Raw genomic sequence first — 94,294 nt, 5'->3', positions numbered from 1 at the left:
ATTTTATTTCATTACCCAAATTTTACCCGGCAGGTCGACTGGATACTGACAGTGAAGGATTATTATTACTGACCAATGATGGTAAGTTGCAGTCAAAAATCAGCTCACCAAAATTTAAATTACCAAAAACTTATTGGGTACAAGTTGAAGGCGTAATTAGTCAACAAGCTATAGATAAACTCGCTCAAGGTGTTCAGTTAAAAGAGTTCTATACTGCCGCAGCTATAGCGACTAAGCTGGAAGCGCCGACTAATCTATGGCAACGCGTTCCGCCTATTCGTGAACGTAAAGCTATTCCTACTTCTTGGCTAAGTTTAACTATTACGGAAGGAAAAAATCGTCAAGTTAGAAGAATGTGTGCTGCGGTTGGTTATCCTTGTTTACGTTTAATACGTGTTCAAATTGGCAATTATAATCTATTTACTCAGCATCTGCCGTTAGGTGAATGGCAATCTATCAGCGTAAATGATCTTTAGGCTTAAATAGATCACATTAATAAATACTAAATCATCACTTATTATCATTATTTTATAATAATATAACTCAATAATATTATTCACATTTATTGAATCATTGGGGTTTATTCTAAAATAAGATAAAATGATTATCAGTTATGCTCATGGGACAATTTATTTATGGTTGAACAAAAAAAAGAAGGTTTCTTTGCTCGTTTAAAAAAAGGTCTTTTCAAGACTAAACAAAATATTGGATCGGGTTTTTTAAATTTATTCAAAGGCAAAAAAATTGACGATGAATTATTTGAAGAACTAGAAGAACAACTGATTATTGCAGATGTAGGATTTGATACTACACAAAAATTAATAAGCTCATTAACACAACAAGCCTCAAGAAAAGAGTTAAAAGATGCAGATGCACTTCATGAAATTTTAAAACATGAAATGAAGTCTATTTTAGACGGGGTTGATCAACCGCTTGATATTGAAAGTCATAAACCATTTGTTATTTTAATGGTAGGGGTAAATGGTGTTGGTAAAACAACGACAATTGGTAAATTAGCTCGTCAATTTCAACAACAAGGTAAATCAGTGATGCTTGCTGCAGGCGATACCTTTCGTGCAGCAGCTGTTGAGCAATTACAAGTTTGGGGTGAGCGAAATAATATCCCCGTTATTGCACAGCATGTTAATGCTGATTCTGCCTCAGTTATTTTTGATGCAATACAAGCAGCAAAGGCAAAAAAAATAGATGTCTTAATTGCCGATACAGCAGGTCGTTTACAAAATAAATCACATCTAATGGATGAATTGAAAAAAATAGTTAGAGTGATTAAAAAACAAGATGAGACTGCTCCACATGAAATCATGTTAACAATAGATGCAGGAACAGGCCAAAATGCTATTAGCCAAACTAAATTATTTAATGAAGCTGTTGGTGTAACAGGAATGACATTAACTAAATTAGATGGTACGGCGAAAGGTGGTATTATATTTAGCATTGCTGATCAATTTAATATTCCAATCCGTTACATCGGTGTTGGTGAAAAAATTGAAGATTTAAGACCTTTTGTTGCTGATGATTTTATTAATGCGCTGTTTGAACAAACAGATGAATAGAGAGAACTCATGATCCAATTCCAGCATGTAAGTAAAGTTTACTCGGGTGGAAAGCCCGCCCTTCAAAATATAAACTTTACATTATTATCCGGAGAAATGGCATTTTTAACAGGTCACTCTGGTGCAGGTAAAAGTACTTTGATGCGTTTAATTTGTGGATTAGAAAAAGCTAATGACGGCAAAGTATTATTAAATGGTATCAATGTATCTAGCTTGAAAAAACAAGATATGCCGTTTTTACGCCGCACAATTGGGATGATTTTTCAAGATCACCAATTATTAATGGATCACACTGTTTATGATAATGTGGCTATTCCATTAATTATTTTAGGAAAACCTATCGAAGAAATTCGTAGGCGTGTTTCGGCCGCGCTCGATAAAGTCGGTTTGATAGATAAAATGAAATTTTATCCTATACAGTTATCAGGTGGTGAACAACAGCGCGTAGGAATAGCGCGTGCCATTGTTAATCGTCCAAGCGTCTTATTAGCCGATGAACCAACCGGTAACCTAGATGATAAACTTTCGAAAGATATTTTAAAGCTATTTGAAGAGTTTAACCAAGCAGGTGTCACCGTATTAATGGCAACCCATAATATGGGGCTTATTCGTCGTAAACACCATCGAATACTAAATTTAAATCAAGGGCGTTTAGAGGAATAACATAATGATAAACGCTAACATTAACACTATTAAGTCAAAATCGAAAAATAAAAATAACTTTTTATCCCGATGGAAAAGACAAATTAGTTATGCATGGCATAACGTATTTAATGATTTTCGTCAGCATATTTTTGCTTCAATATTGACAATTTTTGTCATTGCAATTTCAATAACATTGCCAACGATTAGTTATTTGTTGTGGAAAAATGCAAATCAAGCAGCGCATCAATGGTATCCAACTCCAAACTTAACTGTGTATATCAACAAATCACTTACGGCAGAACAAACTAAAGAATTAATCAGTAAATTTAAAACATACTCGGAAGTTGAGAAAATAGATTATCTTTCACGAGATGATACACGAGAAGAATTTAAAACTTGGTCTGGTTTTGCAACAGCACTTGATCTGTTAGATGAAAACCCTTTACCTGCTGTTGCTATTATTTTTCCTAAAGAAGAGGCTAAGCAAACTAGCATATTACATGGATTACAATCACAAATCTTGAAAATAGAAGGGGTTGATGATGTACAACTTGATGATAGCTGGTTTACGCGATTAATGGCATTGACAGACATGGTAAAATCAATAGTCTGGACAATTTCGATTTTCATGATTATTGCTGTATCACTTGTTATTGGCAATAGTATTAGATTAAGTATCTTTTCCCGTCGACAAACGATTTTGGTGATGCAATTAATTGGTGCTACTGAAGGTTTTATATTAAGACCTTTTTTGTATAATGGGATTTTTATTGGGTTTATCAGTGCAGTACTTGCATTAATATTATCCAAAATATTCATTTGGCAAATTGACTCAATTATTTTGCACGTTTCAACTGTTTTTGGAACAAAATTTACTTTAGAAGGACTGTCATGGGATGAAAGTGTATTAATTATTTTGTTCTCAATAATTATTGGATGGCTTTCAGCCTTGATCGCGACTAAAAAATATTTGAAAGTAATGTACATTACTTAATTACAAAAATAAGATAGTTACTTATTGTTAAAAATTTTATTAAAATGTGAACTAATTGACTTTTTTGTAGTCTAATATAACAGTTAGAATTTAAATTGTTGCATACATAAAATTATGCAACAAAATCAGTTTAAATGAAGGAGGGAATTAAATGAGTACTGATTTAAAAATGCCAGTAAGTGCTTTAATCCCACAAGGCAATATAGAATCATACCTTCGTATGATTAACACCTATCCGATGTTAACAGCAGAAGAAGAAAAATCGTTAGGTGAAAAACTTTATTATCATGATGATGTTGATGCTGCACGACAATTAATCTTATCTCATTTGCGCTTTGTTGCGCATATTGCTCGAGGTTATTCTGGGTATGGTTTACCACAAGCAGATTTGATTCAAGAAGGTAATATTGGATTAATGAAAGCTGTACGTCGTTTTAACCCTGAAATGGGGGTTCGATTAGTTTCTTTTGCTGTACACTGGATAAAAGCTGAAATTCATGAGTATGTGCTTAAAAATTGGCGAATTGTTAAAGTTGCAACCACAAAAGCACAAAGAAAATTATTTTTTAATTTAAGAAAGAATAAACAACGCTTAGGTTGGTTTAATAATGCAGAAGTTGATATGGTGGCAGATGAACTTGGCGTAACACCTAAAGATGTCCTTGAAATGGAATCGCGAATGTCTGCTCAAGATATGTCATTTGATGTAGATAGTGATGACGATGATAATTCTATTGTTGCTCCAGCACTTTATCTAGAAGATAGTAATTCTGATTTCTCAAAATCAATTGAAAATGATAATTGGGAAAATGACGCAACAGATAAATTACATGATGCTTTATCACAATTGGATGAACGAAGTCAGGATATTATTAAAGCACGTTGGTTAGATTCCGACGATAGTAAATCAACTTTGCAAGTTTTAGCTGATAAGTATAGTGTTTCTGCTGAACGTATTCGTCAACTCGAAAAAAATGCAATGAAAAAATTACGAGTTGCAATCGAAGCATAATTTTTTTTCGTTAATGTTAACTTCCTGAACCTTACTTGTAACAAAGTAAGGTTTTTTTATAACTAAATTTTACTCACTATTGATTTTGCTATTTTATTTTAAATAAATATTAAACAATAAAAAATTATCGTTTTACTTTAATTTATTATTGTTATTTCTATTTTTATAGGCTAGACTGTGCTCAATCTTTATAAAAAAGGAAATAAATATGAACACAACATTAGCTCGATCAAACTTACGCTTAAATCAATATTGTCGATTTATGGTACTATTAACAACCCTTATTATCATAGTTATGTTGATTGGTGCATTATCGCCACTACTTTATTACTTTTTTAATATTGAAAATATTGGATTAGCATCAGGAGGATATTCTTTTTTTATATCTAACAGTGTTGATGTTGATCCAACTGAACTCGAGTTTTGGCAGGCTTTTTTAGCAACGTTAATTGATACTGTAGAAATCTTTATTTTAATTTATGCATTTTATCAGTTGCGATTACTTTTTTTAAAATACAGTCAATCTGATTTCTTTTCAGAAAGGTCAGCTAATCACTGCTATATTTTTGGTAAAATGTTAGTCATCTGGTCTATTGTTAGTATTTTATCTGAGCCTTTGTTAACTTTAATTTTAAGTTTCAACCAAGCTGAACGTTATTTTTCTTTTTCGTTTACAAGTGATGATATTATGGTATTGTTCCCAGCTATCAGTATTATGGTTATTGGACAAATATTAAAAAAAGCATGCCAACTAGCGGAAGAAAATCAGCAGTTTGTATAGGGGAATTAAACATGCCAATTACTATAAATCTAGATGTAATGCTCGCTAAACGAAAAGTAAAATCTAAAGATTTAGCTATGGCTATCGGTATTACGGAACAAAATTTATCTTTGCTTAAACAAGGTAAAGTGAAAGGTTTTAGATTAGCCACACTTGAGGCAATCTGTGAATATTTAGATTGCCAACCTGGTGATATTTTGGAATATATTAACGATACTAATGATAATGCTTAGTGACTTATTGCTAGCATAGCGGCGGCTTCTGCATGAATTAAGGCTGTATCAAAAAAAGGGATATTTCGATCTGATTGTGATATTAATAAACCAATTTCTGTGCAGCCTAAAATCACACCTTGTGCTCCGCGTTCAACTAATTTATCAACAATCGTTAAGTAAGCTTGTTTAGATGCCGGTTTAATAATCCCTTTACAAAGTTCATCGTAAATAATTTGGTTAACAACATTTCTATCTTCTTGATCCGGTATTAATACTATTAAGCCTTGGTCAATCAATTTTGATTTATAAAAATCTTGCTCCATTGTGTATTTAGTCCCTAACAATGCTACAGTTTTAATACCTTGTTGAATCAATTTTTTAGCTGTGACATCTGCAATATGAATAATTGGAATAGTAATTGCTGATTGAATCTGATCTGCGACTTTATGCATAGTATTGGTACAAATGACAATAAAATCTGCACCTGCTATTTGTAATTTTTTGGCTGCATCAATTAAAATCAGTGCACTTTTATCCCACTCACCATTGGCTTGGCATAATTCAATTTCTTGAAAATCTACGCTATATAATAGCGTTTTCGCTGAATGTAACCCCCCTAATGATTTTGCTACCATTTGATTAATTACTTGATAATAGGTAACGGTACTTTCCCAACTCATACCGCCGATTAAGCCAATTGTTTTCATTTAAAAATACCTTATAAAAACTTATGATTTCATTGAAAATTTAGTTAACTAATTGATAATATTATATCATCTGTAAAGTTAATTAATATCAACTTTTGATCGTTAAACGAGGGTTCACGCTGTTTATTTAACATGGTTATTGTTTTTATTTAAAAGTAGATAACATAAAGCAGTCTATTTATTTTTTACATTACAACCATAAAATTTATAAGGAAACCGCTTTCAAGTTATCACATTAAGCTATATGGTTAAGCGTAAACCAATGTTGATTACCTTACTATTTACTTGGTGCTTCTCTTTTTGTCGACTGGTTGGCAAATCAATTCAAAAATGAGGCGTTATTGATCCCATGATGCTTTCATTTGGTGAGGATATTGGTCAATATTAGCTATTTCACATACTAGTTAGCAATCTATTTAGAACTAGACATCATAGCAAGCGCTAACCACAGCTTTGAAACTTTTCCTAATAATGGATATGTTTTACCTTTTCGCTTAAATATGGCTATTTTTTATAATTATGTCAATTGAATGCGCTATAATTTGACTGATAAAATTTTACAAATTGTATGAAATGTCGACTCGCATTAACTTTAAAATAATTATAGTATAATCAAGAAAATCAATGTACTTATTATAATGATGAAAAATACCTTTATTGGTCAAAACGGTGTTACTTAGCGAAAGAATAAAATCTGGAAAGATACATTGATTAAACAGAATGCTGCCGGTATGCTGAAATGTATTTCTTGCAAAGTGATGTATAAAATTTAGTTATAGTTAAATATGAAATTGATGAGGAAAGTATCAATTATGAACAAAATTAGTCCTTATTTATGGTTGATATCATTCTTATCGTTTTTTTTATCTTTTTCATGTTTAGCCGACACAAAAGTTATTCATGTTCTGGTCGCATTATGTGATAACAAATATCAAGGTATAGCGCCAGTTCCAGCTGCGATTGGTAATGGTCAAGATCCCAAAAATAATCTCTATTGGGGCGCGGCTTACGGTTTTAAAACCTATTTTGCTAAGCAAAAAGAGTGGCAAGTTATACAAGTTAATAAGCCTAATGATGGTAAAATATTAGAAGAGATAATATATAAACATCAAAATCAAGATGTTTACCTTATTGCTCAAGCCTATGATGGTAAATATATTGATGATACGGTAAATGATTTTATTGACTATTCTGCGGGAAAAAATTCGCTGTCATTATCAGTAGATAAAAAACAAATCAATGCTGGTGGTAACGCTGATCTTGTTGTTTATATTGGGCATAATGCATTAATGGAAACGCCATCTTGGCGCAGTTATTTACCAGGTAGTTGGCGTTGGAGCACATTATCTAAAACTCAACAAGAAAAGCAAAAATCGCGTTTTGCTGCTGTATTTGCTTGTAAAAGTCAGAAATATTTTACTCCACCACTATCTCATTTAGGTATTAATCCATTGATCTTAACCTTGCACCGTATGGCGCCAGAAGCTTATAGTATTCATGCTATGATTAACAGTTGGTTGGATGGTGAATCAAAAGATGAAATAAGGCTTAAAGTAGCAAGTGCTTACAGCCAATATCAAAAATTAAGTCAACCAGCCTTACATATATTTACCACCGAATATAGCCAATAATCTTTTATATCACGGTTAATTATTTAACTTATCAATAAAAAGGAAAATAGATATGTTAAAAACGCCCAAAATTGTCATTTTAACAGGGGCTGGCATTTCAGCCGAATCGGGGTTATCAACCTTTCGAGCCCAAAATGGATTATGGGAAGGTTATGATGTTAATGATGTTGCCACTTATGAAGGTTACCGTCGTGATCCCATAGCGGTGCATAATTTTTACAATATGTTACGAAGAAAATTGCAAGATCCATCGGTAAAACCGAATCAAGCCCATATTGCACTGGCTGAGTTAGAACAAAAACTCGGTTCAAATAATGTATTGGTTGTAACTCAAAATGTTGATAACTTACATGAACAAGCTGGATCGAAAAATATTATTCATATGCATGGCGAATTATTAAAAGCGCGTAATGAAAAAACCGGAGAAATTATTGACTGTTTCAACGATATTAATTATCAACAAAATAAATTAATACGGCCGCATATTGTTTGGTTTGGTGAAATTCCATTACAGATGGATCAAATTTATGATGCATTATCACAAGCAGATTATTTTATTTCAATTGGCACATCGGGCAATGTCTATCCTGCCGCCGGTTTTGTTCAAATTGCTAATCAATCCGGTGCTAAAACGATTGAACTTAATTTAGAGCCAAGCTTAGGCGAAAGTTTATTTCAAACTAAAATTTATGGCCCAGCAAGTCAGGTGGTACCCGAATTTATTCAGACATTAATTTAAAACAGTTTTTACTCCATCTGTTTTAAATAATTTTTACCACCAAGATTAGCCATTTGCGCTCGAATCCATTCTGCTTTTTTTTGGACATAGTTTGTGGGGGTGGCTGGGCTCCATTTTCTTGGATTAGGTAACGTTGCTGCAAGTAAACTCGCTTGATAAGGCGTTAATTGATTTGCACTGACATTAAAATAATAACGAGATGCTGCTTCAATGCCAAAAATCCCCTCCCCCCATTCTACACTATTTAAATAGATTTCAAGGGTTCTTTGTTTTGACCAAATTAACTCAATCCAGATAGTAAACCAAGATTCTATTGCTTTACGTAGCCAACTTCGTGATGGCCATAAAAAAATATTTTTAGCTACTTGTTGGGTAATAGTGCTTGCGCCACGAATTTTTTTTGCATTTTGATTATGTTTCAATGCTCGATTAATTGCATCAAAATCAAAGCCCCAGTGTGTTGCAAAGTTCTGATCTTCTGAAGCAATAACTGCGATTTTAATATTGTCTGAAATTGCATCCCAATCTTTCCATTCCCGCTGTTGTGTGATGCCCCAATTAACAATTTTTCTTTCTACCATTAACATTGAGCCAATCGGATCGATCCAACGCATTATTAAAATGAGAAAAATAGATAACAGCATTAATCCAATAACTACGTTTCTTGTTTTGATTAATATCTTTTTTAATAATGGATGCATATTGCTTAAATCAGGATATAGCTAAAGGTTAGCTATATTAACATATCATTTACATTGTTTTATTTAATGTTTATAAATTTTTGTTTGGAATATCAATCTTTCATTTTTCAATTGGCTATTTATGTTAAGCAAGCTAGTAAATGAGTTACATCGCTATAAAAAATTAACTTTACTCAATACGTTTTATTGCCAATCAGAACATCATCATTAGATCAGTTAAATAGGTAATCGAGTATAAACTTCACAACTTGTTGTGGTTGATTGATATCTAGCAATGGAATCGATATATCCAATTGGTTATCACTGGCGACAGCAAGCGTTAAGTCATCGATAAAAACGGGATGATTAATGGTTTGACGATGACAGATAATTTTAGGTATTTTTTCGTGTTTAAATCCTTCAATTAATATGATGTCTACATCTGTAAACTGATTTATCAGTGTAGTCAGATCTGCTGGTTTATTGGGCGTTTCATGAATAATTGCATAACGATTATCGCATACGATGGCTGTTTGTACTGAGCCGGCCTTACGCAATTCATAACTATCTTTACCAGGGATGTCTAACTCGATGTCATGATGGGCATGTTTTAATGAGCCTACATTAACGCCCTGTTTAATAAGTAGTGGAATAACCTGTTTTAACAATGTAGTTTTGCCACTACCGCTATAACCACAAATTCCGATAATCTTTTTTTTATTCATCACTAGTTTATGTTAATGTACTATATTCTATAGATAAACAATATTACATGATTTTTGCAGCAGATGTTCAAAAAGAGAATAATATGAACGATTTTTTGAATGATTACAATCAAACAGTTCACCCCAGTTTGTTAAAAAGTTTTATTGATATTAATAATAAGAAATTAGCGGGTTATGGTTTAGATGAATATTGCAAACAAGCTATAGCAAATATTCAAAAACGATTACAATCCCCTCATGCTGATGTGCATTTTATGCCTGGCGGCACAATAACCAATCTAACGGTCATTTCACATATTTTAAAACCCTATCAAGCCGTAATTGCCGCGAATACCGGACACATTAACGTGCATGAAACCGGAGCGATTGAAGCGACAGGGCATAAAGTAATCTCGGTGCCAACAGCTGATGGAAAACTTACGCCGGAATTGATAGAACCTGTATTATTTCATCATAGTGATGAACATATGGTACAACCTAAGCTTATTTACATCTCTAATACCACTGAATTAGGCACAATATATAGTCAGCAAGATCTTAAAAATCTTTATCAATATTGCCAAAAAAATCGCCTTTTTCTTTATTTAGATGGTGCCCGCCTAGCGATGGCATTGGCAGCAAAAGATAATGATCTGACTTTGCCTGATTTAGCTAAATACACTGATGTATTTTATATTGGTGGAACCAAAGTCGGGGCGTTTGCTGGTGAAATGGTTATTTTTAATAATCTATCTATTAATCAAGACTTTCGTTTTAGTATGAAGCAAAAAGGTGCAATATTAGCAAAAAGCTGGATTGTTGCTGTACAGATGAATGAGTTGATGCAAAATGATTTGTACTTCCAGTTAGGGCAACACAGTAATAATATGGCCGATAAACTAAAAATTGTTTTTGAAAAAGCTGGATTAACATTTGCCAGCAAACCACAAACTAACCAACTATTTGTTAATTTTCCCAACCAACTGGCTGAAAAAATTATTGCTCATTATGCGGTTGATAATTTAGGTCCTATCGATGACCATAACTGCTGTTTACGTTTTTGTACTTCATGGTCAACTCAAATAGATGAAATTGATAGGTTAGATAGACTATTGCAATCATGGTTATCGTAAAATTTGATTTAGGATAAATGTGCGTTGGCTAATTCGTCATAGGTATTAATATTCACAAAAGATGTTGGCGTATCACTAAAATCTACGGCTTTAGCTTGTACTTGCTGCAAAAATAGCATTAGTTTGCGGTTCCCTAGTGCTAAATATTGTTCTAATTGTACAAGTACACAACGATGTATAAGTAAAATCGTTGGATGAGCGTATTTGCCATCAAAAGGGTAGATAGCGCTATAATTGGTCGTATATTTTGCTAAACGGGCAATTAAATCCTTGGGTAAATAAGGGGTATCACAACTAACAAATAAGTTCCAATCGGTATTGGTCCGACGTAATCCGCTATAGATGCCCGAAAGTGGTCCTAAAAAACCCTCTAAATCATCACTAAATATGGCATAACCTGCTTTTTGATATTGATCTAAATGACGATTGCAATTGATCATTAGTGTGCCGACTTGAGGCGCAATGCGATCAATAACATGTTGATAAAGCGCTTTGTCATTTAATAAGATTAAGCCTTTGTCTTCACCATTCATGCGTGAGCTTTGACCTCCAGCTAAAATGATTGCGGTAATAGCGCTTTTCTGCATAAATTATTTCTCTTTTACATTGCCAAAACACAAAATAACATTACTATATAGCAAAGTTATTTTAAATCGTACAATTTATAACATAGTCTTCATACTTAGATTAAGTAATCAAGTGTTGTAATTGGAAAATGAAATATATCTGTAATGGTTTTTCAGGTATGGAATAATTGATAAATTCAATTAAACATGTTTACATCATTTATTTTGATAAATTGTTTTTATCAATAGTGTTATGCTTAAACTAATGAGTAACACAATATCAAAATAAAATATTAAATCATCATCTTCAATGGGTTTGAAGATTCAAAAAAGGTATAATTTATGAAATGTCATCGTATTGATGAAGTAATGGAATTATTAAAGTCAGCTTGGGAAAATGATTCAGATCTCAGTTTGTTACAATTTTTAGTTAAACTCGGTCAGGAAGCTGGCTTCGAGGGCGATTTAAAAGATCTGGGCGATGAAGTGTTAATCTATCACTTAAAGATGCGCGATGCTGATAAAAGTGAAGTCATTCCCGGACTAAAAAAAGATTATGAAGAAGATTTTAAAACCGCACTATTAAAAGCTCGCGGCATCATTAAAGAATAAGGAGAATTAGTTAAATGAAAAAAACGCTTATTGCTATGGGAGTATTACTGTTTTCGGTAAATTGTTTTGCTGATGAAGCGCCTTCTAATGCAAAAACAGATGCATCGCAAACAGCCGCTCCGGCGACGACTCAAGCTCCGATTGAAGTGGATAAACAATATATTGTATTACCCACTAATCCATCGCCAGATAAAGAAGTGATCGAATTTTTTTCGTTTAATTGTCCTAGTTGTTATAGATTTGAAAACCAATATCATGGTTCACAAGTTATAGCTAAAGCTATCCCTCAAGATATCAAAATTAAACGTTATCATTTATTGGATTTTGGTCCACTTGCTCAAGATTTAGCTCAAGCATGGGCGATTGCTAATGTACTTGGTATTGAAGATAAAGTTTCACCAGCACTGTATAATGCAGTACAAAAAGATCGTAGTATAAAAACGCCAGATGATATTAAAGCTGTATTTGCTGAACTCGGTGTGGATTCTGAAACTTATGATAAAACCAAAGACAGCTTTTTAGTTAAAGCTTTTATGGCGCAACAAGCTAATGCTATTAAAGAAATGCAGCCAACATCCATACCAACTTGGATTGTTAACCGTAAATTCTATATCAATACTAAAGGGTTAGATGTGTCAAGTGATGATGCATTTATTAAAGATTATGCGAGGGTTACAGCCTTTTTAGTTGGTTTAGATCCGAATGTCAAAGCTCATGATAAACAAGCAAACAGTAATGAGTAATTTATTACTGTTTAAATAATTGATAGATACATAGAAAATATTCATTGCATTAATCAATTAGCGAGCTGTAAATTAATCAATCCCTTTGTTTGAGTTATTTCAGCAAAGGGATTTTATTGGAGTATTATTCACGTTCTAGTGCATAAATTGGATCAAGTTTTGCCGCTCGTTTGGCAGGAAAATAACCAAAAATAATACCAATGATACTTGAACAACTAAATGCCGCAATAATTGAAATGATTGAAAAACTCATAGCAAATAAAGAGACAAAATAATTGAAAATCAGCCCAACCACAAATGATAGTATAATTCCCAAAATACCACCAATTAAACAGACTAACACTGCTTCAATTAAAAATTGTTGAAGAATATCACTAGAGCGAGCTCCAACCGCCATTCTTACCCCAATTTCTCGCGTTCTTTCTGTGACTGACACCAGCATAATATTCATTACGCCAATACCGCCAACCAACAGTGAAATTAACGCAATAGTTGAGATTAATAATGTTAACACCAATGTTGAAGAATTCACGGTTTCACGAATACTATCGGAATTAAATATAAAAAAGTCTTTAGTGCCATGGCGTTGTAGCATAATCTTATTAATCGCTTGTTCTGCTACGGATAGATCAACATTATCATTTACTCTAACAGTAATGCTTTTTAATGATGTTTGCCCAACCATGCGATTGATCACTGTGGTATAAGGTAACCAAATATTCAGGCTTTCATTACTACCAAAGCCTTGCTGTTGTTTAGTAGCAATGCCAATGACTTTAACTGGTAGTTGCCCAACCATAATAATTTTACCAATTGGATCTTGATTATTAAATAAGCGATTAACGGTATTTTCATCGATGACAGCATCTTGCGCGGACGACAGAACACTTGCGTGATCAAACGCTTTACCTTTAGTTATATTATAACCACGTACAGTAAAATACTGTTCACCAACCCCATTAACCGTTCCTGTTACCGCCAAATTATTAACGCGAAAATAGACACTAGTTGAAAGGTTAGGCGTGGTACTATGGACAAAACTTTGTTTGGCTAAAAAGTCAGCATCAGAAGATCGCAATGTTGTGATTTTATCGGCATTACGATCACCAAATCCATTACCAGCATAAATTTCTAAGGTGCTTGTTCCTAATGAATTAATGTCAGACAGAATTTTTTGCTTGGTTCCTTGCCCTAATGCCACCATTGACACAACAGAAGCGATACCAATAATAATACCAAGCATGGTTAAAAAAGTACGTAGTCGCTGCGATAACATAGATAATATTGCCATATTAAATGCATCACGAAAACGATAGTATTTGGCTAACCAGTTATCTTGTGTTTTGGTTGTTTCTATCTGTTTTATTTGTCGATTATCATCATCATCATGATAGTTAGGATTACTAGCATCTGAAATAATATTACCATCACTGATTTCTATAATGCGCTGTGCACTTTGGGCAATATTGCTATCGTGAGTCACAATGATGACAGTATGGCCTTGTTTATGAAGTTCGCGCAATATTGCCATAACTTCTAAACCGCTTTTACGATCTAGCGCGCCGGTTGGTTCGTCGGCTAAAATCACTTGCCCACCATTGATTAACGCTCGCGCAATACTGACTCGTTGCTGCTGACCGCCAGATAATTGATTCGGCTTGTTATTGATTTTATCTTCTAACCCTAATCGCGTTAAAATTTCAACAGCACGTTGTTGCCTAAATTCATTAGATGCGCCAGCATAAATTGCTGGAATTTCGACATTCCCTTGCGCAGTAAGGGCACTTAATAAATGATAACGTTGGAAGATAAAACCAAAATGTTCACGACGTAATTCGGCTAATTCATCGGGGGATAATTGATTAGTGGTTCGACCTCCAATAGTATAAACCCCCGAACTGGGTTTATCTAAACAACCCAAAATATTCATTAAAGTTGATTTGCCCGATCCTGAAGCGCCAATAATGGCAACCATTTCACCAGCATTAATCGACAAATTGATACCTTTAAGCACTTTTATGGTTGAATCGCCAGCAGGGAATTCACGTACTATATTTTCAAGTTTAATCAGCGGGTTATTATTTGTCATATTAGAATCTTATCCTTGGGGTCCGTCCATTAGGATTGAGTTGTGCACCATTGATACTACTTACAATGACGACTTCTCCTTCTTTAAGCCCTGATTTGATTTCAACATTAACATTATTATTGACACCTAAACTGACTTTTCGCTCTTCAATATCATTATGTTGATTAAGTACGTAAACAATAGCTTTATCGTCATCTAAATTCTTTTCAATAGCTTGTGATGGAATCGTAAGCACATCCTTAGCTTGTGATAACACTATATAAACTTGAGCTGTCATCGAAATACGTAAAATGTGATTTGGATTATCAACATCAAACAAACCATTATAGTAGATGGCTGTTTTAGTCGTTGAAGAGGATGTACTTGAGTTAGATGAACTTTCGGTATTAATTGAGTCTGGTGCAGGCTCGATTGCTCGTAGTGTTAATCCCTCAAAACGTTTATTGGGCTGACCTAATATTGTAAAATAAACAGGCATGCCTTTTTTTACATTAATCACATCTGCTTCAGAAATTTGTGCCTCAATGGTCATTTTATCCAGTTGTGCAACTTTGACTATTGTTGGCGCACTTTGAACAGAGTTAACAGTTTGCCCTTGATCAACCGGAATTGCCACAATGACCCCATCAATTGGCGAACGAATTTTAGTATACCCTAAGTTCACTTTAGCGGTATCAACGGCAACTTGAGCACTGATAATATCTGCATCTAGTGCTGCTATATCGGCTTTAATTCCATCAAGATCAGCTTTAGCGGCATCTAAATCGGATTGAATTCCAACCCCTTTATTGACTAACTTTAATTGACGATCGTAAGTAAGTTGATAGTTAACTAATTTTGCTTTTTTCGATTTACGTTGAGCTTCTAAACTATTTAATGAAGCTTCTGACTGTCTTAAATCATTATTTTGTTTAAGATCATCTATTTCGGCAATCATATCGCCTTGTTTAACTTCATCGCCTAATTCCACATATAATTTTTTGATTTGACCAGAAACCTGAGCACCAACGCTTACTTGCTTAAAAGCACTGATGGTTCCATCGGCAAGAACAGTTTTTTCAATATTACTTTTAGTCACTGGTGCGGTAATATAATTTACTGCTTTTTCAGAAGGGGATAAAATCCAATAAACAAGATAAATAATGGCTAATATAATAAAGGTTATAGCAATATTTTTAATTTTTAAAAACTTTGACAATCTTTTCATCCTATTATTTTTTATAAAATTTTTCGTCATTGTATCGTATAAAATCAAATGCCATTGATAACTAACGATAATAAATTGTAATAATTATGAAAATATTTTAAGCAATTTTAAGTGTGATAAGGCTTTCTTTGGTTGTAGCATGAAAATTTGGAAGATATTTTTGAATTTCAACAAAAATACTCATTTAACTAATCTAATAGTTTATATTATCTTACTTAGATAAAGGTATACTCATACATTACCTTTTTTATAAAACAGACTAATTTTGAATTTGCTTACTGCATCTTATCTTAGGTTTTATTAAGGATTGCGTTATAATGGCGCAAATTTTTTAAGTGGATTAAGAAAAACAAAGTAATGGCGTTAAAAATAACCTCTAAGTGTATTAATTGTGATATGTGTGAACCTGAGTGTCCGAACGAGGCTATCTCGATGGGGTTTGACACCTACGAAATTGATCCCAATAAATGTACTGAATGTGTGGGTTATTATGATCATTCAACCTGTCAACGTGTTTGCCCTATTCAAAATGCGATTATTGCTGATCCTGAGCATATCGAGACCCATGATCAGCTACTGGCAAAATTTGAGCAACTAAAACACTCAAATTAAACAGTTAGTTTGCTTTTACTTCAATTCGAAGTGCTTTAGGTATTTCAAATGTAATATTTTCTAAAATACCGTCGGTTTCGGTGAGTGTTGTACAACCTAAATTTTTTAAGCGATCGATAACTTGTTGGACTAAAATATCGGGTGCAGAAGCGCCTGCCGTCACTCCTATTGTGCGGGCATTGGTTAACCAAGCGGGATCAATATCAGAGGCAAAATCAATTAAATAAGCATGCTTGCTATTGCGTCTAGCGAGTTCAGCTAAACGATTTGAATTAGACGAGTTTTTAGAGCCAACAACTAATACCACATCTGCTTGTGAAGCGAGCTGTTTAACCGCTTGTTGGCGATTAGTTGTGGCGTAACAAATGTCATTTTTACGAGGGCTGCGGATATTTGGGAAACGCTTTTTTAGTGCAGCAATAATTTCAGCTGTATCATCAACTGATAGTGTGGTTTGCGTGGTAAAACAAAGGTGTTGTTCGTTTTTCACTTTTAGTTTTTCAACATCTTCAATGGATTCAATCAGATAAATTCCACCTTCTGGGTTATTGTACTGCCCCATGGTGCCATCGACTTCAATATGTCCAGCATGACCAATTAAAATGACTTCTTCACCTCGATAACTCGATCGAGCCACTTCCATATGCACTTTAGTGACTAATGGACAAGTAGCATCAAATATACGAAGTTGACGTTGTTTGGCTTCTTCACGAACGCTTTTAGACACACCATGTGCTGAAAAAATTAAAATAGCATTGTCTGGCACCTCATTGATCTCTTCAATGAAAATAGCCCCTAACTCTTTAAGGCGATTAACCACATAGCGGTTATGAACAACTTCATGACGGACATAAACTGGCGCACCAAATAACTCTAGTGCTCGTTCAACGATAGTAATAGCACGATCAACACCGGCACAAAAGCCTCGTGGATTCGCTAAAATAATTTGCATGTTAGATGGTCTTCTTGGGTTTTTTTAAGCTGCTAAGAATAAATAATCCAATACCTACGCAAATTGCACAGTCTGCAATATTAAACGTTGGATAGTGCCAATCACCAAAATTGACATCAAGAAAATCGACAACAAAACCATGGTAAAGGCGATCGAATAAATTTCCTAATGCGCCCCCTAAAATTAATGATAATGAAAAGTTTTCTAATTTTTGTCTGCCTGTATTGCGATATAACATATAGATAATTACACCACTAATAATTAATGCAATAGATGCAAGCATCCAACGTTGGCCTTCAAAAATACTAAAGGCTGCACCAATATTACGCACATAAGTGATTGAGAAGAAAGGTAAAAGATTCACTGACTCATATAAAGCAAAGCGATCTAATATCCAGAATTTACTTGCAATATCAACAATAAAAACAACTATTGCTAACAATAGCCAGTAAAGCCCATTGTTTTTTTTCATAGCGTATATGCTCATTATGTTTCCGCCGACAATTGTCGGCGGTAAAGAAATTAAATTGTTATAGTGTGGTTGCCTATAACCCTTGTTTGATGAATTAATGACTGTTTATTAAGCAAAATGCCTGATTTCACCATTACCATGGATGTTTTGTTCACAACGTTTGCATAAATGCGTTGTTGGATCATTATCGACAGTATAATGCCAGCAACGAGGACATTTATCACCTTGCGCTTTAGCCAATTCAATTTTCAAACCTTTGATATCGCTTTGTATTGCTGATTTTGGCGCAGACGCTAATGTTTTAACACTAGCTTGTGAAGTTAATAAAACAAAACGTAATTCATTTTCTAATTTTGCTAAAGCATCCGCAATTTTTTCATCAGCGTAAAGTGTCACCGCAGCCTCAAGTGAGCCACCAATCACTTTATCGTTACGACCTTGTTCAAGCACTTTATTGACTTCGCTACGAATAGCTAAAATTTGTGCCCAATATTCGCTATTTAATGCTTCACTATCAGATAAACTAAAGAGTGAACAATACCATTCATCTTCAAACACAAATTCTGATTTTTGTGATGCAGGTAAGTATTGCCAAATTTCATCAGCTGTGAACGATAATACCGGCGCTATCCAACGTACCATGGCTTGCGCAATATGATATAACGCTGTTTGGCAACTGTGGCGAGCAATACTGTCGCTTTTAGCTGTATATTGGCGATCTTTAATAATATCTAAATAGAATGAGCCCATTTCAATTGAACAGAACTGCATAATACGTTGAACAACTTTATGGAAGTCATAGTTTTCATAAGCTTGTATGATTTGTTCTTGTGCTTCTTTAGCCATACTAACAGCCCATCGGTCTAGCACCACCATATCTTCCGGTTTTACTATATCCTTAGCTGGGTCAAAGCCATTTAAGTTAGCTAATAAGAAGCGAGCTGTATTACGAATTCGACGATAGCTATCGGCTGAGCGTTTGATAATTTCATCGGAATAGCTCATTTCACCGGAATAATCAGTTGAGGCGATCCATAAACGTAAAATATCTGCACCCAGTTTATTCATTACTTCTTGTGGTGTCACAATGTTACCAAGTGATTTTGACATTTTGCGGCCTTGACCATCAACCACAAAGCCATGGGTCAATACTTGCTGATAAGGGGCTTTGTTATCAATCGCGGTTGATAACATTAATGAAGACATAAACCAACCACGGTGCTGATCTGAACCTTCTAGGTACATGTCTGCTTCATGACCTGCAAATTCAGCACGAACACCAACGACTGAATAGAAAGTTGATCCGGAATCAAACCACACATCTAATGTGTCGGGTACTTTACGGTAATCATCGGCATCAGGACCTAATAGATCTCTAATATCAGCATCCCACCAAGCTTGAATACCATTTTGTTCAACTAATTTAGCGACTTTTTCAACTAATGCTAATGTGTCTGGGTGTAGCGCTTCGGTCTCTTTATGCACAAATAACGTCATTGGTACGCCCCATGTACGTTGACGAGAAATACACCAATCTGGGCGGTTTGCTACCATGGTTTCAATTCGTGCTTGTCCCCAATCTGGGATCCAACGAACTTGTTTGATCTCTTTTAATGATTGCGCACGTAACCCTTGTTTGTCCATGCTGATGAACCATTGTGGTGTTGCTCGGTAAATGACCGGTGTTTTATGTCGCCAACAACATGGGTAACTGTGTTCAATGTTTTCAAAATGCAGTAATGCATTATTTTCTTTTAAAATTTCAATTACAACTTTGTTAGCTTTAAATACAAATAAGCCATCTAAACCTGCACCTGTACCCGGTAAATAGCAGCCATTGCCACCAACAGGGTTAGCCACTTCAAGACCATATTTTTGACCGACAATAAAGTCTTCCGCACCGTGACCTGGTGCGGTGTGCACTGCACCTGTACCGGCATCAACAGTAACATGATCACCGAGTACAATAGGTTCGTCAAAGTCAAGGAAAGGGTGTTTAAAGCGTAATAGCTCAAGCGCATCACCTTTACAGCTGCCAATAATTTTCCACTCTGAAATTTCGGCACGTTTCATGACTGATTCGACAAGGTCAGTGGCTAAAATTAAGCATTCTTTATCATTGATTTGTACCAGTTGATACTCAAAGTCAGCATTTAAGGCAATACCTCGGCTTGCCGGCAATGTCCAAGGTGTTGTTGTCCAAATCACGGCATAGATGGTTAAATCAGTATTGACACCAAATTTATTAGCAACAGCTTGGTTATCCATCGCTTTGAATTTTACGTCAATGGCTGGTGAAGATTTATCGTAGTATTCAACTTCGGCTTCAGCTAACGATGACATACAATCAGTACACCAATAAACAGGTTTAGCACCTTTAACTAAATGACCATTTTGAATGACTTTTCCTAAAGCACGTATAATATTGGCTTCAGTATCATAGTCCATTGTACGGTATGGATTTTGCCAATCACCCAGCACACCCATACGAATAAAATCGGCTTTTTGTAGTTCAACTTGTGAAGCGGCATAATCACGACAAATTTGACGAAACTCAGCAGGTGTTACTTTTACGCCCGGTTTTCCTACTTGTTCTTCAACTTTTTGCTCAATCGGTAAGCCGTGACAGTCCCAACCTGGAATATATGGGGAATCATAACCACTTAACCCTTTTGATTTAATGATAATATCTTTAATTATTTTGTTAACTGCATGACCAATATGAAGTTTGCCATTGGCATATGGAGGTCCATCATGCAAAATAAAGGCTTTTTTACCCTTTTTTACTTGGCGGATTTTACGATAAAGTTCTTTATCGTACCAATTTTGTAACATTGCCGGTTCTCGTTTAGCAAGATCGCCTCGCATTGGAAAGCCCGTTTCCGGTAAGTTTAGTGTATTTTTATAATCTGTCATGCTGATTTATTCCAGTTAATTTGGTTGATACTACTTCTTTTTAATGGGTTAATTGTGCACTGATCTGTTTGGCAGTGCAAACATCTTGTGTAATTTGTTGTTTTAACTCAGCCAATGAGTCAAATTTTTTCTCGTCGCGCAATTTATGGACAAAAGTCACGTCTAAATATTGTCCATAAATGTCACCCGAAAAGTCAAATAGATTCACTTCTAAAACTGCTTTTTTTCCTTGAATAGTCGGTCTTAAGCCAATATTAGCAATGCCAAAATAGTGTTGTTGGTTACAGCAATTTTTAACTTTAACCACATAAACCCCTTGCAATGCAGGCTTTTTTCGATGTAGATGAATATTAGCTGTTGGAAAACCGAGTTGTCTTGCCAACGCATTACCGTGCACCACACGACCTTGGATGGTGTAATCACGCCCTAATAAACTGTGTGCTAATTGAAAATCATTATTCAACAAAGCTTGGCGCACTGCTGTGCTACTAATTCTTAAATGATTCCAAACAAATGTCGGCATATTTTCCACAGCAAAGTCGTGTTGATGTGCATAGTGTTGTAAAAGGTTGATATCACCTTGCCGTTCGAATCCAAATCGAAAGTCATCACCAATAGTGATAAATTTGGCTTTTAGCTTATTGATTAACCAATCTTGAATAAAACAATCAGCTGACATGCGGGCAAAGGTCTGAGTAAATGGAATCGCTATAATATAATCAATCCCAAGCTCTTTAATAAAAATCACCTTTTCTTGAAATGATGTTAACCGTGAAGGCGCATTATTAGGATTAAAAAACTCTAATGGCTGTGGTTCAAATAACATTAACACAGTCGGTAAATTTAATTTTTTACCTTGTTTAATAAGATGATGAATTAATTGCTGGTGACCCAAATGCACACCATCAAAATTTCCTAATGTTAAAACGCATTGAGAAAATTGATTTTTTAAATTAGCGATACCACGGATAATCTTCATGAAAACAATGTTATTTATATTAAGTAGCCGAGAATTATACCAATCTTTCTTGAAGATGCACGTAATATAAAGTCGGATTTGTTATTGTCTTACATCACTTATTTTAATATGTTTTAGACCGATATTTAATGCTAAGTTTGGGTTTAACATCAATATCAATCAAATCGGGTTATTATTGTTAATAATGATTAAGTGCTCGTAAAAATTCTTGTCTGGTACTTGGATTTGTTTTAAACCCGCCGCCCAGCGCTGTTGTCGTTGTTCTACTACTTGAATCTTTAATGCCTCGAGCCTTAACACAATAGTGGGTTGCATCAATTGAGACCGCCACATTGACCGTCCCTAGTAAGGTTTGAAGGGCAACGAGTATTTGTTGAGTTAACCTTTCTTGTACTTGTGGACGTGAGGCAAAAAATTCGACAATTCGGTTAATTTTGGATAAGCCTATCACTTTATCTTTAGGGATATAAGAGACAGTTGCTTTGCCGTCAATGGTGACAAAATGGTGTTCACATACACTGGTTAAAGTGATATCACGAACGGTTATCATCTCGTCAACTTGCATTTTATTTTCAATTAAGGTGATCTTCGGAAAGTTTTCATAGTAAAGCCCCGAAAAAATCTCATCAACGTACATTTTAGAAACTCGATGTGGTGTTTCAGCCAGACTATCATCTGTTAAATCAAGTTCCATTAACTTCATAATTTCACGAAAATGAGCTTCAATTTTAGCCTTACGCTCACTATTATCCATAGCTAGACGACATGATGGCGTTTCAAGATTTTTATCAGCTAAGGCCGCTTTGACTTTTTGCGCAGCTAGACTTAATTGTGTCATTTATCAAATACTCAGGCAAAAAATAGATGTGATATTATATAACAGTCACAGTGTAAGATACAGTTTTTTACGCGTTTTTTATACTAAAGTGTATGACTTACATTAAACATTTTTACGTTATATTATCGGTCATAATAAGAATATTATTGCCAATTAGGTTATACTATTCACTATTATATAGCATAACCTAGGTGATTATGATGCCAAATAACACACCCATTATCTTAATTGATGGTTCTTCTTATCTTTATCGTGCTTTTTTTGCATGTCCTCCGTTAACTAATGCCAAAGGTGAACCAACAGGGGCTATTTTTGGTGTCATTAATATGATTCGTAGTTTAATTAATCAATTTAATCCGACTCATATTGCTGTGGTTTTTGATGCTAAAGGGGGATCTTTCCGTAATGAGATTTATAGCGAATATAAAGCAACCCGCGAAGCGATGCCTGAAAATCTTCGCCCTCAAATTGAGCCTATTCATACTATTTTGAAAGCAATGGGATTACCCTTACTGTGTATTGAAGGTGTTGAAGCTGATGATGTTATTGGTACGTTAGCTAGACAAGCTGAAAGCGAAAATCTGGATGTGCTAATTAGTACTGGTGATAAAGATATGGCTCAGTTAGTGAGTCATAACATTACTTTAATTAACACTATGAATAACACCGTACTTAATCCTCAAGGGGTGATCGAAAAATTTGGTGTTCCACCCGAGAAAATTATTGATTATTTAGCACTGCGTGGCGATTCTTCCGATAATATTCCTGGCGTTCCTGGTGTTGGTGAAAAAACAGCTCAAAGCTTATTAGCTGAATTTAGTGGCATAACAGATATTTATGCTCGTCTTGATGAAATTGAAAAACTTTCAATTCGTGGCGCAAAATCTTTAAAACAAAAACTGATTGATAACCAAAAAGAGGCTGAACTCTCTTATTTACTTGCCACCATTAAAACTGATGTAGAATTGGATTTTACTAGCGAACAACTGATGGTAAGTGATATTGATGTGAATGCATTAAACGAATTATTTGCCTATTATGGTTTTCACCGCTGGCAAAAAGAGTTAATGGCAGGTACTTTCTTAAAACAACAAAAATCATCCCCTAGCGGTGGTGTGCCATTATTTTCCGATAATGAAGACGTTAAACAAAATAAAGAGTCTGATTATCAATGCATTTTAACGTCGGCACAACTCGATGAATGGCTCACTAAGTTAAGTAATAGTAAACAATTTGCTTTTGATACAGAAACAGATAGTGTTGATCATGTGCATGCTAAGCTCGTTGGAATATCGTTAAGTGTGGTTCCTTATCAAGCCGCTTATATTCCTCTAGCTCATCAATACTTAGGGGTTCCAGATCAGTTACCACTTGATGAAGTATTAGCAAAATTAAAACCAATTTTAGAAAATCCTAATATCAAAAAGATCGCGCAAAATGCTAAGTTTGATTATAGTATTTTGGCTAATTATGATATTAAAGTGCAAGGCATTGCTTTTGATACGATGCTTGAGTCTTATGTATTAAATAGTACCGAACGTCATGATATGGATAGTATGGCTCATCGTTACCTAAATCATAAAACTATTACTTATAATGAACTGACTAAGTTAGATAAAAAACAGCTAACTATTGATGCCATTGATATTGAAAAAACCACTCAATATGCCGCTGAAGATGCCGATATTACGTTACAGCTGCATAATAAATTGTGGCCAAGCCTTGAAAAAGATTCAAAATTAATCAAACTCTTTACTGATGTTGAAATGCCGCTTGCTCTGGTACTTGCCGAGATGGAAAGAACAGGGGTATTAGTCGATGCTAAGTTGCTCAATGAATATTCAAAGGAATTGGACAGCAAACTAAGGGAAACCGAGCAACAACTACAATTTTTGGCTGGCGAAAAATTTAATCCTGCTTCGCCAAAACAAATACAAGCCATTTTATTTGATAAGCATCAATTGCCGGTATTGAAAAAAACACCTAAGGGTGATCCATCAACCAGTGAAGAAGTGCTAAGTGAACTTGCTAATGATTATCAATTGCCACGTATGATTCTGTTTTATCGAGGCTTGGCAAAACTTAAAAATACCTATACTGATAAATTACCATTAATGATTAGCCCTATTGATCATCGTATTCATACCAATTATAACCAAATTGGTACAGTGACGGGGCGCTTATCTTCTAATGACCCAAATTTACAAAATATTCCAGTTCGAAATGAAGAAGGTCGCCGCATTCGTCAAGCGTTTATTGCCCCAGAAGGGTATAAGATCATCTCGGCGGATTACTCACAAATTGAGTTACGTATCATGGCGCATTTGTCGCAAGATAAAAGCTTACTTAATGCTTTTGCTCATGACAAAGATATCCACCGCGTAACTGCGGGCGAAATTTTAGGTAAGTCCGAAAGTGAAGTGACATCAGAAGAAAGGCGCCGAGCGAAAGCGGTGAATTTTGGACTGATTTATGGCATGAGTGCTTTTGGTTTGTCTAAACAAATCAATGTAGCTCGCAAAGAAGCACAATTTTATATCGATCGGTATTTTGAACGTTATCCCGGCGTACAAAACTATATGGAACAAACGCGTCAGTTAGCCGCTGAACGTGGTTATGTTGAAACACTTTCGGGTCGACGTTTATATCTACCAAAAATCACCTCAACAAATGGCATTGAGCGCCGCGGAGCGGAACGCGCAGCGATTAATGCACCGATGCAAGGCACTGCTGCTGATATTATCAAAATTGCCATGATTGAGATGAGTAAATGGATTAAAAAACAGTCAGCCGGTAATATAAGAATGGTTATGCAAGTGCACGATGAGTTAGTGTTTGAGGTTAAGCATGAATTAGTTGATGCGTATCGAAATGAAATTAAATCTATTATGGAAAATTGTTACCAATTATCAGTCCCGTTAAAAGTGGATGTCGGTGTGGGTAATAATTGGGATGAAGCACATTAATTTTTAGTTAAAACACGCATAGATTTGTTTGTTCAACGATTTCTATTAAATCGTCTAAATCAACTTAACTGTATTAACGATTGTCGCAATCATGTTGCCGATAGTAATCGGCTATTGCCGAAACCTTTTACCATGCTAGAATAAGCAACTAAACTGAATTTATATCAAAAAGTTATTCTATTGACTGATTGGGTCGAATTAGAGAAAAAAGCGTTGGTTTTGAGTTTTCATGACCAAGCTTACTTTTGTTATTATTAGGATTATTTCATGAAAATTAAAACTCGTTTTGCGCCAAGTCCAACTGGCTATTTACATGTTGGTGGTGCTCGTACTGCACTTTATTCTTGGCTCTATACTCGCCATGCCAAGGGTTCATTTGTCTTACGTATAGAAGACACTGATCTTGAGCGTTCAACACCAGAAGCGATTGATGCTATCATGGATGGTATGAATTGGCTTAAATTGTCATGGGATGAAGGCCCATATTTCCAAACTAAGCGTTTTGATCGCTATAATCAAGTGATTGACGAAATGTTGGCCAAAGGAACGGCTTACCGTTGCTATTGTTCTAAAGAGCGCCTAGAAAAACTGCGCGAAGAGCAAATGGCAAAAGGGGAAAAAGCCCGTTATGATGGGCATTGTCGTTGTGATGCTGTACAAAAACAGCATACTCATGATGAGCCGCATGTTGTGCGTTTTGCTAATCCGGTTGATGGCGTTGTTGTTTTCAACGATTTAATTCGTGGTCCAATTGAAATTGCCAATAAAGAGCTTGATGATTTAATTATTCGCCGAACTGATGGTTCACCTACTTATAATTTTTGCGTTGTCGTTGATGATTGGGATATGCAAATTACACATGTTATACGCGGTGAAGATCATATTAATAATACGCCTCGTCAAATTAATATTCTTAAAGCATTAGATGCACCTCTACCTGAGTATGGGCATGTATCAATGATTTTAGGTGACGACGGACAAAAATTATCAAAACGTCATGGTGCAGTAAGTGTGATGCAGTATCGTGATGATGGCTATTTACCGGAAGCATTACTTAACTATTTGGTGCGTCTTGGTTGGTCACATGGTGATCAAGAGATCTTTTCGATATCTGAAATGATAGATTTATTTTCGTTAAATGCAGTAAGTAAATCTGCAAGTGCGTTTAATACCGAAAAATTACTTTGGTTGAATCATCATTATATTAATCATTTGGATGCCGACTATGTTGCGCAGCATTTAGTTTGGCATATGAACCAACATGGCTATGATTTAAGTCAAGGTCCTGATCTTATAACCATAATTAAATTGTTTGCTGAGCGTTGTAAAACCTTGAAAGAGATGGCTGAGTCATGTGCGTATTGTTATCAAGATTTTGATGATTTTGATGCTGATGCAGCTAAAAAACACCTACGCCCAGTTGCTAAAGCGCCACTATTAGCTATTAAAGCGAAAATTGAGGCGATTGCTGATTTTGATTGGCAAATTGATAAAATTCATCATGCTATTGAAGCAACCGCAACTGAGCTTGAGGTTGGTATGGGTAAAGTGGGTATGCCATTACGCGTTGCTGTAACGGGTATTGGTCAATCTCCATCGGTTGATGCAACCGTTTTTGCTGTAGGTAAAAAACGGACTTTAGCTCGTATAGATAAAGCGCTTGCTTATATTGATCAACGGGAACAGACATCAGTGTGATTCAATTATCATTGCCGGCAAAACCGGCAATGAATGTAATGGGTCAGGAATATTAAATGGTACGTTTAAAGAAGCGTTATTTGATCCCATCTTTTCTATTACTCATTGTGCTATTATTTAGTTCATTTGGATGGTGGTATTGGCAGAGTTTAAAACAAGAACTCGATCTTACAGTTGATTGGCGAGGTATGAGCATCGGTTTTAACGGTTTATGTTTTGATGAACTGACCCTATCTAAACAATCTCAACTGAAAATTACCGGTAAAAATTTAAAATTTTCTTGGTCGAATTTATCGGCGACAGATTTAGAAATTTACTGGCAAGCAAATCAAAGTAAAATCGATACAGATTCATTGCCAATAGATGATAAAAGTCATACTGAACAATCAGATAGCCCCTTTTCCAATTTCGCTAGTTTTTATACATGGCTTCCCAAATTAATACATATTGATTCAATACGTTTTTATCAGCAACACAATGAACTTATTGATATTAAAATTAATGTGGAAAAGCAGTTAGATTCATTGCAACTTCGTGCTTCATTCAATAAAAATTATAGTGGTGAACTTTCAGCTAATTTATTGTTAAATCGTGCTGAATCTCGAGTGGATATCACCACTGCTGAATTTAATACAGTCCTAACTCAAGCTAATATAAAAAATGCTAAAATAACGGTTCTTTTTAATGGGTGGCTAAAACATGATCGTCTTTCACTCAATGTCAGTAACTCGACAATAAATGCAGAGCAAGTAAGTATTTCACCCAACCTAATGTTAGCTAATCTTAATGGCACACTAAATTTTGCAATGCAATCTAAAATTCCAGTTACTATTGAAAATGTCATCATTGATGGAAGATTCAATATCCAAAATTTGGATGGTATTTATGATAATGTTGAAATTAAATCAGCATCAAGTGGTGGGCAACTTTTAGTTAAAGATAATAAGTTCTTGATTGAAACATTTAATACAAGAATACGAAATGTGAATGTCGGCATATTATTTGAAAATGTAAAATTTGCCGGAGAATATTTAGCATCTTTTAACGCCATAAGCAAAGGCAAATTAAGTTGGCATCGCTTTGAGTCAACGCTTTTTTCTGGAAAAATTTTGGTTAACAATAGCACAATAAATTTCAATAAACTTAAGCAAAGTATCAAAGTCTATTTAAAAGCAATCCAATTAAAGGATATCTTAACCACTTACCCGGTTGAGGGACTTAATGGTGAAGGATCTATTGATGGTATGTTACCAATCAAAATAACTCAGATACCAACAGCAAATAATAATAGGTATAATGTCTCAATTGAAAACGGTGAACTTGCTACAACTGCATCAGGGTATTTAGCATTTAATAATTCAGCATTGCAAGATTATGCAAAAAACAATCCTAACATGCAATTAGTCACCAATGTGTTACAGAATTTTGAATATACTAAACTTGCTGCTAGTGTTAATTATGCTGATGAAATAGCAAATTTAGCGATTAACATTCAAGGCAAAAATCCAAAAATAAAAAAAGGTAAAGCCGTTAATTTAAATATTAATCTACAAGAAAATATTGTTAAATTATTGATGAGTTTACAATTATCAGATCACATTAGTGAACCGATTCGTCAACGTATTGAAGCACATTTAAAGAAGGAATCTTTTAAATAAGAGGTTATTTTATGCTACGAAATGTTATTGCAATGGTGATATGTGCCACTATATTAAGTGGATGTTCACCCACAGTTAAAGTAGAAGCACCAAGTGAACCTATTAATATTAATTTAAATGTAAAAATAGATCACCAAATTAATATTAAAGTTGATAAGGCATTAGATAATATTATTAATAAGTCAGGCTTATATTAAATAATTGAATTTTCGTGTTTGATTGGCATTTTTGATATTGATAAATAAAAATCTAATATGGTATATCAATAACTTTTGTTATTTATATTCAATTAAATAAATTATGATGTAATTGTTTAGGGGGTTGTTATGACAATCTATAAAAAAGTATCATGTGTTTTATTGTCGATGGTTTTATCTTTTTCCGTTTTTGCATTAAATTTAGATCAAGCAATGGATGCATTGAGTCAAGCTAAAGCACAAGGTTTTGTGGGTGAGCAAGATGATGGTTATTTAGGTGTAGTTAAAAATGAAGCTAATGCAAGTGAAATTGCTCAATTAATTAACCAGGCTCGTAAAGCACAATATCAAAAAGTCTCAGCTGAAACGAATGTGTCTTTAAGTGAAGTTGAAAAAAGAGCGGGTAGTAAAGCTCAAGAGAAAACCCCAGCAGGGCAATATATCAAGCAACAAGGTCGCTGGTTAAAAAAATAATTTTTAGCTTTTCGCAGTAATAGGAAAAGTATAATCACATTGTACTTTAATTGTGTATGAATAATGTGTATGCTGTTAAACAGATAGTTTGACATACCTTATTTTACTAATAACAATGGTGTGAATTTTTTAGTTAGTTTTTTATTTTGTAATAGTATCGCGTGTGCGATTTTAAATGGAGAAAATCAATGTGTTCGATTTTAGGTATTCTTGATATTAAATCAGATCCAGAACAACTACGAACAAAAGCACTAGAATTATCAAGTCTACAGCGTCATCGTGGACCTGATTGGTCTGGTATTTTTGCTTCTGATAAAGCAATCCTTGCTCATGAACGTTTATCAATTGTTGATGTTAATACTGGATCTCAGCCACTTTATAATAAAGATAAAACATTAGTTTTAGCAGTTAATGGCGAAATTTATAATCATCAAGAACTCCGAAATCAGTACAAAGATCGTTATGAATTTCAAACAGGATCAGACTGTGAAGTGATCCTTGCTCTGTATCAAGAAAAAGGCATTCATTGCCTTGATGACTTACAAGGTATGTTCGCGTTTGTTCTTTATGATATTAATAAAGATGCTTACTTTATTGGTCGTGACCATATTGGCATTATCCCTATGTATATGGGTTATGACGAAAATGGCACATTTTACGTCGCTTCTGAAATGAAAGCATTAGTGCCAGTTTGTAAAACGATTGAAGCTTTTCCGCCGGGCAGTTATTTGTCAAGCACTGAAGGTGAAATCAAAACTTATTACAAACGCGATTGGATGGATTACGAAAATGTCAAAGATAATAAAACTGACATTAACGAACTTCGTGTAGCATTAGAAGAGTCGGTTAAAAGCCATCTTATGTCTGATGTTCCTTATGGTGTATTACTTTCTGGAGGACTTGATTCTTCGGTTATTTCAGCTATTACCAAAAAATTCTCAGCAAGACGGGTTGAAGATCATGAAAAATCTGAAGCTTGGTGGCCACAATTGCATTCATTTGCTGTTGGCTTGAAAGGCGCGCCTGATCTTAAAGCTGCACAGGCTGTTGCTGACCATCTTGGTACCGTTCACCACGAAATTAACTTTACTATTCAAGAAGGTATTGATGCTATTCGTGATGTAATTTATTTTATTGAAACTTACGATGTAACAACCATCCGAGCTTCTACACCAATGTATTTGATGGCGCGAAAAATTAAAGCGATGGGCATTAAAATGGTCTTATCCGGTGAAGGTGCCGATGAAGTATTTGGTGGCTATTTGTATTTCCATAAAGCGCCAAACGCTAAAGAGTTCCATGAAGAAACGGTTCGTAAATTAGCGGCACTTCATATGTATGATTGTGCTCGTGCTAATAAAGCCATGGCAGCATGGGGCGTTGAGGCTCGTGTTCCATTCTTGGATAAAAAATTCTTAGATGTGGCGATGCGCATTAATCCTAAAGATAAAATGTGTGGCAGCAACGGCAAAATGGAAAAACATATTGTCCGTGAAGCATTTGAGTCTTATTTACCCGCATCTGTTGTTTGGCGTCAAAAAGAACAGTTTTCTGATGGTGTAGGTTATAGCTGGATTGACACATTAAAAGAGATTGCTGAAAGTAAAATTACTGACCAGCAATTAGCAAATGCTAAATTCCGTTTTCCATATAACACACCCGCTTCAAAAGAAGCATATATGTATCGTGAAATTTTTGATGAATTATTCCCAGTTGAAAGTGCTGCTCACTGTGTACCGGGTGGTCCAACGGTCGCTTGCTCAACAGCAAAAGCGATTGAGTGGGATGAGTCATTTAAAAATCTCAATGATCCGTCAGGTCGTGCTGCGATAGGCGTGCATAATGATGCTTATAAAAAGTAATATATCAACTTTAAATACTCGCTTATTTATCTGAGTTGATTATAAAAAGGGCTATATGCCCTTTTTTATTGTTCAGTGAAGTCTAAATACTTTCTTTATGGCCCTATCTATACGAGATCTTATCATTCACCATCTGCCTATTGCAGTGCTCAATTTTTTTATTACTGATACTCATTTTAAGTATGATTCAATTGGATTGGTTAATTTGATAATTGATGAACTAAATTGCATTGCGATTTTTTATCAAAAATAGTTTATTGGCTTTCCAATATCTTTCGTTTTTGGGCTCTATTTAATAGAAAAAGTTTTTTATTAAATCTGTGATCTAAATTCACTTTTTTCTAAATCTTATAAATTATACTAAATGTTACCAGTCACATTATGGCTGTCTGGAAAGTAAATTACCTTTATTTTCCGATAATTAATACGTAAGGGTGTATGATTAATTAGGAGCATTGAGTGAAAAATTATAAAATTGCAATAATCAACTCAAGTAGTTTTGGGAAATATTTTCCTGATCATTTAAAACGATTAGAAAAAATTGGTGAAGTAAAACATTTTACTTTTGAAAATAATATTCCCGGAAAAGAACTCGCCGACGCATTGCAAGAATTCAATATTGTTATAGCAAGTGTTAGACCATTTTTTAACAAGGCGTTTTTTGATAATAAAAAACAACCTTTACTCCTACTTTCACGTCATGGTATCGGCTTTAATAATGTTGATGTAGTAGCAGCTAAAGAGCATGGAACTATCGTCACTATTGTGCCGCCTTTAGTGGAGCGTGATGCGGTTGCCGAAAATGCTGTGACTAATTTATTGGCATTAATTAGACAAACTGTTCAATCTCAAGCTGCGGTTAAGGCAAATGAATGGCAAAAAAGAGCCTCTTTTCTAGGCATCAATGTTACGGGTAAAACTGTTGGTGTTATCGGATGTGGGAATATTGGTAGCCGCGTAGCAGAAATATTCAAACACGGTTTTAATGCTCGATTACTGGTTGTTGACCCTAAAGTTAACAAAACATGGGCGAGTAAACACAATATCGAAATTGTTGAGTTAGATTATTTGCTAAAAAATGCTGATATCATCTCTTTAAATGCATCATTAAACGAAACAAGCTACCATATTTTAAAACAACCTCAATTTTCTTTGATGAAAAAAGGTGTTTTTATTACAAATACCGCACGAGCCGAATTGATTGACGAAAGTGCATTAATTAACGCGCTAGATAGTGGTGTTGTTGCAGGACATGCAACAGATGTAATGTACGTTGAACCTTCATATAACGATAATCCCTTAGTCCAGCATCCAAAAGTGCTTGTCACACCTCATACTTCAGCTTATGCCATTGAATGTTTACAAGGTATGGGTGAAAAATGTGTGCAGGATGTAGAAAATTTTGTCAATAATTTACAATTGCAATCCGTTGTTTCTTAATGGTTTATTTTAAAGTTTAATTGATAATAACAATATCAAGGAGTTTAGATATGCAAGATATGCATGTTACATTTCTACAAGCCGCGATTATTTCAGTATGGGTTGCGATGGTTATGTCTCGGGGGCTAGGTGGGGCAACTTTGACACTAAGATTTACACCGATGATAACGGGGTTAATTGTCGGTATTGTCTTTAATGATATTCATAATGCCATGATAACCACAGCAGCTATTCAACTAATCTACATGGGCGTTTTTTCGCCAGGCGGCCAAATGCCATCAGAACCTGCCATTGCAACAGCCGTTGCGGTTCCTGTCGCTTTACTGGGTAAAATGGAACCAACCGCTGCAGTTGCCGTTGCAGTGCCTGTTGGATTATTGGGATCTTACCTATATCAGTTAAGATTTTTCTTTAATACGATGATTATGAAATTAACTGAAAAGTATGCACAAGAGGCAAATAGCTCTGGTCTAACTTTATCAATCATCATACTACCAATAATTTGTAGCTTTGTTCTTTTTGTCCCATTTATGTTTGTAGCACTGTATTTTGGTGCGCCAATTATTGCGGATGTTATTAAAACAAATGCAGGGGGATTAGTTTTCCACATCCTTAATGTTATTGGTGGCGGACTTGCTGCTGTCGGTATTGCATTAACTATCTATGTTATTGGTAAAAAAAGTTACATTATTTTCTTCTTACTTGCGTATTTTATGGCTGTAATGGCAAAACCACTTAATATCACCATGGTCACTTACGCGATTGTTGGCGCTATCATTGCATTTATTTTTGTTCTAGCAAAAAGTGAAGCAGTTAATTCTGTCGCAGATCAACCAAGAAGTAATTCAAATAATAACAATCAAATTGATGATGATGATTATTAATCTGTAACTATTTGATTAATAGATTAGAAAGAGGAATTTTATAATGACACAAATAGTACAAGAAAGTATCGATCTAAAGCCAGAGGCAATTACTAAACGAGATATCACTTTTGCTTGGTTACGGTGGTATTATGCTAATGAGATCCCACACTCATTTGACCGTTATCTAGCTGCTTCGTTAATGTGGGGGTTAATGCCAATTCTTAAAAAATTATATAAATCAAAAAGTGAGTTAGCTGCTGCTTACCAAAGACATTTACTGTTTTTTAATACCCAGATAACTTGGGGCGGCGGTACTATCTCAGGCATTATGGCTTCATTAGAATCTGTAAGAGCAGATGAAGTTTATCAGAAAAAACCGATCAGTATTGATAATGATGTGCTTTATAATACCAAAGCGGGTTTAATGGGGGCCTTGGCGGGAATTGGTGACGCGATTGACTCAGGAACCATTCAGTATATCTTCATAGCCATTGCGCTACCTTGGGCTCAAGATGGTCTAGCAATCGGTGCTTTATTTCCTTTCTTTGCTTTTGTCATTTATCAACTTTTTGTGGGGTACTATTTTGCTCAGTTAGGCTTTAAATTAGGTCGAAATGCGGCAACTGAAGTTGTTGGTAATAAAATGCAGATGATTATTGAAGCACTATCCATTTTAGGGTTGTTTATGATGGGTATTTTAGCTGCTAGTTATATTAAAGTGTCATCAAGTTTAAAATTTACTTTATCAGGCAAAGATTTCGTTATCCAAGACACACTGGACAAAATTTTACCTGGTGTTTTGCCACTTATGGTTGTGATGGGATTATATTTCTATTTTTATAAGAAAGGATTAAAGGTAACTCAAGCATTAGTTGGATTAACAATAATACTCGGTGTATTAGCAGCTATTGGCATTTTATAAAGTTAAAAAATATAGAGGTTAAATTATGGGAAAAGTCGTTTTAGCGCGTGTAGATAGTCGCCTTATTCATGGTCAAGTTGCCACTAATGTGTCTAAAGCAGCAGGAGCAAATGCGTTGTTTGTAGCCGATGATTACTCTGCAAATGATGAGTTTACTAAAAATATTATTTTAGGTGCTGGTGCCAGCACAGGGCATAAAATAAGAGTATTAAAAGAAGATGGTGCAGTAAGATATTGGAATGATCGCCAGTATGATGATTTTAATGTTATTTTGATTACTAAAAATATTGAAGTTATGTATAAAATTATTAAAGCGGGCGTGCCAATAACCAATCTTAATATTGGTGGTTTACCACTTGTACCGGGAGCAACGTCAATAATTAAAGAAGTATCAATTAATAAACAACAACTTGATTTGCTAATCGATTTACAAAACAGCTATCCCAATATGGATATCTATTTTCAAGCAACCCCTTCTTTGAAAAAAGTAACGTTAAATGAAGCGATTAAAATGTTTGAATAATCGAGGAAAATAATATGATAGGTGTATTATTAGTGAGTCATGGCAAGATGGCTGAAGGGATTAAAGATAGTGTTACAATGATTGTTGGTGAACAAGATAAATTTGCATCATTATCGCTTAATCCAGGACAAGATATTAATCAATTAAAAACCGATTTGTTTAATTGTTCAAAGTCGCTTAATAGTGGTAAAGGTGTATTAATTTTTGTCGATTTGTTTGGTGCCTCGCCTTATAACGCATCAATGCGATGTTTGCCTGAGTGGGAAAAATTAGGTATGAATGTCCGGATAATTACCGGTATGAACTTGCCAATGGTCATTAATGCTGTATGTAATAGGGATTCATTATCACTACTGGATTTAGCAAAAGAGTGTATTGAGGCAGGACAAGAAAATATTCAAGAAGCTATTGGCAATATGGCTAATTTTGCCCAATCTCAAAACGAAGATGATTATTGATTAAACTCACATCTTTAATAGATAATCATCATTTTAATATTATCTATTTGTTTCGCTGTTAGTGTGAATGATAAATCGCACTAACGGTTTTTCTAAATTCAAATAATGATTAAAAATGGATAAATTTAAAGACCTTGTACTAAGATACTGTGTCATTTTTGGTAAACGATTTACGTCTAAAGAGAAAATTACTTTTTTAAGAGTAATATCGAAAGAACTGATTCAATTAGGTTATAGTGTTGAAGCCAAAGTAGCAAAATTAAAGTTAGCAACAAGACGATATGAAAATTATTACAATGCTTATATTGGTGATTTAGATAAAGCTGAATTAATTATTTGTACTTATTATGATACCGGTATTAAAAATTTTAATCTTCAGAAAAAATACGCATTCACGCCTCAATTTAGTAAATTAGGTTATTTAGTAGGTATTTTACCTATTATTATCTTATTTATCGCGTCACTGATATTAAATTACTTTGTTTTTATTCCTAAAATTCAAGTTGAGGGATTTTTTAGTATTTCCGGAATATTGTCGATTATTTCGACCATTTTATTATTTTTTATTGTTTTAAAATACAAAAATGGCATTCCCAATCAAAAGAATTTTGTTTGTAATACTTCAAGTATTATTACAATTATTAATTTAATTCATCAGCTTGATAAAAAAGAAAAGAAAAAAATTGCGTTTGTTTTATACGACGATGGTAATGGTGGCCAATATGGTTTAAAAATGTTAGAAAGCTATTCGGAACAAATGAAAGAAAAAAAATTTATTTTTATCGATAGTATTGGTAATGGGGAGGATTTAATTTTTTTAAAACCGAAAACATCAATGCTAACTTTAGATGGTGTGACTTTTCATTCTGGTGAAATGGCAACACAATTAACCAACTACTTAATGATTACATCTGGTAATATCGATCAAGATAGTAAAATTCTTATCAAGAATGCTGGCTCTTCAAAAGATAATTATCTATCAGAGCAAATAATTACCAAGCATACTCAATCTCTTGTAAATGTATGCAAGGCTTTACTCACCAAACACACTAAATAATTCATTAATTGAGTAATTTTTTATAAAAAAAACGGGGTATCCCCCGTTTTTATTACTCGCTTATTCGTCATTGCATGACGACTTAATATTATTAATGTGCAGCACCTTTAGGCGCGCCAATTGGTAAAATTGTACGGCCATATTGTTCATTAAGTACTTCGGCCATGGCAAGGTAAATAGCGCTAGCTCCGCAGATAATACCTTCAAAACCAGCTATATGAATAATGTCATGGTTGCCACAAATGTTACCAATTGCTAATAAAGCAAATAAAATCGTTAAACTAGCAAAAACGAATTGTAATGCACGATTAGCTTTTAAGGTACCAATAAACATAAAAGCGGTAAAAATCCCCCATAACGCAAGGAAAATACCGACAAAAGTTGCATCAGTTGGTGCAGTTGCTGGTGAGGTTGGTAAATACCAAATTCCTACTAATGCAATCCAAAAGAAACCATAAGAGGTGAATGCAGTTGTACCAAACGTGTTACCTTTGCGAAATTCTAAAATTCCAGCAATGACTTGCGCAAGCCCTCCATAAAAAATACCCATAGAAACGATTGCTGTCATCACAGGGAAAAATCCTGCATTATGAATATTTAATAAAATGGTGGTCATGCCAAATCCCATCAAGCCAAGTGGACCTGGGTTTGCAAGTTTAGTTTGTTCCATAAGGATCCTATAAATAATTATCATAATAAAAAAGAGCGGCAATAATAAGTGTAGAAAAGCTGATAATCAAGATTTAAGAAAAAATAATTTTTTTGCCCCCTTGATATTGATAATAATGTTCCCATTTATGTGGAAACAATAACATTTCTTTGTGAAAAATAAGCTCTTGAAAATAAATATTTAAGACTTATATACAAGAAATAAAATACAGGTTTTGAGGAGAAAAGATTATGGGTAAAATTATTGGTATTGATTTAGGTACAACAAATTCATGTGTTGCAGTAATGGACAATGGTCAAGCAAAAGTATTAGAAAATGCTGAAGGCGATCGTACAACCCCGTCAATTATTGCATATACACAAGATGGTGAAATTTTAGTTGGTCAACCCGCTAAACGCCAAGCAGTAACCAATCCACAAAATACACTATTTGCCATTAAACGTTTAATTGGTCGTCGTTATGATGATGCCGAAGTACAACGTGATGTTGCTATTATGCCTTATAAAATTGTTAAAGCTGATAATGGCGATGCATGGGTAGATGTCAAAGGTCAAAAAATTGCGCCACCGCAAATCTCTGCTGAAGTATTGAAGAAAATGAAAAAAACCGCAGAAGATTATCTTGGTGAGCCAGTCACTGAAGCAGTTATCACTGTTCCAGCGTATTTTAATGATGCACAGCGTCAAGCAACTAAAGATGCGGGCCGTATTGCTGGTTTAGATGTTAAACGTATTATTAACGAACCAACAGCCGCTGCACTTGCTTACGGTTTAGATAAAGATGTGGGTAACCGCACTATCGCTGTATACGACCTTGGTGGTGGTACATTTGATATCTCAATTATCGAAATTGACGATGTTGATGGAGAGAAAACATTCGAAGTATTAGCAACTAATGGTGATACTCATTTAGGTGGTGAAGACTTTGACTCACGCTTAATTAACTATTTAGTTGATGAATTTAAACGTGAACAAGGATTCGATCTGAAAAATGATCCACTTGCAATGCAACGTTTAAAAGAAGCGGCAGAAAAAGCGAAAATTGAATTATCATCAGCACAACAAACTGATATCAACTTACCATATATCACGGCTGATGCATCAGGTCCAAAACACTTAAATATTAAAGTGACACGCGCTAAACTTGAATCATTAGTCGAAGATTTAGTTAAACGCTCAATGGATCCGGTTAAAACTGCACTACAAGATGCTGGTTTATCTGTATCTGATATTAAAGATGTTATTTTAGTCGGTGGTCAAACTCGTATGCCTATGGTGCAAAAAGCGGTTGCTGACTTCTTTGGTAAAGAACCACGTAAAGACGTTAACCCTGATGAAGCTGTAGCAGTGGGCGCAGCAGTACAAGGTGGGGTACTTGGTGGTGATGTTAAAGATGTGTTATTACTTGATGTAACACCATTATCTTTAGGTATTGAAACAATGGGTGGTGTGATGACTACCTTGATTGAGAAAAACACAACTATCCCAACTAAACATAGTCAAGTGTTCTCAACAGCTGAAGATAATCAATCAGCGGTAACCATTCATGTGTTACAAGGTGAACGTAAACGTGCAAGTGATAACAAATCATTAGGTCAGTTTAATCTTGATGGTATTCAAGCTGCACCGCGTGGTATGCCACAAATTGAAGTAACATTTGATATTGATGCTGACGGTATCTTACATGTATCAGCAAAAGATAAAAATACTGGACGTGAACAAAATATTACCATTAAAGCGTCTTCAGGTTTAAGTGAAGAAGAGATTCAAAAAATGGTAAATGATGCTGAGGCGAATGCAGAAGCTGACCGTAAGTTTGAAGAGTTAGCTCAAATTCGTAACCAAGCAGATCACCTTGTTCACTCAACGCGTAAACAAGTGTCTGATGCAGGCGATAAATTACCAGCTGCTGATAAAACAGCCATTGAAGATGCAGTGAGTGCATTAGAAGTTGCAGCGCGTGGTGAAGATAAAGCTGAAATCGAAGCGAAAATTAATGCATTAATGGAAGCATCTAAAAAATTGCTTGAACTAGCGCAGCAACAAGGTCAGGCAGAACAGTCAGCTCAAGCAGGTAGTAGCTCTACAGCGCAAGACGATGTTGTTGATGCAGACTTTAAAGAAGTTGATGATGATAAAAAATAAGCATTAACCGCTGTGTTTTTTAATGAGTTATTTCAACGAGTTTTAAACATGTAACACATTAAACGGGCGCGAGGTAACTCAAGCCCGTTTAGTTGTTTATGTAATAAATAAAAATAAAGGTAAATTATGGCGAAGAAAGATTATTATGAAACATTAGGCGTAAGTAAAAGTGCTACTGAAGCTGAAATAAAAAAAGCCTATAAACGCCTTGCCATGAAATATCATCCTGATAAAAATCAGGATAATAAAGCTGAAGCAGAAGCAAAATTTAAAGAAGTGAAAGAAGCTTATGAAGTTTTGACCGATGCGCAGAAAAAAGCAGCTTATGATCAATATGGGCATGCTGCTTTCGAGCAAGGTTTTGGCGGTGGTGCCGGAGCAGGTGCCGGTGGATTTGGTGGCTTCGGCGGCTTTAGTGGTGGTTCAGCATTTGATGATATATTCAGTGATTTCTTTGGTGGTGGTCGTGGCGGACGAGCGCAAAGCGCATCACGCGGTGCCGATCTGCAATACAATATTACCTTAACACTTGAAGAAGCCGCTGCGGGTGTCAGCAAAGAAATAAAAGTACCAACATGGGTTACTTGTGATACTTGTCATGGTCAAGGTACAGAAAAAGCATCAGATGTTGTTACCTGTGAAACTTGCCATGGTGCAGGGGTTGTGCAAATGCGCCAAGGTTTCTTTGCTGTACAGCAAGAGTGCCCAACTTGTCATGGACGAGGCAAAGTAGTTAAAAATCCTTGTAAAAAGTGTCATGGCGAAGGTCGTATCCAAAAAACAAAAACACTTTCTGTAACTATTCCTGCGGGGGTGGATACGGGTAATCGTATTCGACTTTCCGGTGAAGGTGAAGCAGGCTTAAACGGTGCACCAGCTGGTGATTTATATGTGCAAGTGCAAGTTAAACCACATGGTATTTTTGAACGTGATGGTAATAATTTACATTGTGAAATTCCAATTAATATTGCATTGGCATCACTAGGTGGCGAAGTTGAAGTACCAACACTTAATGGTAAAGTCAGTTTAACGATACCGGCCGAAACACAAACAGGGAAAATGTTTAGATTACGAGGTAAAGGTGTCAAATCATTACGCGGTAGTACAATGGGTGATTTGTATTGTCATGTTGTGGTTGAAACTCCAGTCAATTTAACGGGTAAACAAAAAGAGTTGTTAAAAGAATTAGGCGAAAGTTTTAAAGCCGATAAAAGTTCTAAGCATAGTCCAAAAGAAAAAAGCTTTTTTGATAAAGTGAAAAAGTTTTTTGGCTAATAATTTTCAATAATGTACAAATGGCGAGGCAGAAAAACTACCTCGCCATTTTTATTTATCTAGTTCATATCAATAAACCCTCATTTTTAAATGTTTTTTTGTTAATTCTTGATAGCTAAATTTTGTGCAATATTTTGTATCAAACGTAGATAATCGATGTTGTTCAAAATTAAATTGATGTAGTATATTGAATTACATATTATTTTTATTTGTATATAATTTTAATCACTTTTATCTATAGGATTTTTTTATGTTTTTAAAAAAACTTTGGCAAAAATTGCGACCACAAAATGTAGTCATTGCTCAACAATCAACACCAGATGATAACCTCAAAATAGCTATCCAATCCTTTTGGAATAAAGTTAAACAGTCAGAACAGTCTCTTAGTGAATTGCAACCTTTAGATTTAATGGAAAAGCTCAATAACTTGTTAAGTGAAAACCAATTAGACGTTATTGCCGAAATTATGGGGGGAGAGGTAAAAAAACATAAAATTATTTTTACTGCTGAAGGTAAAATTGAACGTTTTGAACTAGTAGTAGAAATTGTTAAATTAGCACCTAGTTTAGATCTATTTGAAATCGAGGCATTTCGTCAACGAGCTAATAAAATTTCTGATTTTGAAATAAATTTTAATGGTACCTCTTTTTCATTGGGGGCATCTGATTTATTGATTCAATATCATGAAGATCATCGTAAAATTGCTTTGGATTTAATGTTTGCTAAAACAATCGCCAAAGATCAAATAAATTATGCACAAACATTAGCTTTAGTCATTTTGGATCATCTTTTAGGGGAGTACGACTTAGCTATAAAAGTGCAATCAATTAATTTTGTCGACACAATGCCTGATTCTAATAGTATTACGGCTGAAGAGTTTGCTAAACGATTTGATGATATCTGGAAAAATGATTTAAAACACACCGGTATTTTTCCTATTTCTGAAAGTGAAGATCAATTGTTTGTATTTGAATTAGCAAGTAAAGATGATCCTGATGATACGACCTTAGTGCAGCGTAACGAAACGGCTAATGCATTGGCTTGTGATATTAATTATGGTTATGGACTTAATCTAAGTATAGAGCTAGATTGTAAAGAGACCTTATCGTTAGTTTACGATATAGAAGATGCTATTAGCGCCGCTTTCCGTGAAAATAGGAAAGGCATTCATGCCCAAAATTCTTTACACCAAGCAACAAGAACTATGCTTTGGTATGTAGAAGATAAACATTTTGCTACTCAAATAATTCAAAATATATTAAATCAATATCAAGATCTATCAGTAAAAATTGACTGTGAGTTTGATCCTGCTTGGATGGAGTATTTAGCTTGGGTAGACTAGTTTAGAACAAAGAAATTTGTTTTTTCATAAAAATAAACCCAGCATAAGCTGGGTTTTAATCATTCGATAATAAACTAAAATTACATTTTAGTTGTGAATGTACGAGCAATAACGTCGCGTTGTTGTTCAGCAGTTAATGAGTTGAAACGAACTGCATAACCAGAAACACGAATAGTTAATTGTGGATATTTTTCTGGGTGTTGAACAGCATCTTCTAAAGTTTCACGACGAAGAACGTTCACATTTAAGTGTTGACCACCTTCAACTTTGATAGTTGGAGCAACATCTAATGGAACTTCACGATATTCGAATTGACCAAGTTCTGCAGTTGGGATAACTTGATCTTCTTTATAAACTGATTTTGCAGCGACACAACGAGCTTCTTTTGTAGAGTCGTCCAATAACCAGAAAGAGTTAAGAAGTGCTGCATTGTCTGCTTTAGTAATTTGGATACCTGTAATCATTTTTAAATCCTCCTAACGGGGCCTTATTGCCCTAAAATAATTAAGGTTAATATAGCACTTTCAAGTTTTGATTAAAGTCAAAAAAAGCTATTAATTCGATAAGTAATACCTTTGATAAAAATTGATTAATATTTTTTTTAAACTAATCAACTGATTGATATGTAAGATATTATTATTCAATTGTATTAAAATACTTTACAAGTAATAAAACGACGATTAATAAGTTAGGTAAATCAAGTTGCCTTAAAAACGGTATTTTTTACATCAATTTTAAGCGGTTCACTTAAGGTAAAAGTAAATTTTAATGCCACACCTAGCCTATTATCATTTAATAACTTTTTATCAATAGCAATACGATTATCAATACAAATATGATCTTATGCATATTTTATATTATTCATCTAAGTATACGCATTGCCAATAACCATAAATATCATTAATCCCTTTGGGATGATTACTTTGATGATGAGTGTGTTACTCATTAATAAAATTAATTAGATTATTAATCAATCCAAATTTCAGATCTTAATTCATAAACTTGGATTATTACAAAAATGATCGTTAAATATTGATGCTGAACGAGCAAGTTATGTCTAATTTATGTTTAATTGAATTTTTAAGCGTGTTTATTTAGATTAAACGGACTTGATTACTGTTAGGTTTATTATTATTTTTAGGTATAATTAATGTTATCGGCTGATAATGTTGTTGAGCCATATGAAATAATAATATAGGTATTGTATGAGTAATCAATTAACATGGCATGATGTCATTGGATCGGAAAAAGATAAACCTTATTTTCAACAAATATTGCAATTTGTCGCATCAGAACGAGCTAAAGGTAAAGTGATTTATCCTCCACAGCATGATGTGTTTAATGCATTCCGCTTTACGCCTTTTAATGACATTAAAGTCGTGATATTAGGACAAGATCCATATCATGGACCTAATCAAGCTCACGGTTTGTCGTTTTCAGTACTACCTGGCGTTAAACCACCACCATCGTTACTTAATATCTATAAAGAGCTTTCGACGGATATTGAGGGTTTCAAAATTCCTTCTTATGGTTATTTAGGTTCTTGGGCAAATCAAGGTGTTCTTTTATTAAATACGGTATTAACTGTTCAAGCAGGGCAAGCTCATTCCCACGCTAAAATAGGTTGGGAAACGTTTACTGACCATGTTATTGCGGCAATTGATAAATATCTTGAAGGTGTTGTATTTTTATTGTGGGGCTCACCCGCTCAAAAAAAAGGGCAATTTATCGATCGGCAAAAACATCATGTTTTAACGTCTGTGCATCCATCACCATTATCTGCACATCGTGGCTTTTTGGGTTGTAAGCATTTCTCAAAGGCAAACGATCTTATTATAAAACAGGGTAAAACACCGATTGATTGGCAGCCACAACTTCCGGAAAAACAGTGATGAGTTATAGTAAAAAACGGCGAACTGGTTTGCAAGAAATTGCTAATTTAATTGGCATAAGTAAAATGACAGTGAGTCGATATTTACGCGATCCTAATTTGGTGTCTAAACCATTACAGTCTCAAATTTCAGCGGCAATCGAGCAGCTTGGTTATATCCCTAATAAAGCGCCTGATATGTTATCAAATGCAAAAAGTAATGCGATTGGGGTTGTGTTTCCATCGTTAACCAACCAAGTTTTTGCGGATATTTTAAAAGGAATTGAGATGGTAACTGATGCCAAAGGATATCAGACCATGATTACTCATACAGGATACAATGCCGATAAAGAAGAGCAACGGGTTCGTTCATTACTTTCTTATAATATTGATGGATTAATCTTAACTGAAAGAATCCATAATCCTGCTACATTAAAAATGATCGAAATTTCGGGCGTTCCTGTGGTTGAAATTATGGATAGTGTGTCGCCGTGTATTGATATGGCGGTTGGATTTGATAATTTTACTGCAACCCGAAATATGATTCATCGTATGATCGAAAAAGGGCGTCGCAATATTGTTTATTTTAGCGCAAGGCAAGATCAACGTAGCATTATTCGTCAACAAGGCTATGAAAAAGCGATGCAAGAAGCAGGCTTAACGCCGCGTACGTTAGCGACTAAAGAAGCCTCATCTTATGAACTTGGCGCACGTTTTTTACACCAAATTTTAAAAGAGTTTCCTGCCGTTGATGGAATTTTTAGTACTAACGATGATTTGGCTTTAGGCGTACTGCTTGAATGCCAACGAATGGGCATTGAAATTCCTAAACAAATCGCTATTGTCGGTTTTCATGGGCATCAAATAGGTCAATATATGAATCCAAAATTAGCATCGATACATACTCCAAGAATTGAAATGGGTAAAATAGCTGCAGAACTATTATTAAAAAGAATTAATGGGGAAAGGATAGATCAAAAAGTGGTGGATTTGTCTGTTGAATATCTAGATGGAGAAAGTATTTAATTGCATAAAAATAATGTTGGAATAATAGAACCTCATCAATAAAATTGATGAGGTAAACAAGCAATTATAATCCTTTCGGATTATCACCATACTTGTTACTACCCGGTGTAGAATTTATACACATGAAAACAAGCAGTACAATACCACCAAATGGGATGAAACTAATTAAATACCACCAGCCTGATTTGTCGGTATCATGCAAACGACGTACCGTCACTGCTAAACTTGGAATAAAAAATGCCAATACTGCAACTACTCCAACTAAAAGCATTAATGATGACATAGCTTGGCTAAGCGAACTTAAAAACATTAATACGAAAAAAATATGATTACAAATAAGTTGAAAAGCCAATACTCTTTACGACGAGCTCGACCACTAAAGTTTGCATAATTTTTTGTCATACAACTGATAAACCAATTCATTGTTATAATTCCTTTTTTTTATTTATATTTGACTTTTGCTATTTAAAGCGGCGACTTTTCTAATAAAAAAACATAAATAAAACAAAATATTTACACATAGTAACAATATATTAACAAACAATATGTTATTTTTATGTTTGCTATGTTTTGCTCACGATTATAGGTTTTCAGTTACAATGATCTATGTTAACATTATCGCTCAGTGGTTATTTATACCTACTAATAGATGATAAAAAGTAACACTGAGGCCCTCCCATGAAAATAGTTGAAGTAAAACATCCTCTAGTACGCCATAAAATTGGTTTAATGCGCGAACATGATATTAGCACTAAAGATTTTCGCGATCTTGCTAGTGAAGTTGGCAGTTTATTAACCTATGAAGCTACTGCTGACTTACCCACTGAAAAAGTGACCATTGAAGGCTGGTGTGGACCAGTACAAGTTGAACGAATTAAAGGTAAAAAAATTACCGTAGTACCTATTTTACGTGCCGGCTTAGGCATGATGGATGGTGTACTTGAGCATATACCTAGTGCACGTATAAGCGTTGTTGGTTTTTATCGTAATGAGGAAACGCTTGAACCTGTTCCTTATTTCCAAAAATTAACTTCTGACATTGATGAACGTATGGCTTTAGTTGTTGATCCAATGTTAGCAACGGGTGGTTCTATGGTTGCAACAATTGATCTACTAAAAAAAGCAGGTTGTAAAAATATTAAAGTGCTTGTTTTAGTGGCCGCACCAGAAGGTATTAAAGTATTGGAACAAGCTCATCCTGATGTTGAACTTTATACCGCTTCAATCGATGATAAATTGAACGATAAAGGTTATATATTACCAGGGCTTGGCGATGCTGGAGATAAGATATTCGGCACAAAATAAAATCTCAAATTTTAGACCGGTTTATCCGGTTTTTTTATGTCCGCTATTTAGTAAAGAAATAAATATCAATTAATAGAGTAATTAAGAGAGGACCACGTGACTAAAAATGCTCTTGATCAAATAAACAATAATATCTCGCCACTTAAACATGCTTGGCAAGATATTTTTACCGGTGCGCAAATGTTATTTGTTGCCTTTGGTGCATTGGTTTTAGTGCCACTTTTAACTGGATTAAATCCAAATGTTGCAATGTTTACAGCGGGTGTGGGTACGTTATTATTTCAATTAACCACTAAAGGAAAAGTGCCTGTATTTTTAGCTTCTTCATTTGCATTTATTGCACCTATCTCTTTTGGGGTTGCACAGTGGGGAATTCCAGCTACGTTAGGTGGATTAGTTGCGGCAGGTTTGGTTTTTATGTTTTTTGCTTTTTTAGTCAAAATTAATGGCAGCCATATTATTGATCGCATTTTACCTCCAGTTGTAACAGGGCCAATTATTATGGTTATTGGTTTATCTTTAGCGCCGGTAGCGGTTGGCATGGCAATGGGTAAAAATAGCGGTTTATCAGCAGAAAACTATCAATTGATTATTATTTCAATGGCTTCTTTATTAACGACGTTGATTGTGGCAATCTGGGCGAAAGGTTTTTTTAAATTAGTACCAATTATTGCTGGAATTATTGTTGGTTACATGTTTTCTTGTATTTTTGGTATTGTCAACTTTCAACAAGTCATCGAAGCACCTTGGTTTAAAATTCCCGATTTCACTTTTCCTGAGTTTCAATGGCAAGCCATTTTATATATGATTCCGATCGTTATAGCACCAACAATCGAGCATGTTGGTGATATTATGGCCATTAGTTCTGTCACCGGTAAAGATTACACTAAAGAACCAGGATTACAGCGCACGTTACTGGGTGATGGGTTAGCAACATCTGCTGCTGGTTTCTTTGGTGGCCCGCCATGTATTACCTATGCAGAAGTTATTGGTGCAGTCACATTAACGCGTAATTTTAGAACTAGAGTAATGACCTGGGCAGCCATTTGGGCTATTTTAATGTCATTTATTGGTAAGATTGGTGCTTTTTTAAGCTCTATTCCGACAGTTGTAATGGGCGGAATTATGGTATTACTTTTTGGCTCGATAGCTTCGGTTGGCATTAATATTTTAGTCAAACATAAAGTTGATCTTTCTGTATCACGTAATATGTGTATCGTCTCGTTAGTACTTGTATTTGGTATTGGCGGCATGATTTTTGATTTTGGATCTTATGCTTTGCAAGGAATCAGTTTATGTGGAATTTTAGCGATTGTACTAAATTTAATTTTACCTCATAAATCAGCTGACTAATAAATAGCCGTTAATTATTAAGTTGATTAACGGCTAAAAATGTCGCTTATTTTTTCGAAAAGAGCGAGTGATATATTTTCGAATAAAAAAATAATCCGCTATATTTTAACTATATTTGACTATTTAAAGGCTATTAGCGTTTATTATTTATGGTGTTATTTACATTTCTTTGCAAATAATTCGGCTGAATGAGTGGCTTTTTTTTATCATAGCCTTATAATTCCGAAAAATAAGCTTATTTAAGCTTGATTTATGGCATTTAATATAAAAAAACGAAATAAAATAAATAATTAGTTGACGGATGGAGCGCCATGAAGTATAATTATAGACACCAGACACCAGACACCAGCGCTGGCAAAATAATGTTTTAAAAACTCCCCAATCTCTCTTTAGGCTAAAATTTAATTCAATTCTTGCTTCTACTTTTAACTTATTTCATCGAAACAGCGTAAATAATCATCGTTTTTTAGCAATAAGTGTAAACAAAAGATACGCTTTGAGCTCAGCGCTATCCTTAAGCTTAATTAAAGATATAAATTTAAGGTTAATCTTAAATTCACTCGGGGCTTATACTCAAACTCAAGCATCATGCCCGTTATCTAAACTAGTTTTAGTGTTAGTATCATTGTTATTGTTATGCTGTTCATTTAATACTGAGGCATTATCCGCCACTACCGTGCAGGTAATTAACGGCACTCAGCCTTATTTAACCTTTGATAATCGGGTAACTAAAGTTACCACTACTGAGGAGCTGCTTTGGATTAAATTATCTGATGGTACTACCATTACTCCGGCAATCAATACTTCAGCGACTACCCCTATAGTGTTACCTAATGCTGGTGAAACCTTAGCTGATGTACAGATGTTGGTACCTACCCTTGCTAACTCCATTGCCTTAAGTGCTTTAATTGGTGCGCCCTATAATTATTGGGGAGATGATGACGGTGATGGTCAGGGTACTAATGGTATTACCGTAACCGGTAATTTAAGCGTACGTATTACCGATAAAGACAATCAAGCCGTGAGTCGTAGTGCTACTTTAAATATCTGTCAAGCACCTTATAAAGTGGCATTAACCAGTACTGCTGGTAGTTTAATCACCCAGTATGGGCGGCCTAATAGTCGTAGTTTCAATGGTAGTTCTGTTACTTATTATATCAGTCCTAAAGCCGCACCAAAAATCTGTTATGCCAAACCGAATCTGAGTTTGGGCACCGGCATCTACGCCGGTCCCGCTGATATTTGGAATCCACTACGAGGTTTTTTAGTGCAGTCCACTGAGTCATCAAGTTACAGTCGTAACTTCCCCACTACTGGGGCAAATAATCTGTATTTTGATTTAGACATAGGTGGTATTAACGGTTCAACATTGACATGGTCAACAGTCAGCCAAGGCGGTATTACCGCCACCATGACGCCATCACCCGATAATGCTAATAACATCCGCGTCACCCTATCTGGTCCGGCGGCAACATCATCGCAACAAAGTTCAGCCACACCAGGAAGTATTGCTACTCCCAGCTTGCCACAGACTTTTGTGTTAGTCGGTAAAGATAGCAGTAATAAAGCAGTATTAAGCTATGGTTTTGAGTTAAAGCAGTGGTTCGTTAATCGCGGAAATAAATCAGATAACTATCCTAACCAATCATCCTGGTGTCGCAATTTAGGCGGTGGTTACCGTCTGCCACAGGTTAAAGACTTAACTAACGCGAAATGTGGCGTCAATAATAGCAACTTTCCATGCGTTAATGGCATAGATGGCGCCACGCCGGCATCAACTCAAAATAATTACCAGCGTAATATTGGTGCGGGTTTGTTCACCGAATGGGGCTACATGTACAGTTATGCCGCTGCCGGCTTCGTCTCCTACTTCTACTGGGCAAGTGACAGCAACGGTAGGTCCCCGTTCTATGTCGGCTCGGACGACGGCGACGTTGACAGCATCGACCCCGTCAACAGCTTCCGCGGGTTTTGCGCCTATCCTTAGTCATTAGTTCTTAGTCCTTAATCCTTAAGTCGTAGGCGTTTAATAAGGCGTAATAAAGGTTAAGCAACAACAGGACAGTTTCAGCGGCAGGGGGTAATCCTAGCCGATAGCATCGGTAAGCAAAAATGAACGATACGAGTAATTTGGGGAAGATCATATAATCCCCTCTTTACTCGGGCGTCGGGCGTTTTCTCCAAAGAGAAAACGTCATAAAACAAGCAACATCCGAAATTTTAACCCATCTAAATTCCAAAACATCTATTCAGAACTTTAATAAACAAGCGGGTGATATATTTTTGAATAAAAAAATAATCCGCTATATTTTAACTATATTTGACTATTTAAAGGCTATTAACATTTATTATTTATGGTGTTATTTACATTTCTTTACAAATAATTCGGCTGAATGAGTGACTTTTTTTTATCATAGCCTTATAATTTTAAAAATTAAGCTTAATTTAAGCTTGATTTATAGCCATTTAACATAAAAAAATCAAATAAAATAACAGATTAGTTGACGGGTGGAACGCCATGAAGTATAATTATAGACACCAGACACCAGACACCAGCGCTGGCAAAACAATGTTTTAAAAACTCACCAATCTCTCTTTAGGCTAAAATTTAATTCAACTCTTACTTCTACACTTAACTTATTTCATCGAAGCAAGGTAACTCACCCTCGTTTTTCAGCATTCAGAGTAAGCAAAAGATGCATATTTAGTTTAGCGTTATGCTATCGCTTACTTAAAGCGGTAAATTTAAGGTTAATCTTATGTCCAACCTTGTTTTTTACGCAAACTCAAGTATCAGGCCCGTTATCTAAACTGACTTTAACATCGATACCATGGTTATTATTGCTGTATGCCACTACGACTCAAGCATTGTCGGCAACGACGGCGCAAGTCATTCATGGTAGTGCGCCGTATTTAACCTTTGATAATGGGGTCACTAAGGTCACCACGACTGAGGGGCTGTTAGGTATTACCGTCTCTGACGGCACGACTCAAACCACCTACACACCGGACAATAATACTTCAACCGCGGATAATCCAATCGTTCTCCCAGAAGCCAATGAGCACTTTAGCGATATTGGAATGCTGGTCCCTGCCACTGTTAACGCTATCGCCTTAAATGACTTAATTGGTGAGCCTTACAATTATTGGGGGGATGATGATGGTGATGGTCAGGGTACTAATGGAATTACCGCGACTGGTAATTTAAGCGTGATCATTACCGATAAATTGAATCGAGCCGTGACGCATAGTGCCAACATAGATAGCTGTATGGCACCTTATAAAGTAGAATTAACCAGTACTGATGGTAGTTTAACCACCCAGTATGGGGTACCAAATAGTGGTAATTTTAGTGGTAGCACGGCTGCCTATTATATCACCAGACCTAAATCCGCGCCTAAAATCTGTTACGCATGGCCGGGTCGGGGGGGGCCCGTTTATTCCAAACCTTCCGATATTTGGAATCGACAAAGAGGTTTTGTAAAGCAAGCAGCTGAGCCATCACAGTACAAGCTTAACTTCCCGACTACCGGTGCTAATAATTTGTATTTTGATTTAGACATAGAAGGTATTGATAGCTCTACATTAACCTGGCCAACTGTCACTCAAGGTGGTATTACTGCTACCATGACACCATCACCCACTAATCCAAATTTCATACGTGTCACGCTTACTGGTCCTGCAGCAACAAAAGCCCTACAGGATTCAGCATTACCGGGTAGTGTGGCTCCAGCTAGCTTGCCGCAGACTTTTGTGATAGAGGGTAAAGATAGTCGTAATAAAACGGTATTAAGCTATGGTTTTGAGTTAAAGCAGTGGTTCGTTGCCCGCCCACTAGGCGTAGGCGATGTTACTGTTGATAGCGCCTCATCCTGGTGTAGTAGTTTAGGCGGTGGTTATCGTTTGCCACAGGTAAAAGACTTAACTAACGCAGTTAACAGGCGTTGGGGATGGGGACCATCATGGACACCTGCCACACCACCATCCAGTGATAATTATGCCGATGCTAATATCGGCGCAGGTTTCCTTTCTGAATGGGGCAATGTGCACTTTTATATCTCATCCATTTTTGCCGGCAGCACCGCTATTGCCATCGGTGATGATTCGACACTGTTCATTGTTTTTTTCGACGTAGGCGCCGTTCACAACTACTCCTCGTCCCGGAACGATCTGGTTTGCGTCTATCCTTAGTGCTTATTTCTTGAGCACGAAAGTTGAGGGTTAGCAAAAATAGTGTTTATTCGTTAAATATTCGTTAACTTAAATGGTTTTGTGAGCGATAAATAGCAATTTTGTGGTGTCTAAGCCTGTACCGATATAGTTGAGTAAATTGCAGTAACATCACGTTGGCTAAATTTATAGCCAACGTTGCTTGCGAATCCAAAATCTACATAAAGGCTAAGTTATTGTATTAATGAACAATCGGTTATGATTTAAAGTGATTAAGTACTTACTTTCTAGGTTAAACTATATGTGATTGATTATCATATTATGGTTATTTATGTAATTAAGTGAACCTAATGCTAAATAATAGTGAGCATTAAAAACGCAAAGATTGCTGATTTGCTTTAGCGTAAGTTAATAACTTATTTGAGTATGAATCAAACAAATATACTCTATGATTGCTAAGTTATGTTTATGTAAAATTCACTTCTCAGTATTTAGTTTAATGAAAAGTCCTGATAAAACCTTTATATATTCGTAATCCACGTTTAGTGGTCATGTTTATAGTGAGCAATAACTTACTATATTATTTATCTGTTACTAATTAAGTTATAGGCTACATGTGTGGCGTTAAGCATGATGCTAAATTATATTAATGTTAAGTGAACTTGATTGGCAATTGGAAAAGCCTAATTAGATATATATTGCATATATAATATGCTTATTGTGAGTAAAATAATTTTAGAAAAGTTAAAGAAAATATAAGTGCTTACTGACAAAACTCACCTATTTTTTAATAGATGAGTTTTTTGTGGTATTTGGTTTATTTAATTGGACGCATAGTTGGGAACAAAATGACATCACGAATGGTATGACTGTTGGTAAATAGCATTACTGTTCGGTCAATCCCAATTCCTAGTCCAGCTGTTGGCGGTAAGCCGTGCTCTAATGCGGTGATATAATCTTCATCATAGAACATTGCTTCGTCATCACCCGCATCTTTTTGCGATACCTGATCGGCAAAACGTTGTGCTTGGTCTTCAGCATCGTTAAGTTCTGAGAAGCCGTTACCAATTTCACGTCCACCAATAAAGAACTCAAATCGGTCTGTTACAAATGGATTTTCGTCGTTACGGCGAGCAAGTGGCGATACTTCAGCCGGATATTCAGTAATAAACGTTGGTTGAATTAAGTTAGCCTCGGCAACTTCTTCAAAAATTTCAGTCACTACTCGACCGAGTCCCCAACTTTTTTCAATTTTAATACCGACAGCTTTGGCAATTGCACACGCTTTATCAAAATCATCTAAATCAGCATTATTGGTTTCTGGGCGGTAATGACAAATTGCCTCACGCATAGTCATTTTGATAAATGGTTTGCCAAAATCGAAAGTATGCTCGCCATATTGTACAACTGGATTACCCGTTACGGCGATTGCAAGGCGGCGGAATAATGCTTCAGTTAAAACAATCAGGTCTTTGTAATCGGCATAAGCCATGTACATTTCCATCATGGTAAACTCTGGATTATGTCTTGGTGATACGCCTTCATTACGGAAGTTTCGATTAATTTCAAATACTCGTTCAAAACCACCTACAACTAAACGTTTTAAATAAAGTTCAGGGGCAATACGTAGATACATATCTAAATCAAGCGCATTGTGGTGAGTAATAAATGGTTTGGCTGATGCACCACCTGGGATGACTTGCATCATTGGGGTTTCGACTTCCATAAAGTGATTTTCTAACATAAAGTTACGAATTTCAGTTACCACTTTTGAGCGAGCAATAAAGGTGTCACGTGATTGTTGATTAGTAATTAAATCAAGGTAACGTTGACGATAGCGCATTTCTTGATCTGCTAAGCCGTGGAATTTATCTGGTAATGGGCGTAATGCTTTAGTTAGTAGGCGGATTTCTTCACAATGAATTGATAGTTCACCTGTTTTGGTTTTGAATAAGTAACCTTTAGCACCGACGATGTCACCAAGATCCCATTTTTTGAATTGTTCGTTGTAGTAATTTTCGGGTAGATCATCACGAGTGACATAGAGCTGGATTTGCCCTGCAACATCTTGTAATGATACAAATGAGGCTTTACCCATAATACGGCGCATCATCATTCGACCGGCAACAGTGACAGTAATTTTATTTTCAATTAACTCTTCGTTAGTTTTATCATCATACAATTTATGAAGATCGCTTGAAATTGCGTCACGACGAAAATCATTCGGGAAAGCAATGCCTTGTTTGCGAATTGCAGCTAGCTTTTCACGACGTATTGTAAGCTCGTTATTTAACTCTTCAATATGGTTTTGTTGCTCTTGCTGTGTTGACATAATTTTACCTTTTATTTATTACCAGTTATAAACCGGCTTTTAAGCTTTCTTCAATAAATTGATCTAAATCACCGTCTAAAACGGCTTGCGTATTGCGTGTTTCAACGCCTGTGCGTAAGTCTTTGATTCGTGAATCATCAAGTACATACGAACGAATTTGGCTGCCCCAACCAATATCGGATTTGTTTTCTTCCATTTGTTGTTTTTCGGCATTCTTTTTGTGCATTTCAAGCTCATACAGTTTTGCTTTTAACTGTTTCATGGCCTGATCTTTATTACTATGTTGCGAGCGGTTATTTTGACATTGTGTCACAATTCCCGTTGGTACGTGGGTAATACGTACAGCAGATTCGGTTTTATTGACATGCTGACCACCCGCGCCCGATGCACGATAAACGTCGATGCGCAGATCGGCTGGATTGATGTCGATATCAATATTGTCATCAACTTCTGGATAGACAAATACCGATGCAAATGAGGTATGACGGCGGTTTCCTGAGTCAAATGGGCTTTTTCGTACTAAGCGGTGGACACCGGTTTCAGTGCGTAACCAACCATAAGCATAATCGCCGGTTACTTTGATTGTGGCTGATTTTATGCCAGCTACATCACCGTCTGATACTTCCATCACTTCGGTTGTAAAACCTTTCGATTCAGCCCAGCGTAAATACATTCTCAGTAACATTTCCGCCCAATCTTGGGCTTCAGTACCACCTGAGCCTGATTGGATATCTAAGTAACAGTCAGCACTGTCATAATCACCCGAGAACATTCGGCGAAATTCAAGACCAGCTAGCTTTTTTTCGAGTTGTTCAAGTTCTTGATTGGCTTCGTCAAAAGTGTCTTGATCTTCTGCTTCAATAGCAAGTTCAAGTAGACCTTCGACGTCGTCCAGACCTTGTTCTAAGGTATTGATGGTATTGATGATCTCTTCTAGCGCAACGCGTTCTTTGCCTAATGCTTGTGCTTTTTCTGGATCGGCCCAAACTTCGGATTGTTCTAATTCGGCATTGACTTCCTCAAGACGTTCTTTCTTGAGATCATAGTCAAAGATACCCCCGAATGACATTTGTGCGCTCAGTAAGTTCAGCTATTTTGGATTTTATTGGATTAATTTCAAACATGTTTTATTTTTGTTGGTTTTTATAATTTTGGCATAATCGCACATTGTAGCGGATTTATACATAAATTAGCAATTAGCAATTTTATGTCTTATCCTTGCTTTGATACATTATTGTTGAAAATAAAAATGACGCATCATGCGTCATTTTTAACTCAAAACAGAACTATTTAAATTAATTATTTTTTAGCTTGAGCATAAAGTTCAGCCACTTTGTCCCAGTTAATGACATTCCAAAATGCACCAATGTAATCAGCACGACGATTTTGGTATTTTAGATAATAAGCATGCTCCCAAACATCAAGTGCTAAAATTGGTGTACCAGAAACACCTGAATATTTTTCACCCATTAGCGGAGAATCTTGGTTTGCTGTTGATACAACTGCAAGTTTACCATTTTGTAATACTAACCATGCCCAACCTGAGCCAAAACGACTTGCCGCTGCTGCTGAAAATTTTTCTTTAAATGCATCAACTGTACCAAAATCTTTTTCAATTGCGGCTTTTAGTTCACCTTTAAGTTCAGTTCCCACTTTTAGTAGTTCCCAAAATAAAGTGTGATTAACATGCCCACCCACATTATTTTTAATTCCGGTAACTTTATCGCTTGGCACTTTGTCCAAATTAGCTAATAAAGCTTCAGGGCTTAATTGTTTGATTTCATCAGATAGTGTTTCTAAAATGCCGTTGGCATTATTGACATAAGTTTGATGGTGTTTGTCATGATGTAGATGCATAGTTTGTTCATCAATATAAGGTTCTAATGCATCATACGCATAAGGTAGCGCTGGTAAAGTGTAGGCCATGAAGTTGCTCCTTTCATATATATTATTATTAACTACTTAATTTAAGCAGTATACGAGTTATTAATATGGCTCACAAACTATTATTTAGATAGTTGATGACTATTTGTTTGTGAAAATTACTATTTTCTTATGGTTGTTAATTAATCTTCACTATTTTTTAAATAGGGTACGTACATCATAATGGCATGATTTTCACAAATCAGCTTTTCTTGCTGATAATGATCTATTAAATGGGTTTTTCGTTGCCATATTTTATTGTGCCTTGTGTAACCTCCCCACCATTGTTGCTCAATGCGATGATCGGTTTCGAAAACTTCATATTGATAACATAACGGAGTATCAGCAAGTAGTTCCCCATGTAAATATTTATCATCAAGCCAAAGATTAAGGCGGTATGTTGTATTGGTTTTGTTGAGTAGCTGCAAATCAACATAGTTATAAGATAAGGTCGCGAGTGCGGTTTACATCAGGAAAAACATCAAAACTATGTCGCCAGCGTTCTATAACCGTTAATTCAGAATGCAAAACCATCCAATAAATTAAATTGCCTAACTGACAAAGTCCCCCACCAATATCTTTACCAATTTTGCCATTGTGCAGTGAAAGACCTTCTAAAAAACCGCGCTTTTTCGTTGGGCGCCCGATGTTATGCCAGATCGAAAAACGTTGATTCGGTTTTATGATTGAACCATTGAGTTTTTCTACCGCTAAGTGTAGATTGGTGATTTTGTTGTATTGCAGATACATATCCACATCTTTTAACTGCCTTAATAAAACCGATTGATGTTTTTTATGGGAATAACGGCACGCGTGATTATTGATGTCGACAGTACTATATAGCTTACGATTTTTCCACCAATCTAGTTTACGTTTTAAAATAAAGTATTCTTTTCCTAATTTTAACCTTAAAGGGCTGCGTTTTTCCGGTTTATCTACTACAATTTTTTGCATAATTGACAGTTTTTATATCGAATAATGGATCAATTTTTACAGGTGGAGTGATAATACTTGTTAAGTTTATCGAGAAAAATAAACAACTTTAAGTTCATTTGGCTATAATCGTGCGCGCGTAATTTGTCTTCTGTATCGACAAAGCGATAATTTGCAGCTTGACTAATATCATCTTGAGAATGTGCAATGAGCTTAGCAACCACTTCATGAGTTAACTCCATATGACATTGAAAACCATACACCAATTTGCCATAAGCAATAATTTGCCGTGGACAGCCTTCACTATAGGCAATGATTTGGGCATCTTGAGTTAAACCAGGCATATCATTGTGCCAGTGACCGACAGCTAAACTATCACCGAAATGAGAAAATAACGGATTTTTTTTACCCGCTTCGGTCAACGTAATTGGGAATTTGCCAATCTCTTTTTCTGGGCTATGTTCGTAATGTGCACCAAGTGCTTCGCCAATTAATTGTGATCCAAGGCAAACACCAATAACAACTTTATTGGCTTTAATTGCAGATAAAATGATAGCTTGCTCAGCTAACGAGTCAAAATGGGCACATTCTTGTTTTGTAGTTGCCGGTGATTGTGGTCCACCCATGATAATTAGAAAATCAATACTATTGATATTATCTGGAAGGGGTTCACCAAGGTAGACACGCGAATAGCTAATTGTGTGTTGATGTATTTTTGCCCATTGCTCATATGCGCCAGGTGCTTCGAAATCTTCGTGAATAATAAAATGTATATGCATTATTCTTTTTCCTAAATTTCATTTTTACAAAATTTATATTAATTTTATTAGAAATTATTGACGATTGTTAATCGTTTAAGCCATTGTTCATAAATGCGTTTTAGCAGCTAACTTATTTTAAAAATAAGCTTTAAATCAAATAAATAGTATTAAATATGCTATTGATTGATTTTTTTTGCAAGATATTCTTTCAATTTATCAGCTAAAAATAATTTTTTAAATTTTATATTCTAGCGGTGAGCCACAGTTCCAACTCATTTAGATAATATCGTTAAACCGTTATCATTTAAGATTTTACAAAACAATTTTGCTTAATAACGTTTTGCAGGATTGAAGGATGATTGAGACATATAATTTCCACAGCATTATACCATCTAAATAAGCTTTCTAGTTAGCTTAACACCAAGTATTGATGAGTAACTTTGAAAATTGATAATTTTAATGATTTGCTAAGGTTGGAAAAACATAAGGTGAATGAAGTTGGCTCCTCCAACAGGACTTGAACCTGTGACATACGGATTAACAGTCCGCCGTTCTACCGACTGAACTATGGAGGAACCGAAATGTAGCGCGCATATTATAGATTTAATGTCGCTATGTCAACAATTAAATTATTTCAAATCGCTTTTTTATGTTCAATTGACCTATTTTATTGACTTTATTTGCTAAGCTTAATATGTTCGGATAGTTTTAAATAAATGTGTTTGCCGCATTAACTGTTGTGGATGTGAACCTAATGCACCTTGTGGAATAGTTTGGTTAAGTGCTCGATAATAATCGATCCAATAGGGGATAATTTGGTTAGTAACAGAATCTTTAAAATTCATTGGATATAATTGAAAATAATCTTTACCTGACGGGTATTTAAAGGCAAAAGTAATCAGTTCACTACAGTAAAAGCCCTTATCATCTGCTCGAAAACTATGGTTATAGGGCAACCCAAGGCAGGTTTGAACTCGTGTTAATGCATTTTTGATGACTGACTCATCATAAATGGTTGCGACAAGATTATATTTTGCAACGGCTAAAAAGTCATTAAGGGGGGTATAGATTACCCCATGTTTTTGGGTGGCTTCAATAACGATATTATCGCCAATATATAACCCAACATGGCTTATTTGATTGATTATGTCATCAGCGCTGATTTGGGCACCAGAATGAGTGATCGCTGTATTGAATTCGCTTTCTTCATTCTGGGCTTGGAAAATAATATCGCCAATTTGCATGGTTATTTGCGTGCGTGGTGGCGCCATAATGAGAACATTACGCAAGTTGCAATAATAAATTTAGCTGCATCAACACCAACAAAAGGTAAGTAGCCGACTTTTAGTGCTTCGATAAGTGAAATATGCATATATCCCATTAGATAAACGACACCAAATACAAATAAGAGTTGATGTGCACAAGCGAAGGCAATTAATCCTAAAATAAAGTGACGATCGTACCCTTTTTCGGCAGCAAAACCGGCTAAATAAGCACTAAATATATAACCATACAAATAACCTGATGACGGTGAAGCTAATGCCATAATTCCACCGCTACCGTTAGCGAATAGTGGTAATCCCATTGCACCTAAAAAGAGATATTGAAGTATGGTTAATGCACCTAGTTTACGACCTAAAAAAGCGCCAATTAACAATACGGCTAACGATTGAAGTGTGAATGGTACTGGGTATGTGGGAATACTGATATTAGCTGCTAACCCTAGCAGTAGGGCCGCCCCTGTAGTTGCACACAGTTTGCGTTGCCAAGATGATAAGTTAAATAGTGTATTGATATAAGTTGGATAATATGTTGTGAGTTTCATTATTTTCTACCATTAAAAAATAAACAGTAGTGCAATAATAATACAAAAAACTATAATGTAAACTATTTTAACATTAAAAAGTTTACATTATTAATGTTGCTTTTTATTTAAACCAATAGTTGTCTTAGACTAAAAAAGGGTTAGTCATTCGTTCATTGCCAAAGCTCGACATAGGTCCATGGCCAGGAACAAAGATAAAATCATCACCCAGTGGGAAAAGTTTATGGGTTATTGATGAGATTAAATCAGCATGATTTCCACGAGGAAAATCGGTTCGTCCAATGCTACTTTTAAATAGTACATCACCAACAAATGCAATTTTATCTTTTGCATTAATAAATACGATATGTCCTGGAGTATGGCCGGGGCAAAAAAGTACATCAAGTGTAATGTTGCCGACTTGGATTTTATCGCCTTCTTTCAGCCAACGATCGGGTAAAAAACTTTCGGTATAGGGAAAACCAAATTGCATTGATTGTTGTGGTAAGGCATTAAATAAAAATTCATCTTCATGACTAGGTCCGATAACCTTCACACCAAAATTAGTTGCTAATGTAACTGCTGCACCTACATGATCTAAATGCCCATGTGTTAGCAAAATTTGTTTTATGTTAACGCCTAACTTTTCTACTGCTTTTTCTAATAATTCAGGCTCACCACCAGGATCGATAATTGCGCCTTCCATGGTTTTATCACACCAAATGATGCTACAATTTTCTTGGAAAGCTGTAACTGGAATGATTTGATACTGGAACATATTGTTATCTCCTTGTTTCTTGATGATGAGAGGTTAGATTTTGTCCATCCTCTTTTTTTAACTGGGCAAAGATCATGCTTGATAATATGGTAACAACGCCGAGTATAATAAAGGTATATTGAAATGCATGAATAGTACTGGTTGAATGACTAATCAATCGTACCAATACTGCGCCAAATCCTGTACCAAAACTGATCGCTAATTGTTGGTTTACTGCCATTAAACTATTACCACTGCTGGTATTTTCGCCTTCTAAATTTGCTAATGTGATGCTATTCATCGCTGTATACTGAATAGAGTTAATGCCACCAATACAAAATAGCAATAAACACATAAAGATAAGCGGTGATGATGAATTCAAAAGTGACATTAAAGCAATCATAATGCCTGCAAATATGGTGTTAGCAACTAATACAAAACGGTAACCTAAACGCCCTAAAATTCGAGGAATGAATATTCTGGTACAGATTGAAGCTAGCGCCATTGGTACCAACATCATACCTGCAAAAATGGCTGAATAACCAAATCCTACTTGTAATAATAGAGGAATTAAAAAAGGCACCCCCGATATGCCTAAACGACAAATTAGATTGCCAATAATTCCTATTTTGAATGTACGAATCTTAAATAGTGATAAAGGGAATAACGGCGCTGGTTTTTTATTTGCATATCCTCGATAAATAAACAAAAACACAATACTAATTATTACAAGTAACAAGGGTAGCTGATATTGTTGATTTTGGTTTAAAAGTTCAACACTTAACGTTGCACTAATAAAAGTAATGACAATAAATATAAAACCAAATAAATCAAAAGGCATTCGCACGCCTTTTATGTTGGGCATATATCGGAAACTAATTATCATTCCTAATAAACCAATAGGTAGGTTGATTAAAAATACCCAATGCCAACTGACCATGTCAACTAAATAACCGCCTAGTACCGGCCCTAATACCGGTCCAATTAAACCGGGAATAGTTGCAGTGTTTAAGGCGACTAAAAAGTCGCTCCGTTTAAATGACTTGATGAGCACCAAACGTGATACTGGAACCATCATGGAACCACCAATACCTTGAATAACGCGTGAGATATCTAAGAAAATTAATGAATTGGATGAAGCACAAAGTAATGACCCTAAAGTAAATAGCCCCACCGCCATAACAAAAATATTTCTGGTACCAAATTTGTCAGATAAAAAACCACTAACCGGAATAAACAATGCAAGTGTTAAAGCATAACTAATGACAGCTGATTGCATATTTAACGGTGATTGATTAAGGTCTTTAGCCATGGTTGGCAGTGCAGTGTTTAATATCGAGGTATCAAGCGATTGCATAAAAAAAGCAAATGCCGCGATCCACGGTAATATGCGATACACAAAAGGGGATAATTGTAATTCGCTATTCATTTTAATTAACCTAAAATTCATCGGAATACTGGGCTTAACAGGGGAAAAATATCAGCCCTGAATGTATATTGTTTTGCCTGGCTTAATCGATTATTAAGTCAGACAAAGTACTGAAGGTTATTCTACAATAATATTTGTTAATTGTTGGCTTTTTTCTTATTTTTAACGGGTTTGCCTTGCCAATATCCTGCAAGTAATGAACCTGAAATATTATGCCAAACTGAGAATACTGCTGCTGGTAAAGCGGATAATGCTGAAAAATAAGTTGTACCAAGGGTTGCTGCTAATGCTGAGTTTTGCATACCTACTTCCAGTGACATAGTTCGACAGGTTGATTCGTCAAATCCAAATAGACGTCCACCCCAATAACCACCCAGTAATCCTAAGCCATTATGAATAATAACTGCAAAAATAACTGTAAAACCAACTTGTCCTATTTGTGCATGGCTACCTGCAACTACAACACAAAGTATTAATAAAATACAGATCATCGATAAAAGTGGTAAAAAACGTTCACATTTTTTTACTAATGGGTTGAGTAAATGGTGCACCAATAAACCTAATATAATTGGAATTAACACAATTTGCACAATATGAACAAGCATATCCAGAACCGGAACTTCAACAGTGGTACCAACTAATAATAACGTGAGTAGCGGGGTAACAACTACGCCAACTAGGGTAGATACTGACGAAATTGTGACAGATAACGCGACATCGCCTTTTGCTAAATAGATCATAACATTTGATGCGGTACCACTCGCAACACTACCGACTAAAACCATGCCAACTAATAACTCAGGTCGCATGGTAAACAATTTAGATAAGATTAAAGCGGTCAGTGGCATGACGATATAATGCAGTAGGGTACAAATTATTACCGCTTTAGGTTTGGTAACGACGCGTTTAAAATCATCAATACTTAACGTTACGCCCATAGTAAACATTACAAACATTAATAACTGTGATGTATGAGGGCGCACAGGTAAAAATGTGCTTGGGAAAAAATAGGCTGCTACGGCACAAAGTATTGCCCACAGCGGGAATAAGCGTGTAAGGGATATAAGTGATTGAATAAAAAATTGGTTATAACGTTTCGCCATAAAAAAACACCATCTGGTTAGTTAAATAAAATATCTTTATAATAATTAATTAGTTATTTATTTTTTGCACAGTGTGGTCATTCTATTAATTCTACTAAATAGCGTCAAGGTATTTGTTAAGATAGTGTTAAGTATTTGCTCGGGTGATTCACTGCGTAATTCAGTTAAAATTTTAAATATCTCGACGATATTTTCAGGTCGATTTGCTTGACCTTGCTTGCCACTTAATGGCATATCGGGCGCATCAGTTTCGAGTACAAGGCTTGCAAGCGGCAAGTTAGCAATTGTGTTGCGTGTTTTGTTTGCGCGATCATAACTAATGACTCCTCCAACACCAATAGAATAACCAAGCTTAATAAATTGCATCGCTTGTTGATAGCTACCTGAAAAACCATGTATCACGCCACGACAAGGCAGATCGGCTTGGCGTAACTCGTGATACATAATATCATGAGTTTTACGTGAATGGATAAGTACCGGTATATCGAATTGTTTAGCCAACATTAATTGTGATCTAAAAAAGAATAATTGTTGTTGCCAGTCGATAGTCAGATTATATTTATCTAAACCTATTTCACCAATTGCAACCACTTTTTGGGGTAGATGGCTGAGTCGATTACGTAATTGTTCTAAATCAGCTTCAGTATGGCTATATATTGGGTGTAATCCTAATGCAGCATAAATTTCGTTATAATGATTGGCTAATTGTAGCACCGTATCAAAATGATGAGCGGCAACCGCCGGGATAATCAATCCGGTAATATTTGCTTGTCGGATATAATTTATTGATTCGTCTAAATGATTGGTAAACAGTGGAAAATCAAAATGACAATGTGTATCAATAAACATAATGCCTCCTATTCAACTGTTGTTTGATGCAATAAGATCGGCAATAAAAACCGCTTAGCTAAAACAATAATTTGTTCTATCAAATTTTGAGTTAGTTCAGGATAAAGCCTTTGATAGTAACTATCACATTCAGCTGGATAATACAAACCACCTTGCCAAGTACTTAACAATTTATTATTGGCTTTTTCACTCGGCACAATTTCACCGGTTTTCGGGTTGTAGGCTGTTATTAACCAACTCCACGCACTTTCGATTGGCATAAATAATGGTTCATTTATCCCCTGTAAATACCCTTCGACTAAATCAGTCAGAAAACCTAAGGCTTGATTAGCGTTTAAATATGAAAAACGCCATTGGGTCTCTTCTCGACCATACATACGGCTTTGAGTGTCGAGTGTATCGGGATTTAAAATACAATAGAGTAAGTGATCAATCCATAACGAAATCCCATTACGAATTGATAATTTAGATGGGCGCCAAGTTAAAATACCATCTTGTTGAATATGGGTTAACCATCCTTGCAACTGACAATCGTATTGACTTGTAGAAATAGTTAAATTAACTTCTTGAGTAGTAAAGTTTAGGCGTTCTTGATTAATTTTATCAGCTAAAGCGTGCATAGCTTGATTTTGCTCATCATAGATGATCTGTCCAAAAGCGCCATCGGGCAAATCCCCACTTAATGCTAAACGTTGATAAAGATCGTCTTGTGAATTATTGCCATCTTTTGTAATTAGTTGTTCAAGTATTGCTATATTTAATTGATAACGCTTTAAGTTATCTAAATTAAAATTTTCTGCATCGGGTAAGTTATCATCTAAATAATGGATATAAAAATGGAAGCGTTTTTGTAAAAAAAACCTTATTGAATGCTGATAAAACCTTTTTAGTTCATCAAGATTAATACTATCTACTGTGATAGTGGTAATTTGGCTGATAAAAGGTACAGTTTTACCTTGCTGCAATGCGGCAGGTAACCATTCATCGGCATAACTTCTTGGATCTTGTAAAAAGTTTTGTGGATTAAAAGGGGTTCGAGTATGATGGATACATAAAAAATCAGGAAAATGTTTTGTATTTTCTGTTTTTTCAGCACCTTCTTCACAATAGTATTGCGCAATATAATCACAAAGTTCATCAACTAAAACAGATGGATAGCGCTCACTATCATCTTTCATATCACGACCAATATAGCTGATATATAATTGATTTTCAGCCGATAATATCGCTTCTAAAAAAAGATAGCGATCATCATTACGACGACTTCGATCCCCTCGTCTTGGATGTTCTGCAATTAAATCAAAATCTAGTGGTAATGAAGTCCTAGGATAATCACCATCATTCATACCCAGTAGACACACCACTTTAAAGGGAATTGAACGCATCGGCATCATAGTACAAAAGTTAATTTTACCAATTAAAAAGCGATGGGCTAAATGATTTTGTTCCAAACGTGCCTGCATTGCATCATGTAAAATTGTAATTGAAATTTTGTCAGAAAAATTAGCTGTTAACCCACTATTTATCAGCTTTTGCCACTCTTGTTCAATCATCAATAATATTGATTCGTTTTGGGCATCTTTGAAAAAAAAGTCATTGATAATTTCAAGGCAGCAGCTTTGCCATTCTGCCAAAGGTTTATCTTCATCTAATAACACTAACCATTTACTGACTACACCAATAAATTCAGCTAATTGACCTATTAATTCAGCATCTAAACCCGTTGCACCATCATAAGGTAAAATTTGTTGCCAACCACCTTGATCGCTTGTCATGGTATAACCCAGTAGCAATCGTTCAAGCCCAAATAGCCAACTGTGGTTATGTTCAAGCCCAAAACGAATGCCAGATTCAACAATCCAAATTCGTAATAGTGATAATTGTGATTCATCGATTGAAAATTGTTTAGAAATGGCTGGTATTTCAAGTAAATTAAACAAATCTTCAGCAGTAAATCGGCTTTGTGGAAAATTCAATATCGCAAAGAAGCCCTGTACTATTGGATCAATATTGCGAGCTTTTTGATCTGAAATTGTAAAAGGTAAATAGCGTTGCCCATAAGCATTACCAAAAACTGAACGAATATAAGGAACGTATTTGTCAATATCCGATACCATTACAATACAATCTCGTAACTCAAGTGATGGATCGGCATCAAAAATTGACAAAAGATAGTCATATAACACTTCAACTTCGCGTTGTTCACTATGACAAGCATGGATAGAGATAGAGCGGTCTTGAGTTTGAATGGGGTGTTGGGTTGCCACTTGGGGATAAAGATCCAAAATATCTTGTTGAATAGAGTGTAATAAACAATCACGTTGTTGATCGACAAACACATCAATATCTTGCTTATTCATACATTCTTGCAATAAAAATAGGTTGTCTCGACCTAATTTTCCCCACGAGGTTAATAAAGCATTGGGTATTTGGGTTGGGTCATTATGTGATTGTGATAATTGTTTCTCAACGATATCTCCCCAATACCATTTACACGGGTTATTAAACATTAAATGGACATCAATATGTTGTCCTAATGCTGAAAGTAGTGATAAATAAATTGGTGGAAGTGAAGTTATACCAAAAATAAAAATTCGTTTTGGTAATGGCGTCAGCCGTGCTGGATCGAAATGAGGATCTGCTAGAATCTCCAACATTTGTTGATAGATATTAGCGCGATGGTAAGGTTGACTAATTGATATTAGTTTACGCCAGAGTTTTGCTTGCCAAACTTCATCGGCATGTAAGTTTAATTCTTGAACTGTGTTATTGGCTTCCCATTGTGCCAGCCAATCAGGACGATAAACTAAATATTGGTCGAACAAACGAGCAATACGAGTTGCAAGTTGATATAACTTTCTATCTTGCTTATCAATATTTAAATAATGTTTAAGGGTAATAAACTCAGGCTCATCAATAATTTTAGGTAATAAATAATATAAGCGCCAAGCCATAGATTCAGGATTAAACGTATTTTCAATGGGAGCATTAGGTAATAGCGTTTGATAAAGTTGCCAAATAAATTGAGTAGGGAAAGGAAATTCAACATTGGCTATAATTCCCAATTCATCAGCAAGCTCAATTTGTAACCACTGTGCCATTCCTTGACTCTGCACAATAACCATGTCTGGCATAAATAGATCATTTAATGGTTGTTGCTGCATTAATTGACTTACCAAAGACTTGAGTAAATCGACTTGATTTGAATGGTAAATGGTAAACATAATCACATTAAAATTAGTATAGTTGCCTGAAATTATCGCTGATAGTGATTAATAAATCCAGCATCGATAATTATTCACACTTGATCTTTTATGCATGAATATTTTCGATAGGGTTTTCCTTTTGAAAAGGCAAACGTTTAACGTTTTATCATTTAGCTTAATTATGATAAATGTTGGCAAGGTCTTTGAATGATAACTCTATATTTTTATATTAAATTAATCATCTATAAACTATTTTTGCTAAAAAAACACGGGTAATCCATTTTTTGAGGAACAAAATATTTTATATTCTCTCTTATCTAACTTGCTATTGATCGGCATTTAATTTACTAAATATATATAGGATCAAAACCTATCTTGCTGTGGAAGAATTAAACTATATTGCTCGCTTAATTACACTTTGAGGTGATGACCTATCTTAATTAGCTCAGTGGTTGGCTTTATGATTATAAACGAATAATTAATCTGACTTATTGACAACAAAATCGTCTTTTTTTTTACCAAAACTTTTAAAGTTGAGCTATTGCCTTGTTTAACTTGTTGATTTTTCATTGTTAAATACAACGTTATTTACTTGATTACAATGATTATTGTTACTAAGTATTTTGTACTTAAAAAGTCGTATAACTCTGTTAACAGCTGAATAATTGACTATACGCTTTTTTAATCTATGCAAACTAAATGAACTTAAAAACGTTATTTATGATCACATTATTATTTATCTATCTTATTGAATAAATTAATTTTTACATATCTTTACCAAAATGAGCATTACAAAATTTTCGAACTTATTTACTATGACGAAAACTTTTACAAGCTCCTATACAGGTTTGTTGTAATGGTTTTAATGTTTATCTAATTGAATTTTATGAAAAAATTAAGTAAATCACTACAAGGATTAGTAAAAATATGTTAAAATGTGGTCTTAATCGGGCATCGGGCATCGGGCATCGGGCATCGGGCATCGGGCATCGGGCATCGGGCATCGGGCATCGGGCATCGGGCATCGGGTTTAAGTCAATTAGAGAGTAAACACCGACTTTCTGTATTGGCATTATTACAAAATATTCTTCCATTTACATTAGTAAAATCATCTATTCACTTTTTCGCTATTTTTAGCTCAAAATTTTTCAATTTATATTTTTCGATAGCGAAGATAAAGTTAATAATCGTTATATTATTTATGAGTTTATTTTTGCAACCAAATGCGTATGGCTTAACCTCTACTACCGTGCAAAATATTATAGGTAATGCGCCGAAAGTGGCAAATGTAAAAGAAGCATCCGATAAACATGGTTTTACGGTAAAAAATGTATTTTATAGTGAAGCAAGTGGCAATATTATTAGTGATGTAGTAAAAAGATTTGATGGAAATCTTCGGTTCAGCGATTTTGTTGTGAAAACGTATTATTACAATAATTTAAGTAGTATAACTAATTTTTCAGATATTGATGGAGATAAAGCAGATCCCATTAAGCCTTTTTTACTCACAGTGACAAGTTCTCAATGGTATGATGGAAAGGGAAATAAAATACCAAATAGTGATTTGAATAATATTATCGGTTGTGGCAGTGGTTATGTCATGCCGTTAACGTTAGAGATATCTGCAGTGCTCAAAACCTATTCTCAATATGGCATACCCAATGAAAGCGATAGCGTGACGTTAACCAAAAAATATAAGATCGCTCCTGACTCTATGATTTGTTATGCTAAACCTAATGACATCGTTCTTTCACCTAAGATGCAGTGGCGAACTTATGATGCAACAATAACTTCACCGGTTTCGGGACCTTGGGAATGGAATGGTTCTAAAGGCACGCCGGATGCTGTTCATGGTGGTGGTTACACAGCTGATTATGTGCCTAATTATGGATTTAAAGTCCAACCAACGGTATCTGCAAAAACGTTTCCGACAACTGGCTTTCCTGGTGCTAAATTTCAGTTAGTGATGACTGGTGCACAAACGGACTATACTTACACTTTGATCAGTAATCCTGGTGGTAAGGTTGCTGTAGATTCATTAGGGTTTATTACATTAAATGATAAGCCAACAGGTAATGTGACAGTGCGCGCAACTTTAGGGTATGATAAATCGATATCGCATGATTATACCTTTAATCCAACATCGGTATGGTTAGTTCCTATAAAGAGTGGTGATATAAATCAGGCTACCGCGCAAAATTTATGTGGTGGACTTGCTAATGTGCCATTAAGGCGCGATTATACCAGCTCTCCAGCAAATTCAGTTGGCGGTAATTGGACTATTTATCCGAACAGCTTTATCCGCGCAATTGGTAGTTCTATTATGGGAGAATGGGGATGGGTAGCAGGCACAAACTATCCTAATTCGAATTGGGAAGCGCAAAATACCTATTTTTCTTACTACTGGACGCGCGAATTAGATTGGTCCGCTTATAATATTTATTTTACTGTGAATTTTTCTGGTTATGTTTCACATATGGAGGCCCCTAACAGTTCAGGTGGGCGAGTGGCATGTAAACGTTAAATTAAAGCAGCGTTATAAAAAATAAGTGATGATATGAGCGACGATGCCATTGTTGGCGCTATGCGCCTATAATGGCAATAGCCAGCATATGCGATGTAAATGCATATGCTGGCGTCGGAGCCGCCGGCGCCGAACTAGCTTAAAAAATAAGCAAAAGTGAGTCAAAATTATTACTTGTAGAAATTCATAAATTAAGCCTCGTTAAATGACAAAAAGCGCTTTATTGTTGTTTAATATTTCGCGAGTCATTTTCTAATTGGGAACGTGCCTGGTTCTAATTTAGGTTGGGTAATTATGACTGCTTGTCGAGGCTGATGAATTATAATATTTTGTATGAATATCTCTGAAAAACTCAATTTACAACACCAATTCAAGGGTATTTTACTTTTTAAAGAAGGTGTGTTTTTACGTAGTTATAATCAAGGTGCTTATGTTTTAACATAGTTATTTGGTTACGCTTTAAAATTACAAACGGCACGACTGAAAAAAATATCAAAATAGATGGGTTATTGCTTGTGCCTTTCCATTAAATAAGCTGAGCGAACAATTGCCAGAAGCCGTGTTAACCGATTTTGGTGCTAAACTGGAATGTACCTATCAAATTGATGATTATCAGCAGTGGTATGAGCGACGTTGCCGTGAAGAGAGCAGAGCGAAAGTAAAGGCAAAAGCCAGCAACGAGTCGTTGCAAACGAACGAGAAGCAGGCGTCGGAGCAAAGCGCTGTTGTTTATTTAAACAATAATTATGTAAAGTTAACCTCTCAACAAATCGCTTATCTTCGATCATGGCAGTCGGGTGCTTATCCGATTGACGTTGATAGATGTTTTATTGAAAGTTTAAAAAATAAACTACTTGCAGGTTTGTCTAAAATTAATAGTTAGCACTTAACACCTAGTTCAAATGTAAAAAAGGTTACAAATTTAATTTTTGTAACCTTTTTTAAGTTTGGATAGGGTAACTCAGTTATTGTCCGATACGGCGCGTTAATTCGATGACTCGGATTTTCGCTAAAGCTTTTGATAGTTCAGCTGATGCTTGTGCAAATGACATATCATCACTCGGATGATTAATATGCTCTTGCGCTTGTCTTACTGCTTCTTGCGCTCTGGCTTCATCTAAGTCTTCTCCGCGAATAGCGGTATCGGCTAAAATCGTTACAAGGGTCGGTTGCACCTCTAAGATGCCACCTGATAGATAGATAAACTCTTCTTCACCATCTGCTTTCACAATGCCTACCATACCGGGTTTAATCATGGTAAGTAGCGGAGTATGACCAGGATAGATCCCAAGTTCACCTTCTTGTCCTGTGACTCTGATTCGCTGAACATCACCTGAAAAAAGGTGAGATTCAGCACTAACAACTTCTAATTGATAGGAAGTTAGTGCCATAATGCTCTCTCCGTTCTATAAATCTCTTAGAGAGATTTTGCTTTCTCAATCGCTTCGTCGATTGAACCAACCATATAAAATGCCTGTTCAGGAATATGGTCATAATCACCGTTCATAATACCTTTAAATGCACTGATGGTGTCTTTTAATGGTACGTATTTACCTGGCGAACCAGTGAATACTTCCGCAACGAAGAATGGTTGAGATAAGAAACGTTGAATCTTACGTGCACGAGCAACAGTTAATTTATCATCTTCTGATAATTCATCCATACCAAGGATTGCAATGATATCTTTTAATTCTTGATAACGTTGCAAAATTGACTGTACACCACGAGCACAATCGTAATGTTCTTGACCAACAACAAGTGGATCTAACTGACGACTTGTTGAGTCAAGTGGATCAACCGCTGGATAAATACCTAATGATGCGATTTGACGACTTAATACGATTGTTGCATCTAAGTGAGCAAAGGTTGTTGCTGGTGATGGGTCGGTTAAGTCATCCGCAGGTACATATACCGCTTGAATTGAGGTGATTGACCCTGTTTTGGTTGAGGTGATACGTTCTTGAAGAATACCCATTTCTTCTGCAAGTGTTGGTTGGTAACCTACCGCAGATGGCATTCGTCCTAATAAAGCTGATACTTCGGTACCGGCTAAGGTATAACGGTAAATATTATCGATAAATAAGAGTACGTCTTTACCTTCGTCACGGAATTTTTCAGCCATGGTTAAACCAGTTAACGCAACACGTAAACGGTTTCCTGGTGGCTCATTCATCTGACCATAAACCAGTGATACTTTATCAAGTACGTTTGATTCTTTCATTTCGTGATAGAAGTCGTTACCTTCACGTGTACGTTCACCCACACCAGTAAATACTGAGTAACCTGAGTGTTCGATCGCGATGTTACGAATTAACTCCATCATATTAACGGTTTTACCCACACCCGCACCACCAAATAGACCAACTTTACCCCCTTTAGCAAAAGGACAAATTAAGTCGATAACTTTGATGCCGGTTTCAAGTAATTCTGTTGAGTTAGCCAACTCTTCGTATGTTGGTGCTGCACGGTGAATTGCCCAACGCTCTTCTTCACCAATAGGACCTGCTTTATCAACAGGATCACCAAGTACGTTCATAATTCGGCCAAGTGTTTTTGTTCCCACAGGAACTTCTATGCCGTGACCTGTGTTTACTACTTTAAGTCCACGTCTTAAACCATCAGATGATCCCATTGCAATACAACATACAACGCCACCACCTAATTGTTGCTGAACTTCCAGAACTAATTTTTCAGTGCCGGTTTCCACTTCTAATGCATCATATACCTTTGGTACAGCATCTTCAGGGAATTCGACATCAACCACCGCACCGATGATCTGGACAATCTTTCCAGTAGCCATTTTTAATCCTCTACGTCTTTTTCTTAACTATTAGCCAATATTTAGCCTTAACCTGAAACAGCAGCGGCACCCGATACAATATCAATTAATTCATTGGTAATTGCACCTTGACGTGCTTTGTTATACGCAATTTGTAATTCATTGATTAAGTTTGCACCGTTATCGGTTGCTGCTTTCATGGCTACCATTCTTGCTGCTTGTTCACTCGCTAGATTTTCAACCACAGCTTGATAGACTTGTGATTCAATATAACGACGTAAAATCACATCTAATAATGATTTCGCATCTGGCTCATAAATATAATCCCCTGATGAAGCTTTAAGCTTTTCATCATCTGAATGTGGTAATGGTAATAACTGCTGTATAGTTGGCTTTTGCGACATGGTATTAATAAATTTATTGGTGACAATATATAATCTATCAACCTTGCCATTGTCATATGCCTCAAGCATTGTTTTTACCGGTCCAATCAAATCAGATAATGTTGGTTCATCCCCCAAGTTGGTTACTTGGGTTAGTATGTTCGCTTTAACCGATGAGAAAAACGATACCCCTCGTGATCCAATTAAAGCGACATCAGACTCAACACCTTTTTCCTGCCATGCTGACATATCAGCAATGACAGTTTTGAAAAGATTAATATTTAAACCACCGCATAAACCACGATCGGTCGAAATGATAAGATAGCCAACTCGCTTAACATCTCTTTCTTCTAAATAGGGATGCTTGGCACCTATTTGAGCTAACGCTAAATGTCCAATTACTTCACGAATCATTTCGGCATATGGTCGGCTAGCTGCCATTCTATCTTGCGTTTTACGCATTTTAGAGTTGGCAACCATCTCCATTGCTTTAGTGATCTTTTGTGTACTTTGGATACTGGCAATTTTGGTTCTAATCTCTTTTGCATTAGCCATTTGTTATCCCATCCTTACCAAGTTTGAGTTGATTTAAAGCTTTCAAGCATTGCTTTTAGCTTGTTTTCAATCTCATCATTGTAGTTACCAGTTGTATCGATTTCCTTAACAAAATCGGCATATTGGCTATGGGCATAAGCAAGAAGTGCTGCTTCAAATGGTAACACTTTAGTCAGTTCAACATCTTCAAGATAACCACGTTCAGCAGCGTAAAGCACAATTGATTGCTCAGCAACTGTCATTGGTGAATATTGCTTTTGTTTGAGTAATTCAGTTACCTTTTCACCATGGCTTAATTGGTTTCTTGTTGCTTCGTCTAAGTCAGATGCAAACTGTGAGAACGCAGCCAGTTCACGATATTGTGCAAGTGCTGTACGAATACCGCCTGATAATTTTTTCATTATCTTAGTTTGAGCCGCACCACCCACACGAGAAACCGAAATACCCGGGTTTACCGCAGGACGGATACCTGAGTTAAATAAGCTGGTTTCAAGGAAGATCTGACCATCTGTAATCGAAATTACGTTAGTTGGTACGAACGCTGAAACGTCACCCGCTTGAGTTTCGATAATTGGTAACGCAGTTAATGAACCGGTTTTACCTTTTACTTCGCCTTTAGTGAACTCTTCAACATAAGCTTCGTTAACACGCGCTGCACGTTCAAGTAAACGTGAGTGAAGATAGAACACGTCACCAGGATAAGCTTCACGTCCAGGTGGGCGACGAAGTAGTAATGAAATTTGACGATAAGCAACGGCTTGTTTAGATAAATCATCATAAACAATTAGTGCATCTTGACCGCGATCGCGGAAGTATTCACCCATCGCACAACCTGCATAAGGTGCTAAGTATTGTAATGCTGCTGATTCAGATGCTGATGCAACAACCACAATCGTATTTTTAAGTGCACCATGCTCTTCGAGTTTACGTACTACGTTAGCAATAGTTGATTGTTTTTGACCGATTGCGACGTAGATACATTTAACACCAGAATCACGTTGATTGATAATGGCGTCGATTGCTAATGCGGTTTTACCCGTTTGACGGTCACCGATGATAAGTTCACGTTGACCACGACCAATTGGAATCATTGAGTCAACCGCTTTATAACCAGTTTGTAACGCTTGGTCAACTGATTGACGGTCGATAACGCCTGGCGCAACGACTTCTACAGGTGAGAAGCCGTCATGTTGAATCGAACCTTTACCATCAATTGGTTCGCCAAGTGTATTAATAACACGACCTAATAAACCATCACCAACTGGTACTTGTAAAATGCGACCTGTACACTGTACTTTCATCCCTTCAGACAAGTCTTCGTAGGGTCCCATGACCACTGCACCAACAGAATCTCTTTCAAGGTTTAATGCCATTGCATAACGGTTGCCGGGTAATGCAATCATTTCGCCTTGCATGACATCAGTTAATCCGTGGATTCGAAGGATACCATCACTTACTGAGATGATTGTTCCTTCATTGTGAGCATCGCTCACAATATTGAACTGAGCGATTCGCTCTTTAATTAGTTCACTTATTTCAGTTGAATTTAGCTGCATTATCAGTCCCCTTAAGACTGTAGAACGTCATTTAGTCGATTTAGACGTCCTCTGATACTACTATCAATAACCATATCGCCCGTACGAATAATAAAACCAGAAATGAGCGATTTATCAATATGACATTTTAGTTTTACTTTTCGTGATAAACGTTTTTCGACAGCGACAGAAATTTTATCAAGTTGTTCACTGCTCAGCTCGTTAGCAGAAATTACATCAACGTCTGCCTGGGCTTCTCTCTCTAAACAGTATTGCTCAAACAGTGTTAACACTTCAGGAAGAAGCGATAAACGTTTGTTTTCAGCCATCACTTTAATAAAATTAGTGCTAAACTCATCAAGCACATCTTTACAGATGTTAATGAGTAAGTTCGCCACTGAATCGGTTTTCATGTCAGATGTTAAAATACTTTTTATTTGAGCATCTTTGCTCACTTCAGCAGTTAACACTAACATTTTGTGCCATGATTCGATGCTATTTTTTTCAACAGCAAAGTCGAAAGCGGCTTTAGCATAAGGGCGAGCAATCGTAATTAAGTCAGCCATTGCTCTATTCTCCTTATAGTTCAGCTACGAGTTTATCAATGATGTCGCTGTTAGCGGCTTCATTAACAGAACGTTCAATAATTTTTTCTGCACCGGCAATAGCGAGTGTAGCAACTTGTTGTTTAAGCTCTTCACGAGCGCGTTTACGCTCAGCTTCAACTTCAGCAAGTCCTTGAGCTACAATCCTTTCTTTTTCACGAGTAGCTTCTTGTTTAGCTTCTTCAAGAATGGCCGCTTTGCGTTTATTCGCTTGCTCAATAATTGCATTAGCCTCAACCTTAGCCTGTTGCATTATGTCAGATGTATTTGCTTTGGCTAATTCCAAATCTTTTTTTGCTGTTTCTGCTGAAGCAAGTCCTTCCGCTATCTCTTTTTGGCGTTTTTCAATCGCGCGGATAACTGGAGGCCAAACAAACTTCATACAGAACCAAACAAACAATACAAATGTAATTGCTTGGCCGAGGAGAGTTGCGTTCATATTCATGAGACGATTCCTCTTAAATTTTTATTAACCTGCAACAGCAAAAATGACATATAGTGCAATACCTACACAAATCATTGGGATCGCATCAACTAGACCCATAACAATAAAGAATTGAGTACGTAACATAGGCATTAATTCTGGTTGACGTGCAGCACCTTCTAAGAATTTACCACCTAGTAAACCAATACCAACTGCACCACCAATTGCAGCTAATCCCATCATTATGCCTGCGGCTACAAATAACATACTATCCATTATATACTCCAGTTTATTATCAAAAAAATAGTGAAATTAATGTTCTTCCGTTGCCGATGCCATAGCTAAATAGACGATCGTCAACACCATAAAAATAAATGCTTGTAATGTAATAATTAAAATATGGAAAATGGCCCACGGTAATGATAATACCCACTGTGACCACCAAGGTAATAGTGCAGCAATTAAGATGAAGATAAGCTCACCTGCATACATGTTACCAAATAATCGAAGTCCTAAAGATACGGGTTTAGCTAAAAGGCTAACTAACTCAAGCACTAAATTGATCGGCGCAAATGCCCAATGATTAAATGGGTGAAGGGTATATTCCTTGATAAATCCAGAAATTCCTTTGTACTTGATTGAATAAATAATAATGAGTGCAAACACGCCGAGTGACATTGACATTGTAATACTAACATCAGCTGTCGGTACCACTCTTAAATGAGAAAGACCTAACCATTGCGCTGCATAAGGTAGAAAATCAACAGGGATAAGGTCCATTAAATTCATTAAGAAAACCCAAATAAACACTGTTAAAGCAAGTGGAGCGATCAGTTTATTTTGACCTGTAAACATGTCTTTGACAGTATTATTAACAAATTCGAAGATCATCTCGATTGCACATTGTAGTTTACTTGGTACACCACTGGTTGCTTTCCTTGCTACACGATGGAAAATCCATAAGAAAAGCACACCAAGTAAAATTGAGAAAAATAATGAATCAAGATTAAAGGTCCAAAAACCCGAACCCACCTGCAAGTTCTCAAGGTGATGCTTAATATAAGCTTGTGGTGAAGCTGGAGAGGAAACTGACATATAACCCTCTTACCTATTTCTAATAATAAAAAAAACACTGCTTATTTTTAACCTTAAAAGGTATAAGCAATCGCTGTAATAACCGAAGCTACTATTTTAAACCCAATTGCCTATATTAAGTCAACAACTGATTAACAAAATTAAGAATTTAGACACTTTTTACTAATTTTGTGTAAAGAATAGAAGCTGTAAGAATAACTTTATTAGAAATATTACCCCATCAATAGCTAAATTAATGGGGATAAATGGCGCTAATTTTGCGCTTTGACTGCTTGGGCAATTTGTTCAGCTAAGTTTTGAACTTCGGATTGATCGGTTCCTTCTACCATAACTCGAATAAGCGGTTCTGTGCCTGATTTACGAATCAAAACTCTACCATGGTTACCGAGTTGTTGTTCGGCTTGTTTAATGGCGGTTTTTACTGCATGACTCTGTAGAGGATCATGTTGGCTTGTGAATCGAACATTGATTAATACCTGCGGCAACATAGTCATACCACTACAAAGATCGGCTAAAGACATATTATTGTGTACCATTGCAACCAATACTTGTAAACCAGCGACAATGCCATCCCCTGTGGTTGTTTTATCTAATAATAAAACATGCCCTGAATTTTCAGCACCGAGTCGCCAGTTTTTTTCAATGAGTTTTTCTAGTACATAACGATCGCCAACTTTCGCTCTTTCAAATGGGATACCCAGATTTTTTAGCGCGAGCTCAAGCCCCATGTTACTCATTAATGTGCCGACAACGCCGCCTTTTAGTTGCCCCTGTCTTAAAGCCTCTCGGGCGACGATATAGATGATCTGATCTCCATCAACTTTACAGCCTTTATGATCGACCATAATAACGCGATCACCATCACCATCTAAAGCAAAACCTAAATCCGCTTTTTCATCAATGACACGTTTGGATAATGCTCTAATGTCTGTAGCACCGCAATTATCATTGATGTTGACGCCATCTGGTTCACAACCGATTTTTATCACATTGGCGCCAAGTTCACGTAATACTTTAGGGGCGATATGGTAGGTTGCCCCATTCGCACAATCGACAACAATTTTTAAACCAGATAAGCTAAGATCATGGTTAAAAGTACTTTTACAAAATTCAATATAGCGGCCAGCAGCATCAGTGATACGACTAGCTCGGCCCAGTTGTTTTGATTCAACGCAGTCTATTGGTTTTTCAAGCTGAGCTTCGATCTCTAATTCAATTTCGTCATCAAGCTTTTTACCCTCTGTCGAAAAAAATTTGATACCGTTATCATAAAAAGGGTTATGTGAAGCTGAAATGACAACCCCAGCATCTGCACGAAATGTTCGGGTTAAATAAGCAATAGCAGGCGTCGGCATTGGTCCAGTAAAAGCAGCAGCAACGCCCGCTGAAGCAAATCCTGCTTCTAAAGCTGATTCAAGCATATAACCTGAAATACGGGTATCTTTACCGATAATAACTTTTTTTACTCCATCTTTGGCTAATACGCGACCGGCAGCCCAACCTAATTTAAGTGCAAAATCTGGTGTGATAGGATATTGCCCCACTTTTCCTCGAATTCCATCGGTTCCAAAGTATTTTCGATTCGACATGTTTATTCCCTCACACAAAAGTAATTTTGATTAACTCATTTATAATGAGTAATTTTTATTATTAAACATTAATAATTACACGCCAATAAGGTGTAATTAATGACTAAATTATCGTAAAATATTTAAATTTTACTGAATGTTAACTGTAATTTTAATCTCGATTATCATTGGCAAATTTTAATAAAACTTGGCTCTCTTTTATAAATCGCTTGGCATAAGGACCAAACCATTTGGTGACTTCATTGAAATTTTCAACAAATTTAGTTTTATCTCGTTGTTCAATTAATTTCACCATTTGGCCAAAACATTCATAATAGCGTTTAATTAGTTCAATATTATCATCGGATGCCATGATGATATCGGCATAGAGCTCGGGATCTTGAGCAAATAAACGCCCCACCATCATGAGTTCTAATCGATAAATCGGTGATGATAAGGCGATGAGCTGCTCCAAATCGGCTTGTTCACGTTGTAGATTAACGCCATATGAAAAAGAGGTGAAATGGCGTAAAGCTTGAATAAACGACATACATTTATCATGTTCTTTAGCGTCAATTGCGCATAAGTTAGCACCCCAAATTCGCATTTGCTCGATAAGCCATTGGTATTGTTCTGGATAACGACCTTGGCAATAAACAATAATTTGTTTGGCTAAATTTGGCACGTCTGGACCAAACATTGGGTGTAATCCAACTACTGGCCCTGAATGTTTATCAAGCATGGCTTGTAATGGTTTGACTTTTATAGACGTAAAATCAGTTAAGATACAATCTTTGGGTAACGGCGGTAATTGATGAATAATATCACACGTTTTATTGATAGGAACCGTAACTATTACAACAGCGGCATCAGCGACAACTTCAGCAGCTTGATGCATGGTTTTTGAACCTAAGGTTTTAACTTCATAACCTGATAGGGTAAATAGTTTGGCAAATAGTCTTCCCATTTGACCATTACCACCGATGATGACAATTGATCCGCTACCTGTATATACTTTTTTGAAACCTTTATCGTTTTCACTGATGTAAGACTCACGCATTAACCGGCGTAAAATATCCTCAATTAAAACGGGTGATATGCCTAAATTTTCGGCTTCGTGTTTACGTTTAGCTAACATATCGGCTTCACGTTTGGGATCATAAATCGGAATTCCATGTTTGCTTTTTACCTCACCAACTTTGGCAACTAATGCTAGTCGTTGACTAATTAAAGCTAAAATTGATTTGTCGACTTCATCAATTTTATCGCGTAGTGTGAGTAATTCCGTTGACATAGATGGGATTCCTTTAGCACAAATTGAAGCTTTTACTGTAATAGCTTAACAGTATAACGTATTTTTGGTAGCATGAGTCAATGACAACGTTAATTCCAGTATAATAAATTTATTATGAAAGTTATCTCATTTAATATTAATAGTCTTCGCGCCAGAATTCATCAGCTCGCTGCGATTATTGATATCCATCAGCCTGATATAATCGGTTTACAAGAAACGAAAGTACATAATGATCAGTTTCCGGTTGAAGAGTTAGCCCAATTTGGTTATCACTTACATTATCATGGGCAGAAAGGGCACTATGGTGTTGCACTTTTAACCAAGCAACAGCCCATATCAGTACAATGTGGCTTTCCCACCGATGAACAAGATGCCCAATGCCGTTTAATCATGGCACAATTACCCACCAATGAAGGTAATTTAACGGTGATTAATGGTTATTTTCCTCAAGGCGAAAGTTTACATCATGAAATCAAGTATCCAGCAAAACGTAAGTTTTATCAGGATCTGATTGATTACCTAAAACAGCAACAATTAAGTGAACAGCTCTGTTTAATTATGGGCGATATGAATATTTGTCCAACTGATATTGATATTGGAATATCGGACGATAGCCGTAAACGCTGGCTACGTACTGGTAAATGTTCGTTTTTACCTGAAGAGCGAGATTGGATGAACAATTTACTGTCGCTTGGCTTTACAGATACTTATCGTAATGAACATCGAACAAAACAGGAATATTCTTGGTTTGATTATCGTTCCAAAGGCTTTGATACGGGTACTGGGCTTCGAATTGATTTAATTTTAGCCAGCCCAAAACTGTTATCTTATTGTCAGCAAACAGGTATTGATTATGAAATTCGGGCAATGGAAAAGCCGTCTGATCATGCGCCAATTTGGGCAGAGTTTGATTTAGTTTAAGTTTATACACCTATTTAGTAAGGATAATAGCATGCAAAGTCGTTCAATTTTATCAGTTAAAGATCTTAATCAAATGGTAAAAGATGTACTTTCAGATGCTATTGGCCAGATTTGGTTAGTGGGTGAGATTTCTAATTTTTCTCGCCCATCATCAGGTCATTGGTACTTCACGCTAAAAGATGATGCAGCTCAAGTGCGATGTGCAATGTTTCGTAATAGTAATTTTCGAACGGGCTTTACTCCCCAAAATGGCCAGCAAGTTTTAGTTCGAGCAACTGTCACACTTTATGAAGCACGCGGTGAATATCAACTGGTGATTGATCAGCTACAACCAGCAGGTGCAGGTTTATTACAACAAAAATTTGAACAGTTAAAGCAAAAACTATCCGACGAGGGGCTATTTGATGCTATTTATAAAAAACCCTTACCGGATAATATTCGAACAGTAGGTATTATTACTTCATCAACCGGCGCAGCACTACATGATATTTGTCAGATATTAAAGCGCCGAGATCCAAGTTTGCATTTAATTATTTATCCAACACAAGTACAAGGTACTGAAGCTGCCGCGCAAATTGCTCGAATGATTGAAATTGCCAATATTCGTCAAGAATGTGATGTATTAATTGTTGGCCGAGGAGGGGGATCATTAGAGGATCTTTGGTCTTTTAATGAAGAGGTCGTAGCAAGAGCGATTTTTGCTAGCCGTTTACCGATTGTCAGTGCTGTTGGGCATGAAATTGATTTTACCATTGCCGATTTTGTCGCTGATGTTCGAGCTGCTACGCCTTCGGCTGCTGCTGAATTAGTTAGCCAAGATAGCTTAGATCAAATAAAGCGGTTACAAATTCAAGAACAGTATTTATCTATGGCTATTGATTACTATTTAACAAGATGCCGTGAAATGTTAAATAAAGGGTATCATCGATTACAAACTCAACATCCGCAAGCAAAGTTAGCCAAACAGTTAAATGTACTATTAACTTATCGTCATGCCTTATATGACAATATTCAGCAATATTTGCTTCGACAAACAAATCGATATAATTACTTAGATAAAAGATTGTTACGTCTCTCTCCGCAAAATACGATAAGCGCTTTACAGCAGACAATTAATCAACGTCAGCAACAAATAATCCATCTGATTGAGCAAAAATTTACTCAATCACAACATCAATTCGCCTTACAAACCTCACAGCTTAATAGTGTCAGTCCACTTGCCACATTAGAACGAGGTTATTCAGTGACCACAACGGTTGATAATGCGGTGGTCGGTTGTGCGGCACAAGTGACCGTTGGTGATTTCATCATTACCAGGTTAAAACAAGGTAAACTTGTTAGTCAAATTACTACAATTGATGATAAAGATATCACCTCAAAGTGATCTCAGTGAATATAAAAATTAAGAGTATTCGATCTAAATTGAATAAGCTTTATCACAAGGTTGATATTTAAATTGGTTGTTCACTATATTTATTAATTGAATTGTCAAAACTTGCTGAAAATTATATTTTTTATCGATATTTCAAGGTGTTATTTGCTTTGCAATTTAGGCTGGCACTAGTATATAATTCGAGCATAACAAATTATTATTTTATTTAAAAAGTGTATGAATCCTCCAATTGGTATTGATTTAGGTACGACCAACAGTTTAATTTGTGTCTGGCAAGAAGGTAAGCCAACGTTGATTCCCAATGCTATCGGTGAAGTTGTAACACCTTCTGTGGTAAGTATTGATGAAGATGATTCTATTTTAGTTGGCCGTGCAGCGCTGTCTCGCCTAACGACTCATCCTGATAAAAGTGCTGCCGCATTTAAACGATTTTTAGGTTCAAATAAAATTTATGAGCTAGCCGGTAAAAAATTCACCCCAACAGAACTTTCAGCATTAGTTTTAAAATCGTTAAAAGCCGATGCCGAAGCATTTTTGCAACAAGAAATTTGTGATGTTGTTATTTCTGTTCCGGCTTATTTTAATGATGAACAGCGAAAGCAGACTCGTTTTGCTGCCGAGTTAGCTGGTTTAAACGCAGTTCGTTTGATTAATGAACCAACTGCTGCTGCCATGGCCTATGGATTACATGAAGAACAATCAGGTAATACGTTAGTATTTGATTTAGGTGGCGGGACCTTTGATGTAACCGTACTTGAATATGCTCTACCCATTATTGAGGTTCACGCGTCAGCGGGTGATAACTATCTAGGCGGTGAAGATTTTACCCATGAAATTGTTCAAGCTTGTTTAAGTGAATGGAAGCTTAAACAACAAGATATTGCTGTTGATGATTATGCTCGATTATTAGATTTAGCTGAACAAGTCAAATGCAAGTTAAATGGTGAACAAATGCAATATTTAACTTGGTTTTGGCAAGATAAAGAGTGGCAATTTGAACTTAATGAAAGTCGAGCTAAAGTGATTTGGCTACCACTGCTTAATCGTTTGCGAGCGCCAGTTGAACAAGCCTTAAGTGATGCGCGTTTAAAGCCTGCTCAACTTGAACATATCGTATTAGTAGGGGGATCATCACAGCTAGGTGTGGTGCGTGAATTGGTGACTAAACTTTTTGGTAAATTACCTTATCGTCACATCAATCCGACTACAATTGTGGCACAAGGTGCGGCGGTACAAGCGGCTTGCCGTTTGCGCAATCAAGATGTTGAAGAGGTAATATTAACTGATGTCTGTCCTTATACACTTGGTATTGAAAGTTGTTCAGGTAAGGTAAGTGGCTTGTTTTCACCTATCATTGAACGTAACACTATTGTGCCAACGTCTAAGGTAAAAACGTTTTATTCAACGCAACCACAACAAAAAGCGATCTGCATTTCGGTTTATCAAGGCGAAAATCCTCGAGTAGAAAATAATGTGTTGATTGATGAGTTTGAAATACCACTTACACCGATGGAAAAAACACAGGGTGTTGATGTTCGTTTTAGCTATGATTTAAATGGATTATTAGAAGTTGACGTTGTTCTACTTGAGACTGGTGAGCAATATGGTAAAGTGATCGATCAAAGCCCAATTGGATTAACCGATAAGCAAAAACAGGAAAGCCATGAGCGGTTAAAAGCGTTAAAAATACACCCACGTGATGAAATGCCAAATCGTACTTTATTGGCAAGATTAGAGCGTGCATGGGCGCAATCACTAGGCGATGAACGACTGTTGATTGGATCTTATATTGAAGATTTTTTAACGGTATTAAATCAACAAAATTTAGATGAAATAAATCAGATGCGCAGTGAAATTGAGTCACAATTAAACGATTTAGGTCGGTAATTGCTTAGCTGCATGATTTGATAAACGTTTAATTCCCCCCTTTTTATTTAGTTGATTTAAAAAAGGGGGAAGTTTGGCTAACGACTTTTGCTTTATTCTAAAGGCGGACCAAAACGATTGAGCTGTGTAAAACTAGGCTGATAACAAGGATACAGTAAAAAGATTAACAAAAATGTGTTTATACTAAAAAAGTATTTTTGTCCTTGATAGCTATCATTCAGACGTCGTTTTATGGCAAACACGATATTTATTCCGGCAAAAATATAAGATATCGTCAAGAGTACAGAAAATATATTTGGCGTCTGATTATATATATCCATAAATGTCTTACCGTAAGCAATGATAATCAAACTAACAAATAACTGTTTCGCAAATCCAGATAGGTCAGTACGGCCATTCCAACGCCAAAATTGCGTCCATTCATTTTTAGGCAGCGATAACGAGTTTAAATACGCTTGTTTTTGGTTATTTTGGGCTAAAAGCAGTGTGGCACAAAGTCGCAGTATCAAATCATTATCCGTGTTATCTTTTAACTCTTCTAATTTTTCAAGTTCAGTTTCTGAGCATATACCATATTTTTGAGATAAAAGTGCAATCATTGACTGTATCAATTGTGCTGGTTGGTGATGGCTGGCGTTTTGTTTGAAGTTATTCAAATAAGGTAAATCCCCGCTTTTCTGCAAATTAGTTGCTACTTTGATTAATGCTTTATCATCACCAGCAAAGTTTTTTAGTATTTGATCTAGCTGTTTAGTTTGCGAAGGTTTATTTAAGACAATCTTATATAAAAACATTAAATAAATTCGATTGCCATTTTTTAATTTTGCATGCCATGAGTGTGCTAATTTTTGCTCAATATCATTAAAATCAACGTTGTTTGGCTCATCAATAAAAGACTCTATCGAATCGGGATAACTGATTAACATACTATTAATCAATTTATTATCATTATTAATCAAACTGTATAATTCATCGCTTGTTTGCCATTTAGGATTTTTAAAAATTTCTATAATGGGTTTAAGTGCATTATTATTCGATAAATTAAAGGTATTACTGTGTTGTTGCAGGTATTGAGCGGTTTTAAAAGGCGAGTTAACAATGGCTAGCGCCAAGATACATTCACGATACCACTGCCAATAGTTATTTTTGTTGTAAAATATTGTGTTGTCATTGGGTGGTGAGGGTAATTGATAAACATTTTGAAATTTAAAATATACAACCCAGTCATACATCTCCATATGGGTGTAGTTTAGATTTTTATAAAGATGTAATATTGCGATGTCAGGTAAATGATCAAACCTATCAAGGAACAACCGGCTATATAAAAACTGATCGCCATTTTCATCTGGATCAAATCTAGCGGGAATAGGTAAGTTTTCATTATTATCATATAGCCAAGCTTTGAACTCTTTCACTGGCGTAAGTCTTGATAGCCATGCTAAATGTTGTTTAGCTTGTCGCTTTAAATTAGTCAGAATAAATTGTTCAAATGGATCATCGCTCTGTTCATCTAAAATTTGTTGTAACATTGTTTCGTTACCGTGCCGTAACATGATGGCATGACGATATAAACGCAATAAGCGATTGCTACCATCATCAAGTAATAACATTGATAAGATTTGTCGGTAATTCCAGTTTGTACTTAAAGCCCAATTAATAAAATCTGCAATCTCCGTGCTATATTCGCTCGGATCAATTTTGGCTAATCGAGCGATGGTGGTTGGTGTAAATTGTGGAATGGTAAATAGATAATTGTCAGTTTTATCTACTTCAAGGCAGTAAGAGTCATTAAGCGCAACAAATAATAATGGCAGGTAATTACTAGCATAATATGCACACCAACCCGCAATCCAACTTTCTGCTTTTTCTACATAATGCCCTGAATGGTAAAGATCAATCCAAGCTTGTAAAGCCTGCTGTTTATTATTGAGTAAAGTATATTGATTTGCCGCGATATATTTCCATTCAATAATTAAATATTCAGCTTGATCTGGTTGTGTTATTGCTGATAGCGCATAGTCTAAAATTGCTTGATTTTCTAATTCAGCCACACAATGCCAGTAGCTTAAAGCAAGCATCAATGTTTTATCATCAGGCAAATAAATAACAGTATCTTGTTGTAAATAGGCGTAAAGGTCCGCCGAACGTTGCTCCCAATATATCCATTTGGCATTATACACATACTCAATTGTGACATTTTGTATTGGCTTATTCGTTGTGGGTAAGGCGGTGTAATCAAAAAAATCCCCACCCTCAAGATATTTTAAAAAATTGTTGTAGTGTTCATATTGATCGGGATATTGGCTGATGAGTTGTTGTCGCCAACGCAAATTTTCGGCTAATAAGTTAACACATGATTGTGATATATTGGTAGTTTCATAACTTATTTCTAGCAATTGCCATTTGGCGATATCTATTACCGCCATTGGATAATCATAAAACGAACCAATAAATTTTTGCCACTCATCAATTTTGTAACAACGGTTAGGATCGTGTAATAGCGCTTGATAAGCAGCACAAATTTCATTTGCTTGAATTTGTTCGTCACTTAAAGGATCGTTTGGTTTTACTTCAGATTCTGCTTGTGGTTGATCAATTACTGTTTCGGTGGATTGTGCATACAGTATTGCATTGTCATAGGCTTGGCGTAACGCTTTAAACCCCTCAGGATCCCTTTCAGGATGATAATCAGGTAACTTAGTTCGATATGCTTGACGAATAACTGCGATATCTTTTGTTGGAACAATTCCTAATAAATGCCAAATATCTTCATTCATGACCATTGATACTCCATTAATGATTCAGGTTTTTGTTGATCATCCAAATCAATAAACCAAGGTAAGCGGTTAAATGGTGCTTGTAAGTCTGAATATAAATTGGTCATGGTATGTGCGTTTGAAGCTCTGGATAATTCGCAACGTAGTAATTCTAAGTTTTCTTTATTATTTAGTGATATCCAATACTGATAGCCAATAAACCAACTGGTGAAATAATGTTGCCAAGAGCTATAATAATATTGGGCACGAATACCAATTCTGAATAAAATCCATAATGCTTCTTGTTCGGTGATATATTTGTTTGTGATACCATTACGTAAAATATAGGCCATCCGTGCATAATCCCAACTTCGGATGCTAGCTACACCACATATAGGAAAGGTTTGTTTAACAAAATCAAGCAACACTTTTTGGTAGTCAGTTTGCTCGTTATAATACTTACACCAGTCAAATTCTGCATATCGTGAATAGATAAAATAATAGTGAGACAGTGTTGAAGCATGCCCATCATCGACCATATCAAACACGCAATTTAGTAAAGTTTCTCGAGAATCAATCCCCCAACTTTCGCTCATATCAACAAAATCTTGTTGAGGATAAAAAAATGGTGAAGTATAACTGGCACCCTTATCTTTATGTAATACAACCATCGGTGCTGACAATCCATATAGCCAATCGATAATATCTTGATTCATATTTTTTATTTATATCATTACTTATATTATTTAATATAAAAAGATAGCAGATTTAAGCTTAAAAACGAAATTGTTATTTAAATTAATGGGATTAGATACATTTTAAAAATCCCTTTGATTGAGTGAAATGAATCTTAGACTTGTTGCAGTTACGGTAATTATATTTTGCAAATCAATGTCAACAAGGCATAATAAAAGCAAAGTAATCACTATTTGATTACTAAGAAGCAATAAATAAAAAGGAGTCACCATGAAAAAAATTGCTTTATTTGCAATATTCATATTTGGTGTGTTTATGTTGCAAGGTTGTGTTGCTGCCGTAATTGGCGCAGGGGCGGGCGCTACTGCTAAAGTGGCTTCAGATCCACGAACAGCAGGAACACAAGTTGATGACACTACACTCAATTCACGTATGGGCATGAAGTTAAAAGATAACGCATCCACATTTATTGGATCCCATATTGCAACAACTGCTTATGATGGCAATATTCTTTTAACTGGTCAGGCAACAAATGAACAAATAGAAAAAGCGGATAGCTTAGCCCATGAAGTTGAAGGGATAAAAAAAGTTTATAATCAAATTCGTGTTGGTGAGCCTGTTGATGCAGGTACCATGACCAATGATGCGTGGATCACTACCAAAGTAAAATCTCAATTAGTTTTTAACGCTGAAACAAAAGCACGTAAAATAAAAGTTGTGACCGAAAACGGAGAAGTTTTTTTAATCGGTATTGTTACTGAGCAAGAAGGCAAATCTGTTGCTGATGTCGCAAGTAAAGTTGATGGCGTTAAAAAGGTAATTACGCTTTTTACCTCTCCAGAAAATTAATTTATCTGATGATTAAATGGGGAACTGACTCCCCATTTTAATTGCAATTAACCTATAGATTGAATCCGAGTAATTAATTGGCTTAATCCGTGTAAACGTGAAGGGCTTAATTCATCAGTAATTTTGAGCTTATTTAAAACAGCTAGAAAATCAATATTACTAATTTGCTGGGCTGTTTTATTGTTTGCCAATATAATCAATATAGCCAATAACCCTTTTACAATCCTACCTTCACTTTCGCCTTGAAAAATAAATGTACCATCTGGTTGTTTTTGCCAAGTTAACCATACTCGATTTTCACAACCTTGTACTAGGTTTTGCTCGGTTTTGAGTTCGTCTGGAAAATCAGGTAACTGTTTGGACAGTATAATTAACTGACGATAACGATCTTGCCAATTTTGTTGTGCTAAAAATAATTCAGTTAACGTTTGCGGTGATAGCATAATTAAACCCTTTTATCGCTGATTAATTATCAAATAGATTAAGCTAATGCCTATGTTTTAGGCTATAGTTAACTCAATACCTCCATCGCATTTTTTAATGCTGTAATGAATTTATCGATATCTTCCTGGTTATTATATGGCATGAGCGATATACGGATCACACCTTGGCAACCTAATTTGCTCATTAAAGGCTGGGCACAAATCTCGCCAGTTCGAATAGCAATTTGCTGCTCACTTAATAAAATCGCGATATCATTGTGGTGAATTTGATTAATATTAAAACTAATAATGGGGCTATTATCAACGCTGTAAAACTTGATATTAGCTAATTGTGTTAACTGTGTTTTAGCATACTGAGATAATTGATCTGTATATTGCTCAAGTTGAGCCAATGACCAATTTTTAAGCCATTGCAGTGTGGCATCAAATCCTATAATTCCAGCAATATTAGGGGTACCTGCTTCGAACTTATAAGGTAGATCTGCCACAACAAATTCTGTTAATGATGCCTTTTTTAACATTTTGCCCCCACCTTGCCAAACCGCCATTTGTTCAAGTAATGCTTTTTTACCATATAAAATACCTAGACCTGTTGGACCATATAATTTATGGGCAGAAAAAGCATAAAAATCAATGTTAAGTGCTTCTACATTGATCGGTTGGTGAACAATACCTTGGGCACCATCAACCACTAAAATAGCGTTATATTGATGTACTAACTGACTAATAGCGAATAAATCAGGGCAAAATCCAGTGACATTCGACATTTGCGTGATAGCTACAATTTTAGTTCGCGATGAAAGTAGTGATGTCAGTTCATCAACATTGGACGACCATTTTATAATTTTGGCCCCGGTTTGCTGCGCAACAATTAGCCAAGGTAATAAATTGCTATGATGCTCTAATTCACTGACAATAATTTCGTCATCCGGCTTCAATAAAGGGCGAGCATAGCTTTGTGCAATTAAGTTAATTGATTCAGTCGCCCCTTTGGTCCAAATAATTTCACTACTGTTTTTGATTGCAATTAAATCAGCAACATTTTGTCTGGCCTGCTTAATTGCTTCTGTCACTTTTACCGCATCGTGATGTAAACTACGCTCAGCAGTTGCCGTATTATGGGTATAATATTGCACCGTTGCATCAATCATCGCTTTAGGCTTGAGTGCGGTTGCTGCTGAGTCTAGGTAAACACTTTCGCTAGTTAATGCTGGAAAATCCGCTCTAAATTGTTTAGGCGAAAAATGTTTATTGGCTGAGTTCAAGTCCGGCGATACCATTCCAGTAACCATTACAATCTCGTTTATGTTCAATGTTTAATGGATGTGATCCATCTTCATTTGCTTTAAATTGCTTAACAATGTCGAGTGTTGCTAGCCCAAGTGGCGAAATTCTAACGATATCGACAAGTCCTTTCATGTCTTTAAGATTATTTCCTAAATTGTAACAATAACCACTTTGTGTTTGAATGCCATTTAGTACAAAGACCTTTTGTTGTTCTTGAGAAAATACTTCTCGACCAACCGGATATTTGATACAACAAGTTTCACATTTATCTTTAGGCTTATCTTCTGATCTTGCAGTAAAACAACGCGCTGAATACGCTAAAGGTAGATAGCCGTAACTAAACACTTCAACTTCAAACTTTCGTTCAATATGTAAACCATCAAATTGATTAAGCACATTAGTTAACCAATCACGTGACAGTTCAACCGGCATACACCAACGTATCATACCTTGTTTTTGTAATAATTTTAAGGTTAAAGCGTTATAGCAATTAATCGCAGGGCCTGCTACAAAGGGTAATTTATGTTCTTGCGCTATATTAATTGCAGCTAAGTCATTCGCCTCAACTAAAAAGTCGCCATTATTAACTAATTGTCGTAAATCATTAAGTTCTGAAGGGGCTTCGAGTAGTGCAAGTGTTGACAAGACAACTTGCTTACCTGATTTTGCGATCTGCTTTGCTAATTCTAACCAATTAGCCACTTTCATTTCACGACGCTTAGTGCATACGGTCTCACCCATATAAATAATATCAGCCTCACTATCTTTAGCTGCGTGATAAAAAGCTTCAGTTTCGATTTTAGGCCAATAATAAAGCACTGGACCTAATGCGTATTTCATAGTTTTGCTCACTATATTGATATTTTATTGTTAAAAATGATTAATAATAATTGTTAATCGACATCATTTCTTTAAAAAAGAAGCGATTTAAAAAAGATTAAATCTTTTTTAAATGTTTTATTGTGGTGTTTTAAGTCGACCAATATCACATTATTGCCATTTGCGATGGTATGCACCTAATGTTGTCTGCGTTCCCTCAGAAACCGAACCAAGTGTATCCATCCAACTTTTTTCTGCCTGAAATGTTTGAGGATTTGCTTTATAGCGATCTATCGCTTGGCGCCAGACTTTTGTTACTTGTTCAACATAAGCCGGACTACGCTGTCGCCCTTCAATTTTAACTGATGCAATATTGGCTGCAAACAGTTCGGGTAATAATTCGATAGTGTTTAAGCTCGTCGGTTCTTCAATCGGGTGATAAAGTTCATTACCAACAAAATAACGCCCTTTGCAAAGGGTTGGATAGCCGGCGTTTTCACCTTTTTTATGGCAGTCAATTAACACATTATTTAAACGGGACTCAAGACCTTTTTCGGTCTCCTCCCAACGTACAAATTTTGCGGGTGAACAGGCGCCAACGGTATTAGGTGATTCGCCAGTTAAATAAGACGATAAATAACAGCGACCTTCAGCCATAATACATAAACTACCAAAAGCAAACACCTCTAAAGGAACCGGTGAAACTTGTGAAAGTTGTTTTACTTGATGCATAGATAAAACGCGGGGTAAAACAATACGATGTACGTGAAAATTATTATAATAAAACTTAATTGATTCTTCATTGGTTGACGACGCTTGCACCGACACATGACGTTCAAGATTTGGATACTTCTCTGCTGCGTAATCAAGCATGGCCAGATCTGCAATAATTAATGCGTCAGCGCCGATATTAGCTGCGGTATCTACCGCATGTTGCCAGCGCTCAAAGTTTTCAGGGTGAGCGAAAGTATTAATCGCAATATGCAATTTTTTACCACGCTTATGCACATAGTCTGAAGCTTCTAATAATCGTTTCTCATTAAAGTTTAAACCGGCAAAATGACGAGCATTAGTGTCATCTTTCAAACCGATATAAACAGCATCAGCGCCATTATCAATTGCCACTTTTAGTGAAGGTAAAGATCCAGCAGGGCACAGAAGTTCCATAATAATTCCTAACTTATGTTATGTATTCAATACGTGGTGTATTATGCAATAAATTATCATCTAATGCGAATAGAAAGCTAATTTTAGCTAAAAGAACAGCACAGGTTTAGTTTTGGGTATTATAAAGTTAACAGTGACTAATTAATATTGAAGATAATAAGGAATTAAACTAGTCAGTCACGGTGACACTATAAAATAGTAGCAACTAACTAAGCTGATTTAATAAATTAATGACCAGATATTAACTATTTTTTACCTGGTCAGGATGTTATAAAAAATTAACTTAATTAATTCTCTATTTTAGCGCATTTTCAAAATTAGTCATATTTTGCTCTGATTTTAATCGGTTTATACAGGCATTAATTGCTTTACTGGCAGTATCTTGTACTAATTGATAATTATTGATCTCCCATTCATTAAAGGGCTTAGTTCTCTCTTCTGGTGTCAGATCGTTTTGCTCAGAACAATCAAAACGAAACCCGTTAGTACGTATAGTGGTGTTATAAATAAAATTATATTTATTATCGGTTAATCCATCATAAATTAATTTAAATTTATAAGGTTGTATGGTTATAACATTGTCTTTTTGGTTATTAGCATCGAATTTTTTAATTATTGTATATAACTGTGGGGTTAAATAATCCATAGTTTTATTTGGAACCGAATTGATATAACTGCCTTTTAAATCCTCTTTTGAAAAACCATCAATACTACCGCTACCAGTCCCATCAAGGAATAGTGTGGCAAATTCAAGAACCTTTAATCCGACAACTTTTGCTGTATCTGCACGAGAGACAATATTTAAATAATTATTTGTATCGTCTACAACGTCACCATTAATCGCGTTTTCAGTTAAAATATCAACTGTTGTGCCATTATTTAACGTTATTGTATCGGTATTTACAATTGTTGTTCTAGGTAGTGACTCTCTATTAGCACAAGAAATTAGGCTTAACATACTACAGGTTACTATAAACAATTTAAAAACTTTCATCATTATTATTCCTATTAGGTATTATTATTTTTGTTATTTTTCAATAAGCTATGTAAAATGTGTCTATGTGTTTTTTTGATGCGTTTTCATTATGGTTGTAAAAGTATTGAATGTCGAGATTTGTTTGCCACATTTGAGCTTAATTGATGCATGTATATTTTCGATTAAAAAATTTTTATTTGTATTTTTGTTTTGTATGTTTACATTCGATCAGTGTTAATTCTTACCTGATTTAATAATTAACATGCGATAAAATATACATAAAAAAACGTTGATGTAGTCTTAAGTAGTGCTTTTTGTTGGAGGCGGACTATATATTACAATTAATCAATTCAATAACTGTTTTTTTATTAATATGACATAACGCATATTTATCTCAACTTGTTGAGAATTTGGTGAAAAATACCATGTACTTTACTTCAAATACTTATGAACGACTATCTTTAAATCTAACATATTAATTCACTTCCAAAATTTGATTCTTTCTATCATGAATAATTAACTCACTATTATCTATTGCTGAATGCGTTATCGATTGTTCATTGTCTTTTTTATTATAACCGGCTGGCACCATTGGCATGCCAATGGTGCTGACGCCAACACTGCTGCTGCTGACTTTATAATCCGCTTTATTTTCGCTATGATTTTGATTAGTGGATAGTTGAAAAAGCGAGGAACTAAAGCCACAAGATGAGTTTAAGTTTGAGACGGTCAAGCAGATGACTGCTGACGAGCAGAAGTCAATAAAAGAGATTTTAGACGCGATGATTTTAAAGCATCAGGCTAAGCAGTTGATTGGTTAATTACCGAGCTAGCTAAACAAGAGAAGCTACACAACACAATAAATAACTGCGCAGATTAACGGTCGGCTACAACCCTAACGGTGTGCAATTCAACCCAAGACCACAACTGACCATTAAAAGCAGGTGGCTGGCGCAATTCGGCTTTTATGTGGACTGCTATGTTATCGTTCAGATTGAGTAAGGCAAATTGATAGTAACACTTGCGAAGTAGATCGCATAGTTAGTAATTAATTAGCTCAGTTCTGCAACAGGGATCGTAGAACTGGGAAAAAACACATAAACTAAACATCATCGGTTGAAACAACATCAATTGCACCACAAGCTTTAAAAAGCCATTTTAATG

85 protein-coding genes, 1 tRNA gene and 1 pseudogene are annotated in these 94,294 nt (G+C 35.7%); 41 read left to right on the top strand and 46 right to left on the bottom strand.

Features of this window, described 5'->3' with window-relative positions:
• The 7 genes and pseudogenes from J3U57_RS11625 to J3U57_RS11595 form a co-directional block, all read left to right on the top strand.
• On the top strand, positions 1-476 hold a 476-nt coding region (locus tag J3U57_RS11625), incomplete at its 5' end, for a pseudouridine synthase (RefSeq protein WP_267344802.1).
• A 174-nt stretch (positions 477-650) separates the two neighbouring features.
• Positions 651-1,574: pseudogene (gene ftsY / locus J3U57_RS11620) on the top strand (signal recognition particle-docking protein FtsY); the annotation flags it as partial.
• A 9-nt stretch (positions 1,575-1,583) separates the two neighbouring features.
• A complete protein-coding gene (gene ftsE / locus J3U57_RS11615; RefSeq protein ID WP_065633227.1) occupies positions 1,584-2,237 on the top strand; it encodes a cell division ATP-binding protein FtsE in 654 nt (217 codons plus the stop codon).
• 4 nt (positions 2,238-2,241) lie between these two features.
• The gene (gene ftsX / locus J3U57_RS11610; RefSeq protein WP_267344800.1) at positions 2,242-3,213 is read left to right on the top strand and encodes a permease-like cell division protein FtsX; all 972 of its coding nucleotides are present in this window, start codon (positions 2,242-2,244) and stop codon (positions 3,211-3,213) included.
• 151 nt (positions 3,214-3,364) lie between these two features.
• Positions 3,365-4,225, top strand: coding sequence for an RNA polymerase sigma factor RpoH (gene rpoH / locus J3U57_RS11605; RefSeq protein ID WP_065633225.1), 861 nt, complete (start codon positions 3,365-3,367; stop codon positions 4,223-4,225).
• 208 nt (positions 4,226-4,433) lie between these two features.
• Positions 4,434-5,006 (top strand): DUF2975 domain-containing protein, encoded by a 573-nt coding sequence (locus J3U57_RS11600; protein ID WP_267344798.1) that lies wholly within the window; start codon positions 4,434-4,436, stop codon positions 5,004-5,006.
• Positions 5,007-5,017: 11 nt separating this feature from the next.
• Entirely contained in the window at positions 5,018-5,239 is a 222-nt protein-coding gene (locus J3U57_RS11595) for a helix-turn-helix domain-containing protein (protein WP_267334418.1), read from the top strand.
• On the opposite strand, the gene J3U57_RS11590 is transcribed toward J3U57_RS11595, so the two are convergent.
• Positions 5,236-5,928, bottom strand: a complete 693-nt coding sequence (locus J3U57_RS11590) for an aspartate/glutamate racemase family protein (protein ID WP_267344796.1) — start codon at positions 5,926-5,928, stop codon at positions 5,236-5,238. The genes J3U57_RS11595 and J3U57_RS11590 overlap by 4 nt on opposite strands.
• A gap of 812 nt (positions 5,929-6,740) precedes the next feature.
• On the opposite strand from J3U57_RS11590, the gene J3U57_RS11585 reads away from it, so the two are divergent.
• Positions 6,741-7,559, top strand: a complete 819-nt coding sequence (locus tag J3U57_RS11585) for a hypothetical protein (RefSeq protein ID WP_267344794.1) — start codon at positions 6,741-6,743, stop codon at positions 7,557-7,559.
• 52 nt (positions 7,560-7,611) lie between these two features.
• Positions 7,612-8,298 (top strand): Sir2 family NAD+-dependent deacetylase, encoded by a 687-nt coding sequence (gene cobB / locus J3U57_RS11580; protein ID WP_065633219.1) that lies wholly within the window; start codon positions 7,612-7,614, stop codon positions 8,296-8,298.
• Positions 8,299-8,306: 8 nt separating this feature from the next.
• Here the strand turns inward: cobB and mtgA are convergent, their stop codons facing one another.
• Both mtgA and mobB read right to left on the bottom strand, forming a co-directional pair.
• On the bottom strand, positions 8,307-8,999 hold the full coding sequence (gene mtgA, locus J3U57_RS11575; protein ID WP_267344792.1) for a monofunctional biosynthetic peptidoglycan transglycosylase: 693 nt from the start codon (positions 8,997-8,999) through the stop codon (positions 8,307-8,309).
• 212 nt (positions 9,000-9,211) lie between these two features.
• The gene (gene mobB / locus J3U57_RS11570) at positions 9,212-9,703 is read right to left on the bottom strand and encodes a molybdopterin-guanine dinucleotide biosynthesis protein B (RefSeq protein ID WP_267344790.1); all 492 of its coding nucleotides are present in this window, start codon (positions 9,701-9,703) and stop codon (positions 9,212-9,214) included.
• An 83-nt stretch (positions 9,704-9,786) separates the two neighbouring features.
• Here mobB and J3U57_RS11565 point away from each other — a divergent pair, with 83 nt between their 5' ends.
• Positions 9,787-10,815, top strand: a complete 1,029-nt coding sequence (locus J3U57_RS11565; protein WP_267344789.1) for a threonine aldolase family protein — start codon at positions 9,787-9,789, stop codon at positions 10,813-10,815.
• A gap of 8 nt (positions 10,816-10,823) precedes the next feature.
• On the opposite strand, the gene mobA is transcribed toward J3U57_RS11565, so the two are convergent.
• Positions 10,824-11,402: a molybdenum cofactor guanylyltransferase MobA gene (gene mobA / locus J3U57_RS11560; RefSeq protein ID WP_267334404.1), complete on the bottom strand. Its 579-nt coding sequence runs from the start codon at positions 11,400-11,402 to the stop codon at positions 10,824-10,826.
• Between the two features lie 321 nt (positions 11,403-11,723).
• On the opposite strand from mobA, the gene J3U57_RS11555 reads away from it, so the two are divergent.
• The gene (locus J3U57_RS11555; protein ID WP_065633215.1) at positions 11,724-11,993 is read left to right on the top strand and encodes a YihD family protein; all 270 of its coding nucleotides are present in this window, start codon (positions 11,724-11,726) and stop codon (positions 11,991-11,993) included.
• A gap of 14 nt (positions 11,994-12,007) precedes the next feature.
• Positions 12,008-12,736 carry a DsbA family protein gene (locus J3U57_RS11550; RefSeq protein WP_267334401.1) on the top strand — a complete coding sequence of 243 codons (729 nt, stop codon included), beginning with the start codon at positions 12,008-12,010 and terminating at the stop codon, positions 12,734-12,736.
• 124 nt (positions 12,737-12,860) lie between these two features.
• Here the strand turns inward: J3U57_RS11550 and J3U57_RS11545 are convergent, their stop codons facing one another.
• Together J3U57_RS11545 and J3U57_RS11540 are read right to left on the bottom strand one after the other, a co-directional pair.
• A complete protein-coding gene (locus J3U57_RS11545; protein ID WP_267334399.1) occupies positions 12,861-14,825 on the bottom strand; it encodes a MacB family efflux pump subunit in 1,965 nt (654 codons plus the stop codon).
• 1 nt (position 14,826) lies between these two features.
• Complete coding sequence (locus J3U57_RS11540; RefSeq protein ID WP_416379613.1) at positions 14,827-16,032, bottom strand: efflux RND transporter periplasmic adaptor subunit; 1,206 nt, start codon at positions 16,030-16,032, stop codon at positions 14,827-14,829.
• Positions 16,033-16,389: 357 nt separating this feature from the next.
• On the opposite strand from J3U57_RS11540, the gene J3U57_RS11535 reads away from it, so the two are divergent.
• Positions 16,390-16,644 (top strand): YfhL family 4Fe-4S dicluster ferredoxin, encoded by a 255-nt coding sequence (locus J3U57_RS11535; protein ID WP_267334395.1) that lies wholly within the window; start codon positions 16,390-16,392, stop codon positions 16,642-16,644.
• 4 nt (positions 16,645-16,648) lie between these two features.
• On the opposite strand, the gene ispH is transcribed toward J3U57_RS11535, so the two are convergent.
• The 5 genes from ispH to folE all read right to left on the bottom strand — a co-directional run bounded on the left by ispH (position 16,649) and on the right by folE (position 22,801).
• The gene (gene ispH, locus J3U57_RS11530; protein ID WP_267334393.1) at positions 16,649-17,596 is read right to left on the bottom strand and encodes a 4-hydroxy-3-methylbut-2-enyl diphosphate reductase; all 948 of its coding nucleotides are present in this window, start codon (positions 17,594-17,596) and stop codon (positions 16,649-16,651) included.
• 1 nt (position 17,597) lies between these two features.
• The gene (lspA, locus tag J3U57_RS11525) at positions 17,598-18,068 is read right to left on the bottom strand and encodes a signal peptidase II (RefSeq protein ID WP_267334391.1); all 471 of its coding nucleotides are present in this window, start codon (positions 18,066-18,068) and stop codon (positions 17,598-17,600) included.
• Between the two features lie 108 nt (positions 18,069-18,176).
• Positions 18,177-20,984, bottom strand: a complete 2,808-nt coding sequence (ileS, locus tag J3U57_RS11520; protein ID WP_267344788.1) for an isoleucine--tRNA ligase — start codon at positions 20,982-20,984, stop codon at positions 18,177-18,179.
• A gap of 40 nt (positions 20,985-21,024) precedes the next feature.
• Complete coding sequence (gene ribF, locus J3U57_RS11515) at positions 21,025-21,963, bottom strand: bifunctional riboflavin kinase/FAD synthetase (protein WP_267334387.1); 939 nt, start codon at positions 21,961-21,963, stop codon at positions 21,025-21,027.
• Between the two features lie 178 nt (positions 21,964-22,141).
• Positions 22,142-22,801 (bottom strand): GTP cyclohydrolase I FolE, encoded by a 660-nt coding sequence (folE, locus tag J3U57_RS11510; protein ID WP_267334385.1) that lies wholly within the window; start codon positions 22,799-22,801, stop codon positions 22,142-22,144.
• 197 nt (positions 22,802-22,998) lie between these two features.
• Between folE and polA the strand changes: the two genes are divergently transcribed.
• The 12 genes from polA to J3U57_RS11450 all read left to right on the top strand — a co-directional run bounded on the left by polA (position 22,999) and on the right by J3U57_RS11450 (position 36,922).
• Positions 22,999-25,767, top strand: coding sequence for a DNA polymerase I (polA, locus tag J3U57_RS11505; protein WP_416379680.1), 2,769 nt, complete (start codon positions 22,999-23,001; stop codon positions 25,765-25,767).
• Positions 25,768-26,034: 267 nt separating this feature from the next.
• Positions 26,035-27,465, top strand: coding sequence for a glutamate--tRNA ligase (gltX, locus tag J3U57_RS11500; protein WP_267334382.1), 1,431 nt, complete (start codon positions 26,035-26,037; stop codon positions 27,463-27,465).
• A gap of 56 nt (positions 27,466-27,521) precedes the next feature.
• Entirely contained in the window at positions 27,522-29,123 is a 1,602-nt protein-coding gene (locus J3U57_RS11495) for an intermembrane phospholipid transport protein YdbH family protein (protein ID WP_267344785.1), read from the top strand.
• Positions 29,124-29,134: 11 nt separating this feature from the next.
• Positions 29,135-29,320 carry a YnbE family lipoprotein gene (locus J3U57_RS11490; protein ID WP_267334378.1) on the top strand — a complete coding sequence of 62 codons (186 nt, stop codon included), beginning with the start codon at positions 29,135-29,137 and terminating at the stop codon, positions 29,318-29,320.
• A 129-nt stretch (positions 29,321-29,449) separates the two neighbouring features.
• A complete protein-coding gene (locus tag J3U57_RS11485; RefSeq protein WP_267344784.1) occupies positions 29,450-29,794 on the top strand; it encodes a YdbL family protein in 345 nt (114 codons plus the stop codon).
• Positions 29,795-29,982: 188 nt separating this feature from the next.
• Complete coding sequence (gene asnB, locus J3U57_RS11480) at positions 29,983-31,656, top strand: asparagine synthase B (protein WP_065633200.1); 1,674 nt, start codon at positions 29,983-29,985, stop codon at positions 31,654-31,656.
• A gap of 459 nt (positions 31,657-32,115) precedes the next feature.
• Entirely contained in the window at positions 32,116-33,096 is a 981-nt protein-coding gene (locus tag J3U57_RS11475) for a D-isomer specific 2-hydroxyacid dehydrogenase family protein (protein WP_267344783.1), read from the top strand.
• Positions 33,097-33,155: 59 nt separating this feature from the next.
• Complete coding sequence (locus J3U57_RS11470) at positions 33,156-33,980, top strand: PTS mannose/fructose/sorbose/N-acetylgalactosamine transporter subunit IIC (RefSeq protein WP_416379683.1); 825 nt, start codon at positions 33,156-33,158, stop codon at positions 33,978-33,980.
• Between the two features lie 43 nt (positions 33,981-34,023).
• Complete coding sequence (locus J3U57_RS11465) at positions 34,024-34,884, top strand: PTS system mannose/fructose/sorbose family transporter subunit IID (RefSeq protein WP_267334369.1); 861 nt, start codon at positions 34,024-34,026, stop codon at positions 34,882-34,884.
• A gap of 25 nt (positions 34,885-34,909) precedes the next feature.
• A complete protein-coding gene (locus J3U57_RS11460) occupies positions 34,910-35,407 on the top strand; it encodes a PTS system mannose/fructose/N-acetylgalactosamine-transporter subunit IIB (protein WP_267334367.1) in 498 nt (165 codons plus the stop codon).
• Positions 35,408-35,421: 14 nt separating this feature from the next.
• Positions 35,422-35,865, top strand: coding sequence for a PTS sugar transporter subunit IIA (locus tag J3U57_RS11455; protein WP_267344781.1), 444 nt, complete (start codon positions 35,422-35,424; stop codon positions 35,863-35,865).
• 115 nt (positions 35,866-35,980) lie between these two features.
• The gene (locus J3U57_RS11450) at positions 35,981-36,922 is read left to right on the top strand and encodes a hypothetical protein (protein ID WP_267344780.1); all 942 of its coding nucleotides are present in this window, start codon (positions 35,981-35,983) and stop codon (positions 36,920-36,922) included.
• 91 nt (positions 36,923-37,013) lie between these two features.
• Here the strand turns inward: J3U57_RS11450 and satP are convergent, their stop codons facing one another.
• Positions 37,014-37,592 carry an acetate uptake transporter gene (gene satP / locus J3U57_RS11445; RefSeq protein WP_065633193.1) on the bottom strand — a complete coding sequence of 193 codons (579 nt, stop codon included), beginning with the start codon at positions 37,590-37,592 and terminating at the stop codon, positions 37,014-37,016.
• 230 nt (positions 37,593-37,822) lie between these two features.
• On the opposite strand from satP, the gene dnaK reads away from it, so the two are divergent.
• From dnaK to J3U57_RS11430, 3 genes are all read left to right on the top strand, one after another.
• The gene (gene dnaK / locus J3U57_RS11440) at positions 37,823-39,736 is read left to right on the top strand and encodes a molecular chaperone DnaK (protein WP_267334361.1); all 1,914 of its coding nucleotides are present in this window, start codon (positions 37,823-37,825) and stop codon (positions 39,734-39,736) included.
• A 126-nt stretch (positions 39,737-39,862) separates the two neighbouring features.
• Positions 39,863-41,011 (top strand): molecular chaperone DnaJ, encoded by a 1,149-nt coding sequence (gene dnaJ / locus J3U57_RS11435; RefSeq protein WP_065633191.1) that lies wholly within the window; start codon positions 39,863-39,865, stop codon positions 41,009-41,011.
• A 250-nt stretch (positions 41,012-41,261) separates the two neighbouring features.
• Positions 41,262-42,353 (top strand): DUF695 domain-containing protein, encoded by a 1,092-nt coding sequence (locus J3U57_RS11430; protein WP_267344778.1) that lies wholly within the window; start codon positions 41,262-41,264, stop codon positions 42,351-42,353.
• An 80-nt stretch (positions 42,354-42,433) separates the two neighbouring features.
• Here the strand turns inward: J3U57_RS11430 and grcA are convergent, their stop codons facing one another.
• Complete coding sequence (gene grcA / locus J3U57_RS11425) at positions 42,434-42,817, bottom strand: autonomous glycyl radical cofactor GrcA (protein WP_065633189.1); 384 nt, start codon at positions 42,815-42,817, stop codon at positions 42,434-42,436.
• Positions 42,818-43,558: 741 nt separating this feature from the next.
• On the opposite strand from grcA, the gene ung reads away from it, so the two are divergent.
• Both ung and gntR read left to right on the top strand, forming a co-directional pair.
• Positions 43,559-44,245: a uracil-DNA glycosylase gene (ung, locus tag J3U57_RS11420; RefSeq protein WP_267334356.1), complete on the top strand. Its 687-nt coding sequence runs from the start codon at positions 43,559-43,561 to the stop codon at positions 44,243-44,245.
• On the top strand, positions 44,245-45,249 hold the full coding sequence (gntR, locus tag J3U57_RS11415) for a gluconate operon transcriptional repressor GntR (protein ID WP_267334354.1): 1,005 nt from the start codon (positions 44,245-44,247) through the stop codon (positions 45,247-45,249). The genes ung and gntR overlap by 1 nt, the downstream gene beginning before the upstream one ends.
• A gap of 64 nt (positions 45,250-45,313) precedes the next feature.
• Here the strand turns inward: gntR and J3U57_RS11410 are convergent, their stop codons facing one another.
• Positions 45,314-45,586, bottom strand: a complete 273-nt coding sequence (locus J3U57_RS11410) for a DUF805 domain-containing protein (protein ID WP_416379682.1) — start codon at positions 45,584-45,586, stop codon at positions 45,314-45,316.
• 341 nt (positions 45,587-45,927) lie between these two features.
• Here J3U57_RS11410 and upp point away from each other — a divergent pair, with 341 nt between their 5' ends.
• From upp to J3U57_RS11390, 4 genes are all read left to right on the top strand, one after another.
• Positions 45,928-46,554: a uracil phosphoribosyltransferase gene (gene upp, locus J3U57_RS11405; RefSeq protein WP_065633185.1), complete on the top strand. Its 627-nt coding sequence runs from the start codon at positions 45,928-45,930 to the stop codon at positions 46,552-46,554.
• Positions 46,555-46,650: 96 nt separating this feature from the next.
• Entirely contained in the window at positions 46,651-47,907 is a 1,257-nt protein-coding gene (locus J3U57_RS11400) for a uracil-xanthine permease family protein (RefSeq protein WP_267334350.1), read from the top strand.
• A 496-nt stretch (positions 47,908-48,403) separates the two neighbouring features.
• Positions 48,404-49,894 (top strand): hypothetical protein, encoded by a 1,491-nt coding sequence (locus tag J3U57_RS11395; RefSeq protein WP_267344774.1) that lies wholly within the window; start codon positions 48,404-48,406, stop codon positions 49,892-49,894.
• 782 nt (positions 49,895-50,676) lie between these two features.
• Positions 50,677-52,098 carry a hypothetical protein gene (locus J3U57_RS11390; RefSeq protein ID WP_267344772.1) on the top strand — a complete coding sequence of 474 codons (1,422 nt, stop codon included), beginning with the start codon at positions 50,677-50,679 and terminating at the stop codon, positions 52,096-52,098.
• Positions 52,099-52,894: 796 nt separating this feature from the next.
• Here J3U57_RS11390 and lysS read toward each other — a convergent pair.
• The 14 genes from lysS to recC all read right to left on the bottom strand — a co-directional run bounded on the left by lysS (position 52,895) and on the right by recC (position 67,192).
• Positions 52,895-54,409: a lysine--tRNA ligase gene (gene lysS, locus J3U57_RS11385; RefSeq protein ID WP_267344771.1), complete on the bottom strand. Its 1,515-nt coding sequence runs from the start codon at positions 54,407-54,409 to the stop codon at positions 52,895-52,897.
• A 25-nt stretch (positions 54,410-54,434) separates the two neighbouring features.
• A protein-coding gene (gene prfB, locus J3U57_RS11380) for a peptide chain release factor 2 (protein ID WP_323849472.1) occupies positions 54,435-55,533 on the bottom strand; the annotation gives its coding sequence in 2 pieces (ribosomal slippage) (positions 54,435-55,457 and positions 55,459-55,533; 1,098 coding nt in all).
• 175 nt (positions 55,534-55,708) lie between these two features.
• On the bottom strand, positions 55,709-56,335 hold the full coding sequence (locus J3U57_RS11375) for a Fe-Mn family superoxide dismutase (RefSeq protein ID WP_267334342.1): 627 nt from the start codon (positions 56,333-56,335) through the stop codon (positions 55,709-55,711).
• Positions 56,336-56,475: 140 nt separating this feature from the next.
• On the bottom strand, positions 56,476-56,760 hold the full coding sequence (locus tag J3U57_RS11370; RefSeq protein WP_267344768.1) for a hypothetical protein: 285 nt from the start codon (positions 56,758-56,760) through the stop codon (positions 56,476-56,478).
• A 10-nt stretch (positions 56,761-56,770) separates the two neighbouring features.
• Entirely contained in the window at positions 56,771-57,286 is a 516-nt protein-coding gene (locus J3U57_RS11365; protein WP_267344767.1) for a VanW family protein, read from the bottom strand.
• A 29-nt stretch (positions 57,287-57,315) separates the two neighbouring features.
• Positions 57,316-58,044 (bottom strand): type 1 glutamine amidotransferase, encoded by a 729-nt coding sequence (locus J3U57_RS11360; RefSeq protein ID WP_267344766.1) that lies wholly within the window; start codon positions 58,042-58,044, stop codon positions 57,316-57,318.
• Between the two features lie 481 nt (positions 58,045-58,525).
• Positions 58,526-58,601, bottom strand: a tRNA-Asn gene (locus J3U57_RS11355).
• Between the two features lie 114 nt (positions 58,602-58,715).
• Complete coding sequence (locus tag J3U57_RS11350; protein ID WP_267334332.1) at positions 58,716-59,297, bottom strand: YiiX/YebB-like N1pC/P60 family cysteine hydrolase; 582 nt, start codon at positions 59,295-59,297, stop codon at positions 58,716-58,718.
• Positions 59,273-59,851, bottom strand: a complete 579-nt coding sequence (locus J3U57_RS11345; RefSeq protein ID WP_065633178.1) for a biotin transporter BioY — start codon at positions 59,849-59,851, stop codon at positions 59,273-59,275. The genes J3U57_RS11350 and J3U57_RS11345 overlap by 25 nt, the downstream gene beginning before the upstream one ends.
• A 124-nt stretch (positions 59,852-59,975) precedes the next feature.
• A complete protein-coding gene (locus tag J3U57_RS11340; RefSeq protein ID WP_065633177.1) occupies positions 59,976-60,608 on the bottom strand; it encodes an MBL fold metallo-hydrolase in 633 nt (210 codons plus the stop codon).
• Between the two features lie 4 nt (positions 60,609-60,612).
• On the bottom strand, positions 60,613-62,016 hold the full coding sequence (locus tag J3U57_RS11335) for an MFS transporter (protein WP_065633176.1): 1,404 nt from the start codon (positions 62,014-62,016) through the stop codon (positions 60,613-60,615).
• 137 nt (positions 62,017-62,153) lie between these two features.
• Positions 62,154-63,119 (bottom strand): ketopantoate/pantoate/pantothenate transporter PanS, encoded by a 966-nt coding sequence (gene panS / locus J3U57_RS11330; RefSeq protein WP_267334330.1) that lies wholly within the window; start codon positions 63,117-63,119, stop codon positions 62,154-62,156.
• Between the two features lie 57 nt (positions 63,120-63,176).
• The gene (locus J3U57_RS11325; RefSeq protein ID WP_267344765.1) at positions 63,177-63,968 is read right to left on the bottom strand and encodes a TatD family hydrolase; all 792 of its coding nucleotides are present in this window, start codon (positions 63,966-63,968) and stop codon (positions 63,177-63,179) included.
• An 8-nt stretch (positions 63,969-63,976) separates the two neighbouring features.
• Positions 63,977-67,192 (bottom strand): exodeoxyribonuclease V subunit gamma, encoded by a 3,216-nt coding sequence (gene recC / locus J3U57_RS11320; RefSeq protein WP_267344763.1) that lies wholly within the window; start codon positions 67,190-67,192, stop codon positions 63,977-63,979.
• A gap of 909 nt (positions 67,193-68,101) precedes the next feature.
• Between recC and J3U57_RS12860 the strand changes: the two genes are divergently transcribed.
• Together J3U57_RS12860 and J3U57_RS11310 are read left to right on the top strand one after the other, a co-directional pair.
• A complete protein-coding gene (locus tag J3U57_RS12860) occupies positions 68,102-68,224 on the top strand; it encodes a hypothetical protein (protein ID WP_416379679.1) in 123 nt (40 codons plus the stop codon).
• A 2,021-nt stretch (positions 68,225-70,245) separates the two neighbouring features.
• Positions 70,246-70,581, top strand: a complete 336-nt coding sequence (locus J3U57_RS11310; RefSeq protein ID WP_267344901.1) for a hypothetical protein — start codon at positions 70,246-70,248, stop codon at positions 70,579-70,581.
• Positions 70,582-70,663: 82 nt separating this feature from the next.
• On the opposite strand, the gene J3U57_RS11305 is transcribed toward J3U57_RS11310, so the two are convergent.
• From J3U57_RS11305 to tyrA, 10 genes are all read right to left on the bottom strand, one after another.
• Positions 70,664-71,089 carry a F0F1 ATP synthase subunit epsilon gene (locus J3U57_RS11305; RefSeq protein ID WP_065633169.1) on the bottom strand — a complete coding sequence of 142 codons (426 nt, stop codon included), beginning with the start codon at positions 71,087-71,089 and terminating at the stop codon, positions 70,664-70,666.
• 26 nt (positions 71,090-71,115) lie between these two features.
• On the bottom strand, positions 71,116-72,498 hold the full coding sequence (gene atpD, locus J3U57_RS11300) for a F0F1 ATP synthase subunit beta (RefSeq protein ID WP_267333962.1): 1,383 nt from the start codon (positions 72,496-72,498) through the stop codon (positions 71,116-71,118).
• A 47-nt stretch (positions 72,499-72,545) separates the two neighbouring features.
• A complete protein-coding gene (gene atpG, locus J3U57_RS11295; RefSeq protein ID WP_065633167.1) occupies positions 72,546-73,415 on the bottom strand; it encodes a F0F1 ATP synthase subunit gamma in 870 nt (289 codons plus the stop codon).
• A 14-nt stretch (positions 73,416-73,429) separates the two neighbouring features.
• Complete coding sequence (gene atpA, locus J3U57_RS11290) at positions 73,430-74,971, bottom strand: F0F1 ATP synthase subunit alpha (RefSeq protein WP_416379598.1); 1,542 nt, start codon at positions 74,969-74,971, stop codon at positions 73,430-73,432.
• An 11-nt stretch (positions 74,972-74,982) separates the two neighbouring features.
• The gene (gene atpH / locus J3U57_RS11285; protein WP_267333961.1) at positions 74,983-75,516 is read right to left on the bottom strand and encodes a F0F1 ATP synthase subunit delta; all 534 of its coding nucleotides are present in this window, start codon (positions 75,514-75,516) and stop codon (positions 74,983-74,985) included.
• A gap of 13 nt (positions 75,517-75,529) precedes the next feature.
• On the bottom strand, positions 75,530-76,000 hold the full coding sequence (gene atpF / locus J3U57_RS11280; protein WP_065563773.1) for a F0F1 ATP synthase subunit B: 471 nt from the start codon (positions 75,998-76,000) through the stop codon (positions 75,530-75,532).
• A gap of 24 nt (positions 76,001-76,024) precedes the next feature.
• A complete protein-coding gene (atpE, locus tag J3U57_RS11275) occupies positions 76,025-76,255 on the bottom strand; it encodes a F0F1 ATP synthase subunit C (RefSeq protein ID WP_034901511.1) in 231 nt (76 codons plus the stop codon).
• A 36-nt stretch (positions 76,256-76,291) separates the two neighbouring features.
• Positions 76,292-77,074 (bottom strand): F0F1 ATP synthase subunit A, encoded by a 783-nt coding sequence (atpB, locus tag J3U57_RS11270; RefSeq protein ID WP_267344902.1) that lies wholly within the window; start codon positions 77,072-77,074, stop codon positions 76,292-76,294.
• 251 nt (positions 77,075-77,325) lie between these two features.
• Entirely contained in the window at positions 77,326-78,663 is a 1,338-nt protein-coding gene (gene glmM, locus J3U57_RS11265; protein ID WP_267333959.1) for a phosphoglucosamine mutase, read from the bottom strand.
• Positions 78,664-78,814: 151 nt separating this feature from the next.
• Positions 78,815-79,936: a bifunctional chorismate mutase/prephenate dehydrogenase gene (tyrA, locus tag J3U57_RS11260; RefSeq protein ID WP_267344904.1), complete on the bottom strand. Its 1,122-nt coding sequence runs from the start codon at positions 79,934-79,936 to the stop codon at positions 78,815-78,817.
• Between the two features lie 114 nt (positions 79,937-80,050).
• Between tyrA and xthA the strand changes: the two genes are divergently transcribed.
• From xthA to J3U57_RS11245, 3 genes are all read left to right on the top strand, one after another.
• On the top strand, positions 80,051-80,857 hold the full coding sequence (xthA, locus tag J3U57_RS11255) for an exodeoxyribonuclease III (protein ID WP_267344906.1): 807 nt from the start codon (positions 80,051-80,053) through the stop codon (positions 80,855-80,857).
• A gap of 31 nt (positions 80,858-80,888) precedes the next feature.
• Positions 80,889-82,241 carry an exodeoxyribonuclease VII large subunit gene (gene xseA / locus J3U57_RS11250; protein ID WP_267333956.1) on the top strand — a complete coding sequence of 451 codons (1,353 nt, stop codon included), beginning with the start codon at positions 80,889-80,891 and terminating at the stop codon, positions 82,239-82,241.
• Positions 82,242-82,466: 225 nt separating this feature from the next.
• The gene (locus J3U57_RS11245; protein ID WP_267344908.1) at positions 82,467-84,137 is read left to right on the top strand and encodes a molecular chaperone HscC; all 1,671 of its coding nucleotides are present in this window, start codon (positions 82,467-82,469) and stop codon (positions 84,135-84,137) included.
• A gap of 92 nt (positions 84,138-84,229) precedes the next feature.
• Here the strand turns inward: J3U57_RS11245 and J3U57_RS11240 are convergent, their stop codons facing one another.
• A complete protein-coding gene (locus J3U57_RS11240; RefSeq protein ID WP_267344910.1) occupies positions 84,230-86,920 on the bottom strand; it encodes a hypothetical protein in 2,691 nt (896 codons plus the stop codon).
• On the bottom strand, positions 86,911-87,609 hold the full coding sequence (locus J3U57_RS11235) for a DUF1266 domain-containing protein (protein WP_267344912.1): 699 nt from the start codon (positions 87,607-87,609) through the stop codon (positions 86,911-86,913). The genes J3U57_RS11240 and J3U57_RS11235 overlap by 10 nt, the downstream gene beginning before the upstream one ends.
• A 250-nt stretch (positions 87,610-87,859) precedes the next feature.
• Between J3U57_RS11235 and dolP the strand changes: the two genes are divergently transcribed.
• A complete protein-coding gene (gene dolP, locus J3U57_RS11230) occupies positions 87,860-88,438 on the top strand; it encodes a division/outer membrane stress-associated lipid-binding lipoprotein (RefSeq protein WP_267333952.1) in 579 nt (192 codons plus the stop codon).
• A 47-nt stretch (positions 88,439-88,485) separates the two neighbouring features.
• Here dolP and csdE read toward each other — a convergent pair whose 3' ends face one another.
• From csdE to J3U57_RS11200, 6 genes are all read right to left on the bottom strand, one after another.
• On the bottom strand, positions 88,486-88,881 hold the full coding sequence (gene csdE, locus J3U57_RS11225) for a cysteine desulfurase sulfur acceptor subunit CsdE (RefSeq protein ID WP_267344914.1): 396 nt from the start codon (positions 88,879-88,881) through the stop codon (positions 88,486-88,488).
• Between the two features lie 68 nt (positions 88,882-88,949).
• Positions 88,950-90,173 carry a cysteine desulfurase CsdA gene (gene csdA / locus J3U57_RS11220; RefSeq protein ID WP_267344915.1) on the bottom strand — a complete coding sequence of 408 codons (1,224 nt, stop codon included), beginning with the start codon at positions 90,171-90,173 and terminating at the stop codon, positions 88,950-88,952.
• Positions 90,130-91,008 (bottom strand): U32 family peptidase, encoded by an 879-nt coding sequence (locus J3U57_RS11215; RefSeq protein WP_267333949.1) that lies wholly within the window; start codon positions 91,006-91,008, stop codon positions 90,130-90,132. The genes csdA and J3U57_RS11215 overlap by 44 nt, the downstream gene beginning before the upstream one ends.
• Before the next feature lie 150 nt (positions 91,009-91,158).
• Positions 91,159-92,154, bottom strand: a complete 996-nt coding sequence (gene ubiU, locus J3U57_RS11210) for a ubiquinone anaerobic biosynthesis protein UbiU (protein ID WP_065633153.1) — start codon at positions 92,152-92,154, stop codon at positions 91,159-91,161.
• Positions 92,155-92,449: 295 nt separating this feature from the next.
• Complete coding sequence (locus J3U57_RS11205; protein ID WP_267333947.1) at positions 92,450-93,151, bottom strand: hypothetical protein; 702 nt, start codon at positions 93,149-93,151, stop codon at positions 92,450-92,452.
• A gap of 454 nt (positions 93,152-93,605) precedes the next feature.
• Positions 93,606-93,863, bottom strand: a complete 258-nt coding sequence (locus tag J3U57_RS11200; RefSeq protein WP_267358469.1) for a hypothetical protein — start codon at positions 93,861-93,863, stop codon at positions 93,606-93,608.
• Between the two features lie 134 nt (positions 93,864-93,997).
• Here J3U57_RS11200 and J3U57_RS12855 point away from each other — a divergent pair, with 134 nt between their 5' ends.
• Entirely contained in the window at positions 93,998-94,132 is a 135-nt protein-coding gene (locus tag J3U57_RS12855) for a SymE family type I addiction module toxin (protein WP_416379681.1), read from the top strand.
• The last annotated feature ends 162 nt before the right edge of the window (positions 94,133-94,294 follow it).

The organism is Gilliamella sp. B3464, from assembly GCF_026536145.1.
Lineage (GTDB): Bacteria > Pseudomonadota > Gammaproteobacteria > Enterobacterales > Orbaceae > Gilliamella.
This window is presented reverse-complemented; position numbering and strand designations above follow the sequence as displayed.

Coding starts and splice junctions, on each gene's coding strand:
- ftsE (WP_065633227.1), top strand. CDS start 1,584: ATGATCCAATTCCAGCATGTAAGTAAAGTTTACTCGGGTGGAAAGCCC.
- ftsX (WP_267344800.1), top strand. CDS start 2,242: ATGATAAACGCTAACATTAACACTATTAAGTCAAAATCGAAAAATAAA.
- rpoH (WP_065633225.1), top strand. CDS start 3,365: ATGAGTACTGATTTAAAAATGCCAGTAAGTGCTTTAATCCCACAAGGC.
- J3U57_RS11600 (WP_267344798.1), top strand. CDS start 4,434: ATGAACACAACATTAGCTCGATCAAACTTACGCTTAAATCAATATTGT.
- J3U57_RS11595 (WP_267334418.1), top strand. CDS start 5,018: ATGCCAATTACTATAAATCTAGATGTAATGCTCGCTAAACGAAAAGTA.
- J3U57_RS11590 (WP_267344796.1), bottom strand. CDS start 5,928: ATGAAAACAATTGGCTTAATCGGCGGTATGAGTTGGGAAAGTACCGTT.
- J3U57_RS11585 (WP_267344794.1), top strand. CDS start 6,741: ATGAACAAAATTAGTCCTTATTTATGGTTGATATCATTCTTATCGTTT.
- cobB (WP_065633219.1), top strand. CDS start 7,612: ATGTTAAAAACGCCCAAAATTGTCATTTTAACAGGGGCTGGCATTTCA.
- mtgA (WP_267344792.1), bottom strand. CDS start 8,999: ATGCATCCATTATTAAAAAAGATATTAATCAAAACAAGAAACGTAGTT.
- mobB (WP_267344790.1), bottom strand. CDS start 9,703: ATGAATAAAAAAAAGATTATCGGAATTTGTGGTTATAGCGGTAGTGGC.
- J3U57_RS11565 (WP_267344789.1), top strand. CDS start 9,787: ATGAACGATTTTTTGAATGATTACAATCAAACAGTTCACCCCAGTTTG.
- mobA (WP_267334404.1), bottom strand. CDS start 11,402: ATGCAGAAAAGCGCTATTACCGCAATCATTTTAGCTGGAGGTCAAAGC.
- J3U57_RS11555 (WP_065633215.1), top strand. CDS start 11,724: ATGAAATGTCATCGTATTGATGAAGTAATGGAATTATTAAAGTCAGCT.
- J3U57_RS11550 (WP_267334401.1), top strand. CDS start 12,008: ATGAAAAAAACGCTTATTGCTATGGGAGTATTACTGTTTTCGGTAAAT.
- J3U57_RS11545 (WP_267334399.1), bottom strand. CDS start 14,825: ATGACAAATAATAACCCGCTGATTAAACTTGAAAATATAGTACGTGAA.
- J3U57_RS11540 (WP_416379613.1), bottom strand. CDS start 16,032: ATGAAAAGATTGTCAAAGTTTTTAAAAATTAAAAATATTGCTATAACC.
- J3U57_RS11535 (WP_267334395.1), top strand. CDS start 16,390: ATGGCGTTAAAAATAACCTCTAAGTGTATTAATTGTGATATGTGTGAA.
- ispH (WP_267334393.1), bottom strand. CDS start 17,596: ATGCAAATTATTTTAGCGAATCCACGAGGCTTTTGTGCCGGTGTTGAT.
- lspA (WP_267334391.1), bottom strand. CDS start 18,068: ATGAAAAAAAACAATGGGCTTTACTGGCTATTGTTAGCAATAGTTGTT.
- ileS (WP_267344788.1), bottom strand. CDS start 20,984: ATGACAGATTATAAAAATACACTAAACTTACCGGAAACGGGCTTTCCA.
- ribF (WP_267334387.1), bottom strand. CDS start 21,963: ATGAAGATTATCCGTGGTATCGCTAATTTAAAAAATCAATTTTCTCAA.
- folE (WP_267334385.1), bottom strand. CDS start 22,801: ATGACACAATTAAGTCTAGCTGCGCAAAAAGTCAAAGCGGCCTTAGCT.
- polA (WP_416379680.1), top strand. CDS start 22,999: ATGATGCCAAATAACACACCCATTATCTTAATTGATGGTTCTTCTTAT.
- gltX (WP_267334382.1), top strand. CDS start 26,035: ATGAAAATTAAAACTCGTTTTGCGCCAAGTCCAACTGGCTATTTACAT.
- J3U57_RS11495 (WP_267344785.1), top strand. CDS start 27,522: ATGGTACGTTTAAAGAAGCGTTATTTGATCCCATCTTTTCTATTACTC.
- J3U57_RS11490 (WP_267334378.1), top strand. CDS start 29,135: ATGCTACGAAATGTTATTGCAATGGTGATATGTGCCACTATATTAAGT.
- J3U57_RS11485 (WP_267344784.1), top strand. CDS start 29,450: ATGACAATCTATAAAAAAGTATCATGTGTTTTATTGTCGATGGTTTTA.
- asnB (WP_065633200.1), top strand. CDS start 29,983: ATGTGTTCGATTTTAGGTATTCTTGATATTAAATCAGATCCAGAACAA.
- J3U57_RS11470 (WP_416379683.1), top strand. CDS start 33,156: ATGCATGTTACATTTCTACAAGCCGCGATTATTTCAGTATGGGTTGCG.
- J3U57_RS11465 (WP_267334369.1), top strand. CDS start 34,024: ATGACACAAATAGTACAAGAAAGTATCGATCTAAAGCCAGAGGCAATT.
- J3U57_RS11460 (WP_267334367.1), top strand. CDS start 34,910: ATGGGAAAAGTCGTTTTAGCGCGTGTAGATAGTCGCCTTATTCATGGT.
- J3U57_RS11455 (WP_267344781.1), top strand. CDS start 35,422: ATGATAGGTGTATTATTAGTGAGTCATGGCAAGATGGCTGAAGGGATT.
- J3U57_RS11450 (WP_267344780.1), top strand. CDS start 35,981: ATGGATAAATTTAAAGACCTTGTACTAAGATACTGTGTCATTTTTGGT.
- satP (WP_065633193.1), bottom strand. CDS start 37,592: ATGGAACAAACTAAACTTGCAAACCCAGGTCCACTTGGCTTGATGGGA.
- dnaK (WP_267334361.1), top strand. CDS start 37,823: ATGGGTAAAATTATTGGTATTGATTTAGGTACAACAAATTCATGTGTT.
- dnaJ (WP_065633191.1), top strand. CDS start 39,863: ATGGCGAAGAAAGATTATTATGAAACATTAGGCGTAAGTAAAAGTGCT.
- J3U57_RS11430 (WP_267344778.1), top strand. CDS start 41,262: ATGTTTTTAAAAAAACTTTGGCAAAAATTGCGACCACAAAATGTAGTC.
- grcA (WP_065633189.1), bottom strand. CDS start 42,817: ATGATTACAGGTATCCAAATTACTAAAGCAGACAATGCAGCACTTCTT.
- ung (WP_267334356.1), top strand. CDS start 43,559: ATGAGTAATCAATTAACATGGCATGATGTCATTGGATCGGAAAAAGAT.
- gntR (WP_267334354.1), top strand. CDS start 44,245: ATGAGTTATAGTAAAAAACGGCGAACTGGTTTGCAAGAAATTGCTAAT.
- upp (WP_065633185.1), top strand. CDS start 45,928: ATGAAAATAGTTGAAGTAAAACATCCTCTAGTACGCCATAAAATTGGT.
- lysS (WP_267344771.1), bottom strand. CDS start 54,409: ATGTCAACACAGCAAGAGCAACAAAACCATATTGAAGAGTTAAATAAC.
- J3U57_RS11375 (WP_267334342.1), bottom strand. CDS start 56,335: ATGGCCTACACTTTACCAGCGCTACCTTATGCGTATGATGCATTAGAA.
- J3U57_RS11365 (WP_267344767.1), bottom strand. CDS start 57,286: ATGCAAAAAATTGTAGTAGATAAACCGGAAAAACGCAGCCCTTTAAGG.
- J3U57_RS11360 (WP_267344766.1), bottom strand. CDS start 58,044: ATGCATATACATTTTATTATTCACGAAGATTTCGAAGCACCTGGCGCA.
- J3U57_RS11350 (WP_267334332.1), bottom strand. CDS start 59,297: ATGGCGCCACCACGCACGCAAATAACCATGCAAATTGGCGATATTATT.
- J3U57_RS11345 (WP_065633178.1), bottom strand. CDS start 59,851: ATGAAACTCACAACATATTATCCAACTTATATCAATACACTATTTAAC.
- J3U57_RS11340 (WP_065633177.1), bottom strand. CDS start 60,608: ATGTTCCAGTATCAAATCATTCCAGTTACAGCTTTCCAAGAAAATTGT.
- J3U57_RS11335 (WP_065633176.1), bottom strand. CDS start 62,016: ATGAATAGCGAATTACAATTATCCCCTTTTGTGTATCGCATATTACCG.
- panS (WP_267334330.1), bottom strand. CDS start 63,119: ATGGCGAAACGTTATAACCAATTTTTTATTCAATCACTTATATCCCTT.
- J3U57_RS11325 (WP_267344765.1), bottom strand. CDS start 63,968: ATGTTTATTGATACACATTGTCATTTTGATTTTCCACTGTTTACCAAT.
- recC (WP_267344763.1), bottom strand. CDS start 67,192: ATGTTTACCATTTACCATTCAAATCAAGTCGATTTACTCAAGTCTTTG.
- J3U57_RS12860 (WP_416379679.1), top strand. CDS start 68,102: ATGTTAAAATGTGGTCTTAATCGGGCATCGGGCATCGGGCATCGGGCA.
- J3U57_RS11305 (WP_065633169.1), bottom strand. CDS start 71,089: ATGGCACTAACTTCCTATCAATTAGAAGTTGTTAGTGCTGAATCTCAC.
- atpD (WP_267333962.1), bottom strand. CDS start 72,498: ATGGCTACTGGAAAGATTGTCCAGATCATCGGTGCGGTGGTTGATGTC.
- atpG (WP_065633167.1), bottom strand. CDS start 73,415: ATGGCTAATGCAAAAGAGATTAGAACCAAAATTGCCAGTATCCAAAGT.
- atpA (WP_416379598.1), bottom strand. CDS start 74,971: ATGCAGCTAAATTCAACTGAAATAAGTGAACTAATTAAAGAGCGAATC.
- atpH (WP_267333961.1), bottom strand. CDS start 75,516: ATGGCTGACTTAATTACGATTGCTCGCCCTTATGCTAAAGCCGCTTTC.
- atpF (WP_065563773.1), bottom strand. CDS start 76,000: ATGAATATGAACGCAACTCTCCTCGGCCAAGCAATTACATTTGTATTG.
- atpE (WP_034901511.1), bottom strand. CDS start 76,255: ATGGATAGTATGTTATTTGTAGCCGCAGGCATAATGATGGGATTAGCT.
- atpB (WP_267344902.1), bottom strand. CDS start 77,074: ATGTCAGTTTCCTCTCCAGCTTCACCACAAGCTTATATTAAGCATCAC.
- glmM (WP_267333959.1), bottom strand. CDS start 78,663: ATGTCGAATCGAAAATACTTTGGAACCGATGGAATTCGAGGAAAAGTG.
- tyrA (WP_267344904.1), bottom strand. CDS start 79,936: ATGTCAACGGAATTACTCACACTACGCGATAAAATTGATGAAGTCGAC.
- xthA (WP_267344906.1), top strand. CDS start 80,051: ATGAAAGTTATCTCATTTAATATTAATAGTCTTCGCGCCAGAATTCAT.
- xseA (WP_267333956.1), top strand. CDS start 80,889: ATGCAAAGTCGTTCAATTTTATCAGTTAAAGATCTTAATCAAATGGTA.
- J3U57_RS11245 (WP_267344908.1), top strand. CDS start 82,467: ATGAATCCTCCAATTGGTATTGATTTAGGTACGACCAACAGTTTAATT.
- J3U57_RS11240 (WP_267344910.1), bottom strand. CDS start 86,920: ATGGTCATGAATGAAGATATTTGGCATTTATTAGGAATTGTTCCAACA.
- J3U57_RS11235 (WP_267344912.1), bottom strand. CDS start 87,609: ATGAATCAAGATATTATCGATTGGCTATATGGATTGTCAGCACCGATG.
- dolP (WP_267333952.1), top strand. CDS start 87,860: ATGAAAAAAATTGCTTTATTTGCAATATTCATATTTGGTGTGTTTATG.
- csdE (WP_267344914.1), bottom strand. CDS start 88,881: ATGCTATCACCGCAAACGTTAACTGAATTATTTTTAGCACAACAAAAT.
- csdA (WP_267344915.1), bottom strand. CDS start 90,173: ATGGTTACTGGAATGGTATCGCCGGACTTGAACTCAGCCAATAAACAT.
- J3U57_RS11215 (WP_267333949.1), bottom strand. CDS start 91,008: ATGAAATACGCATTAGGTCCAGTGCTTTATTATTGGCCTAAAATCGAA.
- ubiU (WP_065633153.1), bottom strand. CDS start 92,154: ATGGAACTTCTGTGCCCTGCTGGATCTTTACCTTCACTAAAAGTGGCA.
- J3U57_RS11205 (WP_267333947.1), bottom strand. CDS start 93,151: ATGATGAAAGTTTTTAAATTGTTTATAGTAACCTGTAGTATGTTAAGC.